Raw genomic sequence first — 92260 nt, forward strand, 5'->3', positions numbered from 1 at the left:
GGCGTAGTAGCGTTGCGCCTCTACGGCCCAGCCGGATGAACGTGCAGCGGAGCAGAGAAATGGATTTTGTAGAACGCTTGAACGCAATGTCAGCGAAGGTTAATCAGCTAGCATCGACAATTCAAACTGAGGAAGCAACAAAGACTGCTTTCGTAATGCCGTTCATTCATACCGTGCTGGGCTACGATGTGTTCGACCCCTCCGAAGTCGTTCCGGAATACGTGTGCGATGTCGGCACGAAAAAAGGGGAAAAGATCGATTACGCGATTTTGAAGGGTGGCCAGATACAGATTTTGATCGAAACGAAAAAAGTCGGCGAGCCGCTCAATATCAACCATGCGAGCCAGCTCTTCCGCTACTTCCACGTTACGACTGCGCGAATTTCCATCCTCACAAATGGCAGATTTTATCGGTTCTATACCGATCTCGATGCTCCAAACAAAATGGACGAGAAGCCATTTCTTGAGATCGACCTGCTCAACATCGATGAGCATGTCATCCCCGAGCTTCAAAAACTGACAAAATCCGCTTTCGACGTTGATTCGATCATTAATGCCGCTGGCGAACTGAAGTATGTGGGAAACATCAAAAAGGAAATGGCCAAGCAGTTCACCCAGCCTGATGATGACTTCGTTCGTTTCTTCGCATCGCGAGTCTACGAAGGAGTAATCACCCAGAAAGTTCGAGATCAATTTGCTCAACTCACAAGGAAGGCGGCTTCCCAGTTTCTCAGTGACCAGATCAACGACAGGCTTAAGTCAGCGATGAGTAAAGCCACGTTTCCCACGCTAGCTGAATCGGTCGTAGCCGAAAATCAGGCTGATGCACAAGAAGAGCCTGAGGATCGCATTCTGACGACGATGGAGGAGCTTGAAGGGTTCCATATTATCAAAGCGATTGTTCGGACTGTTATAGATGCAAAGCGCATAGCTAGCAGAGACACACAGAGCTACTTCGGTATCCTCCTAGACGACAATAATCGAAAACCTATCGCCAGGCTTCACTTCAATCGCAGTCAAAAATATCTGGGAATTTTCGACAAAGACAAAGTCGAAACGCGCCACCCTATCAACTCGCTGGACGAGATCTATGAGTTTTCAGCCTCGCTGAAAGAAACTATCTCTTTTTACGAGGAGGCCTAAAAAGGATTTCCCCAGTCCTACGCCTGCAAGCCCAAGGACTGGGGTTGCGCCAATATCGGCGCGTTTATGACCTGGAGGTCAACATGGCTACACCCGTAAGCTCTACTGAGGCAGGGATCATCGCAGCGTTTGGCGCAATATCGCTTTACTTGCGCTCTCGCCCAGACTACGACGCAGCAGAGCTGCAGAAGTACGTCAATTTCTTCAAAAACACCCGGCAGCCATCGGCTGATTCTGGCGGCTTCAATCTTGCGCTCGACGCTGTTGGTGGTGACCTCAGCAATGTTGAAGAGGCTATCAAAAATGGCGTAGGGGCCAGGCCTCTTTAATCGACCGGCGCATTGTCGCCGATTACAGCGCCGGCAATGCGCACTTTCCCATCTTCAGTTACTTCAAACGGCTGAGTCATATCCTTCTCCTGCGGCCATGCCGCGTCATGTTGGTTGTATTGAGTCTTTGTGCCTGAGCATCAGGCGTATCCGGTCATGCCAGGGGCCGCCGAAGACGATTATTTCCGACGGCCTTCCGTACAGGTGGTGCAGCAGGAACGGGCCTGGACCGAACACACCTGAATCCTCACCAGGCAACGACGGATCGACGCCAAGGTAAATGCCAGCGTGGTTCGGGTGAGCTGTCCGGCCAACCTGCATAACGATCATGTCACCGCGCTGAGGTTGGTCGACACGCTCAAAACCCGCCGCCTCATAGTGCTGCTCGTACAAGCTTGCGTTCTCCGCACTCTCCCACCATCCATCGGTGCGCTGGAAGGCTTCGAACTCTAAACCCCATTCACGCGAGTACCAGTCAGCGCAGACCTGCCAGCAGTCCCAGGCCCCATGCACAAACGGGCGCTTGAGCAGCGGCGTGCTGCCCGCTGGCGTGATCGTGCGCATGTCGCCCTCCGGCCAAGACAGGATGTGCCAGGGCAAGGCCGTGGCCTCGCACATGGCCAAGTCATGCGGTGACGGCCTGCTGGTTGCGTCCGGGTGCGAGTGAACGATGCCGATCACTTCGCCCAAGTCCTCGGCCGCGGCGTAGTCCTCAGGATCAAGCCGGAACTCTTCGTTAGGCTCCGTGGCGATGTTCCGGCACGGGAAATACTTCTGCGCTCGTCGGACGGCAATCAACAGGCCGCAGCATTCGCGCGGGTACTCGGCCGCCGCATGCGCCTGGATGGCCGCAATGATGTGCTTGCGCATGGTCAACTCCGGGCAATCAGGGAAACGGCAGGGAATCCACCGAAGGACAGTTCGTTGTTCTCGCCGAAGCGCAACTTGCAGGATGAAAGGCAGCCCTTGCACTGATCCTTGGCAGGGTCGTCAGTGGAGCTGTCCTCGTCGTCGAACATGGCTGCGCCGGAGTAGCCGCAGTCCGGCCCCCGGTAACCGTTGGTCATGGCCCAGTGGCACAGCGTCGTCATCTGTCGGCCGGGCAAACCGTGGTTGTCGATCTCACCCGGGGAAGACAGCTCCCAGACCACCGCCTCACCATCCTCGCTGGTTTTCTGGTCGATGTACCAGATCTCCAGAGCTTCCTGTGTCGGGTCAGCAGTTGGGTTGCCGTCAGGGTAGTTCGCCGCGTCCAGGTACTGGGCCAGCGTCTCACGGACCGTCAGCTTGAACTTCAGCATGTCCTCAAAGGCCAGGCACAACGCCGTGACGCGCCCGTTGACGTTGCCGGCGGCGAAAGTCGGCCGAGAGGCGGTGCCGTCACTGCTCGAGGAAATGCCCTCAATCTGCACCGGCCATGCCGCATACTCCTGGCCCTGCCAGATAATCGACTTGGCGGGCAGATCCTCTTCAGAGCCTTCGTAGGCCAGCAATTCTTCTGGCGTGTGCGGGATAGCATGACTGTGGAAGCGCAGGTAATCGGCACCGTATTCGGTCCCGTCGATTTCGAACAGGCGAATCTCGCCGCCGGGCTCCAGTTTCTGGATGTCCGTGATCAGTGCCATGGGCTGTTATCTCAAGGGTGAAAGGTTTGCTGGAAAGTGGCGGTGATCGCGTAGACCTGGCCGCCGCGATGCACCGGCTTGTAGCCGTTGCACTTGTATAGGCCAAGCTCACCCAGGGGCGGCTCCCAGAGGAAGCCCTTCGCCCCTTTGTGCCGGTCAAGGAACGCCATGATGTCCTTGATACGCCCCTTCAAACCGGTGAAGGTCACCGGCCAGGACTGCGACCGGTTGTTGAGGCCATCCTCGACCGACTGCTCGTAGCCATCGCCAAACTTCTTGGAGCGAACGCGCTGGGCTATATCACCCTCTGCGCCCTTCTCCGTCGCCCAGGTGAATCGTTCGATAGCCATCAGCGCCCCTTAATTGCTTTGTTGATGACGCCACCCTGGCCCATGTCTTTGTTGCGCATCTGTTGGTATTTCTGCTCAACGAACGCGGCCAGCTCCTTGCCGAACAGGTCATAGCCGGGAGCATCAGCCGAGGACGAGGCGTTACCCTCGCCATCGATGTGCACCTCGACGTTGATCTGTGTACCTCCCGTAGCGCCCCCGCCCATGGCCATAACGCCAAGCTTTCCGCTGGATGTTCGGGTGAGAGGCATGATCGCCTCTGGTCCGGCCTCCCCTGCTATCCCCATGTCACCGTTCGCCATGCCAAACGAGGTTGGCTTACTCACGATGGAATTCGTGAACGCGCCGCCGTCGGCGAACATCTGCACACCGCCCGACCATGCGCCGCCCAAAGCCTGGGGAAAGTAAGTGCTGGAGTAGCCAGCCGAGGACGCGCCGAGGTTCGACGATGTAGCTCCAGCGGAACCGGCAGCCATGCCATTACCGCCGCCAGCAGCGCTACCACCGAAGTAGCTGGCCGCTGCGCCAACCAAGCTGCCAAGCAAGGCCGAACTCGCCTGACGGGTCGCGATACGCGCCATATCCGCCAAAATCGACTTGGTGAAGTCCGCAAAGGAAAGCTTCCCAGTCATGGCGAAGTTGACGATCGAGTCCTCCATGGAGCTGAAGGCGTTGCCGAATAGGCTTTTGGTCTGGCCAGCGATGTCACGCGCAGAATCCAGGTAGTTTTCCCACGCAGCAGTTGCGCCATTGGTCCAATCGCCCTGAGCATTTTCCACATCCGCATAGTTCTGCCGGATCTGGTCCGTCGCCTTTTTGTTTGCGTCGGCGAGCGCCTGGGATTTCCGCTTGAACTCTTCCTCCGACATGTTGCGCGACGGGTCGGACTTTTGGCTGGCCAACTCCAGCGACTGCTGAGCAAAACGGTCCTGCTGGCTATTCAGCTCGCCGCTGAGCGCGTTCTGTCGATCGCCCTGCCCTACGCCGAGCACTGCGCGCTGGCCCGCCAGCTCCAAGGCTCTCTGTTGCTGACCCAGCGCATGCACGTACGTACTGATCGCCCGCTCTTGCTTTGCCAGGCGCCCGGTCTCATTGGTTGCGAGCACTTCAAGCTGGCTGTCAGCGTCCTTCTGCGCCTTGACCATGCCTGCGCGCGCGTCGGCGATCTTCTGGTCCAGCTGGGTGCTTTGCGCAGCCGACGTGGACTTCTTGCTCTTGGCCGCTTCCAGTGCGGCAATCTCAGCCTCGTATGCTGCCGTGGTTTGGTCGAGCTGATTGCCGATCAGAGCCTGGCGCCGCAGCAGATAGTCTTCCTCAGACAGCAGGCCGGCCTTTTGAGCCGCCTCCAGCTCCTTCTGGTAGTTCTTGTAGGTGTCGGTGATCGCCGCCAGGTCGTTTTTGGCGTTGTTGAAGCTGGTCAGGTCGACCTGCGTGCCGGCAGCTTTGGGATCCTTAAATTTGGCGTTGATGTTGGAGATGTTTTTATCGACAACTTCCTGCTGGAGACGGGGATCATTTGGCGCAACCTTGCGGATATCCGCGAGTTGCTGCTTGTAGTCCTCAATCTCCTTTGTCCGCTTTTGCTCATTAGTCAACGACGACTTGGTCAGCGCATCAACCTTCGTCATTGCCGTGACTGCAGCCCCCTGGGCCTTGGCCTGCTCGCCCTCCCACTTGGCAATGTCCGCCTGAGCTGCCTTTTCGTCCTCCAGCATGTTCAGGCGGTTTTGCCTAAACTCAATCAACGCATCCTTGGACTTTTGGCTTTGAAACAGGCCATCCATGCCTTGAGCTTCAGCCAGTCCAGCACGAGCATTCTCGATGTCTGAGTTGATGTCTCGGCGGCCGGCGTTTTTCAGACCGTCCGCCGCCTGTGCGACAGCGTTGTATGCCTTCTCCCAGAAGCTCAGGTTCTCCAAAATCTTCGGCGTGCGCTCGTTGATCGCGTCGGCGTAGGACTCGGTGGCCAGCTTCACGGCGCCCGCGTGATCACCCTGCTCTTCCAGCGCGGCAATCTGCGAGTAAACCGAAGCGGTGAGGTAGTGGTACTGCTCGTTCAGTGCTGCTGAGGCCTTCACAGGGTCATCAGCCAGCTTCACGAACTCGGCCACCGTATCGCTGACCGCCTTGCCCGTGGTTTCCTGCATCGACACTGCGGCCTGAGTGATACCGGTGAAGCTCTCGCTGGCGATCTTGCCGTTGTCCGCCAGCATCGCCAAGACCGCCGCTGCTTGTCCTGTAGTGCCCACGGTTGCGCTGACCTGCCGCGCCATGTCGCCCAGTTGCCCGGCGCTGACACCGGCGTAGTTACCGGTGAGGATCAGTGACTTGTTGTAGCTGTCCTGTTCTTCGCTGCCTTTGTAGTAAGCGTATGCAAGACCGCCAACAGCAGCCGTTGCAAGCGCCAAAGGCCCTAAAATCGCGAGCAGCCCAGCAGCGCCCGCCCCGGCACCAGCGCCCAACTGAGCCACGGCACGCACGCCGCTACCCCAGTCACCCGACGACAACGCATTACCGAGCTGAACAACGTTCTCCTGGGCCTGACGTGTGCCGAGACGCAGTTTGTCGAATCCTGTGGTGGTCTTTTCGAGCTTGGCGTAATCCCTGTCGATTTTACCCAGGGCGCTGTTGTACTGGTCCTGGCTGATTCGCCCGGCATCCAGGTGCTTGCCAAGTTGCTCGACCTGGGTGTCCAGCTTGGCCAGTGCAGCCCGAGCCGGGTCAATGGCACCCAGCAGGCTGTTCAGGGCCTTCTGTTCGTCTAGGGCGGACTTGGCCAGGGCAATCTGCTGCTTGTCCAACTGAGCAGAGATCTTCGCCGCCTCCGCCTCGCCATAGGCGCCGGTCTTGGTCAGCTTGGCGAGAGCATCACGCTGCTTTGCCAGGTCCTGGGTGGTTTTGGCACTGGCGGAAAGCGATTTCTCCAGCGCCTGCATTTCGTTCATCAGCGAAACAGCGGACTGCTCGGCCCGGCCGCCGGCCTTCGCCATTTCGTCCAGGCTCGTCTTAGCCTGGATTGCATCGGCCGAGTCGATTTTGACGCCGAGCTCTGCAATATTCATCGACTCACCTTGAATAAGTGCCCGTGGTTACGGGCTGTTTTCCCTTTCCTCCGCCATGACGCGCAGGGCTTCGCCTTCCAGCACCTGAAGGTCAGGGAAGATTTCAGCGAGTTTCTTTTTCTTGATGCCGAGGAACCCGGCCACGTCGCGGATGCAGCTGTAGTCGAGGCCGATCGCACCGCCGGCGCCTGCTCTCCACTGGGTCGACATGCGGTTGAAAAGCAGGAAGGCTGGCCAGTTGCAGGGCCAGACCTCCACTTCCTCAACCAGATCTCCAGGGGCAAGGCCGAACATCCCGATAATCGCGTCGGGCACGCTCGGCGAGTACATGGCGCGGGCGGCGTCGGTCAGTTTCCCAAGCGGGCCTGGCTATACGCGCCTTCATAGGCCTTGACGACGGCCTCTGCGGCGCCCTGGCATGACTTCACGAATGCGACGATGTTGTCGTCGTTGTATTCGTCATCGAAGCCCCAGCCGACTACCAGGTCTTTGATCTGCTGTGTTTGCTGCTCGGTGTCCACGGCGACCACTTCCGACCAAGAAGGCTTCTCGCCCAGCGCGGCCTGCGCCCTGTTCCGCGCCTCGTTCCACTCATCGAAAAGAGCGGCAAGCTCGGTACGATCCCGGTACTTGAAAGTGAACTCGAGCTTCTCGGGTTCGCCGCCGACGATCGGGATCAGCACGGGCGCATTGAACGTAGCCTTCTGCGCAATACGAATCTTGGCCATGGGTTACACCGCCGCAGTCAGGTAGCGGGTCGGCTCGGACTGCAGGGCCAAGCTAACGGTACGGGTCAGCAGGTTGTTACGGGACACCGCCGGCTGTTTGGAGAACGACGTGTAGGTGCCGTAAAGCAGGGTGTCGTTACCGGGCAGGTTCAGGCGCGCCGCTTCGATCTGCTTGCCGGCGTCCGCCTTCAACAGCACCCCGTTGAAAGCCTGGGCCGGGTCGTCAGCGATGGTCAGCACCATGCTTGCCGCCGATTTGTCGGTGGGGATCTGTTTGCCCTGGTCATCTTCGAGGAAAACCACGTCGAGGTAGTTTTGCTCGCCGCCGGAGAAGGCCACGTCGGAGATCTGCGGGATCTGCACCCAGGTCAGCACCTTGCGCATAGTACCTGCGCCGCCTGCCGCCGGGAAAACCTGAGTATCGGTGGTGTCGATACCTTCCAGGGTGATAGCCGTGGCGGTGGCCGCCTTCACGCGCACCACTTTGCTATCCAGTTTGCTCCAGCCGGAAGTGAGCAAAACGATATCGCCAGCAGCAATGGTGCCGCCGACAACAGTAGCAACCGCCTCGCTCGCATTGCTGATGGCAGCGAACGCCAGTGCCGCGCCGTAGGTTGCAGCGTGCTGAAAGGTGCCGCCGTTCGGGAGTTTGTAGCCCATGGGGTATTTCCTCTTTGCAGATGTGAAAAAACCCGCTCAATGGCGGGTCTCTGGGTTTGCCCAATGGGCGGGATCAGTTGGTGTCGGCTCGGAACAAGAACGAGACCGGTACGGTGTAGGTCGAATCGCCAGTGATGCCTGGCCCTTGGTCAACTGGCGACATTGTCACCACGGTAACCGCGCCCTTCGTGTCCCGCGCGTAGAGAGGGAACAGGTCGGTCAGTTCTGATGCGATTGGATTAGTCTTGGCCTTGCCGGTGCCGGCCGGCGCGATAATGCTCACATGGAATACTCCGGTGAACAGCCGGTGATCGCCCCCGAGCGTGTTGCTCGCAGTGTCGCCCGGGATCGTGAAAGCCCGCAGATACGTCTCGCCCGCCGCCGGCGTGTAGGCCGTGTTCTCGAAGACGATCTTCAGCTTCTCCGACCTGGCAGCGTTCCAGGCGATGAGCTTTGCCTCGTAGATTGAGGCGATGATTGCGTGACTCATACCTGGTTGTTCCTGATGGCCTCCACCACGATCTGCTGAAAGCGAGCCACTGTTACACGGACCATGCCGCCGGGAGCCTGGGTGGAATGGCCGAACTCCAGCGGTATTGCGTAGGGCAAATTGTTGATGATGTAAGCGATCTGGCCGGCGGTGAAGTCGCTCATCGCGGCTACCAAGGCGGCAACAGTTTCATTGCCTTCCGGGTCAACCTCGTCGAAGGTGACGCTCTCGACCACGCCAAGGGAAATGTGCCAGTTCGCGCGGAATCGGCCACCGACGTAGCCTTCCGGGACAACGATATCCATGCCGTCGTTGAGCTTGCGGCCTTTCTTGAGCCTGCTGCCTTTGGTGAGGTTGGCCGGATCGCTGCGCAGCTCAGCGTTGTGCTCGTCGACGGCCTTGTTGTACTGGGTCGCGACAGCGTTCTGCGCCCAGATCTCCGGGTTGCCTACAGGAGACATGCGAATCAGGCTGCTGCCGACCTCGATGATGATTTCGCGGACACTGGCGTCGATGGCTTCGCTGGTCTGCGCGGCGAACTCAGCCAGGCTCAGAGCGAAGCTGCCGGACTGGCCAGCGCCTGCGCGGCTCATGACCGCACCTGCAGTTCATATAGGATCGGCGTGCCGGCCGGGTTGATCTCTTTCAGCGGGGGCACGATTGACCAGGTGCGGTCCTGGGCGACGACTTTGTCGAGCAGACCAGGCACCCAGGTCAATCCCTGCGCTGCAATCTTGAGCTTCTTGTCGCCCTGTTTGATGAGGCTGTTGTTCTGGAATTCTTGGCCGGTGAAGTCGAGCAGGATGCCCTGCGCGACTTGCTCTATGGGCACGCCAGGAGCTTCGCCGCCTGTCTCCGGGTCGTACTTTCCCGGCTCAGTCTTGCTAATAGTCACAGGCTGGCCGAACTCTGTGATCATCTCCAGAGCCATCACGGCCATTTCGTCGTAGAAGGCCATGGTGGCTCCAGATATGAAAAACCCAGCGCGATGGCTGGGCTTCGATTTACTTGGTTTTTCCTGAAAGGTAGTCTGAAGCCGCCTTCGTCCGCTTCGTACGCTCCTCTAGGAGCTTGTCTGCAAGAAGAGCAGCTGCTGTCGCGGCTTGATCAGGCGATTCGTTACCGTCGACTACTACGGATAGCGCAGCAGCAGCAAATCTGTCCCATGCGGCGGTATCACTGTTAAACAACTTGGCAGTCATAAGTCACTCCTCCATAAGCGAGGCAAAAAGCTACCACTACGCACGTACCGCAAACAAGCCCCGCCTAAGAAGGTAATCAGCAAACTGCGTAGCGCTCGGGCGATCAGGCGCTGCTGGTAGCAAACGGTTGCTGGTGGTGGAAATCGTCGCGTATTCGCGGGTTACCGCTCCCTCGACACGCTCCAGCGTCACAGCGCCTTTGCGCTTGTCGACTGGGTCGATATCGTCCTGATGTATCTCGGCCGCCAGGGCCATCTGCCCGTACTGAATGCGCGCCGGCAGGTAGTTGTTCGGCTTGATCTCGTGATCCAGCAGCACTTCCCGGCGCGGCCAAGAAAGTCCCTGCTCGCTGTTCGTCTTGCGCCCTTTCCACGTCATGCCATCCATCGCCAAGGCGGCCCGGCGCAGCAGCGCTTCCTGCTCGGGAACACCAGCGGGGATGACCGTGCCGAACTTCACGGCATACATGGCCAGATCCTCGGCGCTCGCGTAGCTTTCGGCGTCAGGCTTGCCGGTGCCGTCCTCGATGATGAGTGTCATGCGTCAACTCGCTGGAATGGTTTGAAGATTGGCCGCCGGATCACCAACAGCCAGCAGTATTACTCCTTGGGCAGCTCAGCGACGAGCTTTTCCAGGGATTCTTTGGAGGCGTTGGCCCGGTACTGGACCTTGGCTTCATCGAGCCTTTGTTTAAGCGCTGCGATTTCACCGGCCTCGTCAGCCGGCGGCGTGAGGGCAGACTTCTTCAGCGCTTCAACCTCTCCGCGAAGTGCGTCGACAGTCAAGACCAGGCCGTCACGTTCAGTGGTCAACTCATCAACCGAAGCATGAATGGTGCCCAGCACGTCAAACAAGCGCAACGCCAGTTCGCCGGACTCTGGACGATGGATTTCGCCAGCTTCCAGGCCGCCAACAAGGATCTGGATCGATCCATGCTCAGCACGCAAAGCCGCGATCACCTTTTCCAGCTCGGCTTGGTTGCCCGCACCAACAATCTGCGCCCGCTTGGCTTCCTTCACCGACACATCGATGCCGGCTGCTTCGTACGCATTAACCACGCTCGGCCAATCGCCAATCACCAGCACGCTGGTCACACCCGCTTCGGGCTTATCGAAGTGTTCCGGATTGCGGTAACGCTTCTCCGGGTCGAAGCCGCTCAGCTGGTTGCTGTAAGTCAGTTCCATGTGTTTCTCCAAGGCGGCCATTTCTGACCGCACGTTGAGTTTGAGGCTTAACCGCCAGTAACAGGAGGCGTTGCGGTCAGCGTGATCATCACGCCGGCGGTGACTTTGTTGCTGCCCGCATGCTTGACCCAGTTGGCAGCGGAGCCCACGGCAGCCAGGGTTGGATTGGAACCGCCAGTGGTGGCTTTCCAGCTATAACCCAGCACATCGATGTTTACGGTGCCTTCCGCGCGGTAGCCGATGCTCAGGTTTTCTTCGTCGTTCACTTCGTAGGAACGGAAGCCCGGCGCCTGCGACTCGGTGATGGTTACGGCGTTTGGCAGCAGGCCGAAGATCACATCCGCCGGCGCGGTGTCGGTCACCAGTACCGGCTTGCCCAGAGTGCCCGGCAGGCCGCCGTAGATCACGACGCCAGCTTCTTCGTAGATCTTGTTGGTGATGGCTTCGTCAACGATGTCGAAGTAGGCGCTGGAGTGCATGACCCACAGTGCGATCCGACCGAACTTATCGCCGAACTTGCGCATGCCGCGAGTCAGCGTCTTCTTGCCGTCGGTTTCGATGTTGGCCGAAACCACCATGTCAGCGTTGGAGCCGATGGCCGCGCGCAGACCAGCAGTTGCGTATTGGATGAAGCCTTCAAGGGTCGCGTCAGCAACGTCGGCGCCGACGATCTGGGAGAACTCCTCGACCGGACGACCGCGGCGCTTGAACGCCTCTTCGGTGGTCTGGTACGGGCCATACTTCCAGGGAGCCTTGACGCCTACAGCTTCGCCGGCGCTGATCTTCTTGGCGGTAACCTTGCCATCAGAGTTGACGTCACGGTGTTCCAGCGATCCGTTCAGCTTGTAGAGAGCACGCTTGCGGAAGTCGCCCTCGATCAGTTCGTTGTCCAGCACCATCGCGCCGTTGGACGATGCGTTGAACACATCCAGGTTGTCCTGGACACGCTCCAGGTATGCGGTTTGCGCCTCATCGTTGTAGATGATCAGGTCGCTATTTACGGTTGTAGCCATGGGTCAATCCCCTTACTTGGGCAATTGCAGATATGCGGTTTGGCCGTGCTTGCGCTGGAAGTCGCGCTTCTGCTCGGAGGTCATTTCGGAGCGCTTGAATGCAGCCTTGCCGCCACCCCCGCCCGGGGCAAATGTCCCTGAAGCCCTTGGCCACAGATGAGGTGCGCTTTCGCGCAGAGATTCCGCCCATTCGAGCGGAGTCAGAGGGGTCTTGCCGTCTTTACCGAGGATGACCTGGCCGGATTCATCAACGGCGACTGCATCGCCATCTTCGTTAAGGGTGAACACGCCTTTGGCGCGCAGGATGATGTCGTCTGTCGCTTCAGGGAGCGCACCAGCCTTCAGTGCTGCGCCGCGTACCGAGTCGCCCAGGACTTTGCCCTGGAACTTGGCAGCGAAGGACTCAGCTTTCTCGGCACGCTCGCTGATGGTCTTCAGCTGCTTGTCGTAGTCACCGCGAAGGCGCTCAGTGCGGCGGTTGAAGACCTCGTCGACCTTGCCCTCGGTCAGCAGCTTCGTTTCTTCGTCCTGGCCCGCGCGACTAAGCAGGCCTTTGACGGCGTCGATGTCGATGCCTTCAAACTGAGTTTCGAACTGGGTGAGCTTGCCGGAGGTTTCCTTCAGCTTGCCCAACAACTCCGAGTTCTTGGTTTTCAAACCCGAAACGGATGCTTCAACGGCAGTCGCGATAGCGGCCTTGATTGCCGGGTTTTCCAGGTCGATTTCGTATTCTTCTGCCACTTTGATGCACCCCTTGGGTTTAGTCCGCCCGCTTTGCAGGCAATAAAAAACCGCCCGGAGGCGGCTAGTTGAATGTGTTCGGTTAAATCCCGGCCCTCTCAAATGCCAGCGGCTCTAGTCCCTTCATCTGCGCCAGAGTTAGCGGTGCGAAGTTGCGATCAAGCTGCAGCTCGGCGAAACGCTCAACGGTCAACCCGCCCTCCCTGAACAGCTTGCCCCGGACGGGGCCGATGGCGACGTCCTGGAACGAAGCAGGCTGCTGCTGAAGCCAGTGGTAGTAATCGAGGTCGGCACTGACCTGCTGTCCGCCATCAGCACCCACCGAGGCACGCGTAGCGCCTTTGGCGAACATCACGCTGAGCTTGGTTAGTAGGATGAAGGTGGTACGGCAGTTCGGGTGGAACGGCGGCCGAGGGCCGGACTCCACGGGGAACTTGCGCTTGTCCATCGAGCGGCATTGCTGGCTGGTCTTGCTGTCCAGCGTCGCCACCATTTGGATCTCTTCGACGATATCCGTATTAGCCTTGGCCACCTCCATACGGGCCTGGGACGACACATGCTGAATCGCGGTGTGCACGACCGTGCTGGCGTTGCGGTTGGTGGTAGCGAGAATGCCGTCTTTGTACCCTGCCGCCTTGGTACCGCGAATGTTGCGGATGATCTGGAAGTTCGTCTGCCCTTCGAAAAAGCCTTGCCGGATGGTGCCGGTGACGCGCTCACGCTCGGCGCTGGTCCAGCCCTTGATAAAGGCCTTCAGCAGCTTCCCGCCGCCGTTGCCACGCACGCTTAGCGGGTTCGTCAGCACTGCGGTCCGGATTGCAGCGGCCGTCGGCGCGACTACATCCAGCGACACACCAACCGGCGCCGATCTGGCAATGCTGGTTGCCTCAAACTCGGCCTCGTAATTGGCGATGTCCACCAGGTCGAGGTTCAGTTGCGCGCTGTAGCGATCGAAGATGCCCAGCAGCAGACTATCCACTTCCTTCAGCAGCGCTTCGAGGCGTTTGACGCTGTACTCAGTCAGGTCCGACTGGGTGAGGCGGTCGCGAATAGAGCGGTCGATCTCCGTGAGAAAGGGAGCGAACTTGCCCACCTCACCAGCCTTGAGCTTTTCCAGGAAGACCGCGTGCCGGATCGTGGCATCAAGTACTGCCGGATTTACCGCCATTTGGTTTGTCCTCGTCGTCCAGGCCCAGGCCGTCGCCCTGCTCTTCCAGCTCGCCATCGATTTGTAGGTCTGTTCGCTCTGGCGCAATCAGCCCAAGCTTGCGTAGGTACGCCCGAAGATCCGCCTTCGCGAAGCCGCCGTTCTGCCACAAGCCAACCAAGGCTGTGATCATCTGCGGATCTGCCGTTAGCTCGACGAATTCCTGATTAACCTGATAGGCGACTTTCTTATCGGCAACTCCCATGTAGGCGCAGCACCACATGATGGCTCGCGTGTATGCCTCGCTGACGTTTGCCACACAACCAGCGAGCACCGACGTGGATGCCGACTGATCGCCGCGCGACTCGGTAGCTGTCTTGGTGGCAAGTGACGCCACCACCATCCGTGCGCCCAGTTCAATCATCATCTGGTTCTTATCGGCCATCGCCTCTTTGACCAGCGTATTGGGTAAGGGCTGCGCGTAACCGAACTGGCCGCCAGCTGGCAGCATCATCGGTGCCCGGGAGCCTACATAAACACCGTTCTTCTCCATCCAGTCGCGCCACTGCTCATCCAAACCAGAGATCCACGGCTGAGCCTGGCCACACCAGAAGACGCTGTCTTCGTAGTCGGCGCTGTTTCGGTAATGACCCAGGTTGATCATGGCGATGTCGTACAGCGGCGACTCGTCGATGCTTGGGTCGTTGTTCTGTGCGCCGACGAAGGTGAACGGGATTTCTTTGAAGCGCCCAGTGACAGCTTCAGGCCTGAATTCTTCGATGACCTCCAGTGGGCCGCCACCCTTTGGTCCGGACCGACGCCAAACCCGGCAAACAAAGCCGTCTTCCTCCAGCGCCAGTTCCCGGTACTGCTCAGCTGTCTTGTAGCCAAACCCTTCCGGTATCTCCGGCGACTCGCGCAGCACCACCAGCGTCAGCACGCTGTGGCCGTTCACCATACCCGTGCGCCAGTTGATGATGTCTTCTGCGCAATAGGAAAGGATCACAGAGTGACCGCCGATGCCGTCGTCTTGGTGATAGTCGACGTACAACCCGTGGCGCCCAGCCTCAAGCACCTTCTCCAGCGTGCCTTGGGAGTGCTGGTAAATGCTGACACCGGAGCCGTTTGCATTGTCCTGCAGGTATTCCAGCTTCTTCGGCACCGCGAGGGTCGGATCTTTATGGAAGGCCAGACCCAGCAGCCCGTTTCGGGTGTGCCCTGTGGCGTTCTTGAACACCGCCCGCTCGCGGTAAGCCCTGTTCCGGTCTACGTTCTCCGGCGACTTGTCGTGCGCGTTGATGTACGGCAGCCGATCGACTACCCGGTGCTGGCCGGCGCAGACGTCACGAACGGTCGCCCAGCGGTCCAGCACTGTCGTGTATTCCGCCCGCTTGAAGGAGACGTCGTTACTCATCGGGCGTATCCCATTTTGATAGCGGTGACCGGTTTGATGATCGGATACTCGCGGTGGATGAAGTAGCCGCCGGCGTCGTTCGCGTGATCGATGCCTGCGGTTTTATCTGGCTCCCCGTTCGCGCCCCACACCTGTTGCTCCAGGCCATCGGCATAGGTCGGACAGGTGAGCGAATTGATCAGGTAGCGGCGCTCGCCCTGCGCATTGCAGAAGACGGCGTTCATTGCGTTGATTCGATCCTTCACCGGCGGGTTTGCAGCTGGAGCAATGACCGCGAACCCGGCCTGCTTGAGCATGGCAAGGTCGGTGATGCTGGCGTTCACGGACTTGCGTGAATCGCCCGAGGCGTCCGGGTAGATCCTGATTTCGCAGGTCTTCTTGAAATCGTTGCCGTCGTGCTGCCAGTAGCGTTCTTTGATCCGGCGGATCATGTCGGGCGTGTCGTAGCCGTCGATCAGCTCATCTACTGCCCTGGGCAGCCCCTGGTCACGTTTGACGTGGGTGATTGCCGCCATCTTGCCGACGTTGAAGTCCATCCCAATAAACAGCGGCTCGCCGGGCTGCACGGTGTCGAAGCATCCGTTGAGCTTGCGGTCATAGGCCGTGTAGATCGTTCCGGACGTCAGGTTGACGAACTGGCCTTTGAGGTACGCCATGATCAGCTGCGGCGGATACGACTCCATCAGGGAGGCGATGTAGTCATCCGGCAGATTGAGCTCGTTGTCGAAGGTGCTGGCCTGCACCAGGCCGTACATCTCCTTGAGCGACGGCTTGTCGCGGAGCTGCTTCACGAACTGCAGGAAGACGAACTTAAAGCCTTCCGGCGTTGTGGTGACGTCCACCCCGTTCTTCAGCCCGGGCAGGTTGTAGCGCATCCGGGCGATGATCTTGCGCCAGGCCTGCTGTGCCTTGATGGCCGTCAGCACGTCCAGCTCATCTACCAGGGCGTGACCGATCTTGAAGCCAACGATGGTCTGAGGCTTCTCCATAGACCTGCAAATCACAGTGCCGCGGCACTGCCGGCCGCTGTAGATGTGAACCTCGTGGTTCGCCTGGTTGATCTTGGTCTTCAGCCCCCAGTCGTAGGCAACCTCATCCATGGTCGGATAGAAGATGTCCCGGATCTGCGGGTAGGTCGGCGCGAAGTACCCAGCATTGACGCCGGGCCACTCCATGAAGTGCTTGCTGAGTGCCGAGCAGCCCACCCATGTTTTCCCCGAGCCGAACCCAGCAACGAAAGCACGAAACTTGTGGGGCAGCGTGAGGAACTGAGCCTGCGGAACGTTAAGGCTCGGCATTCGGTTTCCTCGCATCCACCACATCGACCTGAATCCGAGTCGGAATTACCGGTTCGTCGCCCGCCTCCTCCTTCCGCGCTCGATTGACGTAGATGTCGCCGGTTTCTTTCGCGGCCTGCTCCAGGATCTGCATAGCCAGACCAATGTTCTTCATCGACTCGGCCCTCTCCACGAAGCGGTTCATGGCACGAAGGCGGAAGGCACGATTGGCGATCGGGATGTCAGCTGTCTCTTCGCGGAACCGCTTACGGGTGTCGTGAAAGAGGGTCTGCCACTTGAGCGCCAGATGGGAGCCGGCGCGCTTTGTCGGGTCGTGCTGCTCAACCTGCTGGCGGGTTATATCTACATCAAATTCTTGCTTCACCGCTTGTGAGACCTGGCTTGGGGTGTCGAAGCACGCCAAAGCCTGAACGATGAAGCTCTTCACCTCATTTTTCAGGGCTGCCATAAGTTAAATTCCGTCTCACGCCTGTCTTACATCAGGCCAACTTGAGCAGACAGGTTCCGCAGGCCCTCGCAATGTTCAATTTCCCCACCTCAGCAGGACTGTTTGCAGCATCCACCAACGCTTGAACGTCAGGGCTCGCACCGTAGCGGCGGACGACACCGACGAACTCTTCGACGTCGTGGCCCTGCAGCTTGATCTTCGGTGCGCCATCTTGGGTGAATGCTGGTTGACCGTACTTGTCGGTCGCATGAGCCAGGTGATACAGCTCGTGTTCGATCAGGGCGCAGAACTCAAGGTCGCTGCACTGGGCGCAGTAGTCAGCCGCCAGAGTGATGATGAAGGCCGGCACGTCGCCGAACCAATCACGCATCTGCTGCTCCATCCGGGCTTTCTGCCACCCACCCGCGCGGAACGCTACCTGTTCGGCCTGGCCCAGAACTGTGCGGCCCTGCTTCTCGAAGCTCGACGAAGCCCACATGACCCGGATGTCTGCATCCAATAGGTGGGCATGGTCTTCGTTGTGAATGGTTCCCGTGTCGGCGAGGATCTCGGCTTGGAGCCATTTCCATACCTCAGAAGCTGGGGTCAGGCGGATACCGAAGTCGGAAAGCTCGGACAGCTCAAGTATTGAGGGCGGAGGGAATGGCCTATCCATGGGTCACCTTGAGCTTGTAATAGTCGCGACTTGCCGGTTATAAGTCCGCCCGATAACGCTATAGAGCTCAAGGTGTAGGAAATGGATAACCTGATAAAGCTGCGCTTGGGACTGACAATTGCGGCGGTTGTCGGGCTTGTACCAATCACCATCCTCTTCGCGGTCGGCGTAGTGGCGTTCTTTATTCCGCTCATTTTTGTCGCCAAGAGTCCTCCGCTTGGGACGCTAGCACTTATAGGCGCAGCAATCGTCTCGGCATTCGCGATATGGTCGGCATGGAAGATCTATGCACTTTCAATGTCATCGACACCCGTTGTGCGCAACTCACACTTGCTGGCATCGGGAGCGGTGATTGCCATGATTTGGGGTATGGTCCTCGCGTACTGGACGCGCGATCTGCCCGAACTCACATACATATTTCTTATGCCAGGAATAGTCTCGAGCTCCATGCTCGCCCTTACATTGAAAAGAACGAAGGCTTGAGGCGGGCGACGAGTTGGGTCAGAAATTTACCCTTCTGAATTTTCCAGCAGCACATCAATCAGCTTCCACTCACCGAGACGCATTGCACCCTGGCATTGCAGGTCATCGCACTTGGGGCCAAGGCCGAACACGGTGACCTCCCCCTTCGCGCCGATCAGCGTCAAGGCACCTACCGTGCACTCGGGATGCTCCCCGGCATCGAGGTCATCGGCGATCTTGCGCAGGGTTTTAGCAGCGTCTCGCCAGTCCTCCCGCTTGAACTCCAGTACCTTGACGGTCATTCGGTCACCATTTGGTGTGTCTGTGCATGGGCGTGCCCGTGAAGCAGGCTGACGACCAGTCCCTGAGGCAAACCGGCAGCCTTGGCAGCATCCACAGCATCGGCAATAGCCTTGTCGAGAGCGCCGACCGCAGCGTTGATGTCCGGGCTCATTGGTAGCACGTGTCGCAGCCGGCTGACGTTGCTCATTTGCTAAACCTCGCGCCACGATTTGGCGCATTCGAAAACGTGGCGCGGATTAATCGACCTTGCGACCTGGCAGCTTGAAGTCAGTCACGCGGTCAGCAATTGACCGGATCTTCTCCACACCCAGGAAGCCTACCCATCCACCTGCGAAGGTGGCCATGCTTTGGGGCAGGCCGAAGAAGTCCAGGCCGCTGATGATGGTCAAGGTGAGGCCGCCACAAATAGCGCCCTCCACCAGCATCTGGCGTCGTGTACCACCACCGTAGGTGATACGCAGGACAGCCATGGCGCAGGACAGCGCAGCCGCATAGAGGATTGGCGAATGCTGGCTCAACCACGCAAGCGCAATCGCCCATGTGTCTGGTTTGTCTGGCATGTTGGACATCTCGGTTCCTCCCCGTCAGGGAGTTATGAATATGACAGGCCATGACCTGCAGATTTGAATCAGCCCCAGCAGCACTCCCAGCTCGGAGCAATGGGTGTGGTGGAGCCGAAAACGAAAAAGCCCCGGCAAATGCCGATGCTCAAGAAACAGTGGTCACAATTCACATCCGGAGGTATCTCCTTCAGATGAATGCCAGTGATATCATATTGCCAGATGAGAGAGCATCACAAACTACGGAGCAATATCTATGAACAAACTACTCATTCTCGCAACTTCGTTACTGGCATCTCAGGCTTACGCATACTCACAGTCGGATATTTCTGGCACTTGGGAATGCATGATTCCGGGCAGAACGTACACAATGACGTTCACTCCTGAAGGGAAATACGAATCTCATGCGGGCGGCGGTAGCGACTACGCAGGCACCTACTCTATTAACGGGAATTTTCTGTCGACAAACTATCGAAATATCAATTATCAGAGCTCCAACCTAAGCTCGTCTTACCAAGTCAATCGCGTGACAAGTAATCAGTTGGTGCTTGAGGCGGATGGAAAAATGATTCCCTGCAACAAGTAACGCATAGTCCAATAGCTTTCAAAACAAACCCGGTCAAAGACCGGGTTTTTTTATTGGTGAGCGCGTAGGCTGCGGGCGTATTCCTCTGCTTATCAGCGTCCAGGCCTTGCCGTGAGCTGTCCTGGCTACAGATGAACTTGAGGCATAAAAAAGCCCCGCTAAAAGCGAGGCTCAATCACAAGAAAACTCGGTTACCTGATGCCTTTTGCTGCAACCATACGCAATAGCATTGCGCAAGCAACTTTACCATTATCACTGAGGCCTCGGATGACAGAGCCCTCATTAATCGGGCGATCGATATCGAACAAGTCGTCCCCATCAACAAGCTTGAACGTATCTAGCAGCACCTGCGCATACTGCGCTTGTTGTTGATCTGTGTGGCGCTCAGGAAGCTGAAGATCCAAATAGTGGCCCATTGACAGAGGCGAGTTTTTTTGGAAAAAGCTGAACATTTCTACAACGTTTACTAACTGCTCTTTTGAATTAATCATGCTGTCCATGCCTATAGCTGAAAGAGGCGCCAATGTAAGCAAGGGCAAGATCAAAGACAACAAAAACCCGGCGCTTGGCCGGGTTCAGGGTTTCGTGTGCGTTTCGCGTTACTTGTGCACCATGGGGAAAGTACGCGCAAAACACCGTCACGTCAATATAATTATGCCGCCTCTTGATCTTTTTCCGCGTGGATCACCTGCCATAGTGGCTGCTGAGCCTGAATATCCACTTCCTTGATCACTTCTTTCAGGCATTCCCACAGGTCGAGCCAGTCGCGCGTCCAGTTCTTCGGATCGATGGTGACGCCGAAGAATGTCAGCATCTCAGCGGTAACACGGGCAGGCCCCCACTCTGCCGATCCGGCGACCTCCCCCTTGTACGACTGCAGGGCCAGGGTAACCAGGTACTGCGCCTTCACGCGCTTGGCCGAAGTCAGGTCAGGCAGCGCCGCTTTGGCGGTGATAAGCAGCACTGCGTTTAACAGGTGCTTCATATTCATCGCCGGGTGGTACAGGTAGTGCCCGAACTGCTGCACCTGGAAAGGAAGCGTGTCGATGGCCCGCAGCACCTTGCCGATCGTGGCCAGGTGCGCGGCGCGGGCAGTGGATCGGCCAATGGGCGTGCCACGTGTCTCGCTGATGCTGATCTTCTGGCGCACAACCTGAATGCGCTCTTCCTTGTCATCCCCCAGCGCAGCGAACACGGCCTCGGCGCGACGCATGCGCTGCCCCTTCTTAATCGGTGCCGATTGCGCTTTGTCGATGGCTACAGCGCTGATCGACGCATTCGATTCGTGCTGAGCTTCGGTCCATACCTGCCTTGCGTTGATCAGTTTCATGCTGCGATCCCCTTCTTCAGTTCTTTTGTCTTTGCCCGGTAGTCGGCGGTCATCGCCTTCAATTCGTCCACGGGGTACTTCTTGGCCTCATGAGGGCCTTCGAGCCACTCGACAGCCTCGGCGCCGATACGCTTCACCAATTCAATGCGGTAATTCACGATGTTCCCGGAAAGCCGGGTGTTGCACGGCGAACACTGGCGGTGGCAGTTCATCGGCTCGAAGCGCAAGGCAGGATTGCTCCCCACTGTCCGGTAATGGCCGGCGTCATACTTGCCCTGGTGGTGGCGGCCGCAGCTCACGCATGGAAGCTCAGCGTCACGGGCGCGCACCCAGGCGTTGAAGGCCTGCTGCGTGTCTTTGAGGTGATCCGCCCTGCTCTTCAGCTTCTCCTTGCGGACCTTAATCTGCCGGCGCCCTACTTCTGCCAGGGCCTTCCCGGCGATAGCTCGGCCCTTCTCGGACTTGCCGTATGCGATCGCGCACTCGATCTCCCCGCACACAACCTGCGATTCTCTGGAGCGCGTGAACATTACTCGGCACTCTGGGCAGCGCTTGCGCCGCGGTAGACCGGATTGAAGTGGGTTTTTTCGCTGTAGTGGGGTGCGCTTCATGCTGCCTCCTTGAATGCTTCAAACTCGGCCATCTCGGTCAGTCGCTCTTCCGTGAGGGTTGGCCAGTCGTGCAGCACCAGGTACGCGCAGCACTGACGCCAGAAGTCTTGGAATGTCTCCTCCCCCATCGAGTCGTAGGAAAGGCTTCGGGGTGTCTTGCGGGTGAGCTGGCCCAGACCTGGAATGTCGAACAGCTCCTCGTCGCAGTACACGCCCGACTCCAGCTGCAGGGCCTTGATTGCGTCGTGGGACTGCTTGCCGGAGAACCGGTTAATGTTCTGACTCAGCACCCGGCCCAGGCCGTGAACCAAGCCGTTGAACCGCGGGTTGCGCGGCTGCTTGAGGTCGGCGCGGATCTTCGTATTGATCCGGAAATCTCGCTCGCGAAGGATCGAACGGTCAGCATCGGAGGACGGCACGAACGCGGCGACCTCCTTGCCGGTGGCGGGATCTACCAGGCGGCGCAGAACCAGGTAAACGGGCATTGGGCGCGGCTTCGCTGACTTGGTCATTGTGCTGCCCTCTTCGCTTCCAGTTCCTGGGCCTGCTTGATCAGTAGCGCCCGGCGATCCGCCAACTCATTTGCCGCATCAATCCGCACTTCAGTTTTCCGCTCAGCACTGGCCTTCCGCATTTCCATCATCGAGCTCTTCACCAGCTCCAGCTTCTGGCGAATGGCCGGCTCTGGCCGGGTAACGTTGCCAGTGAGCAGGCCGGCGATAGCACGTCCGCCCTCGGTAATGGGCTCGGCGCTAAGGTCTGCCAGGTACTTCTGGCCGTGCTCACGAGGAATGCGTTTCAGCTCCATCGCCTTGGTCACAGCCTGGATACGGCGGTTGGCGTCGAAGCCTACGGACACATGCCAGTTGACCGGCTTCGCGTCCTCGCGGGCTTGGCTCACAAACCGCTGGTAGGCGTCGATGAACGCCATGCGCGCGCCGATTTTGTCGCCGCCATCCAAGATGGGTTTCGCAGCGGCCAGGGCCAGCTGGATCTCGTCGGTCAGCACCACGGTTTCAAATTCATCGTTGGTGGTCATGGCGATGGCCCAGGCCTCATCCTTCCCAGGGCGGCCGTCGGAGGTCTGGACACGCTGCAGGATGTCAGCCATCGCCAGCTTGCCCTTCACTTCGAAACGGCAAGCCTTCAGCGCGGCTTTGACGACTGGCACCGGGTAAGCACAAAGGTCTTCGGCCATCATGGCGGCGGTACCAGGGTTCATTTCCTGGCCCATGGCCTCGGCCGTCGCGCATATGGCGGCGGCAAGACCGGCGACCTGTTGGTCGTTCATTTCAGAGGTATTCATTGCGGTCACCTGCTTGGCGTTTAGCCAGAACCATCTGGGCTGCCTGCTCGGCTGCGGAGAGGTTTGCCTCAGTCCGCTCCATCTGGCGGGCGGTTGTGCCGTTGACGCGCTGTCCGGTCACCCACTGGGTGTGGTAGCTCTCGGCGTTGGCCAGCAGTTCGTTGAGGCTGTGGCACTTGCGCAGCACAGCGGCGTCGCTGGTTTTCAGGAAGTGGGCGGCAACGTGGTGGGCGACATCGGCGCCGAGGCGGTCAACCAGTTGGCCGAGCTGGCCGCCAACCTTTGCGTTCCAAACCGGCCAGGTGCTGTAGCGCTTGCGGTATGCCATGGCGTAATTCGCCCAGACCTTGAAGGTTTTGCAGGTCTGGTCTTTGGGGCCAGGCATGTCGGCGGGAATCTCAACCCGTGGAGCGTCGGTACGATCAACAACCAGCACCAAGCCGCGGGACTGAGCCGGCTTGCCGGTGGCGTCCTGCAAGTCCTGACTGGTGTCCTGACTGGTACCCTGATGATTGGTATCCTGATTTGTCGGAGATTTATCCGACCCTTGCTCGGATTTTTTTCCGACCTTGCTCGGAGATTTATCCGAGGTAGATCGGATATTTTTCCGACCTTTGTTTTTTGGTGGGGTCGGATATTTTTCCGACCCATCAAGCTTTTGGTTCCACTCGACGGCCTTCTCGGTGAGACGAAAAAGCGTGATGTTAGAAGTGCTGGAAAGCTCAATCAAACCGGCCTCTTCCAGGGCCTTCAGCATGCGGTAAGCGGTGTCCGGCTTATCAGTGAGAAGCGGCAGTTCCTCAATGATCTTGGCCTTGCTGAGCGCGAAGAAGATCCCGTCATCGGTCTTGATTGGCTTGGTCCAGCTCGGGCAGCCGTAGACGAAGGCGAACAGCAGGGCCTGCTGAGAATTCAGCCCCCACTCCAGCGCCTTCACCTGGTTAATCGTGACGGTGTATTGCATGTCAGACCGCCGGGAAAAAGATATACGAGCAAATGCGCGCCACGTTTTCAGATTGCGCAAAACGTGGCGCGAGATTGGTAGAGCTATTGATATGTGGCTGGGTTTCCATATAATCGGCCTCACAACGTGTTATCGAATTAGCCGACCTCGACCGTCGGCTTTTTTGTGCCTGTAATTCAGCGCCGAAGCGCCAACCTCCCCGCCCTACTCCCCGTTTAGCCCTTTCAAAACCCACTGGATAAAACTCCAGCGACCTCAGGTTTCTTACTTCTCAGACTGGCTGGGCCGATACTGGCTACGTGGGCAGCAGGGCTTGCCTGTCAAGCGGCTTGGTCTTTCTTTGTCGCCTTGAACTTGCCCTTGGAAAGGACCTGGATCTGGTACTGCCGGGATTCGGGAATCGTTTCCCCCCACATGGTCACTGCGCTTGGGCGGATGCCCAAAGCGAGTGCCAGCTTCGTCTTGCTGCCGAAGAATTCGGCGACTTCATGCGTATTCATTGCGCATCCTCGTTCGAGCCTGTCGCAATTTAAGCATGCTTAAGTTATGGCATCAACGACGTTTTTGGCCTACTGCATGCTTAAATTCAGTTAACTTAATATTGAGTCCATGGAAAGACACGAACGCATCGCCCGCGCCATACAGGTCAGCGGTAAAAAGAAAGGGGAAATTGCATCGCTTTGCGGCGTCGCAAATTCGGCCGTCACTCAATGGATAACCGGTGAGAGCAAAAGCCTCAGGCCGGAGAACCTTTACGCCCTGGCTAAAGCGACTGGCTTCCGAGCTGAGTGGCTGGCCATTGGCGAGGGTAATGAGCGCGACGCTTCTGAATCGAACATTTCCCCCGCCGCCCAGCCCACCAAATCATTCCGCTACCCGGTAGTGAGCTGGGTTGCCGCCGGCGCCTGGGCGGAAGCGGTGGAGCCATACCCAGCCGGAATCTCGGACACCTACGAGTTTTCAGAGTACGACTCCAAAGGCCCGGCGTTCTGGCTGACAGTTAAAGGCGACTCGATGACAGCGCCCGCCGGCCAGAGCATCACAGAAGGCACGCTGATCCTGGTAGATACCGAGGCTGAGGTCGCACCAGGTAAGCTGGTCGTGGCCAAGCTCCCGGACAGCAATGAAGCCACATTCAAGAAGCTGGTCAGCGATGGCGGCCGGCTGTTCCTCAAGCCGCTGAATCCGAGCTACCCCATTGAGGCTGTGGACGAGAACTGCCGGATCGTGGGCGTGGTTGTGCAGGCGCTGCAGAAGTTTTACTGATGTTGTTCAGGAGGCCCCATGCCCCTCACCAAGCCCAACCAGCAACTGCGCCGCGATCTCAAAGCGATTGCTTTCAACCTTGAGCAATCGTGTGTCGACCTGGGCAGGTTGGCCAGCCGACTCAGCGATGCCGACGCCATAGCCCTGATGGGGCTTGTGGGTACGCTCTACGAAGAGGCTGATCAATTGGTGGGGTATGCAGACGAGGTGAAGGCCGGCCTGATAAGCCGATCTTCGAGCCAGACCAAATGACTGCATGGCGAAAGCAAAGCTTCTGGAGCAAGTATTGGGTCTGGGCTTGGTTGGCGTTCCTCATGGTGCTTCCTTTCATTTCCGACGCGGGTCCTAGTTGTTGGGGCTCATCAGGTCGCAAGCGAGTCTTCAGCCCTGGCTTCGTTGTGCTCTGCACCATCGTGGCTGTGGTTGAGCTGATAGCGCTGAACCACTTCAACTGCTACGCACCGCCTTATAGATAACGGAATGGAATCCACCGCCAATGCAAAAGCCTGATTTCCCCGCCCTGCTACCACCTGGCATGCACGCAAAAACCCTGCAAGAGATTTACGACCTTGCTGTTGCACCTTTCCCGGATGATGCGCGGAGAATAGATCTATTTCGAAAGCTGTCCGTTTGGAGTGAGGCTCTTGTGGCTGCAGGCGTAACGGGGACGATTTGGATTGATGGGTCTTTTCTCACCGCCAAGCCAAATCCTGGCGACATCGACTGCGTGATATGGAGTCCTAACTGGCGCGACCCGGCAGCGGCGTCAGCCGACGCACAGCAGCAAGTGGCGCGGTTGCTCGACCACGCAACAGCCGAGGCGATTTATGACCTAGACTTGTATCTCGAAACACCTGCTGCTGATCAGGTTTTCCATCGGGAAGCTTACTGGAGAGGTATCCTAGGGTCTTGTCATGATCGAGTAACGGCGAAGGGATTCGCGGAGGTCACTATATGAGCAGCAGCTTCCTTCGCGAGCACGCCGCTTCTTTGAAAGAATTTGCGGAAGATACTAAAGCTCGAGCAAAAAACAACCCGGATGATTTTTTCCTGCAATTAGCAGCAAAAAACCAAGAAGATACTGCGCGCTCCATTGTGAGCAAGGTTGCGCTTAGTGAGTCCGATGAACTTGGCGAGCTCGTTGACGTTCGCCTGATAGGTCCTCAAGCCAATGGCAGTATCCCGCTCGATAGCTTTCTAAATACCATTGGGCCGCTTTCCAAAGCCTGGAAACTTGCCGCGCACCGCCTTCGCTACGGCAATGACGCTGTCCGTGGAGTGGCAAGTGACGTGCTAAATGCGCTCAACTTCAAACTCGCAGGGCTCGCCCACGGATCTACTCATGTTTACATCACTGGTAACGCCGCCCCTGATTTGACCGGTGATAGCCTGCTACAGGCAACGCTTACGCAGACATTCAGGCTGCTGAACTCCAATCAGGAAGACTTTTACGACGCTGTAGATGCGGTTGGTGGAAAATCTGCTCACCAGCTCAGTGAATTTATGAAAGGTCTGGGTAGCGCTGGTCTTGCCGTGCAGTTTTCTTGGCGGTCCTCCACTGGGATGCAGACTTGGGATGGCCGGCCAGACGAAATAACAAGAGTCCGGGCGCTTCTGGACACTATCAATGAACCAGAAAAGTATCAGGAAACCATTCAGGGCAACGTTGCAGGAATAACTGACACCGGCAGGCTAGCTATACGCACAGTGGAAGGGAAGGTTCTTGTGCGCTTCCCTCTAAAGCTGACTGAGCAGGTGCAAAAGCTGAAAATTGCCTCTCGTGCTGTTGTTCACGTTGAGACATCGAAATACTGGGACTCGGTCGAAAAGAAGGATATTTTCAAGCGCCACCTTCTATCGGTTGAATAGCAGCAACCACCAAAAGCCCGGCCCAGCGCCGGGCTTCTTGTATCTGCCCATTCACACTCAGCCTCCTATGGTCATCTGAATTCCTAGTACCCGCTAAAGCCCCCCTTCGCAGCCGAATCCATCACGGCATATCTTGTTACAACCATTGGCCCGCATGCACCGCCGGCAGAGAACTAGAAACTTTTACTCCAGTCCTAATGCTAGGCGTGTTTTAAACCGTGAGCGCCTGCTGACAACCCATAGAGGTTCACAAGATGAAAATGACACTGCCCGCCCTATTTTTGGGTGCCCTCATTTCGCAAGGAGTACTAGCTGCCGGAGATGGCACAGCCGCTCTTGGAGGCGGCGTTGGTGGTGCACTTGGCAATATCGTAGGTCAGCAACTCGGCGGCTCAACGGGTGCGGCGGTAGGAGCAGGCGTAGGTGGTGCTGCAGGCAGTGCTGTCGGTGCTCAGAGAGGCAACAGAGCGGAAGCTGCATTAGGCGGCGGTATCGGCTCAGCTGGCGGCTCACTCATCGGTAACCGCCTCGGCGGCACAACTGGTTCGACTATCGGTGCAGGTCTCGGCGGCGCGGCGGGTGGCGCGCTAGGAAACAACCTGGCGGATGATGAGAGCGGTCATCGATCGGATGGTAAGAAGCACAGAGGCAACAACAAACATAAACACAAGAACAAGCATCGTTAGTCCCTGACGCTCCTACATCGAAGCCCGGCCCAGCGCCGGGCTTCTTGTATCTGGCGAGCGCTCTGCTCTGCTATGGTGGCGCACTCAGATCGCAATGGAAGCGTCGAAGAATGGACTCATGGAAGCTTGTAGCTGCAGTCCTCGTCGTATCGATCAGCGCTCATGCCTCTGAGGGGTCCGATGACTCCTATAATAACTCGATGCTATCAGTGCTAATGGCTCCAACCTACACCGTTGCGGGAACCACCGGGCTTACTATGCTTGCATCGAACAACTTCAAGCCTGCTAAGGCTGACGCGCTCGCATTCATTGGGTCAGAAGGTCAGATTCGCGGAGCCCAATTTGAACAGGCAGTTCGCTTTTATCGCACGACATACCTGCCGCCTCTGATGACCGACCAGCAGTTGGCCCAGGCAATCGCTACCTCGTACTGAGCACGAGCATTCACGAACTTTTCACAGTAGGGCGCCTATGGTTATCCCAGCTCCTAGTGAAACCCTTTAAGCCCGCTACCCCCCATCGCGGGCTTTTCTTTGTCTGAGATTTGGAGGGCCGAAACTCGCCCTCCCCAACTTACCCAACGACGGCTATACACGCCCACCGTCAAAATGACACGATAACGCCTCGCCTTCGTAAGTAGGAATACAGGATGTTCAGTCACGTAACCGTTGGGACAAACGATCTCGATAAGGCCTCTACCTTCTATGACGCGGTGCTGATCCCCCTGGGGCTCTGTCGTAGGCCTGTTACGCCTGATGGCGGGCCACCTTCGGCATGCTGGATTAAGCCAAATAGCGTCCTCCCTCGCTTTTATGTGTACAGCCCTTATGACCGCAATGAAGCCGGAACAGGGAATGGCAGCATGGTGGCTTTCACCGCACCATCTCCAAATGCGGTAGACAGCGCCTATGCAGCTGGGCTTCTTGCGGGCGGATCTGATGAAGGTGAACCTGGCCAACGTCCCCACTATGGTGACGGCTACTACGGTGCGTACCTACGTGATCCAGATGGCAACAAGGTGCATATCGCTCATCGTGGAGATTTGAACTTGGCGGGGTAGCAGCCGCTCACAGTATTCACGTGACGCCCGCCATCGAGCGGGCTTTTTGTTGTCCGTGCACCCTGCCCTTCGATGGTGGCTGTGCGCCACGAATGGTAATGTGCGGGCTTTCATATGGAGAGCTTAGGGATGAAAACTTCAATAGTCACGGTTGCCACCGCAGCCCTGGTTTTAGTCTGCTGCTGGTTTGGATGGGGCGCTTACCAAAGTCACCAAGAGAGCAGCCAGGCGTTAAGCGCGGTTCAGGCATCAACGGTTCTATTCGAGCGGCAGATTTCTGCTCGGAATGAGGATGGCATAACGCTTGCCGAGTACTCGAATCGCGCTTCCAGCGTCTTGGAATCACTGGACAAGGAGGCTGGCAAATTAGCCTCAATGGATTGGTCTCACCGCCCCGCGGACAGAGATACAGCGCTCGCATTCATTGACGAGTGCAAGGCAATAACAAGGCTTGCTTTCTCTAGGGTCCGCCTTACGGTTGAGGGGAATAACGCCCAGGAGACATATGATCGGGCAACCAAGGAACTCCACGAGGCCTCATCTTCAGAAAGGGAGTGGAAGCACAAAAGGTTCGCCGCGGCTTCGGATGATCTCATAGCCACACTCCAGAAAAGGATTGATGTATCCAAGGAAGCAAAAGGCAAAATTGAGAGGTTTCTTTCTGCTGACGAAGCTGTGAAAACCGCCTTTGGCGACAACAAAGGACTCTCCAAGCCCGTCGCCGAGGACTTCAGGAAAAGCATCTCGCCCCCAATTTTAGAGAAGGATAGCGACGCCAAAAGCTAGCCTTCCGCGAACCCGCAAAGCCCGCCACTGAGCGGGCTTCTTGTTGCCCGTCAAAAACACCCCGCCTTCGAGATATGCATTTATGCATTAAACTTCCTGCAGCCCTATTGCCAAGATATGTCAGTGCAAATACTGTGTATGTATACAGTTTTCATAAGGAGCGAAGCATGAACCAGGCACCCTACTCCGCATCAAAACCGAGAAATTCCTACGAGCTTGTTGGCCGTCGCCTGCAAGGCCTGATCGCCTCTCCCCGGGTCCAAAGGATTCAGTTGGTCGAGGTTTCTAGGCGCGACGATGAAAGCCCTGAAGCCTGGCACCAGGTCATTCAAGATATCGGCGACACCGCCGGGATAAGGGTCGAGCACCTGGAAGACGGGGCCGTCAGGATCGGTTGGCGCGAGTACTGCGACGCATAAAGGAGCCCGCCACTGAGCGGGTTTTTTATCGACCTAAATTTCAGCAACCTGAATTATTTATTTCAGCATGCTTGACACTTTAATTTCAGCTTGCTTAAATTCAACTCAAGCCAGCAACGAACACCGCCGGCGAGCAGCGAGAGCTGCGCCGCTCTTTAACAGTCAGCGCAATACAGAAATACCAACAGACCGCATTGCCTCTACCGGCGACCGGCGATCAGACGGGTCAGATAGCCCGCCCACGACAGGAACAACCTGTGCGGCTGATCGAGAGCGAAACGCTCGAACCGTGCGAATGACCTGGCAAGCAATGCGCCCCGCGAATCCCGGCGGTAGAAGGGAGACTTAACTGAACAGAATTAGCGGTCCCGATAGCCTCGGCTGGGAACGCCGGACCTCATGCACCCTGCCCCACTCAGTCAGGGCATTCAGAGCTGTAGCGTGCATGTTGTAAGGACCTGTGATCCATGGCGAACAGATGCTGTTTGACGCTGTGAGTAGGAAGCTCGAAGCCCACACCGAAGACGACCGGCCAGCCCTGCAATCAGCAGCGGGCAACGGGCCACACTGCTGACGCAACAACCCCGGCCTGACGCCAGTAGCGAGGTCGGGGGTTTCACCGATAGTCCTTGGCAACAGGGCCTAACGGGAAACCAACCGAGGGTAACGACGATGGAAGCAACAATCATCAACGGCGCATGGAAGGGTCACCTCGGACGTGGCCTGGCGCCGCGAGAGCTTCAGTTTCTGCTTTGGATTGCCCAGGGCTTCACCTCGAAAGAGATCGCCCGAGAGGCAGGCATAGAGGCAGGCACCGTGAAGAAGCGCCTGACCAATGCGATGTTCAAGCTGGGCGTGACGAAACGCACGGCCTTGCTGGCTGAGGCCATGAAGCGCCAGATTATCACGCCGGTGTGCTTTGTACTGGCGGCGCTGATCGCCATGCACTCAACGATCAGTGACGACTCGCTGCGTCGTGATCGCCGGGCGCCGGAAAGACGGATGGCTCAGGCTCGGATGGTGCGCCGGGCGGAATGTCCTAGGCTGACCGCTTAACAGAAACAGCCACGACAGCCTTTCGTTAACTGTCTGGTCAGCTGCGTGCCGGCCAGTTCCGGCACCTGCGGCCTTTCAAACATCAATGATGACAAGTGTCCCGTAGCTTCCAGACAAAACTGCATGCGGAACACCAGCTTCAGCCAGATAAATTTGTCCCTCTCCCACGCGCACGCACTCACCATCGACTCCCAGCAATAACTGTCCGGAGATGACTAGCAAACCCTCGGTGTAGTCATGCACCTCTGCTTCAACGGACATTTCATCCATGCGCAGGACTTTGATATTGGAGCCGCCTACCCGTCCTAGAACGGTGGACTTCCAAGCTTGAGGCAAGGCCTTCGAGGTCAAATCAAGATCCACCAGGGACATAGAAAACTCCTTATTTCGAACTTCCCTACTTATACCCCTCCTCACCTCTACCCGTCAGCACTCACCCCGCGCCCATCGGCAACCAGCGGGAGGCATGAGTGTTGACGAATACAGGTGAACCAACGAACGGAGAGAGTCATGGCCAAGAAGGTTGGCGTAAAAACCAGGAGCGCCCAAATCGGCGTTCGAATCAGCCCCCGCGTTAAGTACATGCTCGACGTGATGGGTCGCATCCAGCGCAGAACCATGAGTGGAGTTATCGAATCGGCTCTTTTGGCTTATGCCAAATACGACGAAAAACGCTTAGCCGACCAGACATGGTCAACGGATGAAAGCGAACGATTGCTCAACCTTTACCTAGTAGCGCCTCACCTTCTGTCATTCGACGAAGAGATTGAGGCCAAGCGGCTAATCGCAGCCAAAGCCACCGCCTAACCCCAAGCAATGGAGGACGCCAATCGTCAATACGCTCTGGGTCGAGATCGATGCCAGCAAGCGCCGGTAACGGTGGGCGGCACCCGGCTCCGGTTGCGGTCAGCTTAGGCTGACTGCGCGATGAGAGCCTTCTAACGATGTCGGACGCCAACCCCGCAGGTACGAGACACCTAGCATAAGGTATGCGTTCTCACTTCTTGGGGAGGTAGTACGAGCACATATCTGGAAGCTTAGATACGACGACAGAGTTGCTCATATTGAACGCCAACGATTCGATTTTTGCTTTGGAAGCTGGATCAGCTTTGACTCGGCGAACTTCTGCTCTAAGCGACTCGGTCGTCTCCGGATCGCTATTTAAAGCGTTCTCAACGCTGCTATTCGAATCTGGATTGGCCTTGACGCAAAGGCTTTCAATGGCCAGCAAATTGACGGCGTTTTCGGTGTCGTCCTCTGCTGCGCTTGCCAAGGTACTTGCGACCGAAGAAACGCTCAATAGCAGAAGCGCTGCAGAAATTCGCTTTAAAAACATCATTGATCTCACTGAAAAAACTGAAATTTATCATAGCGCTATTGATTGACGATTTTCCAGTTATCCCCCGCATAGACACCTCCCCACCCACTACCAACAACCTTACCGGTCAGGTGCCCGACAGGCCTATTTATGCCGGGATTCAAAGACGGCCACTTCAAATACGTCGCTTACATCGACTAACCCACGCAGCCGCCTCGGAGGCGACCATGAGCGCAGTATTGAAATTATGCCAAGAGCGATTCGACGCTCAGTTGCCTCCAGATGTCAGCGACGCGAATCCGGAACAGGAGTGGCTGGAACATTCGGCGGAACAGCTGGTTTGCGGCATGGACATCAAGTGGAAGCGCCGCCACGGCCAGCCGCAGGTTGTTACGTTTGACCGGTTCTGCACCTATCTGCAAGGCATCCTGAATCAGCGCCAGATCGACGGCCTGGACGAGCGCGACTCACTTGCTCGGCTGTTCCTGTCCTCGATCCTTGGCAGCCAAGCGGATTCACGCGGTCACGCCGCTGAATTGATCGGCCAGCCCCGCCCCATCGAAGCCGCAGAGAAGATCGCCATGGATCTGCTCAAGCCCTACGCCGCCGAAGCTGTAGCGGCGGAGCGGGAAGCGGCCGAAGACGACGTGGATGCGGACATATGAGCGCGCATGTAGATATATCTGCTGCGTTGCTTGCCCTTGACCCTTCGGACACAACGCCCCTCGCCGAGTCGCAGGTAGAGGGATTGATCGTTCGCCACTTCACCGAAGGCACCATCAATGCTGAAGAGTTTCATCATTACAGTGCGTGGCTACTGAGAGCCAGTCGGAAGAGGCTGGCTCGGCTGGTTAGATAGGCCGTCAGATTACGTCGAGCGCCCTTCGTTACGACTTTGTTGTTTTCTTACGTTTTTCCCAGTTAAACGTTCGTATTGGTGGTGAATAAACCACACGACCAAAAGCAGGCCAGACAAGCCAATAACGAACAGCAACAGCTCTAATGCGGGACCTTCGTGTGAAAACATTTTTCGTTCCTCGTCCTGAAGTAGCGTGACCCGAAAACGGTCACTACCGAAATTATTCGTAACAATTCATACATTTTCAGGGTAGATGCCGAGGATCGAGGTGGCAACCCCCAATACTCACAGAACCATTGATCTAGACACGTCACTCGTCGAAAAAACCGTTCACGAGCACGACAGCGCCAGCGATACACACGCAAGGAGAAGGTCATGACTACTGCACCAGTCCAATCGCTAATCGAAGAGCAACTCAACGAAATCGAGAGTCGAATCGCCATCCTGGGCTTTGGCATTCCTTTCAATGAACTGATCGGCCGCAAGCGTGAAGACCTGGTAAGGAATCTTCCGCAGCGGCTGGCGCCGACAATGAAGGGCGGTCGCATCGCAGTGAGAGTTCGGCCTTGACTCCCCACCAGCGCACCACGCGCATTCTCATCTGGCGTGGCGCTTTCCCTGCCCTCGCCCTATTCACCTTCCTGATGTTGCTCAGCGCCCTCGCTGATCGAATCACTCAATAACCAATACCTCACAGCGCCCCGCAAGGATGGCGCGGGAGTATCGCCATGCTCGCAGCAATTGCAGATCGCATCCGTTCCAAGTCCTACGAACTTCCTCTGTCCCGTGATTACGTACGTCACTGGGGCTTGAAAGAGGCCATCCGGGAACTGGTACAGAACGCCCTGGACAGCGAATCGCCGTTTGAATACGCATTCGCCGATGGCCAACTGTTCATCACCAGCCGCTTTGCAAGGTTGGAAGCCAGCACGCTGGTGCTGGGAAGCACTTCCAAGGCTGACCGTTCGGATGCCATCGGAAGTTTCGGCGAGGGCTACAAGATCGCCCTGCTGGTACTGACCCGCAACGGCTACGACGTGAAGGTCCTCAACGGCAATAAACAATGGATGCCTGAGTTCCGACATAGCGACCAGTTCGACGCTGAGGTTCTGTGCATCAACGAGTCTCCAGCGCACCGGCAGAATCAGGGCGTGGAATTCATCGTGTCTGGCCTCACCGAAAATGACGAAGCAGAGATTCGCAGCATGTGCCTGCGCATGCAGCCTCCCATGAGCGACGTCATCGGCACTAAGTACGGCCACATCCTGCCCTCCCGTCCAGGAAAGCTCTACGTCGGCACGCTGTTAGTGTGCGACACCGATCTGACCTACGGCTACGACATCCTCCCTGAACACCTACAGCTTGAGCGCGACCGCCAAACGGTCAGCGGGTGGGACCTGAAACAGGTGTCGAAAAACGCTTGGATCGACACCGGTCGCCTGGATGAGTTGGCCGAGAAGATCGAGGCAGGCATTCCTGACGTTGAATATGTCGAGTACGGCAGCACCGAGCTTGTGCGGGAGGCCTGCTATAGGTTGTTCCAGCAGAAACACCCCGGCGCCATTGCCGTTCAATCCCAGGAAGAGCTGAACAACCTGGTCAAGCAGGGCATGACCAACACCGTGGTCGTGCGCGGGGCTTACTACTCCCAGGTTGCCAACTCGACCTCGTACAAACAAAAGGTATCCCACGTCGTTGCCATCCAGACGCCCAAAGCGGCCTTGGAAGAATGGTACAGCGACAACAAAAAATATATGAGCAGGCTGCCCGCGGCGTCCTTCAAGGAACTGGCCAAGCGCGCGGATGGCTGGAGGAATAAGTAATGTCTGAGAACACCAGGATATGGGATCAGGTCGAAACTACCGACCCCGAAGTCACAAAAAAATTTACCGGCGCAGGTGGTTTCAAGGGTACTGCCATCAGGCCCACTTACCTGATGCATCGAGCCACAGAGCTCTTTGGCCCGTGTGGCGAAGGCTGGGGCTGGACTGTCCTTGAGGATCGCTTCGACGAAGGCGCTCCGCTCCAGGCACCGACGAAAGAGTGGCCAGGCGCTCCGATGATCTGCGCAAAGGTACACACCGTAAAAGTAGAGCTTTGGTACTCGGGCAAGAGCGGGCAAAAGTGCACGATCCAACAGTACGGCCACACGCCTTTTGTATACCTGCAGCAGGGGAAAATCCTGACTGATTGGGATACGGCGAAAAAGTCCCTCACCGACGGCATCGGTAAATGCCTGCAAGCCTTGGGCTTTGCAGCTGACATTTACCTGGGCATGTTCGACGACCCCACTTACGTCGACACCATCACCGAAGAATTCAAGATCGAGAAAGCTGAAGACAAAGACGCCGAAATTCTGCGCCAAAAACAGGAGCGCATTGACTGGCTCGCCTCGGCTGTCGAGACCATCGGCAAGGCGGTAACCGCCTACGAGCTGAAAACACTGAACGTGAAATACATTCGTGAGGCAACCCGCCGTAACGAGCCTGCTTTCATCGCCCGCATCACTCGCGCATTCGAAGAACGCAAAGCCAGCCTTGAGAAAGGCAAGGAGGCAGCAGCATGACTCAACTCTACGCACTCACCGGCAAACTCGCCGAACTCCAGGCCATGGCCGACACCGATGATGAAGGCTTGAAAGAGGCTTTGCAGCACGCCATGGACGAGGTTCAAGGCGACTTCAACATCAAAGCCGACAACATCGTCATGCTGCGCCGCAATATCGAGAGCGACGTGACGGCCATCGAAAATGAGATTGAGCGCTTGGCTGAGTTAAAGCGCATCAAATCCAACAGCGTGTCGGAGATCAGCGACTACCTGCGCCGCAATATGGAGGCTGCCAACATCAAGTCGATCAAGCGTCCGCTATTCACCATCACTCTGGCGATGGGCAGCGAACGAGTGATCGTTGATAACGAAGATGCGGTGCCGGACGAACTGACGTCTGTGAAATCCAGCATCACCCCCGACAAAAAAGCCATCGCTGCCAAGCTCAAGGAGATCCGAGAGCATAACGAGGCGGTCCGCAAGCGCATGGCTGCCGGCGAGGATGCCGAACACGAACTGCTTGAAGAGCCGAAATGGGCTCACCTCGAACGCGGCGACAGCTCAATCCGCATCAAGTGAGGCCGACATGATCAGCAACCACCTAAGCCTGGTCGAGGCACTGCGCCCAGCCTCGGATGAACTGGCGACCCAGGTCGCCGAGTTTGTAGCGGCCGGTGGCGAAATCGAAAAGATCGAGCCTCCCCCACCACCGAAGCCCGTCGTATATGTACCCCCGGAGCCGCCCGCGCCAAAGCCGTTTGTTCGGCGCAAATCTGAGGCAGATGCCCTGCCCCTCGACAAGGACGACATCCGCACCCAGGAGCGCCTGAAGCTGGTTGACCAGATACGCCAGCTAGGTATCTCGCACACCCAGACCGAAGTCGCCGCAGCCTTGGGCGTTAGTCGGCGGCTGATCTACAACCACGCCTCGCGGTACGACATCACGTTCAAGGCACCAACCCGAGGTGGTGCACGCAACCTGGTGCACAACGTGATTGATACGGAGCGGGATGTGAAGTTCGCCGAGCGGATAAGGGCATTCATGGAGCTGGGCATCAGCCGGCGCCAGTGCTGCGGGAAGCTGGCAATCGGCAGCAAGGCCTTTGAGCGGATTATCGCCACCCACGGTATCGACTATCCCAAAGCACGCCAAGGCGGAACTTCATGCGCCGCATAGCCCGCATCCAGAAACGCAGGCGTCAAACCTGGCTCGCACTGCCGGCCAGCGGAATAGAAGAGGTAGGACATGGCCAAATCAGTACAGGAGCGGTCAGCCAAAGCTGCGCAGAAGCGCCTGGCAGTCGCAGAGAAGGAATTGCGGCACAAGGTCAGACCGGGTATCGAGCAGGCCATGGAGCGGATCTGCGCCAGAGGTAAGACGCCGATCATCAGCGAGGTCCTGCAGATCGCCATCATGAAGATGGACTTGATGCCCGACGATGAGCTGATCAGCTTCTTGCGGTATCCGCGCCACGAAATTGTGATTGACGAAAACGTGGCGCGTGAATTTCACAATCAAAGCTTGGGCGAATTAAGGCGCGATCCGGGCGATGAAGTGGTGCCGCCTGAGTCAGTTTGAATGGCGATTAGGAAATCCATCGGAGATCAAACGTTGCCCCATGAGGACGGCGCAAGCAGGGTGAAAGAAAATACCTTTCAGCGTGTGTGAATCTGAGTGTCCGTCGTAACGTACGACACCTTTCTCGATTCGGCCGCCGCACTCAAAACACAGATTTATGTCCGTGAAATAGGCGACAAGTAGGTCTGCCTCTTTTGTGCTCTTGAAATAGCTCATGCAATCTCCTTGATCCGGCTCCATGCCGGTCACCCGTAATACCCCAACCCAAACCAAATTGCCACCACCGGCCACCGGAGGGCGGCGCCTGACTGGAGATAATCCAATGCAAATTCAACGCGAAGGTTGCGTGTCGTTCGGCGAGGCGCGCCTGGCCGTGTGGGAGGAAGGTATTCCTCGCGAGTGGGACGCCAAGGTGATCTGGGAGCGCAAGTTCAAGCGAGAAGTGTTCAAGCGGATCATTCAAACGCTCAATCGGATCGGCTGGACCGTCGGCGAGCAGACCCATATCTTCACTGACAAGAATTCACGCCATTGCGTGAAAGGCGATCTGCAAGCAGACCTAAAGATCATGGGGCGCAGCATTGAACTGGAGTTCTTCCAGGCTGTGAACGCCCCGGATCGCGCAGACCACGGCGGTCGGTACCAAAGCGACAAAGAAAAGCACATGCCTTACCTGGCTCGCTTGGAAATGCAGCGTACCCGCATGCGCATTCGTGACTACCTGTGCAACGTCTTCACCGGCTATACGTTCAAGGCTCCAGGCCGAGAGTGTGGCTTGGGCGGAATGACCAACACCGAGTGGATCAATGCCGACTACGTGAGTGCCCGGCGCTTTGGGCCTCCCACTATTCCTGCTGCCGACTACAACTCAGGGTCGGGCGACAAGAAAACAATTGAACATGGTGCGAATGTCTGGACGACTGACCGCAAAGGTCGCTGGTACCAGGGTACTGCGTTCGTGAACATCAACAACATGTGGTGGGTCGCTCATGGCAAGTACGGCTACGACAACAAGGCTTGCTTCGAGCTGTTTGTTGAGCGACCTACAGACATCAGAGCCAAGAAGAATGACCGAGCCCGCCGCCAGCGCCTGGAAGACCTGATCGCGAAGGCGGTGGCTGGGATGAACTATCAGCGCGCCGAGGTGCTGCGCAAGGTGCTTTTCCCTGAGCCTGAGCCACTGTTCATGATCCTTAACGTGAAGGACGGGGTTTATTTCCGGCCCAACTACAGCGGATACACCAGTGACACGATCAGGGCTGGCAAGTACACCCGCGCGGAACTGAAGCCTTATCTGGGTGACGCTGATGAAAAAGACGACCTGAAGGCCGTCCCGATTTCTCAGGCCGCCTGACCCGGCGCACCACCGGGCACCCTCAATACCCCATATCAACGAATCACGCCAGCCGCCAACCTCAGGACCCGCCCCGCCTTCACAAACTACGGTGAAAATGAGATTTATTTGAGTAACTTAGATTGAATATAATCATGGGCAAACTGAGAAAGCTGGCTTGCTTTAGACAATATCTTTCCTTCTTCCCATCCGGCAGCTGAGTACTCCTCGCCAAGTTCGATGATTCTCCTTTTATACGCATCTTGCTGCTCAAATGTTCTTTCCGGCCCTATTGCAACTGAAAACAATCGGACAGCGCCATAAAAGTTTTCACAAGTGCTTACAAATTCACCCAAAGAATTGGAAAGACGTTCGCCCCACAGTGCCCTCGCCTCAAGTAACAGCGTTAAAAGTTCCGCTCTCTCATTCATAGCTTTATCCATTCGAACTATACAACTGTCTGTAATAGTTCTTAGGAGATCAGGCGGAAGGCCTTCGAAACCAACAATGCAGTTATTCACACAAAACTGCATATCGGTGTACGCGGCCTGAATCGACTCTTTATGCTTCAGCACTGAAACCGCCAACTTACGGGCCAATTCATGGTCAGACTCTGCCTTAATCTGACTGCGCCAAGCATTGATACTGAAGGCCGCCAGAATTACGGCAATAACTGTTGCACCGGACGAGAGTATTTCAAATAGATCATGGACATTGCTTACGGTGTAAAAATCCGTCTTTAACCTAATGCTACCCCAGGTTACGCCTGCTAAAAATAGCAATGCGCACCACAACCAGATCGCCCAATCCTTTTTCAAAACGCTCTCCAGGTAATTTTATATTCCCGATTATGCCGAAGCCGGGCGCTACCGGCGAGGATCTCCTACGCACGTCATGTTTTGCAGTTACGGCAACGACTCCATCGCTCTGATCCAGTGGGCGCATGAGCGCGGTCTGAAGGATGTCATGTGCCTCTACTCCGACACCGGATGGTCTGCATCCTGGTGGGCAGACCGTGTAGCCAAGGGAGAGAAACTGGCCCATGGCTACGGATTCACAACGGCCCGCACCGAGTCAGTGGGAATGCTCGAACTGGTAAAGCGCAAACGCGGCTGGCCCGGTGCAGGTGGGCAGGGCCAATTCTGCACGGCGGAGCTAAAGGTACTTCCAGCTTTGGAATGGCTCGACTTTAACGACCCAGACAAAGAGGCAACAGCCATGACTGGCGTGCGCCGCAGCGAAAGCAGGCACCGTTCGGACGCGGAAGAGCATATTGTAGAATCAGAGCGGCATGGCGGCCGGGAACTATGGCAGCCCCTGGTGCGGCACGACGATGCTATGCGTGATGCCTTACTGCATCGGGCCGGCTTCGATGTGCTCCCTCACCGATCGCTTGAGTGCTACCCCTGCATCAACGCAAATATCGACGACATAAGGTTGCTCTCCGAAGACCGGATACGGCTGATTGACATAACAGAGAAAGACCTGGGCTTCACCAGAAAGGGAAAGCCCCGCGTGATGTTTCGTACTGCACGCCGCAAAGGTGCTGTCGGCATCCGCGCTGTCGTGCAATGGGCGGCAGCGCCCAGGCCGAGAGACCAGATGGAAATGTTTCCCGCTCAGTGCGACTCAGGCTACTGCGGCGGCTGAGCCAACTGCCAGCAGATATTCGACTACTCCGACACCCAGTTCGACATGTTCGCCGACCACGGCGAGGCCATTGATATCTTCCGTGTTGAATAGATCAAGACTTGAACACAGACACTAAACCGGTCACCGCACCGATTAAGCCAACAATAATGCCAAACCAGTAGCCAACGGCTTCGCGGCGGTGTTTTTCTTCATCTCTCACGGCTGCCCTGATAGAGCGAAGCCCTTTATCAGTCAAATACTTTGGCTGTTTTGGATCATTATCCCAATCAACAGTGCTATACATTTCATTGTCCGAAAGATCAGGCATTGGCACATTGAGAATGTCTGCTTTGTTTCTGAAGTACTCGGTCTGAATGAGCATCTTCCATTGGTAAACCTCGTCTTCACGACGAATGTAGTCATTGAATTCACCACTATCGAAGTCATTAGACAAATTCGGTGGGTAAATTTCCTCTAGCTTTCTTTCTGCTTTTGCATGCTTTCGCAGATCTTTCCTGTATTTCAAATAGTTCTGCCACATCCACATTCCATTGCCCCCACCTTATTTAGCCGGCGAGAAATATACCGGCAAGGACTCCCCATGCCTACAGAAAACAAACTCACCCTGAAGCAGCAACGCACCGAACAGGTGAACCAGGTGATCCGGATCATCGGCACTCACGGCCGGCGCTTCTTCTTCAACCAGGTCGCTGATCGCTACGCCAGCATGGAAGTGGATCAGCGCGGCAAGGTCTGGTTCATCGACGATTACAGCGCGCGACGGATCTTCACGCACAAAACAACTTGGGGTGGCAGGTGGCGAGGCTTCAGCCATGGCGGCACGCTTCGGTCGCTCGTTGAAGGGTTCCGGGATTACATCCGCACCGGGGAGCCAATGGACCCTGGTTAGCTCGGACCTGAGCGCTTCGACGACAGCAACATCTGGGGTTACGACGCCAAAGGCATGAAGGCAGTGCGGGAGCAGGCCGGCGCAATTCCGGTGTTTCGCCAGCCAGTCGCGGAGGCCGCATGAAGCGCATCTACCTCAGCGGGCCCATGACCGGCCTGCCCGGCCTCAACTTCCCGGCCTTCGCCGCAATGACCGATAACCTGCGCGCCGGCGGCCACACCGTCACCAATCCCGCCGAGGTCAACCCGGACGGCGGCACCTGGAACGACTGCATGCGCCGCGACATCGTCGCCCTGATGGACTGCGACACCGTGGCTACCCTGCCAGGCTGGGAGCATTCAAAGGGTGCCCGCCTGGAAGTCCTGATCGCCGAACGCTTCGGCATGACGGTTGTGAAAGCCCATGATCTGGTAACGAGGGAGGCGAACCATAGCGCCTGATCGGATTATTTAAGGCAGAGCATCCGAACTTTGGCTAGGTGCCTTGCTGCTGGTTATGGTTAGGATCAGAACTGTGCGATGAGAATCGCCATTGCGCGCTGCACCACAGACCAGGCGCCCCCCACTAACAACCTCATACGCTACTCTCAGAAGATCTTGAACTTAGCACATCAAGAACCTACGTACTTTGAGATGTTAACTTCTACATGCCCATCTACCGACCGATGAAACTCAACTTTAAAAGTCTGAACACCGTGAAGCCCAACAGAGTTCACATACCTTGCAGAAATATTGCAACAGAATGGCAGATCAGAACTATCAAATTCATAAATAAACCTAACATCACCATCACTCCTAAGCACTTGAGCATCCTTTAGCACTCTTGGCGCTCCTGACCTATTAACGCTCACGACCAGTTTCTGAGCATCAACCCCAATATTCCCAAGAGAAAAATCCCTATAAATTAAACCATTCCTAATTCCTCCTGACGGGGAATATAGCTGTAAGTTTGGCTCAACCATTAATTTAAATTGCATTTCCTGACGAAGTGATGCAGCGGCCTGACTCTCTAACTGCCGCTCTTGAAGCTTAACAATTTTCACCTGCTGCTGGACGTTCTGTGCCAACTCACTAGCCTGCCTAACTAGAGAGTCCGAACTTATTTTAAGTTCTCTGCCCTGCTGGAGATAGCCAAGCACCAGCCACAGGAAGGCAACCGGACCAAACACACCTGCAGAAAGGTCACCGAGCTCGTTAAGCTTTAGATTAACCAACTCATCAAACCTTGCCCCTATAATTAATATGGCTGCACCCACATACAAAGCAGTTAGATGGGCAGCCCACCATTCGAAACTTCTGCTATACCACCAATGCACTTGCTGTAACCAATAACTCCGGTAATGCGACATAGCTTTCATCCTTGGCAATTAAGCTGACCATTGTAACAAAACACCAACACCATGCGGCCCCCTCACAATTCAAAGCCGATATAGCGGCAAGGACAAAGTCATGCCTGAAATAAAGGAACGACCCATCCTATTCTCGGCGCCGATGGTGCGCGCCATCCTGGAAGGCCGGAAGACGGTCACGCGGCGCGAGGTTAAGAAAAAGGCGGCGCTGGATTGCTTGGCGGCCGGGTTTGAGCCGGCGTTTCTGGAATTGCCTGGCAATGCTGACCTCTGCCCATACGGCCAGACCGGCGACCGGTTGTGGGTGCGCGAGACGTGGTACTGCGATCACTTCGAAGTCATGCGCGGCCCCTACCTCAAACCGAATGACCTGGACATCGGTGAAGCGCTCGACGACGGGACGCTGGTCTACGCAGCCGACGGGCTCACCCCGTACGAAGCGGATCAGCCAATATGGAAACCTTCAATCCACATGCCCCGCTGGGCCAGCCGCATCCTTCTGGAAATCACCGACCTGCGCGTCGAGCGGCTGCAGGACATCAGCGAAGAGCAGGCCAAGGCCGAGGGCGTGCGGCTCTACCCCGATCATGCCGAACTCGGTGATTGGTGGCACGTCGAGGGGATCGAGACATACAGCGCTGATCCGCGCAAATCGTTCGAACTGCTCTGGTCATCCGTCGGCGGCAACTGGGAAGCCAACCCATGGGTCTGGGTGGTCGAGTTCAAGCAGGTGACGCCATGATCGCCACCCTCTGGTTCACCTACGTCTTCATCTACAAGGGGCCGAGGCCATGAACGATGCACCGAAAAGCATGGGCTTCATGAACCATGGCAAGACGAATTGCGGTCTTCTAGTGATGAGTCGGTGGGACGAACCTGATCGCGACGGAAACGCGAAAGACCTGCAGCGCTTCGTAAAAGATGTGAAGCGCACCGGCCTAAGCCACTCCTGCATTGAGCGCTTCGAGGGCGACCATTTCCCTGAATGGGTTGGTGAGTTGCGCTGCGACGATCCGCAATGTCAGTGCCGGCGATATCTCCGCACCCAGCAAGCCTAACCCCAATCCCCCTACATGCCTGCCGGTGAGCATCAAGGCTGTTTATTGCCCTTCGCCCATCCACACACCATCAATACCAAGCCGGTTATCCAGAGGGCAGGCGCAGTTATCGCGAGCCCGCAGACTGCCAATGGGAGCCCAGTCAAAAACAGCGGGTTTCTAAACGCCTTATCCATTTCGCGTCACCTTTAAGAATTCATTTCATTAAATCACAAGTGCCTGCCGGTGAGCGGCGGGCGAGGTATTCCTGTGTTCAAACAAATCGGAAAACTCATCACTGAACCGCTTCGCAAAGGCGACAAGAACCAGCCACTGCGCTGGCGTATGGGAATGCGGCTGAACCACGTCCACAACACTCTGCACTCCAAGCACCCGAAGCTCTGGAATTTCATCGTGATGACGGCCAGGGCCGTGATCTGCAAACCATTCGGCCATCACTGGACCAGGTTCGAAGCGGTGAAGTACGGCGATTTTGGTAACTCGCGGATCTGCAAACTCTGCCGCATTAGCCACGGGCAACACCGTGGTGTCGACACCTACCACGAAACCCATCGCCAGGGCGGCTGGAACAAGATCGCCAAACCCTAACCCACCTTCTGCCGCCCAGCGCGGCGCGGAGCATCCAATGTCAGCAGCGGAACAACTCAACGACGGTATCACGGGCGACAAGGTGCCCGAGGCGCAGATGGCCGAGCTCCTCGGTACCACCCTCGCCGCCCTGCGCTCAAAGCGCGCCCGCAACCAAATCCCCCTCGGCGTCTGGAACAAGCAAGGCAGCCGCGTCATGTACAGCATCCGGAGATACTACGAATGGCTCGAAAGCCAATGGGTTTGCCCGCAGGAATGGACCTCCACCACGGATCGATCCGCATCCGCTTTATGTGGAACGGCAGCCGGCGCAGTGAAACGCTCCCCTATCCCCCGACACAGAAAGGAATCAAGTCTGCCTCACAGGTTGTTGATCAAGTAAAAGGCCTGATTAAGCTGGGGCTGCTCGACGACGATAAGTACGCCGAGCTTTTCCCCAGTTCCAGCAACGTCGCTGGGGGGAAGATCAACTTCGGCGAGTATGCCCAGCTCTGGCTAGACAGTCGTGAGGTGGTCGGTGGAACGAAGGCGAACTACAAGGGCGCACTGAACCGGTACTGGATGCCCGGCCTGGCCCTGGTGCGAATCGACCTGATCACCACTACGCTGCTCCGCCGGGTGATGGCAGCCAGTGAGTGGAAGTCCCCCGGGGTAAAGCGCAACGCGATCTCAAAGCTGTCGACCATCCTGAACTCGGCAATGTCCGAAGAGCTTATCCCGAAGAACCCCGCGGCGATCCTGGAGTTACCCAAGCGCAGCAAGAAGGAAATTGACCCGTTCACTTTGGAAGAGGCAAACCTGATCATCGCCAAGATGTACGACCACGACCACTGGCCCAGCACGATCTATGCGGCATTTTTTGAGTTTGTGTTTTTTACAGGAATGCGCCTTTCCGAGGCCCTGGCAATGCGCTGGGATGCGGTAGACGAAGAGAAAAGGACGGCCCACGTCTGTCGTGGGATCGCCCTGGGGGAAGTGGTAGAGCGAACAAAAACGGGTGGAGACCGCTTTGTTTTGCTGAATGAACGCGCCATGCATGCGCTGAAATTCGCGAGGGAATACGCAGAGCGTCGGAAAAAAGGTAAAGGGAAGGTGTTGGAAACGCCTTTCATTTTCCCGCCGTCAAAGAACTCGGAGTACGTGAAACAGACATCTGACCTGCACAAGCAGTGGATTCCGACCCTGAAGGCTCTGAATATCCGTCGTCGCCCGCCATACAACTGTCGTCACACCTATGCGACAATATGCATTATGTCTGGCATGAACCCCGCCTTCATCTCCCAGCAGCTCGGCCATAGTGTGCAGATGCTGCTCTCGACTTATGCGCGTTGGATCAACTCAAGCTCGGACTGGAGCGAAATGCAAAAGCTCCAGATTGGTCCCAAATTGGTCCCAGTTCAAATAAGCGCACCCTAAGCTATTGATAGGTAAAGTAATTGATCTCCACAGCTAACATCACCATGCAGTTCGGCGCCAAGCCGCTCTTCGAGAACGTCTCGGTCAAGTTCGGCGCCGGCAACCGGTATGGTTTGATCGGTGCCAACGGTTGCGGCAAGTCGACCTTCATGAAAATCCTCGGCGGCGACCTCGATCCGTCGGGCGGCCAGGTCATGCTGGAGCCTAACGTTCGCCTGGGTAAATTGCGCCAGGACCAGTTCGCCTACGAAGAATTCACCGTGCTCGACACCGTGATCATGGGCCACGAGGAGCTGTGGAAGGTCAAGGCCGAGCGCGACCGTATCTACTCGCTGCCGGAAATGAGCGAAGACGACGGCATGGCCGTGGCCGAGCTGGAAACCGAGTTCGCCGAGATGGACGGCTACACCGCCGAATCCCGTGCCGGCGAGCTGCTGCTGGGCCTGGGCATTCCTCTGGAACAACACTTCGGCCCGATGAGCGAAGTGTCCCCTGGCTGGAAACTGCGTGTATTGCTGGCCCAGGCGCTGTTCTCCGATCCTGAAGTGCTGTTGCTCGACGAACCGACCAACCACTTGGACATCAACACCATCCGCTGGCTGGAAAACATCCTGACCCAGCGTAACAGCCTGATGATCATCATCTCTCACGACCGTCACTTCCTGAACAGCGTGTGCACCCACATGGCTGACCTGGACTACGGCGAGCTGCGCCTGTTCCCGGGCAACTACGACGAGTACATGACCGTGGCGACCCAGTCCCGCGAGCAGCTGCTGTCGGACAACGCCAAGAAGAAGGCGCAGATCTCTGAGCTGCAATCCTTCGTCAGCCGCTTCTCGGCCAACGCCTCGAAAGCCAAGCAAGCGACTTCCCGCGCCAAGGCGATCGACAAGATCCAACTCGCTGAGGTCAAGCCTTCGAGCCGGGTGAGCCCGTTCATCCGTTTCGATCAGAACAAGAAACTTCACCGCCAGGCTGTAATGGTCGAAAAAATGGCCAAGGGTTTCGACGGCAAGCCGCTGTTCAAGGATTTCAGCTTCCAGGTTGAAGCGGGAGAGCGCGTTGCGATCATCGGTCCGAACGGTATCGGCAAGACCACCCTGCTGCGCACCCTGGTCAACGAGTTGACCCCGGACGCAGGCTCCATCAAGTGGACAGACGCTGCAGAATTGGGCTACTACGCCCAGGATCACGCTCACGACTTCGAAGACGACGTGACGTTGTTCGACTGGATGGGTCAGTGGACTCAGGGCGAGCAGATGATTCGCGGCACTTTGGGCCGCATGCTGTTCTCCAACGACGAGATCCTCAAGTCGGTCAAGGTAATCTCCGGTGGTGAGCAAGGTCGCATGCTGTTCGGCAAGTTGATCCTGCAAAAGCCGAACGTGCTGATCATGGACGAACCGACCAACCACTTGGACATGGAATCCATCGAAGCGCTGAACCTGGCGCTGGAAAACTACCCGGGCACGCTGATCTTCGTCAGCCACGACCGTGAGTTCGTATCGTCCCTGGCCACCCGCATCATCGAGTTGAGCGCTGACGGCGTGATCGACTTCAGCGGTACTTATGACGACTACCTGCGTAGCCAAGGCGTCGTGTTCTAAATAACGCCCGCTGCACCCAAGAGCCCCGTCCACTGTGACGGGGCTTTTTGCATGTTGTGGCGAGCGGGCCTGTTCGTCAGACCAAGTAGTTAGGCTGCTTCCTTTTACCCCGGGCCCTTGCCATGATGCCCTCACCGCCCGCCCGCGAACGAGTGCCCATGTCTACCGCCACCCCCTCCTCCCTGTCGGTCACCCTGCAGATCGTCTCGATCGTCTTCTATACCTTCATTGCCTTCATCTGCATCGGCCTGCCGATTGCGGTAATCCCAGGCTACGTGCACGAACAATTGGGGTTCAGCGCGGTGGTGGCCGGGATCACTATCGGTTCGCAGTACCTGGCGACCCTGCTTAGCCGCCCCATGGCCGGGCGGATGTCGGACAGCGTTGGCACCAAACGAGCGATTGTGCTGGGGTTGGCGGGCATTCTCGTGAGCGGTGTGCTGACGTTCTTCGCGACGTTGCTGGAAAGTACGCCCAACGTAAGCCTGGGCATTCTGATCGTCGCCCGGCTGCTGCTGGGCGTGGCCCAAGGTCTGATCGGCGTGGGCACTATCAGTTGGTGCATGGGCCAGGTCGGCGCCGAGCATACGGCGCGGTCGATTTCCTGGAACGGCATTGCGTCCTACGGTGCCATCGCCATCGGTGCGCCGCTGGGGGTGGTGATGGTGGCCGAGTATGGCTACAACAGCCTGGGGATCGCCCTGACCGTACTCGCAGCGCTGGGCCTGATGCTGATCCGCAACAAACCGTCGGTGCCGGTGGTGCGCGGCGAGCGCTTGCCATTCTGGGCGGTGTTCGGGCGTATCGCGCCGTTTGGGGTCAGCTTGTGCCTGTCGTCGATTGGCTACGGCACGCTCACTACCTTTATCACCCTCTACTACCTCAATCGTGGCTGGCAAGGCGCGGCGTACTGCCTCACGGTATTTGGCGTGTGCTTTATCCTGTCGCGCCTGGTGTTTATCTCGGCGATCAGTCGTTTTGGCGGGTTCAGCGCCGCCATCGCCTGCATGCTTATCGAGACCCTCGGCCTCACCCTGTTGTGGCTGGCGCCCTCCACCGGTGTGGCGTTGATCGGCGCAGGACTGACGGGCTTTGGTCTGTCGCTGGTGTACCCGGCGCTGGGCGTGGAAGCCATCAAGCAAGTGCCCAACAGCAGCCGTGGCGCGGGCTTGAGTGCGTATGCGGTGTTTTTTGACTTGGCCCTGGCGATTGCCGGGCCGTTGATGGGCTTTGTGGCGCTGAACCTGGGGTACGGCTGGATCTTCTTCTGCGCGGCGTTGCTGTCGGTTACGGCGTTGGGCGTGACTTTACTGCTCAAGCGCCGCGCTTACTGATCAGCCGTCTGCAAACCCGCACGGGTGGACGTGCCAAGGGTACGAGTGAAAAAGCGCCCGGCTTCGGAAATCAGATCGCGGTGAATGCCTTCGCGGTCGACGCCATCGGCGTCAGTGCAGATCGCCGGCATGGCGGCCAGTTGGTCACTGTCGCACGGCGCCATGAACACGAAGTGCCCTGCCCCGGCCAGCAGCTTGAAATTCGGCGGCTCAGGTAATTTGCGCGCGAGTGCTGCGGCGTTCTTGTCCACGGCCACCAGCTTGTCGCCGTCGCCGCTGTAGAGCAGCACCGGCACATGCACGTCGGCCAAGGTGTGACGGCCGAACATCAGGCTCAACGGCGCCATTAGCATCAAGGCGTGGATGCGCGGGTCGGATTGGGGCTGTAAGTCGTCACGGTCCACCACCAACTCGCCTTTGGTGGTGCAGGCGTCGCGGTCTTCCGGGCGTTCCTGGCAATAGCGGCGCAGGCGATCGAAATCCGGCTTGGCGCCAGCCAGGATCAACGCGGTTTCGCCACCGGCGGAATAGCCGATCACCCCCACCTGGTTGATGTTGACGAACGGAGACAGCATCGGATCCGCCAGGGTGGCGGTGATCGCTTCGGATATCTGGATCGGCCGCCCGTACAGGTTGCTCAGCGTGCCCAGACGGCTATGGTCCTTGTAGTTGTCGCCAGGATGCAGCACCGCCACCACCACAAAGCCTTTGCGCGCCAGGGACGTGGCCAGGTCGTGCAGGGCCAGCGGCGTGCCGGTGTTGCCATGGGACAGCATCAGCATCGGGAAACGGCCGATGGCGATCTTGGAGTCTTCGGTGGCGGCGACGTGATAGGCACCCAGCTGCGTGGTGTGCTCAAGGCCGGTTGACGGATAGAACGCCACGGCTTTCATTGGTTGCAAGTCGAGCGGATCGAGAAACGTCATGCGATGAAAGCCGACGCTCCAATGGGGGTGCGGCGCAGGCGCGGCGTGCACTGAAATCAGGCCGCCCAGCAGGGAAAGAACCATAACAGCACAAAGACGCATCATGGGGATGTCCACCTTTGCTGCGTGAGAACCGACATGTCGAATGAAAAGTCCAGGGCATTGACCCCATGCCTGCACAAGCTGGGCCACATCAAAGAAGACAGCGGGAAAACGAAAAAACTCCGTACTCCGGTCGCGTTCAGGCGATCAGGCGATCAGGCGATCAGGCGATCAGGCGATCAGAATACAGAGTTTAGACACTCGGCTTCAGATTGAAACCGAGAGGAGGCGATATTTACTAAAGCCTTACGCGGCAGCGAACAATTGTTCGTTGATCAGTACGTTAGCGTCGCTCAGGGACTTGCTGCGCACTTCATCACCATAGGCCAGGCCTTCGGCCCGCACGATTTCGATGTTGGTGATGCCGAGGAAGCCGAACAGCAGTTTCAGGTAGCCTTCATGGGCAGCGCCCGACGCTTGACCGGCATGCAGGCCGCCGGCAGTAGAAACGATGATGACTTTCTTGTTGCCGCATAGGCCTTCCGGACCGGCTTCGGTGTAACGGAAAGTCTGACCAGCGACCGCGATACGGTCGATCCAGGCTTTCAGTTGGGTCGGGATAGTGAAGTTGTACATCGGCGCACCGACCACAATGGCGTCGGCAGCGAGGAATTCAGCCAGGGACGAAGCGCTCAGTTCAGCTTCGTGTTTTTGCGCAGCGTCGCGCAGTTCAGCGGCCGTGCCCAACGCACCCAGGGTGGCGCCGGAGAAGTGGTTGATGGCGTCGCTGGCCAGGTCGCGGTAAGTCACTTCCACACTCGGCTCAGCCGCTTGCCAGGCTTTAACCACACCAGCGCTGAGCTGACGGGAAGCCGAGTTGTCGCCGAGGATGCTGGAATCGATATGCAACAGTTTCATGATGGATCTCCGAGGTGGGATCGACTAGGGCGATCAGATGGCGGTGATGCTACGCATGAAACGAATAGTCGATAAGCCGCCTGTAATGCGATAGTTTGTCCCACTGACAGGACAATAGGCTCACCATGCAAGACCTCAACGACCTCTACTATTTTGCCAAAGTCGTCGAAGCCGGCGGTTTCGCAGCCGCCGGTCGGCTGCTGGGCATCCCCAAGTCACGGTTGTCGCGGCGCATTGCCGAGCTCGAAGAGCGCCTGGGCGCACGCCTGCTACAACGCACCACGCGCCAGTTGACCCTCACCGCCGTCGGCGAACGCTACCTGCGCCACTGCCAAGCGATGCTGCTGGAAGCCGAGATGGCCGATGAGGCCGTGGCCAGCATGTCCAGCGAACCCCGTGGACGTCTGCGGGTGACGTGCCCGGTGGGGCTGGCACAGAACATGATGCCGGACGTGGTCGCCGGGTTTCTGGCAGCACATCCTCAGGTGCAGTTGGAAATGACCTTGGTTAACCGCCGAGTCGACCTCGTGGCCGAAGGCATCGATGTGGCGCTGCGAGTGCGTGAGCAAGGCGATGAAGACCCGCTGCTGGTCACCAAGCGCCTGCGCCCGGCCCAGACCGTCCTGGTTGCCAGCCCGAACTTCGTGCATGGGCGATCTATCAGCACCCTTGATGACCTCAAGCAGCTGCCGATACTCGGCGCATTGGAGGCGGACCGGATGGTGCACCAGCGCATCCTCGATCCCCAGGGCACCCCCCACGACCTGATCATGGAAGCACGCCTGGGCGTTGATGACTTCAACGTGCGCAAGGCCAGCGCCATCATGGGCCTGGGCTTTACCGTGCTGCCAATGATGTACTGCGAGGAAGAATTGGCCAACGGCCACTTGGTGCAACTGCTGCCGGAATGGTCACTGCCCGGCGGTTGGTTGCAGGCCGTCTACCCACACCGGCGCGGTGTGCTGCCGGCCATTCGTGCCTGGATCGATTACCTGGAAGAAGGCTTTAAAAGCTGCGGAGACCGCCTGCTATGAAGATGACCGAAGCGCAAGTCGCCACCTTTTGCCTGAGCCTGCCCGGCGCGCGGGAGGACTACAAATGGGGCGGTGTGCGAGTGTTCTCGATTGCCGGCAACAAGATGTTCGCCCTGCAAAACCTGCGCGGCGACTCGTTGGCGTTCAAGGTCGACAAGGAACTGTTTCTCGGTCACGTGGACCGCCCCGGAATCCACCCCGCGCCATACCTGGCGCGTGCGCAGTGGATCATCATGAACACGCCCTACCCGCTGGGCGCCGAGGAACTGCGTGGCTTGTTGCAGCGCTCCCACCAACTGGTGGTGAGCAAGCTACCCAAGCGCACGCAGATTGGTTTGTTGCTAGAGGACTGACAGTAACGTGCCGCCAAGGAACAACTGGTCCAACCAGAACACTTGGTGCAACAGCACAATCACCCAGAACAGCACCTGGAAAGACACCTTGCGCGTCTTGTGCCGGAACACCTGCTGAGCAATCAACGCCCCGGGCCAACCGCCGGCCAACTCAACGGCGTGCAGGATGTTTTCCGGGGTGCGCCAGCTGTCGGTGCGCGCCTTGCGTTTATCACTCCAGTACAGGAAAAACGCGATCACGCTGACCACACCATAGGCCACCAGCGGGATCACGGTTTCGCCGCGCTGCCACACCAGCACCGACCCCAACAGCGGCGCGGCGCACAGCAGCACAAAGATCGCCGCCTTCAGGCGCGGGTGCTGGATGATCATGCCGTTGCCGCCGCCCAGTCGATCCAACCGAACTGCCAAGTCGCCAGGATCAGTAGGCCAAACCCGATGCGGTACCAGGCAAACGCCGCGTAGCTATGGCTGGCGATGAACTTGAGCAGGCCCTTGACCGCGATCATCGCGAAGATGAACGAGGTGATAAACCCAATGGCAAAGACCGGCAGGTCCGCTGGCTGGAACAGGTCGCGGTACTTGTAGCCCGAGAACACCGCAGCACCGACCATGGTCGGCATGGCGAGGAAGAACGAGAACTCGGTAGCAGTCTTGCGCGACAGGCCGAACAGCAGGCCGCCGATGATGGTCGAGCCGGAGCGCGAAGTGCCCGGGATCATCGCCAGGCACTGGGCAAAGCCTACCTTGAGTGCATCTTTCCAGGTGATGTCGTCGACGGTCTCGGCATGCACTTCATGCTCGCGGCGCTCGGCCCATAGCATGATGACGCCGCCCACCACCAGCGCTGTGGCGACAGTGATCGGGTTGAACAGGTAGTGGTGAATCAAGTCGGCGAAAATCACCCCAAGGACCACGGCCGGCAGGAACGCAATCAGCAGGTTGATCGTGAAACGCTGCGCATTGCGCTGGGTTGGCAAGCCGGTGACCACGTCGAGGATTTTGCGCCGAAACTCCCAGACCACCGCCAAAATGGCGCCGAGCTGAATAATGATGTTGAAGGCCATCGCACGTTCACCGCCGAAATCGAGCAAGTCGGCAACGATGATCTGGTGGCCGGTACTGGAGATCGGCAGGAACTCCGTCAAACCCTCCACTACGCCGAGAATCAATGCCTGAATGGCGGTCCAAAAATCCATGCTTCCCCCAAAGGTCATGCGCTATGGCACGCCTTGTTAGTCTTTTTTAATGGTTCACTGACGACGAGCGCGCTGAAGGCCCAGTGTTGATGATGATCAACACCAGTCTGCAAAAATTCTGTGAAAATCAGGCAGTACTCAGGTTTTTCGATTACGGGCCGAAAGCCTATCAGACAAGGCGTAAAAGTCGATGCGACGCCCACAATTATAAAAAGCCCGGAGTGACAGGACGATGAACAGTTTGCGCAATATGTCGATCAGCCGACGCCTATGGCTGATCCTGATAGTCGCCGTGCTGATGCTGCTGGCCCTGGGTTTGCTGATGCTCAAGCAGATCCATGACGACCTTTACCAAGCCAAACGCCAACAGACCCAACACGTGGTCCAGACCGCCAGCGGGATCTTGACGTTCTATCACGGCCTGGAAACCACCGGTGTGATGACCCGTGACGCCGCCCAGAAACAAGCCCTGAGCGCGGTGCGGGGGTTGCGTTACGACCATGACGACTATTTCTGGATCAACGACCTCACGCCCGTGATGATCATGCACCCGGCCAACCCCAAGCTCGATGGCCAGAACCTTTCGGCTATCCGCGATCCCGATGGGTTTGCCGTGTTCAACGAGTTCGTCAGCCTGGCAAAAGCCAAGGGCGCCGGGATCGTCAACTATCGCTGGCCCAAGCCCGGCGCACAGGCCCCCGTGGCCAAGACTTCCTATATCCAGCTGTTCGAACCCTGGGGCTGGATTATCGGCTCCGGCGTCTATGTGGACGACGTGCAGGCCGAGTTCAGCGGCCAAGTGTGGAAAGCCTCCATGATCGGCCTGGGCATTGCGCTGGTGATGGGTCTGCTGGTGTCGCTGATTGCGCGCAGCATCGTGCGCCCGTTGCAGGCGGCGGTGAATGCCATGGGCAATATCGCCAGCGGTGAAAGCGACCTGACCCGCAGCCTCGACACCCACGGCCGTGACGAAATCACCCAACTGTCCCAGCACTTCAACAGTTTCACCGCCAAGCTGCGTCAGGTGGTAAGCCAGTTGCAGGTGTGCGCGAACGCCTTGGGTCAGTCCTCTACCGACCTGGGCAACAACGCCAGCTCGGCCCATGACCGCAGCCAGCAGCAGTCGCAGCAGATGGAACTGGTGGCCACTGCCATCAACGAAGTCACCTACGGCGTGCAGGACGTGGCCAAGAACGCGGAACATGCCGCAAGCGAAATGCGCGATGCCCAGGCCCAGGCGCACCAAGGCCAGGTCAATATCGACAGCAGCCTGCAACAGATCGACCAACTCTCCAGCACCATCAGCCAGGCGGTGGAAGTGATCCGCACGCTGTCCAGCGAAAGCACCCAGATCGGTGGCGTGCTGGAAGTGATCCGCTCCATCGCCGACCAAACCAACCTGCTGGCCCTGAACGCTGCCATCGAAGCAGCTCGCGCCGGGGAGCAAGGCCGAGGGTTTGCGGTGGTGGCCGACGAAGTGCGCCTGCTCGCCCAACGCACGCAAAAGTCCACCGCCGAAATCCAGGTGATGATCGAGCGCCTGCAAGGACACTCGGAAGCGGCGGTCAAGGTGATCAGCGACAGCCACAGCGCCTCCCAACTGACCATTGAGCAGGCAGGTCAGGCCGGTGCCAGCCTCACTGCGATTGGGCAGGCCTTGCACAACCTCAACGGCCTGAACGCGTCCATCGCCAGTGCCACCCTGCAACAGGCCCATGTGGTGGAAGACATCAACCAGAACGTCACCCAGGCGGCGGGCTTGTCCCACAGCACGGCACTGGCAGCGGAACAGTCCAGTGTGGCCAGCGCGCATTTGCGCGGGTTGAGCGAGCAGCTCGACGGCCTCTTGCGCCAGTTCAAGGTCTAACACTGCTCCAAATGTAAGGGGGGCTTGCCCCCGATGGAGATATATCAGTCTGCATAGGTGCAACTGACCTCTCGCTATCGGGGGCAAGCCCCCTCCTACATTTGCCCTACTGTGTTTTGAAGATTGCTGGCCTGTGGTTACAATCCCCGCCCTCTCCCACTCCCCCAAGGAACCGCCATGTCCGGGCTTGAACTGTTCGCCGCTGCCCTGGGGGTGATCGCTGTCTGGCTGACGGTCAAGCAAAACCCATGGTGCTGGCCCATCGGGCTGGTGATGGTGTTGCTGTACACCTGGGTGTTCTACGACGTGAAACTCTATTCCGACATGCTGCTGCAGGTGGTCTACGCCGCGCTGCAAGTCTATGGCTGGTGGCAGTGGACCCGCGCGGGCGAGGTCAAGCAAGGCCGCCAGGTCACGAGCCTGGGGGTGCCGGCAATCATGACCAGCCTCGCGATCGGCGCGGTGGGCAGCCTGCTGCTCGGTGCCGCCATGGCCCACTGGACCGATGCTGCGCAACCCTGGCTCGACGCGGCCCTCACCGGCTTCAGCCTGGTGGCGCAAATGTGGATGGCGCAGAAACGCGTGCAATGCTGGCCGTTGTGGATTGCCGTGGATGTGATCTTCGTCGGGCTGTTCCTCTATAAAGGCCTGTACCTCACCGCCGGGCTCTATGCCTTGTTCACCGTGATCGCCGTGCAGGGCTGGCGTGAATGGCGCGCCGATCCGGCGTTGCGCACATGAAAGTAGTGGTTTTGGCGGGGCCTGAATCCAGCGGCAAAAGCTGGCTCGCAGCGCAGTTGCACGCGCACTTTGGTGGGTTGATGGTCGGCGAGTATGTGCGCTATTTCATTGATCACCATCAGCGCGATACCTGCCTGGCGGATATCCCGGCCATCGCCCACGGCCAACTGGCCTGGGAAGACGCGGCCCGCGCCGAACAACCTCGCCTGCTGGTTCTCGACACCCATCTGCTGACCAACAAGCTGTGGAGCCAGACCCTGTTCGGCGACTACCCGGCGTGGCTCGACGATGAGTTGTTGGCACGTCATTACGACCTGCACCTGTTGCTCTCCCCCGAAGATGTGGAGTGGACGGCCGATGGCCAACGCTGCCAGCCGGAACTGGAGGATCGTCGCGCGTTTTTCCAGCAAAGCCTGGACTGGATGCATCAGCATCAACAGCCGGTGGTGGTGATTCGCGGGAATTGGGAGGAACGCTGCAAAGCCGCGTTTGCTGCGGTAAAACAGCTGTTGCAGTGAGCGAGCTTGTCGAATCGTCGCATCGCCTGAACCGGGTGGCGAAGCCGCCCAAAAACAAACACCGCGATCTGCCTGGCAGACCGCGGTGTTTTTTATTGGGAACCGAGGCGTTTAGTAGCCCAGGGAAAGCCCAGTATTACGACGCGGGTCGTTAGCCCCGTAGAAGCGATTGTTACCCACCGGCTTGCCACCCAGGGACGGCGCACCTACCAAGATCGCCGCCAAGTGGTTGGCATCCTGCGGCCCTGCAAACTTATGGCCCCAGCTTTCCAGAAGCTTCTGGGTATCCGGGCTGACCGCGAAGGTCTCAAGGTTGGTGGTTTCCGGCATCCACTGCTGGTGGAAACGCGGCGCATCCACGGCTTCCTGGATGTTCATCTTGTAGTCGATCACGTTCAAAATGGTCAGCAGGGTCGCGGTGATGATGCGGCTGCCACCCGGCGTGCCCACCACCATGACGGCCTTGCCATCCTTGGTCACGATGGTTGGGCTCATCGACGACAACGGCGCCTTGCCCGGGGCGATGGCGTTGGCTTCACCCTGCACCAGCCCGTACATGTTCGGCACGCCGACCTTGACGGTGAAGTCGTCCATTTCATCGTTGAGAATCACCCCGGTCTTGCTCGCCATCACGCCCGCGCCGAACCAGTCGTTGAGGGTGTAAGTGACGGACACCGCATTGCCCCATTTGTCGACGATGGAGTAGTGGGTGGTGTTATTGCCTTCATGGGGCGAGACACCCGGTTTGATCGCCTGGGAATCACCGGCCTTTTGCGGCTCGATAGCATCACGCAGCTTGGCGGCGTAGTTTTTATCCAGCAGATGCTCGATCGGGTTCTTCACGAAATCCGGGTCGCCGAGGTAGCTGTTGCGGTCCACATAGGCGTGGCGCATGGCTTCGATCTGGTAGTGCAGGCCTTGGGCCGAGTGATAGCCCAGGTCGGCCATCGGGTAGCCTTCGAGGATATTCATGATCTGGCAGATCACTACACCGCCCGAGCTCGGCGGCGGCGCGGAAACGACGTGGTAACCCCGGTAGTCGCACTCGATGGGCGCCAGTTCGCGGGTCTTGTACTTGTCGAGGTCGGCCTGGGTGATGATGCCTTTGCCTGCCTGGCTGGAATCTACCAGGGCCTTGGCGACCCAACCTTTATAGAAACCGTCCGAACCTTTGGCGGAGATTTCCTTCAGGGTCTTGGCCAGGTCTTTCTGCACCAGTTTCTGTCCGACCTGCATCGGCTGGCCGTTGTGCAGGAAGATGGCGCGCAGGTCCTTGTCTTTTTCGAATTCGCCGGTTGCGGTGTGCAGCAGGTCGATGTCGCCTTGTTCCAGGGCGAAACCGTTTTCTGCCAGCTTGATCGCCGGGGCAATCACCTGGGCGCGCTTGAGGGTGCCGTACTTGCTCAAGGCCAGTTCCATACCCGACACGGTCCCCGGCACGCCGACAGCCAGGTGACCCTTGGCGCTGAGGCCTTCGATGACGTTGCCGTCCTTGTCCAGGTACATATTGGCAGTAGCCGCCAGCGGGGCTTTTTCGCGGAAGTCGAGGAAGGTCTTGCGCCCGTCCGCCAGTTGCACGGTCATGAAACCGCCGCCGCCCAGGTTGCCCGCCGCCGGGTACACCACCGCCAGCGCATAGCCTACGGCCACGGCCGCATCCACCGCGTTGCCCCCGGCCTTGAGCACATCCACGCCCACATGAGTTGCCAAATGCTGAGCCGTCACCACCATGCCATTTTCACCGGCCACCGGTGCTTGGGAAGCAGCTTGTACACCACTGACCGTCAACACCAGGGCAGTGGCAATCAAGGTACGGCTGAAGGGTTGGTATTTCATCCATGGCTACTCGGGTTGTTGAGACGCACCAAAATAGCTCGTCGGCAATTTAATCCCCAGCGCAATGGCGTTTTTATTACAGAACTTGTCGGTCATAGAACGGACCGAAAAAAGCCAATCTTCAGCTGACCCACTGCAATCGTGGGACAAGCCCCCCTCCCACACTTTTTTAACCGCGTTTAATCAGTGAGTGCCGGGGTTGGCTCGCAGAGTTGCGGTGGTGCACACCAATATCCGCTACCATCCCGGCCACTTCGTCGAGGGCGGGATCTAGGTCAAGAAGGCCTCGGTGATGAAAGACATGGTCGAAGGCAACCCATTGGCAGCGTTCTGCGCCGAGGTGTTGCCTCTGGCGCATGAAGCGGTGATTACCAAGCAGTACGCCAGCGCGCAGCTCGCGCCTACAACAACTGCCGACTGTATAAAAACCATAAGTCACCGCCAGGAGACACCCAATGCCCAGTGCGAATCCAGTGCCCGCGAACACAGTCTTCGACCCGGTCAACACGCTTTACCACAAGATCACTTGGAAGCTGATTCCCTTCCTGTGCTTCTGTTATCTGGCCGCGTACCTGGACCGAATCAACATCGGCTTCGCCAAGCTGCAGATGCTCGACCAACTGCACTTCAGCGAAACCGCGTTCGGCCTCGGCGCTGGCCTGTTCTTTGTCGGCTACATCATCTTTGAAGTGCCGAGCAACCTGGTGCTGGAGCGGGTCGGCGCGAAGATCTGGATCGCACGCATCATGATCACCTGGGGTCTACTCTCGGCCTGCACCATGCTGGTTACGTCCACGACCCAGTTCTACATCCTGCGTTTTTTGCTCGGCGCCGCCGAAGCCGGGTTCCTGCCGGGCGTGCTGTACTACCTGACCACCTGGTTTCCCACCCATCGACGCGGGCGCATCATTGCGCTGTTCATGATCGGTCTGCCGCTGTCCAGCGTGATCGGCGGCCCGCTGTCCGGCTGGATCATGGGCCACTTCGACCACGTGGGTGGCCTGCGCGGCTGGCAGTGGCTGTTCCTGATCGAAGCGGTGCCCAGCGTGTTGCTCGGCGTACTGACCTTCTGGGCACTGCCCAACACCTACCAACAAGCCAAATGGCTGTCGGATGAAGAAAAAGCCCTGCTGGAAAGCGAACTGCGCAAGGACGACGCCGATGGCGCCGGCAGCAAGCACAGCTTCCGTGACGGCTTCTTCAACCTCAAAGTGTGGATGCTCGGCGGTATCGACTTCTCGATCCTGCTCAGCGCCTATGCCATGGGTTTCTGGATGCCGACCTTTATTCGCAACGCCGGGGTCACCGACACCTTCCATATCGGCGTGCTCACCGCACTGCCGAGCGTGGCCGCGCTGCTGGGCATGCTCTTGATCGGCGCCAGCTCCGACAAACACCGCGAACGCCGTTGGCACATCATCGTGCCGTTTTTCATCGGCGCAGCGGCGATGGCCGCCAGCACGTTCTTCACCCATAACGTCGCGGCCACCGTCGCCCTGTTCGCGGTTGCCTCGGCCGCAATCATCGGCGCAGTGCCGGTGTTCTTCAGCCTGCCGGCGACCTTTCTCAAAGGCACTGCGGCAGCCACAGGTTTTGCCCTGGCGTGCTCGTTGGCGAATATCGCAGGTCTGGTGAGTAACTCGTTGATGGGGGTGGCGATCGACGTGACCGGCAGCAGCGCGGGCGCCTTGTGGTTCTTTGCCGGCTGCCTGATTCTCAGCAGTTTCCTGGTCATTGCCTTGCCGGCGAAACGGGTGAATCGTTGATAACACGGTCGCGTAATGGCTAGCAGAAAAGCGCAACGCTGGGCACGCAAAACGCTAAAGCGGTGTTTAAATAGATCGACAGTGATTTCGGGCTGGCTGCCCTGACATGGATCACGCGGCCAATATCGTTAAAACCAGTGAAATAAAATGCATTTTAAACCGTAGGAACAACCCGAACTCTCGGACCACACAGGGAAGACTTCGCCTGTCAGAAGCCTCCCTACTTCTTATCCGAGAGATCAGTTTTCATGCCATCTACTTCCGCCGTCGTCGATCACACCTCCCGCGCCCAAGCACCTTTGCTGCATTCGCAAGCTGTGCAGCCTATTCAGCGTTTGCAGCAAGCACGCCCTGAAAATCAGAGCCCCCTAAGGCAGGAAAAATCGGAGGAACACGCCAACCTGGACGACCGAAAATCATTGCTGGATGCCTTGGGCAAAACCCTGAACAGCGCCTCAACTGATATGCCGGATCTTGGCCTGACCCGCTTTGCAGTCTCGCCAGACTCTTCGCTGGGTCGCGAACTTAAACTCATCAACCCGGCGCACGTCAGCTTGAACTGGTTTATCAAACACCAAGGCTGGATAGCCCCAACAAACAAAGAAGCGCTGCAGAATCTCTACGACGCAATCACCTACGCGCCCCCTCCACAACCCGCTCACCGGGACTATTGGGGAATGTTGTCGCGCGAGGTGCCCCTGACACTGGAGCAGCGCCAACGAATCAATGAGATTGTCGAGGGCTGGCTGGACAAAACCAAGGGCGGACTCATCGAGAACCTGGTGGGGCTTGCGACGACAGATGCACACACGCTTGACTCGTTATCCAAAATGACCGGTGTTCAAACCAGGATTGGGAGTACCACCCAAACCACGAAAACCTTCGGGCCCTACACCCAAACCGAAACATGCACCGAGTCCCCCCTATACGCCCAGACTTATCCCGCCTGGGTAATGGGCACTAGTCGGTCGTGCTCAAAGAAAATCACCGCTGAGCCACGCTACGCGTTGTATCGACTGCTGTTGGAGCCCAAAGTCATTGAGCTAGGCAAAAAGCTGGAGGCCGAACTCGGCGTCTTGCCCACAGTGACAAGTGCCGCTGAACTGGTCCTTAGCGCACTGGTGTTATCCGTGATGCCTCAGCTCCCCACCACACGCAACTTGATCGGCAATGATTTTGCCCTTGATGCGCCTGATCATTTACGCAAGTCACCAGAAGCCATCGTCGAAGCACTGGACCTCTACCTGCTGCGCACCCACCAACATCTGAAGGCCGATAACGTCCGCACAGTCAGCTACTTGATGCTGTCCCGTATCGCCCCACAGTTTCTAGTCAAAGACCTGCCTGACTCGTTGCTGTATGGAACCCATCAGTGGGCCACATTCAGCGCCGCTGTCTCACGCATCGAGCACTCCGCGCCTGGCACAAGCGCCACTATGAATTATCAACAAGTGATGAACTATGACGCGACGACACCGATCACGGAGCAGGACAAGACCTTCGCCACCATTGCTCTAAGAGACGCCTTAGTGGACTGGGCGATTACCAACGGTCGACTCGACAAGCGAGCCGATAACAACTATTCAGAGTCCGAGATACAGCAGGCACACCAGGATTTTCAACATCAGCCCTCATCTCTGGTCCGAGCGGGCCAACAATTGGCCACCCCCCTCCCAAACCGCGAACAGATTGCCCTGGATGACCTTAAACGGGTCTTTGGCAATCAAATCGATTTTACCCGCAAAGTGCTGCAAGCCACGCCGGACAATCTGGAGTCCGACAAGAACCATTTCTACAGCCTGCTGGACGTGCATATGTCGGGAAAACTCCAGGCAGGTATGTGGCGATCAATCAGTTCCGACTTTTCCATGGCCCCCATCGAGAAGGAACTCCATCGGCTTCATAGCATTGAGTGGCTGTTCACCCAGACATTCAACAACTACTACACAGACCTGCTGCAGGGCCACACCGCGGTGGTCCGAAACCTGCTCTCGCAGCTTCCAGAGGAACATCGAAGCAGCCTGCAATGGGGCGAGCAGAAATTTTATGCGTTGAGAAAAGCCGTTACCTCGCACTATGCCCACCTCATCCCCAAGGCCGAAAAAGAAGCCAGCAAAGGTCGACAAGGGTTCATCATTCGCTCCGAACACCAGTCAAAAGTCACCTACTATGAAGTCTTCCCACAGCAAGGGAAAATCCAGATCCGTACCGATCTTCCAGCAGAGTGGCCTGAAGGTATCAACACCAGGGCCGTGGGTAACGTGGAGAACAATATCCGGCAACCGTTTGATTGGGAGGCTTACAACAGTGGGACTCCCCCTCGCGAGAATGAATTTTCTGAGGTGGTGATCGAGCACATACCAACGCCGGATAAGTGGCAACGTGGCGCCAGCGACAAGACACCCGACCTCTCCTTCCTCGGCGGAAAAAGTTTTGATCTGGCCAGGACAGCCGCGTCCAAACATCTGGCCTACGATGAGGAAACCCTGCGTCAACAGGCTAGTGGCGAAAGTGCCGTCGAATTAACAGAGCGCTATCAGAAGACCGGAGCGGCAGCGGTGCTGAGCTTGGTACCGTTTGCAAATACGTTGAAGCACGCGATCAATGGTGAAATAGCAGAAGCCTTCACCGGTTTTATTATCGACGGCGTATCGACCGCCATACCTGTTTCGCAACCACTTCGTGCATTCGCCCACAGCATCAAGTCCAGCAAAACCCTGTTTAACATGCTGAGAAAAGCCAGCCACTCTACAGATGATCTGGTCGGGTTGCTGGGCAGCGCAGGCAAGACAGCGAAACCCTTTTATTCCACCATTCCGTCGTTTGGTGGCTTGCGACCGACGAGCAATGGCCTGACCCAGAGCGTGGGTGTCAGCACGGCGGTCAGGATCGGAAGAGCCGAAGGGGTGGACGCCGCCGGTGGTGGTGCACGTACCCTGGCCAAAATCATCGACGAGAAGTGGTACCCCGTGGACGCAGCCTCCGGCAAGGCTTACGGCACCCCCATCGAAGGCTTTGCACCGGAGGGTGGCATTGGCTTTTTTGAGCGACCCGCTTCGCCACAACGCGATCCGGATACGCTGGCACAATATGAAGCCAACGTCATCAACGCTAAGTACTCGGAAGCAACCAGCTTCCCGGAAGGTTTCAAACACCTGAGCCCCGATACGGTTCCTGGCTACAAGCCGTCCATGGGGGTACAGGAAATCGAGGACCTTATTGCAACGTCCAACTTTTCAACAGAGCAAATCGGCAGTCTTGTGCGCCAGCGAGAAAGACTTTTGTTGGCCCATACTCAACGCAGCGCACAGATATTCCAGCGTGAAGTCACCGCCGCCGGTGGCACCACCCGAGGCATGCCGCAAACGTATTACCTGAGCCAGACCAGCCCTGACATTGCCGGTGAATGTGCGGCCCTTTCCACCGCCATGGGCCTGGCGCTGCTCGAAGGCAATGAAGACACGCTGCTCGACAACCTGGTATTTGCCATGGCAAACCCGGAAGCTGAAAACTCAGCCAAATTCATCAGAAACCTTTCAAGCCTGCAGTCCACCGTCGGCAACGAGCTGGGATTTCATAGCAGTGCCGTGGGTAACCCGATTTCTTATAAGTCGGTCATTAAAGAATTGAGCGAAGCCACTTCCTCAAAGACGCTGATGATCAGCAGCACTAACCATGGAATGCTTGCGGGCGTGAAGGTCGACCCCACCGGCACCACCCCGAAGAGCTGGTTTTTTTACGACCCCAACTACGGCAAAGCGATATTCCCCACACAAGAATCAATGGCCAAGGGCCTGGAAAAGACCCTTAGCAACGGCATCACCGGCAAAAACCTCGATGCATTTGGTACGTTCCTGACCGGAAAAAAATACAAAGTCAGTGCCTTTGATGCCGACGTGGTTGCCAGCAAATTCAATATCGATCGTGTCAGGGGATTAACCCAACCTATCTGATAAAACCCCGTCTATTTGCGCACGGCCAGGCAAAACGTTTTCAACACCATGGCCGTCGCGCAGGGCATATGACTTGATTGGGAGAACCACGGCCTTTGGGCCCGGCCTCCATACAATTATTCAATTAATGGCGCTAGAATCAGCGCCATTCTTGCACCCGCCCCCCTGACACGAGCCCCTCCATGAGCTTTGATTTCGACACGATCCACCCTCGCCTCGGCACCGGCAGCACCAAGTGGAACCGCTACCCGGCCGACGTGCTGCCAATGTGGATCGCCGACATGGACATCGCAGCGCCGCCCGCCGTGCTGCAAGCCCTGCACGAGCGCCTGGACCAGCAGATTCTCGGCTACAGCGTGGCCGGCCCGGATGTGCGTGAAGCCATCGTGGCCGACCTGTGGGCCAAGTACGCCTGGCGCGTGCAGCCCGAAGAGTTGCTGTTTTTGCCCGGCGTCGAACCCGGTTTCAATATGGCGCTGCATGCCTTTGTAAAACCGGACCAGCCGGTGGTACTGCAAACCCCAAATTATCGTCCGATTCGCTTGGCGCCAGGCAACTGGAACCTACCGCGCATCGAAGTGCCGTTCCAATCGACCGACGGTGAATACATCACCCCAATGCCCGCCATGCGCGAAGCACTGACCGGCGCCGGCGCCTTGCTGTTGAGCAACCCGCACAACCCCATCGGCAAGGTTTTCCCCCGCGAAGAGCTGCTGGCATTGGCCACTGCCTGTCTGGAAAACGACGCGCTGATCATCAGCGACGAAATCCACGCAGAACTGTGCTTCGACGGTCGTCGCCACATCCCCACCGCAAGCCTCAGCCCCGAGATTGCCCAGCGCACCATCACGCTGATGTCGGCGAGCAAGGCCTACAACGTGGCCGGCTTGAAGACCTGCTTTGCCGTGATCCAGAACGCCGAGATCCGCGAGCGCTTCAACCAGGCCCGCTGCGGCATGGTCGACAGCGTCAGCCCCCTGGGCCTGGAAGCCACCCGCGCGGCCTACAGCCAGTGCGGCCAATGGCTGGATGCATTGAAGCAGTACCTGCAAGCGAACCGCGATTACCTGCTCGACGCCGTGCAAACGCGCTTGCCGGGCGTGGTGATGCATGCGCCGCAAGGCACCTTCCTTGCTTGGCTCGATTGCAGCGCCCTGGGCATGGATGACCCGCAGCAGTTTTTCCTGGAACAGGCCAAGGTCGGGTTGAGTGCGGGTATCGAATTCGGGGATGACAGCCAGCAGTTCGTGCGCCTGAACTTCGGTTGCCCGAGGGCGATGCTGGAAGAGGGTCTGCAGCGCATGGAGCGCAGTTTGCGCAACCGCTGAAGCGCGCAAAAAATGGCCCCCGCTGCAAAGGCGGGGGCTGGCGTTTACAACTTGGCGATAGACACTTCAGTGGACTTCACGAAGGCAATCACTTCGCTGCCCACTTTCAATTCCAGGTCACGCACCGAACGGGTGGTGATGACGGACGTCACGATGCCGGACGCGGTTTGCACGTCGATTTCCGACACCACTTCGCCCAGCAGAATCTCTTTGATCACGCCCTTGAATTGGTTGCGCACGTTGATCGCTTTAATGGTCATGTCGGGTTTCCTTTTGGCTGTTGGGTCAATCCGCACGAATGCGCAGGCCCTCAAAGTGCGCTATCCGAGAGAACATTAAAAGGAATATATAACTCTTTATTTATCCCATAAAAACATATGAAAACTGTTGCCCAGGAAACATCGGTTCAACAATTTGCCACCTCCTGCAACAACCGCACATGCCCCTGACCCTGTAAATCCGGGCTCCTGCCCGATGGCACAGAGACTGCATATTCCTGTAAAGCATGATTGAGCGCACCCAATCAGTTTTCTGAATATAAGAAAAACCTTCTCTCAACGCCTTGTCCGGAGCTGTTCCATGAAACCCTTCACCCAACGTCTACTCGGCGCCTGCGCCCTCGCCCTATGCCTGCAACCGCAGGTATTCGCGGCCGAAACCGACCCCGCCGAAGTCAACCTCGACTACGCCTACTACTCGCCGGTCAGCCTGGTGCTCAAGCACTTCGGCTGGCTGGAACAGGCCCTGCCCCACAGCAAGGTCAGCTGGGTACTGAGCCAAGGCAGCAACCGGTCCCTGGAATACCTCAACAGCGGCGGCGTGGATTTCGCGTCGTCCGCCAGCTTGTCCGCCGTACTGAGCCGGGCCAACGGCAGCCCGATCAAATCGGTGTATGTCTACAGCCGCGCGGAATGGACCGCACTGGTGGTGCGCAAGGACTCGCCACTCAACAGCGTCAACGACCTCAAGGGCAAGAAAATCGCCGCCACCAAAGGCACCGACCCTTACCTGTTCACCCTGCGCAGTCTGCAACAGGCCGGGCTGAAAAAAGACGACGTGGAGTTGGTGCACCTGCAACACCCGGACGGCCGCACCGCTCTGGAAAAGGGTGACGTGGACGCCTGGGCCGGTCTCGATCCACACATGGCCGCCAGTCAAATCCAGGCCGGTTCGCGCCTGCTTTACCGCAACAAGGACTTCAACAGCTATGGCGTGGTGAGCGTCACCGAGAAGTTCGCCAAGGCGCACCCACAGACCATCACCAAGGTGTTGGGCGCTTATGAAAAAGCGCGTGACTGGGCAGTGAAGCACCCGGATGAATTCGCCAAGTTGCTGGCCGACGAATCCGGGCTGCCATTGGAAGTGGCCAAGCTGCAATTGTCGCGCACTGACCTGAGCACGCCGTTGTTGAGCGCCAAGGATGTGCAGTCTTCCAAGGCGGCGGCGCCGATTCTGGTGTCCGAGGAATTGGTGCGCCGTGGGGTGAATGTGGACCAGGTGATCGATCAACTGATCGACCCTTCGTTTGGCCAAACCCTGCCGCAGCAGTAAGGGGCGTTTGATGAGCAGCAAAAGCCAAGCATTGCCCCTGCCGGCGCCCGTGGTCAGCCAGCGCAGCGCCTGGCCACGGCGGTTAAAAGGCCTGGTCTTGCCGGTGCTGATCCTGTTGATCCTGGAAGTGGTCGTACGGGTGGGCTGGCTGCCTTCCTACCAGATGCCCGCGCCCAGCGAGATCGCCGTGACCCTCACCGACCTGGCCGAAGGCGTGTTGTGGAAACACATCAGCGCCAGCCTCGCACGGGTGCTGCTGGGCTTTGCCATCGGCGCTAGCCTGGCCCTGGTGTTCGCCGCCTGGGTCGGTTTGAGCCGTGAAGCCGAAGCCTACCTGGAGCCGACCTTTGCCGGCCTGCGTTCGATCCCGAGCCTGGCCTGGGTACCCCTGTTGCTGCTGTGGCTGGGCATCGATGAAACCTCCAAGGTTGTGCTGATTGCCATTGGCGCGTTTTTCCCGGTGTACCTCAATGGCGTCGCGGCGATTCGCGACATCGACCGTAAGCTGGTGGAAGTCGGGCAAATGTACGGTTTCAGTCGCCGCCGCCTGGTGCGGCGCGTCCTGTTGCCCGCCGCCCTGCCCGGCCTGTTCACCGGACTGCGCAGTGGTTTGAGCCTGGCGTGGATGTTCCTCGTGGCGGCCGAGCTGATAGCGGCGACTAAAGGTTTGGGTTACCTGCTCAGCGATGGGCGGGAAACCTCGCGACCCGACATTGTGCTGGCCGCCATTATCGTGTTGGCGCTGCTGGGCAAGATCAGCGACGGCCTGCTCGCGGCGCTGGAGAAACGCTGCCTGGCCTGGCGCGACACCTTCACTGGCCAAGGAGCGGAACAATGAGTGCGCCGTCGTTATTGGACATCCATGTGGTGCGTAAAAGCTTCGCCAGCACCACCGTATTGAAAGACGTGCGCCTGGCCTTGCAGCCTCGCGAAGCGGTCAGCCTGCTGGGCCCCAGTGGCTGCGGCAAAAGTACCTTGCTGCGGATCGTCGCCGGTTTGGAAACGGACTTCCAGGGCGAACTGCGCAGCCCCGACGGCCAAGTGGCCTTTGTGTTCCAGGAACCGCGGCTGATGCCATGGCTCACGGTAGAACAGAACATCGGCTTCAGTGATGACAACCACTACGACAAAGCCTGGGTCTCACAGTTGATCGAGGAAGTCGGCCTTAAGGGCTTCGCCCAGGCGCTGCCCAAAGCGTTGTCAGGTGGGATGGCGCAGCGGGTGGCGATCGCTCGCGGCCTGTATTCACGCCCCCAGGTGTTGTTGCTGGATGAGCCGTTCAGCGCGGTGGATGCCTTCACCCGCATGAAACTGCAGGACTTGCTGCTGCAACTGGCGGCGCATCACGCCATCGCTTTATTACTGGTGACCCATGATGTGGACGAGGCGCTGTACCTGAGTGACCGGGTGCTGGTGATGGACAACCGGCCCAGCAGCATTCGCCAGGAACTGGCGGTCGACTTGCCGCACCCGAGGGATCGGCGTGACCCGCTGCTGGCGCAGCTCAAGGCGCTGGCCTTGACCGAGTTGCAGCGGGCCCATGTGATCTGAGGACTACTCGTAACCCGAGACGAGCGAGGTTTTCATGGCCCACAGGTTGTTGTGGCGAGCCCGCTCGCCACAACGCGCATCACGCCTTGCGCAGGCTCACCCAATAACGCGTTCGGTATTGCACGTCCAGCGCCAGGGTCGAGGCCAGCAGGTTGAGAATGCGGTCGGTGTCATCCAGGCGGAAACTGCCGGTCACCCGTAGCGCTTCCAGGCGCGGCTCCCAGCGCAACACGCCAGGGCGATAGCGCTCCAGCTCCCTGAGGAAGTTCCCCAGTGGCTGGTTCTGCGCGGTCAGTACACCGTCGCGCCAGCCCAGTTGCAGCACATCAAACAACGCCCAGGCACCCAGGCCGCCGGCCTTGAGCGGCGCTTGCTGGCCTGCTTGCAAGGTCGCCATCTGGCCGCTCAGGTCGCGCACCTGAACCGTGCCCTTGAGCACCGAGACCAGACAACCGGACGCCAGTTGCCGTATGCACACGTCAGCGTGACTGACGAGCAATTGGCCGTAGCGGGTTTGCACCGTCATCGCCGCCGCGCCCGGCACCGTCAGCGCCAGTTCACCGTCGACCAAGCTGACCCGTCGCTGGGCCATATCTACGTCTACCGCCGTGGCGGTGTTGAGTTGCAGGCTGGCACCATCGGCCAGCGGCAGGCGCTTGCGCTCGCCAGTAGCGGTACGCAGGTCGGCACGCCAAGTGTCGATGGGTAATTGGCGGCTGATCAGCCACGCCGTCGGCAACAGTGCCGCCACACCCAACGCACGCTTGAGCACCGCACGCCGGCCCGGTTGCGGGCGGTCGAGGCTGGCCATGGCCAGAGCCTGGGGCAAAGCGCTGAAGCGCTGGCGCAGGGATTGGGCTTTCTGCCAAGTCTGTTCATGCTGGGGATGGCTGTCGCGCCAGTGCTGTAGCGCGGCATGATCACGCTCGGTGGCGGCGCCGGACTCCAGCAGCGCCAGCCACTGGGCAGCAGCGCGGGCGACGTCGCGACTCAAAGGTCCACCAGCAGGCAATGTTCATACGCCTGGGCCATGTAGCGCTTGATCGTGCGTTCGGACACCTCAAGCCGTTCGGCAATCTCACGATAGCCCAGGCCCTCCAGCTGGCTCCATAGAAAGGCGCGGCGTACAAGCACCGGCAAGCCATCGAGCAACTCATCCAGGGCTTGCAGGGTTTCCAGCATCAGCCAGCGCTGTTCGGGGGACGGCACGCAAGCTTCGGGCAAGCTGGCCAGGGCGTTCAAATACGCCTGTTCCAAGCTGCGACGCTGATGGAAGTTCACCAGCAGGCGCTTACCGACCGTCACCAGGTACGCCCGCGGCTCCTGCATCTGTGCAATCGGCTGCGCACTGGCCAGTACGCGCAGAAACGTATCCTGGCTCAGGTCGGCCGCATCCCAGGCATTGCCCAGGCGCCGCCGCAGCCAGCTTTCCAACCAACTGCGATGGTCGCGGTATAGGCTCGATAGCGTCAGTTCGGGGGCGTGCGTGGGGACAACAGCATCATTCATGGCAACAACCTGCACGGCGCGATTGAGTCTCAAATGAGATTAATTCTATTTAATATCGTGCCGGGACACCATGATCTTTTCAACCTCGCGTTTACAGCATCGCCGCCCTCTGCCGCAGCAGGTCAATAAACAAGCCTAATTCGCGGCTCACCCCCTCGCCCTTGCGCAACAAGATGCCAAACGGCGCCAGCCGCACGTCCAGGGCCACCGGCAGCGCGACCACCAGGCCCATTTTCAGATAATCACGCAAGGCACTTTCCGACAGCACCATCACCGCGTCCGTCAGTTGGATCAACTGCTGCATGGAGTACACCGAGCTGCATTCGATGATGTCCGCCGGGCTTGGCAGCGCCAGGTCTTGCAGGGCCTGGTCGAAACCGATGCGCGCCGGGCTGGTTTGCGGTTGCAGGATCCACGGCCAGTCGCGCACCAGCTCAGCCAGGGATAGCCGGCCGCGTCGGACCAATGGGTGGCCGGCATGCACCACCACCAGCAGGCGCTCGTTGCCCAGGGGTTCGAAGCTGTAGTGCTCGCTGTCGGTGGCGGCGGTGCGCCGGGAAATGGCCAGGTCGATGCGCCCCTGCTCCAGCAGTTGGATCACCTGGTCGCTGGTGTCGCCCATGATGCGGATACGCAGTTGCGGATTGAGCGCCTTGATCTGCGCAATGCAGTCCATCACCAAGTCCGGCGCGGCGCCCATGATGGTGCCGATGGACAAGTAGCCATACCCGCCCTGCTGGCGCGCCATCAGGTCTTCGGCGCAACGGTCGAGGCCACTCAGCGCCGACTCGGCAAAGTTGATCAGTTGCTGGCCCAGCGCCGTTGGCCGCATCCCCCGTGGCAAGCGCTCGAACAGGTCGCAGCCGAACATGTCTTCAATCTCGCGCAGCATGCGCGTGGCCGCCGGTTGCGACATGTTCAGGGCCTGGGATGCACGGTGCAGGTTCTGACTGGAACTGAGCGCTACCAGCATATGCAGATGCTTGTAGCGCAGGCGGTTGAACAAGCTGCGGGAGAGGACGGGACTACTCATAAATTCCTTATTACCGATACCCTGAGGGTATCACTTGTAAGCGAGATTCGATTTGTAGCGTATTGCTCGGCCGCCGTACAGTCCGTTCCATAAGAACAAAACAACGGACTCCATCATGAAAACCCTGCCCGCGCCCCTGCTCGCCAAGATTTCCTGGCGACTGCTGCCCTTCCTGCTGCTGATGTACATCATGGCGTTTCTTGACCGTGCCAACGTCGGCTTTGCCAAACAGGCCTTCCAGGCCGATACCGGCTTGAGCGATGCCGCGTTTGCCTTCGGCGCCGGTGTGTTCTTCGTCGGCTACGCGCTGCTGGAAGTGCCGAGCAACCTGATCCTGCACCGTGTCGGCGCCCGCCTGTGGATGTGCCGCATCATGGTCAGTTGGGGCCTGATTTCGGCGGCGATGGTGTTTGCCCATAACGAAACCAGTTTCTACGTGCTGCGTTTTTTGTTGGGCGTGGCCGAAGCCGGATTCTTCCCCGGCGTGATCCTCTATCTCACCTACTGGTTCCCCCAGGCCGTGCGCGGCAAGGCCATGGGCTTCTTTTACTTCGGCGCCCCCCTGGCATTCATTGTCGGCAGTCCGTTGTCCGGCCTGCTGCTGGAGATGGACGGTTTCGGCGGTATCCACGGCTGGCAATGGCTGTTCGCCGTGGAAGGCTTGATGGCCAGCGCCGTGGGGATCTGGGCCTACTGGTACCTGGACAACCGCCCCGCCGACGCCAAGTGGCTGAGTGTGGATGAGCGCCAGCAAATCCAGACCTTGCTGGACACGGAAGACCAACACAAAACCTCCCACGGCCGCAGCCTGCTCAACGTGCTGTGCCAGCCGTCGGTGCTGTACCTGTGCCTGGTGTATTTGCTGATCCAGGCCAGCGTGTACGGCGTGGTGTTTTACCTGCCAACCCAAGTGGGCGGCCTGCTCGGCACCAAGGTCGGCTTGATGGTTGGGCTGGTCTCGGCGATTCCCTGGATCTGCGCACTGTTTGCCGCCTGGTGGATTCCCGGTTATTCCGACCGCACCGGCGAACGCCGCCGCACCGCTTGCCTGACCTTGTTGATGGCCGCCGCCGGTATTGCTTGCTCGGTGACCTTCGCCAACCCGCTGCTGGGCATGCTCGCCTTGTGCTTTGCCGCCTCGGGTTTTATCGCGGTGCAGCCGGTGTTCTGGACCTTTCCTTCCAGCTACCTGGCCGGCAGTGCCGCTGCTGCGGGCATTGCGCTGATCAACTCATTCGGTGCCCTCGGCGGCTTCATCGCGCCGGTCATCAAGCACTGGGCCGAAGGCGCCTTCCATTCTCCGGCAGCCGGTTTGTACCTGCTGTCCGCCACCACGGTACTGGCTGCATTGCTGGTACTGGGCATCCATTCACCCGGCCGCACTGCATCGAACACGCCGGCCACTGTTTAACGTCAGGAGTCACACCATGGGTCATCTCACCATCAAACACGTGCGCGCTTTTGTATTGCGAGGCGGCGGCGCCGATTACCACGATCAGGCCGACGGCCACTGGATCGACGATCACATCTCGACGCCCATGAGCAAATACCCCGAGTACCGCCAGAGCCGCCGCAGTTTCGGCATTAACGTACTCGGCACGCTGGTGGTGGAGATCGAAGCCAGCGACGGCACTGTCGGGTTTGCCGTGACCACTGGCGGCGAACCGGCGGCGTATATCGTCGAGAAACACCTGGCGCGCTTTATCGAAGGCGCCCGCGTCACCGATATCGAAAAGATCTGGGACCAGATGTACCAGTCCACCCTCTACTACGGTCGCAAGGGCCTGGTGATCAACACCCTTTCCGGCGTCGATCTGGCGTTGTGGGACTTGCTCGGCAAAATCCGCCAGGAGCCCGTGCACCAGTTGCTCGGCGGTGCGGTACGCGACGAATTGCAGTTCTACGCCACCGGCGCCCGCCCGGACTTGGCGCAGAAGATGGGCTTTATCGGCGGCAAGATGCCCCTGCACCACGGCCCCAGCGAAGGCGAAGAAGGCCTGCGCAAAAACCTCGAACAGTTGGCCGACATGCGCGAAAGGGTCGGCCCAGACTTCTGGCTGATGCTCGATTGCTGGATGAGCCTGGACCTCAACTACGCGACCAAACTCGCCATCGGTGCCCATGAACACGGGCTCAAATGGATCGAAGAAGCCCTGAGCCCGGACGATTACTGGGGCTACGCAGCCCTGCGCAACAATGTGCCCAAGGGCATGCTGGTGACGACCGGCGAACACGAAGCCACTCGCTGGGGCTTCCGCATGCTGCTGGAAATGGGCTGCTGCGACATTATCCAGCCGGATGTCGGCTGGTGCGGCGGCCTCACCGAGCTGGTGAAAATTTCGGCCTTGGCCGATGCCCACAATGCGATGGTCGTGCCCCACGGCTCGTCGGTGTACAGCTACCACTTCGTCGCCACCCGCCATAACAGCCCGTTCGCCGAATTCCTGATGATGGCGCCGAAGGCCGATGAAGTGGTGCCGATGTTCCACCCGCAACTGCTCGGCGAACCGGTACCGGTGAATGGCCGCATGCGCTTGTCGGTGCTCGACAAGCCCGGTTTCGGCGTAGACCTGAACCCGGATTGCCAACTGCACCGTCCGTACAATCGCTGAGGAAAACGCCATGAATATGCCCCGTAATGGCTTCAAGGCTGCCCTGGCCAAGGACGCCACCCAATACGGCATCTGGGCCGGTTTCGCCACCGGCTACGCCGCTGAGATCGTCGCTGGCCTCGGTTATGACTGGATGCTGATCGACGGTGAACACGCGCCCAATACCGTGCCCAGCGTGCTCAACCAACTGCAGACGGTGGCGCCCTACGCTACCGCGCCGGTGGTACGCGCGGTGAATGGCGATGCCAGTCTGATCAAGCAACTGCTCGACGTCGGCGCCCAGACGCTGATGATCCCCATGGTGGAAACCGCCGAACAGGCTCAAGCCCTGGTGCGCGCCATGCGTTACCCACCCCATGGCGTTCGCGGCGTCGGCGGCGGTTTGACCCGCGCCACACGCTGGGATGGTGTGGCGAACTACCTGCAAACCGCCCACGAGGAGCTGTGCCTGATCGTCCAGGTCGAATCACGCCTGGGCGTGGAAAACGTCGCCGCCATTGCCGCCGTGGAGGGCGTGGACGCAGTGTTTATCGGCCCCGCCGACCTCTCCATCGGCCTCGGCCACGCCGGTAACCCCGGCCATCCCGAAGTTCAGGAACGCATCAAATACGCGGTGGACGCCACCCTCGCCGCCGGCAAGGTCAGCGGCATCCTGGCGCCCAACGAAGACGACGCGCGCCGTTACCAAGCCTGGGGTTGCCGTTTTATCGCTGTGGCCATCGACATCAGCCTGTTACGCCAGAGCGCCTTGGCCACCCTCGCCCGCTATCGCCCGGTTGCCGACGCGCCCACACCATCACGTACTTACTGAGGAGCTGCCCATGTCATCCGTTCCCGTGTACCAGAACTTCATCAATGGCCGCTTCGTCCCCAGCGAAGCCCATCTGGATGTACTCAATCCGGCCAGCGGCGCCTTGCTGTCCAAGGTGCCCGCCTCTACCGCCGCTGACGTCGACCAAGCCCTCGCTGCGGCGCGCGGTGCGCAAAAAGCGTGGGCGCGCAAGCCGGCCATCGAACGCGCCGGGCACTTGCGCCGCATCGCCGCCAAGCTGCGGGAAAACGTCGCGCACCTGGCGCGTACCATCACCCTGGAACAGGGCAAGGTCACTGGCCTGGCCGAAGTCGAAGTGAATTTCACCGCCGACTACCTCGACTACATGGCCGAATGGGCGCGGCGCATTGAGGGCGAGATCATCACCAGCGATCGGCCCAACGAAAACATCTTCCTGTTCCGCAAACCCTTGGGCGTAGTGGCGGGCATCCTGCCGTGGAATTTCCCGTTCTTCTTGATCGCCCGAAAACTGGCCCCGGCGTTGCTCACCGGCAACACCATCGTGATCAAGCCCAGCGAAGAAACGCCGAACAACTGCTTTGAGTTCGCCAAGCTGGTGGCCGAGACCGACCTGCCCGCCGGTGTGTTCAACGTGGTCTGCGGCGACGGCCAGGTCGGCGGCGCACTCACCGCCCATAAAGGCGTGGACATGATCAGCTTCACCGGTAGCGTCGCCACCGGTTCGCGCATCATGGCCGCCGCTGCGCCAAACATCACCAAGCTCAACCTGGAACTGGGCGGCAAGGCTCCGGCCATCGTGCTGGCAGACGCCGACCTGGAGCTGGCAGTTAAAGCCATTCGCGACTCGCGCATCATCAATACCGGGCAAGTGTGCAACTGCGCGGAGCGGGTATACGTGGAGCGCAAGGTCGCCGACCCGTTCATCGAGCGCATCAGCGCGGCCATGTCAGCCACGCGCTACGGCGACCCGATGGCCATGGCCGACGCGGAAATGGGCCCACTGATCAACCGCCAGGGCCTGGAAAACGTCAACCGTAAGGTGCGCACCGCACTGAGCCAGGGTGCCACGCTGATCAGCGGCGGACAGATTGCCGACCTCGGCGCGGGCTTTCACTTCCAGCCGACGGTATTGGCCGGGTGCCGCGCCGACATGGAGATCATGCGCGAAGAAATTTTTGGCCCGGTGCTGCCGATCCAGATTGTCGACGACCTCGACGAAGCCATCGCCATGGCCAATGACTGCGACTACGGCCTGACCTCATCGATCTACACCCGCGACCTCGGCAAGGCCATGCACGCGGTGCGCGAGATCGACTTTGGTGAAACCTACGTCAACCGCGAAAATTTCGAGGCCATGCAGGGCTTCCATGCCGGGGTGCGTAAATCTGGGATCGGCGGCGCCGATGGTAAGCATGGCCTGTACGAATACACCCATACCCATGTGGTGTACCTACAGAGCTGAGGTGGTGAAGCGGGCCGGTGCGCGTTAGCGTGCTGGCCCTTCCTGAGAAAATCCCACAAGGATTGCGCAATGCCTCTGATGCCTTACAGCGGCCCCATCATCGATAGCCACTTGCACCTGTTCGACCCGCGTCGCCCCAAAGGCATTCCGTGGCCCGAGCCGGGCAATCAGCTGTATGCCGCCCATTTACCGAGCGATTATTGGGCCTTGGCCAGCTCACACAATGTGGTCGGCGCCATTGCTGTGGAAGCCAGCCCATGGCGTGACGACAACCGCTGGTTGCTCGAAACCCTACGCAGCGACCCGCGTATGCTCGGGTTTGTTGGCAATCTGGACCCGCTGCACGCCGACTTCGCCGCCGACCTCGATGCCCTGGCGCAAGAGCCGCTGTTCCTCGGCTTGCGCTACGGCAACCTGTGGGACCGCGACCTGCTGCAGGACCAGACGCGCCCCGGTTTTATCGACGGTCTGCGCCAACTGGCCGCCTGTGGTCGGGGCCTGGACAGCGCCAACCCGAACCCGCGTTTGATCAAGGGTTTGTTGCACCTCAGCGATACGCTGCCCGAGCTGCGCATCATCGTCGACCACTTGCCCAATGCTCAGGTGCCGGCCGGTGAAGAGGCGGCGTATCACGCCGACCTGTTGCGCCTGGCGCAGCGGCCGAACGTGTTCGCCAAACTCGCGGAAATCCCCCAGCTCGGCCCCCAAGGTCTGATCGTCGATACGGCGTTCTACAACGACCGCCTGGCGGTCTTGTGGGAGGCGTTTGGTGACGAGCGCTGCTTCTTCGGCAGCGACTGGCCCAACAGCGATCACCTGGCCGATTTCGCCACCACCCTGGGGCTCGTAAAAAGCTGCATGGCGGACAAATCCGAGGCGGTGCAAGGCCAGTTTTTTCTGCACAACGCAGTGCGTATCTACACCCCGACCCATGGAGCGCCGTGATGCAGACCCGTGCCTTTCGCATGAACCTCAACCCGGGCCAGGCCGATGAATATCGCCGACGCCACGACGAAATCTGGCCGGAACTGGCCCAAGCCCTGCTGGACGCCGGCGTGGTGGACTACCGGATTTTTTTTGACGAGCCCGCCAACACGCTGTTCGCCGTCCTCACCCATGAAGACGCCCACGGCCTGGATGAGCTGCCCGGCACCGCGCTGATGCAACGCTGGTGGACCTACATGCAGGACATCATGCCCAGCCACGCGGACGCCTCGCCGATCAGTGTCGACCTGCTGCCCATGTTCCACCTGGCCCGCCCCTGATCTAACTGACCCACACAACAATAAAAAGGATTCGACTACGTGGAAATCATTCTCCTCGGTGTGATTCTGCACTTCATCGGCGGCTTCGCCTCCGGCAGTTTTTACATCCCCTACAAAAAGGTCCGCGGCTGGGCCTGGGAAAGTTATTGGATCACCGGCGGCCTGGTGTCCTGGTTGATCGTGCCGCTGATCGCCGCGCAACTGACGGTGCCGGGATGGGTGGACATTCTGCGCAATGCCGACACCAGCACGCTGCTGTGGACCTATATGTTCGGCGTGTTGTGGGGCATCGGCGGGCTGACCTTCGGCCTGACCATGCGCTACCTGGGCCTGTCCTTGGGCATGTCGCTGATCATGGGCCTCACCTCGGCCCTCGGAGCGTTGATGCCGGCGCTGTACCGCGACCTGTTCACCGATGCAACCGAAGGCACCTTGACCTCGATGCTGGCCTCCCAGGGCGGGCATTGGGTGTTATGGGGCGTGGCGGTGTCGCTGGTCGGTATCGCAGTGTGCGGCAAGGCTGGATTGATCAAGGAACGGGAAGTGTCCCAGGCGGTGAAGTTCGCCAGTGTCAGCGAATTTTCCCTGGGCAAGGGCATGCTGGTGGCGGTGATTTCCGGGGTGCTCAGCGCCTGTTTCAGCTACGGCATTTCTGCCGGACGCCCGCTGGCCGCCGCGGCGGTGGAACATGGCGCCAACAGCCTGTTCCAGAACAACGTGACCTTTATGGTGATCATGTGGGGCGGCCTGACCACCAACGGCATCTGGTGCCTGTGGCTGAACTGGCGCAACCGTACCTTCCATAACTACACCGATCGCAGCACGCCGCTGCTGGGCAACTACCTGCTGGTGGCCATCGCCGGCACGCTGTGGTTCTTGCAGTTTTTCTTCTACGGCATGGGCGAAAGCCGCCTGCAGAACGACGCCAGTTCCTGGGTGCTGCACATGTCATTCATCATCATCGTGTCCAACTGCTGGGGCCTGTATTTCCGTGAATGGCACGGCACCAGCGCCGCTAACAAGGGCGTACTGGTGGCCGGGATCGCGGTGATCCTCGGCGCCATCGCCATGGTCGGTTACGGCAATTACCTCGGCTGATGCCGCTAATTTTTGAAGGAGTGTTTTTATGTTGCTTGCAGACAAAACCGTGATCATCACCGGCGCCTCCCGTGGCATCGGCCGCGCCGCCGCCCGTGAATGTGCGCGCCAGGGCGCCCGTGTGGTGATCGGCCACAGTGGCAGTGGCCAAGGGACCGAGGCGGCGTATTCGCTGATCGAAGAGATCAAGGCGTTTGGCGGCCAGGCCGTTGAAGTGGGGGGCGATGCGGCCGACCCGGACACCGGCGACAAGCTGGTGGCCGGCGCCGTGCAAGCCTTCGGCAGTGTCGACGTGTTCGTCAACAATGCCGGCATCTGCCCGTTCCACTCGTTCCTGGATATGCCCCGCGAGGTCTATCTGAAAACCGTCAACACCAACCTCAACGGCGCCTACTTCGCCGTGCAGGCGGCGGCCAACCAAATGAAAAACCAGGGCCGTGGCGGCGCGATCATTGCCGTCAGCTCCATCAGCGCGCTGGTCGGCGGCGGCATGCAAACCCACTACACGCCGACCAAGGCCGGCCTGCATTCGTTGATGCAGTCCTGCGCAATTGCACTGGGGCCCTATGGCATTCGCTGCAACTCGGTACTGCCGGGGACCATTGCCACCGACATCAACAAGGAAGACCTGGCCGACGAGGAAAAACTCGCCTACATGACCTCGCGCACGCCGCTGGGTCGCTTGGGCGAACCGGATGATGTGGCAGGGCCGATCGTGTTCCTCGCCTCGGACATGGCGCGCTATGTGACCGGCGCCTCGTTGCTGGTGGATGGCGGGTTGTTCGTTAACCTCCAGTAAAACCGCACTCTCAAACACCCAAGAACCAATGTGGGAAGGGACTTGCTCCCTCCCACAGGGGGTCTCTGTGTGCCTGAAATTTGTGTTGTACCTGATAAAAACAACAATCCCAGGAGTACTTCCATGCGCACCACCCTCCCCCTGGCCCTGCTCTGCAGCGCCATGTCCACCTGTGCCTTCAGCGCCGGCCTGCTCGATCCCAACTCCCCGGCCATGCTCGGCGACTGGAGCGGCCTGCGCCCCCAATTGGCCGAACAAGGCTACGACTTCACCCTCAAATACGTCGGCGAAGTCGGCTCCAACCTCGGCGGTGGCTACAACTCCCACACCACCGCGCGCTGGAGCGACCAGTTGATCCTGGGCGTGAACATGGACCTGCAAAAACTCCTCGGCTGGCAGGACGCGACCTTTCGCATCGGCATCGGCGAGCGCCATGGCAAGGACATCACCAACGACCGCGTGCACCAACCCAACGCCACGGGCCTGACGTCCACCATGGAAGTGTTCGGCGGCGGCAACGCCTGGCGGCTGTCGCAGTTCTGGTACGAGCAAAAGTTCTTCGACCGGAAATTAGCCCTCAAACTCGGTCGCTTCGGCCATGGTGAAGACTTCGATCAGTTCCCCTGCGAATTCCAGAACGTCACCCTGTGCGGTTCCCAGGAAGGTAACTGGAACGGCGTGTGGAACAGCTTCCCGATCAGCCAGTGGGCAGTGCGCGCCAAGTACCAATTCACCGATGAGTTCGCCATGCAGGTCGGCGCCTACGACAAGAACCCTGGCAACGCCGAGGCCAGCAATGGCTTCAAACCGTTTATCAGCGGCTCCCAGGGCACCAGTTTCCCTATCGAAGCCATCTGGAAAGGTCAGATCCAAGGCCTGAATTCGGAGTACCACGCCGGTTACTACTACGCCAACGCCGACACCAAGGACATGCTCAAGGACGCCGACGGCAACTACGCTGCCAGCTCGAAAAAACCCTATCGAATGTATTCCAGCAACAGCGGCTGGTGGCTGTCGGGCCAGCAACAATTGACCACCGTCGACGGCAACAGCAAGCGCGGGCTCAACGTATTCGCCAACCTGACGGTGAATGACCCGGACAAAAGCGTGATCAAGAACCTGATCCAAGTCGGCCTGATCTACCGTGGCCCGTTCGATTCACGCCCGAGCGACACCATCGGCCTTGGCGCGTCGAAGTTGCAGGTCAGCGACCGCTATACCCGCAACACGCAGACGCTCAACGCGGCCAATGGCGTCAGCGATATCGACGATCCGCTTTACGTGCCCGAGCAGCGCCGCGAGTACAGCTACGAGATCAACTATGGCGTGCAGGCGACCCAATGGCTGATGGTGCGGCCTAACCTGCAATACGTGAAATACCCCGGCGGGCTCACACAAACCAGCGGCGCGGTGGTCGGTGGCGTGCAGTTTATTGTTGATTTCTAGATACCCGTGCCAGCGCGCCCCTCAAAGACCGCGCTGGCGAAGCCATTGCAAAAAGCCCTTCTTGACCGGTACCACTGGCGCGTCTTGGGTCAGCACCTGAGCGGCGTGCAAGCGGAAATCCAACAGGGTTTTCATGGCGTCGGCGATGTCATGTCGCGCGTCCAGGCACGGCGTCAGGTACGCCTTCTCGATGCGGTACAACGTGCAGAACGTCTTGGCGGTGAAGTCCGCCAAGGCCGCTTGCTCAGTCAGAATCCCCGCTTCGCCGATCACCTCGCCGGGGCCCATGCGCCCGGCTTCGAACGCGTGGCCGCCCTTGATCAGCATCACCGACACCACACCCGACTCGACGATAAACAAATGATCGCTGACCTCCCCCGCCGGCAGGATCATCTCGCCGGCGCGATAGGTGTGCAGGGTCATGTTCTGGCTGAAGGTGTCCTTTTCCTCCTGGCGCAAAGTGGAGAAAATCGACGAACTGTCCAACAGTGCCCGCGCCGGAGAGGTCGGCACTGGGGTCGCGCTTTCGACGGCGGACAACAGGCTCACGCCCGCTGCCTGCAGGTGCCGGAACGCCAAGTCGTAGAGTTGGTTGCGCACTTCGCGCTTGAGGGTCATGGTCGGCACGAACCCGCTGATTTCATACTCCACGCCGCCACTGGCGGAAGTCTTGAACGCCACACTCGGCGCCGGTTTGGCCAGCAGCGGACGGCAACCCTGCATGGCCCGCTCCAGCGCTTCGATCACCGTTTGCGGCCGTGCATGGGGGCTGACCTGCAGGCTGACCGCCAGGCCAAACATATCCGCCGGACGCGAAAAGTTGATGATCTTGGCCTTTGCCGCCAGGGAGTTGGGAATCACCGCCATGCTGCCCTGGGAGGTTTGCAGGCGCGTGGCGCGCCAGTCGATGTCCGTGACCCGGCCTTCAGTGCCGTCGATGGAAATCCAGTCATCCAGTTGATAGGGCTTGGTGGTATTGAGCACGATCCCGGAAAACACATCACTCAAGGTGCTTTGCAACGCCAGGCCGACAATGATCGCCACCGCGCCGGACGTGGCCAATACGCCCTTGACCGGCAGATCGAGCACATAGGCCAGCGCAGCAATGATCGCGATCAGGAAAATCACCGCGCCCATCAAATCCTGCAACAGCCGCCCGGTGTGGCCAACCCGCTGCATCATCAACGCACCGAGCAACACCGTCAGCGTACGCGCCGCGAACAACCACCAACCAATCTGCAACGCCGTGGCGGCCATGTGCAACGCGGTGTTGTCGGCGTAGGGCGCGACGAGCATGGGGTTCATGCCGTCGTTGAACAGCACGGCACTGAAGACTGCAAAGATCACCAACCGCGCTGCGAGTTTCCAATTAGCCAGGTTGGCGGAGATAAGTCGCCACACGGCGATGTCGATAAGGATCAACGCAAGGGCGCACAGCATCGGGTGATCGGAGATAAATGAGGGCATCCAGGCGACTCCAGGGCGAATGACGGGAAGATCGCATGAATTGAGAACACTGGAAAACAAAATGTAGAAGCCGGCGTGCCAGCGAAAGTATCGACTCGGTGTGCCAGGGACACCACGGTGATGCTATCGCCGGCAAGCCGGCTCCTACCCTTTTGTTTACGGCTAACTGTCAGGCATGCATCTGCCCAAATTTACCCGATTGGAAATCCGCAAACGCCTGATGAATCTCCTGCTCGGTGTTCATCACAAACGGCCCGTGCCCTACGATGGGCTCGTCAATCGGTTCGCCGCTGAGCAGCAGCACCTTGGCGGCGTCGTTGGACTCCAGGACCAGTTGCGTGCCATCGCGCTCAAACAACGCCAGTTGGCCTTGGCGCGCGACTTCTTCGCCATTGACCAGCACGGTGCCGCGCAGGATCACCAGGGCGGTGTTGCGCCCGGCGTGCAAGTCCAGGGTCACGGGCTTGCCGGCGTTAAGACGCAGGTCCCACACGTCAATCGGCGTGAAGGTGCGTGCGGGCCCTTTGGCGCCGTCGAACGCTCCGGCGATCAGGCGCAGGTGCCCGGCGTCATGGGGCAGCGCAAGCACGGGAATATCGCCATCGACAATGGTCTGGTAACCGGCGTCGGCCATTTTGTGCTTGGCGGGCAAGTTGACCCACAGTTGCACCATCTCCAGCGCGCCGCCTTTACGGGCGAACGCTTCGGAGTGGAATTCTTCATGGAGAATGCCTTTTGCGGCCGTCATCCATTGCACATCGCCGGGGCCGATGGTGCCGCCTGCGCCGGTTGAATCGCGGTGCTCGACTTCACCGTCGTAGACGATGGTCACGGTTTCAAAGCCGCGATGGGGGTGTTGACCTACGCCGCGACGTTGTTCGGTGGGGGAAAATTCGGCCGGGCCGGCGTGGTCCAGCAGCAGGAATGGGCTGATGTGTTTGCCCAGGTTGTCGTAGGAAAACAGTGTGCGCACCGGGAAACCGTCGCCGACCCAGTGGGCGCGAGGGCTGGTGTAGATGCCGATGAGTTTTTTCATGGTGATCCTCCAAAGTGCATACACCTTAAAACCGATAACAATTGAGCGGTAGACGGCTAAAACACCCTAGAGCGTCCTACTGATGGAACGGAGTACCAGTGCCCCACCATAAAAACCGCGTTAATGATAATGACTCGTAGTAATATCCGCCCTCTCCCGCTCAACCTCCCGAGGGCTGCAATGCCGTTTGCCCCTGCGCCTGTCGCACCGCGCGTGCTGGTGGTGGATGACCACCGCAAAATCCGCGAACCCTTGGCCACTTACCTGCGTCGCCACACCTTCGATGTGCGCACCGCCGAAGACGCGGCTGGGATGTGGCAATTGCTCAAGACCCAGGCGTTCGACGTCGTAGTGCTCGACGTGCTGCTACCGGATGGCGATGGTTTCGAGCTGTGCAACCAGTTGCATCGGCGCAGCAATACCCCCGTGATTCTGTTGACCGCCCGCGATACCGCCGCCGACCGTATCCGCGGGCTGGACCTCGGCGCGGACGATTACGTGACCAAGCCCTTCGAACCCCGCGAACTGGTCGCACGCATCAACAGTGTGCTGCGCCGCCAAGGCCGCAACACCGGGCCGGCCGCGCCCAGCGGTGGCCCACAGGCTTATCGGTTCGCTGGCTGGCAGTTCAGCGTGAGCAGCGCCACGTTGTGCCGCGACGCCAGCCCGGCAATCCAGCTCAGTACAGCGGAAAGCCGTTTGCTGCAGGTGTTCCTTGCCCACCCCAATACGTTGCTGCCCCGCGAACGTTTGATCGACCTCACCGCTGCCGCCGACAGCGACGTCAGCGACCGCGCCATCGACCGCCAGGTCAGCCGCCTGCGCCGCAAGTTGGCCCACGGCGATGCCACGCCGGACCTGCTGCGCACTATCTGGGGCGGCGGCTATCTGTTGGCGGCCGAGGTCAGTGAATGCGCGCCCTGAACAGGCTGTGGCCGCGCACCCTGGCGCGGCAGTTGAGCCTGTTGTTGCTGCTGGCCTTGCTCGCATCCAACGGCATCGCGATGTTGTTTTTGCAACGCACCGGCAGCCTGATCCACCCACTGTCGCGCAGTTTCAGCCTGGAGCGCCTAGGGATTGCCCACCACACGGCAATCGATCTGACGCCCACTGAAACCGAGCACCTGCTGGCCGGGATGAGCCACGACGACACGCGCTTCTGGATTGCACCGACGCCCGAAGTGGCGCCATTTGAACTGCGCCCGGAGGAGCAGAGATTGGCCAGTGAGCTGCGTCGCCAATTGCACCTGGATGACGCGGCCGCCATCGGCATGCAGTTGGAACGCATCAGCGGTGCCGACGCCCGCACCCATGTGTTCAGCCCCGCCGGCTGGGCGCCGTTGCGCTTGCGCAGCAGCGTGCCACTGCCGAACGGTACCTACCTGAATGCCGTGCAATACCCCGCCGGCGCCTATGAATGGGGCCGCGTTCTGGCCTACAGCCTGCCGGTGACAACGCTGCCGGTGCTGCTGATCGTGATGTTTTTCATTGCCCGCGTGGTGCGCCCGATCAAGACCCTGGCCCAGGCCACGGAGCGCGTCAGCCGTGGTGAATGGATCGCTCCGCTGCCGGAAATCGGCCCACAGGAAGCCCGCGACCTCACCGCCGCCTTCAACACCATGCAGGCCAATCTTGCCCGGCACGTCGAAGGCCGGACGCGGATGCTTGCAGCGGTCAGCCACGACCTGAACACGCCGATCACCGAACTGCGCCTGCAAGTGGAATTGCTGGAGCCCGGCGACGCCCGGGATGACATGCTCGAAAGCCTCGCGCAATTGAGTGCGATGGTGCGTGAAACCCTGAATTTCGTGCGCGATGACGCGGTACAGGAAGCGACCGCCACGATGTCGATGAGCGGCCTGTTGGATGACCTGGCCAAGCGTTATCAGCGCATGCGGCAACCTGTCAGTTGGGCGGGTGCGCCACACCTGATGCTGACCTGCCGGCCTCTGGCGCTCAAGCGCGCGTTAACCAACGTGATCGACAACGCCCTGCACCACGCTGGGGATGCCCACCTGAGCTTGATCCAAGAAGATAACGGCTGGCTGCGCATCGAGGTGCTCGACCACGGCCAAGGCTTGCCCGAGGCCTGGCTGGACAAAGTCTTCGAACCCTTTGTGCAACGCGGCGTGAGTGACGGTGGCGTGGGGTTGGGCCTGGCGATTGCACGTTCGTGCATCCAGGCCCATGGCGGCGAACTGGTGTTGCAGAATCGCCCACCGGCCGGCCTGTGCGCGGTGGTGCGATTGCCGGCGGCACTTTAGAAGTTGAGCGTGGCCCCCATCCACAGCGTACGACCGTAGTTCACCGTGCCGTAGGTTTCATCGTCCAAACGCTTGTCGGTGAGGTTGTTGAGGGAGGCGTTGAGGGTCAGCGAGTCGCTCACGTCGTAAGAGCCGCCCAGGTCGGCGGTGGTGTAGCCCGGTGCGGGTTCGTCGGTGATGGTGTTGCCGGTTTCTTCGCCGTAGTAACTCAGCGACGCCCAGGCCTGGGTGCGGTCGTTGATGCTCCACTCGGTGCGCACATTGGCTTTCTGCTTCGGCGTGAGAGCCAATGGTGCACCTTTGTTGGCGCCGCTCTTCTGCTCGGAATCGGTGTAGGTGTAGTTGGCCTTGAGCAGCACGCTGGCGTTGATATCCCATTGGCCGTTGAGCTCGACGCCCTGGATGATCGCTTTGTCGACGTTGACCCGTTCCATGATGGTGTAGCCGTTCCAGCGCTGGTCGGTGGTGACGGTAGAGAGCTTGTCCTGGAAGTCGTTGTAGAACAGCGTCACGCCGCCCGACAGGTCATCGCGGTTGCTCCACAGCGCAGAGACTTCGTAGTTGGTGCTGGTTTCGGGCTTGAGGTCCGGGTTGCCGAACATCACGAAGCGGTTGCGGCGCAGGTAAGCGTAATCCTCGACCACGGCACGCAGTTCCGGCGCCTTGAAGCCACGGGCGATGCCGCCCTTGAGGGTCCACTGATCGGTGGCGCGCCACACGCTGTAGATCCGCGGGCTGAGGTGCGCGCCGTACTCTTCGTGCTCATCCAGACGCAGGCCGGTGGTCAAGGCGAAGCTGTCGGTGACTGACCATTCGTTTTCGGCGAACAGGGCTTTTTGCACCACCGAGAATTTATAGTCGACGCGATCACCCAGGCCCTGGTTCCAGTCGGTCAGCTCGCTTTCGTTCCATTGCACGCCCACGGTGCTGACGTTATGGGCGGTGGGCACCACCAGTTTGGCGTCGAATACGGTGTTCTTGATTTCGGGTTTGCGCCCGTAGATATCGGTCTGGGCCGGGATGGCCTTGCCTTCGCGGGTCGAGGTTTCCTGGGACAGGGCGATGTCCGAGGTTGCCCAGCCCCAGCGGCCTTGATGGGACAGGGACCAGTGATCGCGGTTGTTTTCCTGCTCGCGAGTGGCCCAGTTGGCGCTCATGCCGTCGCCGTTCTTCAGGCGCGTGGCACCCGCTTCCAGCAGGATGTCGTGGTCAATATTAGGAGTGAAAGCCAGGCGCGCGGTGAGGTCGCGGTGGTCGGCCTTGCTGAAGCCATTGGTCTGTTCGATGTCATCGTCGGCCTGGCGATCGAGGTAACGGCCCCACACCTGCAAGCCAAGGAAATCTTCCTTGAGCGGGCCGCTGAGGTAGAACTGCGTCTGGCGCGCATTGCCCTGGTCGCTGTGCTGGCGGGCCGAGTAGTCATAGCCGATGGAACCACCCCAGGTCGGTGAAACCTTGCGGGTGATCACGTTGATCACACCGCCGATCGCATCCGAGCCGTACAGCGACGACATCGGGCCCCGCACCACTTCGATCCGCTCGATGGCGGCGGCTGGCGGTACAAAGCTCTGTTCATAGCCACTGTTGCCGTTGACCCGTGACTCCCGCGCGCTCTGGCGTTTGCCGTCGACCATGATCAAGGTGTAATCGGCCGGCATGCCACGGATGGAGATGTCGGTTTCATTCGCCCCACCGTTGACCGTCACGCCCTCCACATCCCGCACCGCGTCGCCGAGGTCGCGGTAGGACTTGCGGCGCAATTCCTCGCCGTCGATCACCGTCACCGAGGCCGGCGCATCCTCCACACTCTGGGCATAACCGGCGGCCGTCACCACCACGTCGTTGAGTTCCAGGGCAACAGGTTCGTCGGCATGGGCGCTGAAGCTGCTGGCGACCAGCAGAGCCAGGGGCGTAACGCGAAAGGCAGGAAGCATGGGCGTAGACCTTAGGATTGGACTCAAAAGAGAATCGTAATCATCTAGCCCCGATTAAATTGGACAAAGTGTGACAGCTCAAGCCACCGGCACCAGCGCCACACGCCGTTCACGCAGTAGATGAAACGCCACAAACGCCATCACCGCAAAACCCGCCTGGATCATGATCATCGGTAAGGCACTGCCGTCGCGCAGTTGGCTCAGCAGCAGGCCACTGCAGGTGGCGCCGAACATCTGCGCAAAGCCCATCAGGCCTGCCGCCAACCCGGCTCGGTGCGCGTTGGGCATTACTCCGCCCGTGACCGCGCCGGGCAATACCAGCCCGCCGCCAAGCGTCGCCAGGGCAATGGGAATATCCAACCCCAACACCGATAAGCCGAACAGCCCGTAAATCACCGCCGCCAACACCCCGCCGAGGGCCACCAGCGTCACCCCCATCGCCACAATCCGCTGCGCCCCCAGGCGCAGGATATTGCGCCGGGTGTAGGTGGACCCGACGATCAGCATCGAGACGATCACGCCAAAATTGATGCCGTACTCCAGGCTGCTTAAGCCGAGCAGGTTGATAAACACCGCAGATGATCCGGCAATCACCGCGAACATCGCGCCGTAAGTGCACGCCAACGCCACGGCGAATGCGCGGTATGGGCGGCCCTTGAGCAAATCCAGGTACTGCCCGCCGAGGGTGCGCCAGTGGCCGGCCTTGGGGTCGATGTAAGGGTTGCTTTCGCGAAAGAACAGCAGCACCAGCAGCAACACCACACTGCCGATCACCAGCGCCAGTAGGATCGGCGCACGCCAGCCCACCACGTTGATCAGCAGTCCGCCGACCATTGGCGCGACGACGATCGCGTAGAGCATGCCGATCATCGTCAGCGCCAGGGCCGGCCCCGCTTCGACCTTCCACACATCGCGCACCACCGTGCGCGCCAACACCAGCGCCGCACAGGCGCCGAGGCCTTGCAGCACGCGGGCGGCGATAAATTGATGCATGTCGCTGACCAGCAGCATCGACATAGTCGCCATCACATACAGCACTAACCCGCCGATCAATACCGGACGCCGGCCGATGCGATCCGACAATGGCCCAAACAGTAATTGCCCTAGTCCAAACGCTGCGACAAAGGCAGACAGCGCCATCAGTGCCGACCCCGGCGGCGCCACCAGCGCCTGCTCAATGGCGCCGAGGCCGGGGATGATTAATTGGGTCGAGACTTCGCCGAGTGCCGTTAAGGCCACCAGTAGCAACAGCAAGCTTCGCGACGGAACCGGGGCATTCGACATGGGGATTATCCGGGGCTGGCTTAATTTATATTTCGACCATAATATGCGTAAAAAATTATGTCCATAATTTTTTGCCCACTGGTCAGCCCCTGGAGCCCGACATGAACCCTCTTCCCCTGCGTCTTTTCTCGCCCCTGGCTTTGCTGGTGATCCTCAGCGGCTGTAACAGCCAGGCCGACACCGCCGCCCAAGCGCCCCAACCGCGCCCGGTACTCGTCGCCAAGGTCGAAGCTGCCGGCACGCAACAAAGCGCCTACACCGGTGTGGTCGCGGCGCGTACGGAAAGCGACTTGGGCTTTCGCGTCAGTGGCAAGGTGATCGAGCGCAAGGTCGATCCCGGCCAGCATGTCTCTCGTGGCGACACCTTATTGGTACTGGATATCGGCGACTTCGAATTGGCCCTGCGCTCGGCCAAGAACCGCGTGAGTGCCGCCCAGGCACAACTGCGTCAGCGCCGCGATGATGCCAACCGCTATGAACGTCTGGCGAGTACCGGTGCTGTGTCGCGGCAGATCTTCGACCAATCGGCGACCAACCTGCGCGTCGCCGAAGCGGAATTGGCCTCGGCCCAATCCGACGCCAGCCAAATCGAGAACCGCCGCACTTACTCAGTGCTCAAGGCCGACGGCGACGGCATCATCACCGACGTACGCGTCGACCGCGGCCAGGTGGTCGCCGAAGGGCAGATCGTCGCGCGTCTGGCCCGTGATGGCGCCCGCGAAGCCATCGTTAACCTGCCGGAAAACCAGCGCGACCTGGCCTCGCAAAAAGCTCTGGCCTTCCCGTTCGGCGCCCCTGACCAGGCGGTAACGGCCACGCTGCGCGAACTCTCCGCCAGTGCCGATCCCGTCACTCGTACGTACCGCGCGCGCTATGTGCTGCACGGCGCCGTCGACCGCTTCGCCCTCGGCTCAACCATCACCGTGCGCCTTCAAGGTAACGGCCAGATGCAACAGACCCGCGTGCCCATTGGTGCGCTGCACGATACAGGGCAAGGCACCGGAGTGTGGGTGGTCGGCGCCGATAACACAGTCGCCTTTGCCCCCGTCAACGTCGCCAGCCTCGGCCAGGAAGATGCCCTGCTCAACAGCGGCGTGAACCCGGACACCGTCATCGTCGCCCTTGGCGCCCACCTGCTGCACAGCGGGGATGCGGTGCGCCTGCTGCCCGCCCAGGCGCTGGCCCTCAACCGCAAACAGGACCAATGAGCATGCGCGGCATCAACCTCTCTGAACTAGCGGTCAAGCACCGTGCGGTCACGTTGTTCCTGATCATTGCGATCCTTGCCGCCGGCATTTTCTCGTTCGGCAAACTGGGGCGAGCCGAAGACCCGTCCTTCACCGTCAAGGTGATGACCATCACGGCCGCCTGGCCCGGCGCCACTGCCCAGGAAATGCAGGAGCAAGTCGCCGACCGCCTGGAAAAACGCCTGCAGGAGTTGGATTACTACGACCGCGTCGAGACCATCGCCCAGCCAGGTTTTGTGTCGATGCGCATGACGTTCCTCGAATCCACCCGCCCCGGCGAGATTCAGGACTTGTTCTACCAGACCCGCAAAAAGCTCAGCGATGAAGCGTCGAGGCTGCCCAAGGGAGTGATCGGGCCGTTTTTCAACGATGAATATTCCGATGTGTACTTTGCGCTGTACGCCCTGGAGGCCGAACACCTGCCCCATCGCCAGCAGGTGCAAATGGCTGAAGAGCTGCGCCAGGGTTTCCTCAATCTGCCGGGGGTGAAGAAGGTCAATATCCTCGGCGAGCAGGCCCAGCGGATTTTCGTCGAGTTTTCCTATGAGCGCCTCGCGACCCTGGGCATCAAGCCCGACCAGATCTTCGCCGCCCTCGCTGCGCAAAACGCTGTGGCGCCGTCGGGCTTTGTGGAAACCGCCGGTGCCCGCGCCTATATCCGTATCGACGGTGCCTTCGACAGCCTGGCGCTGATTGAAAACGTGCCCCTGGAAGTCAACGGCCGACTGCTGCGCATTGCCGATGTGGCGACCGTCAACCGAGGTTATGAAGACCCGCCCAGCTACCGTATCCGCCATCAGGGCGACCCGGCGCTGATGCTCGGTGTGATCATGGAGAAACACTGGAACGGCCTGGAACTGGACAAGCGCCTCAAGGACCAGGAAGCCCGGATCCAGGCAGACCTGCCACTGGGCGTGAACTTCGCCAAGGTCTCCGACCAGGCGAAAAACATCAGCCTGGCGGTGAATGAATTCATGCTGAAATTCTTCGTCGCCCTGGCAGTGGTGATGATCATCAGCCTGTTGGCCTTGGGCTTTCGCGTGGGTCTGGTGGTGGCGGCGGCGGTGCCACTGACGTTGTCCGTGGTGTTCGTGATCATGCTGGTCACTGGGCGTGAGTTCGACCGCATCACCCTCGGCGCGCTGATTATCTCCCTCGGCCTGCTGGTGGACGACGCGATCATCGCCATCGAGATGATGGTGGTGAAACTGGAAGAAGGGTTTGACCGCATCCACGCCGCCACTTACGCCTGGAGCTCCACCGCGGCGCCGATGCTGACCGGCACACTGGTGACCATCATCGGCTTTCTGCCGGTAGGATTTGCGCGCTCGGGCGCCGGGGAATACGCCGGCAATATCTTTTGGATCGTCGGCTTCGCGCTGATTTCATCGTGGCTGGTGGCGGTGGTGTTCACCCCGTACCTGGGCGTCAAGCTATTGCCGAACATCAAACCGGTGCCCGGTGGCCACGACGCCATCTATGCCGGGCGCTACTACCAGAAACTGCGTGCGGTAGTAGAGCTGTGCGTGCGCAGGCGCTGGTTGGTGACCGGGCTGGTGGTGACGGCGTTTGTGCTGTGCGGGCTGGGCATGGGGGTGGTGAAGAAGCAGTTCTTCCCCAACTCCGACCGATCCGAGCTGATTCTGGAGGTGTACATGCCGCCCGGCAGCGCCTTCAAAAGCACTGAGGCAGTCGCGGCGCAACTGGAAAAAGCACTGATGCAAGAACCCCAGACGAGCATGGTCGACACCTACGTGGGCGGCGGCGCGCCACGGTTTTTCCTGTCGCTGAACCCTGAATTGCCCGATCCGGCTTTCGCAAAACTGATCGTGCAGACCCCGGACTCCCACGCACGCGATGCCCTCAAACTGCGCATGCGTGAGCGTATCGCGGCAGGCGAATTCCCTGCGGCGCGAGTGCGCGTCACGCAATTGCTGTTCGGTCCACCGGTGCCCTTCCCGGTGGTATTCCGCGTGTCCGGCCCGAATCTGGAGGTGTTGCGCGGCCTGTCAGAAGACGTGCGCAAAGTCGTCGCCGCTAACCCGTTGACCAAGGACGCCTTCCTCGATTGGGGCGAGCGCACCAGTGGTTATCGCCTGGTACTCGATCAAGACCGCCTGCGCCTGCTGGGCTTCACGCCCAACGAGGTCAAGTCCCAGCTCAACGCCCTGCTCAGCGGCAACCCGATCACCGAGGTGCGTGAAGGCAACCGCACCGTGTCCGTGGTGGCCCGCGCCCAGGGCAACCAACGCGAGAACCTCGGCAACCTCAACAACATGACCCTGACCAACAGTGCCGGCACCTCAGTGCCGCTGGCCCAGGTCGGGCATTTCCAAGCGGTGATGGAAGAGCCGATCCTCAAGCGCCGTAACCGAGCGACCACCGTGGAAGTGCGCGCCGACATCATCGACGGCGTGCAACCGCCCGACGTCGAAATGGCGGTCTACAAAGACCTGCAACCGCTGATCGCCAAGCTGCCAGCCGGCTATCAACTCAACATCGGCGGACCGGTGGAAGAAAGCGCCAAGGCCAACGTCGCCCTGGCCGCACTGTTTCCGATCATGATCCTGCTGACCCTCACAGTGATCATGTTCCAGGTGCGCTCCTTCGGCGTGATGTTCATGGTCTTCGCCACCGCGCCCTTGGGCTTGATCGGGGCTGTGCCGACGCTGCTGCTGTTCAATCAGCCGTTCGGGTTCAACGCGATATTGGGGCTGATCGGCATTGGCGGCATTCTGATGCGCAACACATTGATCTTCACCGACCAGATTCGCCAGAACCAGGAACACGGCATGGCGATTCGCGAAGCCATCGTCGAAGCCACGGTGCGACGTGCCAGGCCCGTGATCTTGACCGCACTGGCCGCGGCGCTGGCGTTCATTCCGCTGACGTTGTCGGTGTTCTGGTCATCCCTGGCCTACGTGCTGATCGGCGGAGTGCTGGTGGGCACCGTGTTGACGCTGCTGTTTTTACCGGCGCTATGCAGTTTGGTGCTGGGGCGGCAGAAGATAAAAGCTGTCGAAACTTCCCACGCAAGCGCCGGATAAGCGCTACTCCCCGCTGCGGAAAACGCCTGCAAAGTCCCTCGCCTGAATACACAGTGCGAGGGATTGCAGATGGTTTTTTTCGTTAAGGCCCCAACTGATG

The 92260-nt window shown here is 59.1% G+C and carries 106 protein-coding genes and 1 pseudogene; 59 read left to right on the forward strand and 48 right to left on the reverse strand.

The window, feature by feature from the left end:
* Positions 1 to 59 precede the first annotated feature (59 nt).
* A complete protein-coding gene (locus CKW32_RS11195; protein WP_095184920.1) occupies positions 60 to 1142 on the forward strand; it encodes a type I restriction endonuclease in 1083 nt (360 codons plus the stop codon).
* An 83-nt stretch (positions 1143 to 1225) separates the two neighbouring features.
* Positions 1226 to 1471, forward strand: coding sequence for a hypothetical protein (locus CKW32_RS11200; protein WP_095184921.1), 246 nt, complete (start codon positions 1226 to 1228; stop codon positions 1469 to 1471).
* Positions 1472 to 1576: 105 nt separating this feature from the next.
* On the opposite strand, the gene CKW32_RS11205 is transcribed toward CKW32_RS11200, so the two are convergent.
* The 20 genes from CKW32_RS11205 to CKW32_RS11300 all read right to left on the reverse strand — a co-directional run bounded on the left by CKW32_RS11205 (position 1577) and on the right by CKW32_RS11300 (position 17488).
* The gene (locus tag CKW32_RS11205) at positions 1577 to 2341 is read right to left on the reverse strand and encodes a C40 family peptidase (RefSeq protein ID WP_095184922.1); all 765 of its coding nucleotides are present in this window, start codon (positions 2339 to 2341) and stop codon (positions 1577 to 1579) included.
* A 2-nt stretch (positions 2342 to 2343) separates the two neighbouring features.
* Positions 2344 to 3096, reverse strand: coding sequence for a phage minor tail protein L (locus CKW32_RS11210; protein ID WP_095184923.1), 753 nt, complete (start codon positions 3094 to 3096; stop codon positions 2344 to 2346).
* 11 nt (positions 3097 to 3107) lie between these two features.
* On the reverse strand, positions 3108 to 3446 hold the full coding sequence (locus CKW32_RS11215; protein ID WP_095184924.1) for a phage tail protein: 339 nt from the start codon (positions 3444 to 3446) through the stop codon (positions 3108 to 3110).
* Positions 3446 to 6508 (reverse strand): phage tail tape measure protein, encoded by a 3063-nt coding sequence (locus CKW32_RS11220; protein ID WP_095184925.1) that lies wholly within the window; start codon positions 6506 to 6508, stop codon positions 3446 to 3448. Before CKW32_RS11220 ends, CKW32_RS11215 begins: the two co-directional genes overlap by 1 nt.
* A 27-nt stretch (positions 6509 to 6535) precedes the next feature.
* Positions 6536 to 6838: a DUF1799 domain-containing protein gene (locus CKW32_RS11225; protein WP_012724063.1), complete on the reverse strand. Its 303-nt coding sequence runs from the start codon at positions 6836 to 6838 to the stop codon at positions 6536 to 6538.
* 17 nt (positions 6839 to 6855) lie between these two features.
* Positions 6856 to 7236: a phage tail assembly chaperone gene (locus CKW32_RS11230; RefSeq protein WP_095184926.1), complete on the reverse strand. Its 381-nt coding sequence runs from the start codon at positions 7234 to 7236 to the stop codon at positions 6856 to 6858.
* 3 nt (positions 7237 to 7239) lie between these two features.
* Positions 7240 to 7896 (reverse strand): phage tail protein, encoded by a 657-nt coding sequence (locus CKW32_RS11235; RefSeq protein WP_095184927.1) that lies wholly within the window; start codon positions 7894 to 7896, stop codon positions 7240 to 7242.
* Between the two features lie 73 nt (positions 7897 to 7969).
* Complete coding sequence (locus CKW32_RS11240; RefSeq protein ID WP_095184928.1) at positions 7970 to 8386, reverse strand: phage tail terminator-like protein; 417 nt, start codon at positions 8384 to 8386, stop codon at positions 7970 to 7972.
* Positions 8383 to 8979 (reverse strand): hypothetical protein, encoded by a 597-nt coding sequence (locus CKW32_RS11245; RefSeq protein ID WP_095184929.1) that lies wholly within the window; start codon positions 8977 to 8979, stop codon positions 8383 to 8385. The genes CKW32_RS11240 and CKW32_RS11245 overlap by 4 nt, the downstream gene beginning before the upstream one ends.
* The gene (locus tag CKW32_RS11250) at positions 8976 to 9344 is read right to left on the reverse strand and encodes a hypothetical protein (protein ID WP_095184930.1); all 369 of its coding nucleotides are present in this window, start codon (positions 9342 to 9344) and stop codon (positions 8976 to 8978) included. The genes CKW32_RS11245 and CKW32_RS11250 overlap by 4 nt, the downstream gene beginning before the upstream one ends.
* Positions 9345 to 9390: 46 nt before the next feature.
* Positions 9391 to 9588, reverse strand: a complete 198-nt coding sequence (locus tag CKW32_RS11255) for a hypothetical protein (protein ID WP_095184931.1) — start codon at positions 9586 to 9588, stop codon at positions 9391 to 9393.
* Between the two features lie 36 nt (positions 9589 to 9624).
* Positions 9625 to 10128: a DnaT-like ssDNA-binding protein gene (locus CKW32_RS11260; protein ID WP_095184932.1), complete on the reverse strand. Its 504-nt coding sequence runs from the start codon at positions 10126 to 10128 to the stop codon at positions 9625 to 9627.
* A 59-nt stretch (positions 10129 to 10187) separates the two neighbouring features.
* Complete coding sequence (locus tag CKW32_RS11265) at positions 10188 to 10772, reverse strand: hypothetical protein (protein ID WP_177434268.1); 585 nt, start codon at positions 10770 to 10772, stop codon at positions 10188 to 10190.
* Between the two features lie 47 nt (positions 10773 to 10819).
* Positions 10820 to 11785, reverse strand: a complete 966-nt coding sequence (locus CKW32_RS11270) for a major capsid protein (RefSeq protein ID WP_042572010.1) — start codon at positions 11783 to 11785, stop codon at positions 10820 to 10822.
* 12 nt (positions 11786 to 11797) lie between these two features.
* Entirely contained in the window at positions 11798 to 12526 is a 729-nt protein-coding gene (locus tag CKW32_RS11275; protein ID WP_095184934.1) for a hypothetical protein, read from the reverse strand.
* Positions 12527 to 12608: 82 nt separating this feature from the next.
* Entirely contained in the window at positions 12609 to 13694 is a 1086-nt protein-coding gene (locus tag CKW32_RS11280) for a minor capsid protein (RefSeq protein ID WP_095184935.1), read from the reverse strand.
* Entirely contained in the window at positions 13669 to 15087 is a 1419-nt protein-coding gene (locus CKW32_RS11285; RefSeq protein WP_095184936.1) for a DUF4055 domain-containing protein, read from the reverse strand. The genes CKW32_RS11280 and CKW32_RS11285 overlap by 26 nt, the downstream gene beginning before the upstream one ends.
* The gene (locus tag CKW32_RS11290) at positions 15084 to 16385 is read right to left on the reverse strand and encodes a terminase large subunit domain-containing protein (protein WP_095184937.1); all 1302 of its coding nucleotides are present in this window, start codon (positions 16383 to 16385) and stop codon (positions 15084 to 15086) included. Before CKW32_RS11290 ends, CKW32_RS11285 begins: the two co-directional genes overlap by 4 nt.
* Positions 16372 to 16833, reverse strand: a complete 462-nt coding sequence (locus CKW32_RS11295) for a DUF2280 domain-containing protein (protein ID WP_095184938.1) — start codon at positions 16831 to 16833, stop codon at positions 16372 to 16374. The genes CKW32_RS11290 and CKW32_RS11295 overlap by 14 nt, the downstream gene beginning before the upstream one ends.
* A gap of 31 nt (positions 16834 to 16864) precedes the next feature.
* Positions 16865 to 17488, reverse strand: a complete 624-nt coding sequence (locus CKW32_RS11300) for a putative metallopeptidase (protein WP_095184939.1) — start codon at positions 17486 to 17488, stop codon at positions 16865 to 16867.
* Between the two features lie 81 nt (positions 17489 to 17569).
* On the opposite strand from CKW32_RS11300, the gene CKW32_RS11305 reads away from it, so the two are divergent.
* Positions 17570 to 17971: a hypothetical protein gene (locus CKW32_RS11305; RefSeq protein ID WP_095184940.1), complete on the forward strand. Its 402-nt coding sequence runs from the start codon at positions 17570 to 17572 to the stop codon at positions 17969 to 17971.
* Between the two features lie 26 nt (positions 17972 to 17997).
* On the opposite strand, the gene CKW32_RS11310 is transcribed toward CKW32_RS11305, so the two are convergent.
* Genes CKW32_RS11310 through CKW32_RS11320 form a run of 3 tightly spaced genes read right to left on the reverse strand, consistent with a single transcriptional unit; the run spans position 17998 to position 18822 of the window.
* Entirely contained in the window at positions 17998 to 18252 is a 255-nt protein-coding gene (locus CKW32_RS11310) for a hypothetical protein (protein ID WP_095184941.1), read from the reverse strand.
* Positions 18249 to 18440, reverse strand: coding sequence for a hypothetical protein (locus CKW32_RS11315; protein WP_032891197.1), 192 nt, complete (start codon positions 18438 to 18440; stop codon positions 18249 to 18251). The genes CKW32_RS11310 and CKW32_RS11315 overlap by 4 nt, the downstream gene beginning before the upstream one ends.
* Before the next feature lie 49 nt (positions 18441 to 18489).
* A complete protein-coding gene (locus CKW32_RS11320) occupies positions 18490 to 18822 on the reverse strand; it encodes a phage holin, lambda family (RefSeq protein WP_032891196.1) in 333 nt (110 codons plus the stop codon).
* A gap of 247 nt (positions 18823 to 19069) precedes the next feature.
* On the opposite strand from CKW32_RS11320, the gene CKW32_RS11325 reads away from it, so the two are divergent.
* A complete protein-coding gene (locus CKW32_RS11325) occupies positions 19070 to 19399 on the forward strand; it encodes a hypothetical protein (protein WP_095184942.1) in 330 nt (109 codons plus the stop codon).
* A 191-nt stretch (positions 19400 to 19590) separates the two neighbouring features.
* On the opposite strand, the gene CKW32_RS11330 is transcribed toward CKW32_RS11325, so the two are convergent.
* The 7 genes from CKW32_RS11330 to CKW32_RS11360 form a co-directional block, all read right to left on the reverse strand.
* Positions 19591 to 19890 (reverse strand): hypothetical protein, encoded by a 300-nt coding sequence (locus tag CKW32_RS11330; protein ID WP_095184943.1) that lies wholly within the window; start codon positions 19888 to 19890, stop codon positions 19591 to 19593.
* Positions 19891 to 20051: 161 nt separating this feature from the next.
* The gene (locus tag CKW32_RS11335; protein ID WP_095184944.1) at positions 20052 to 20729 is read right to left on the reverse strand and encodes a hypothetical protein; all 678 of its coding nucleotides are present in this window, start codon (positions 20727 to 20729) and stop codon (positions 20052 to 20054) included.
* Positions 20726 to 21340 (reverse strand): recombination protein NinG, encoded by a 615-nt coding sequence (locus CKW32_RS11340; RefSeq protein WP_095184945.1) that lies wholly within the window; start codon positions 21338 to 21340, stop codon positions 20726 to 20728. Before CKW32_RS11340 ends, CKW32_RS11335 begins: the two co-directional genes overlap by 4 nt.
* Complete coding sequence (locus CKW32_RS11345) at positions 21337 to 21852, reverse strand: hypothetical protein (RefSeq protein ID WP_095184946.1); 516 nt, start codon at positions 21850 to 21852, stop codon at positions 21337 to 21339. The genes CKW32_RS11340 and CKW32_RS11345 overlap by 4 nt, the downstream gene beginning before the upstream one ends.
* Entirely contained in the window at positions 21849 to 22646 is a 798-nt protein-coding gene (locus tag CKW32_RS11350) for a hypothetical protein (RefSeq protein ID WP_095184947.1), read from the reverse strand. The genes CKW32_RS11345 and CKW32_RS11350 overlap by 4 nt, the downstream gene beginning before the upstream one ends.
* Entirely contained in the window at positions 22633 to 23610 is a 978-nt protein-coding gene (locus CKW32_RS11355) for a phage replication protein (RefSeq protein WP_095184948.1), read from the reverse strand. Before CKW32_RS11355 ends, CKW32_RS11350 begins: the two co-directional genes overlap by 14 nt.
* 320 nt (positions 23611 to 23930) lie before the next feature.
* Positions 23931 to 24110, reverse strand: a complete 180-nt coding sequence (locus tag CKW32_RS11360) for a Cro/CI family transcriptional regulator (protein ID WP_017255748.1) — start codon at positions 24108 to 24110, stop codon at positions 23931 to 23933.
* Positions 24111 to 24219: 109 nt separating this feature from the next.
* On the opposite strand from CKW32_RS11360, the gene CKW32_RS11365 reads away from it, so the two are divergent.
* The 11 genes from CKW32_RS11365 (at position 24220) to CKW32_RS11415 (ending at position 30752) form a co-directional block, all read left to right on the forward strand.
* A complete protein-coding gene (locus CKW32_RS11365) occupies positions 24220 to 24876 on the forward strand; it encodes a LexA family transcriptional regulator (protein ID WP_095184949.1) in 657 nt (218 codons plus the stop codon).
* Positions 24877 to 24894: 18 nt separating this feature from the next.
* Entirely contained in the window at positions 24895 to 25128 is a 234-nt protein-coding gene (locus tag CKW32_RS11370) for a hypothetical protein (protein ID WP_095184950.1), read from the forward strand.
* On the forward strand, positions 25125 to 25352 hold the full coding sequence (locus CKW32_RS28560) for a hypothetical protein (RefSeq protein WP_095184951.1): 228 nt from the start codon (positions 25125 to 25127) through the stop codon (positions 25350 to 25352). Before CKW32_RS11370 ends, CKW32_RS28560 begins: the two co-directional genes overlap by 4 nt.
* Before the next feature lie 20 nt (positions 25353 to 25372).
* Positions 25373 to 25834, forward strand: a complete 462-nt coding sequence (locus CKW32_RS11380; RefSeq protein WP_095184952.1) for a hypothetical protein — start codon at positions 25373 to 25375, stop codon at positions 25832 to 25834.
* A complete protein-coding gene (locus CKW32_RS11385; RefSeq protein WP_095184953.1) occupies positions 25831 to 26745 on the forward strand; it encodes a hypothetical protein in 915 nt (304 codons plus the stop codon). The genes CKW32_RS11380 and CKW32_RS11385 overlap by 4 nt, the downstream gene beginning before the upstream one ends.
* Before the next feature lie 254 nt (positions 26746 to 26999).
* On the forward strand, positions 27000 to 27431 hold the full coding sequence (locus tag CKW32_RS11390; RefSeq protein WP_095184954.1) for a hypothetical protein: 432 nt from the start codon (positions 27000 to 27002) through the stop codon (positions 27429 to 27431).
* A 215-nt stretch (positions 27432 to 27646) separates the two neighbouring features.
* Positions 27647 to 27865 (forward strand): DUF2388 domain-containing protein, encoded by a 219-nt coding sequence (locus tag CKW32_RS11395; RefSeq protein WP_371854001.1) that lies wholly within the window; start codon positions 27647 to 27649, stop codon positions 27863 to 27865.
* Between the two features lie 215 nt (positions 27866 to 28080).
* On the forward strand, positions 28081 to 28491 hold the full coding sequence (locus CKW32_RS11400; RefSeq protein ID WP_095184956.1) for a VOC family protein: 411 nt from the start codon (positions 28081 to 28083) through the stop codon (positions 28489 to 28491).
* A 129-nt stretch (positions 28492 to 28620) separates the two neighbouring features.
* Positions 28621 to 29277, forward strand: a complete 657-nt coding sequence (locus tag CKW32_RS11405; protein ID WP_095184957.1) for a hypothetical protein — start codon at positions 28621 to 28623, stop codon at positions 29275 to 29277.
* A gap of 167 nt (positions 29278 to 29444) precedes the next feature.
* Entirely contained in the window at positions 29445 to 29696 is a 252-nt protein-coding gene (locus CKW32_RS11410; RefSeq protein WP_095184958.1) for a DUF1654 domain-containing protein, read from the forward strand.
* A 672-nt stretch (positions 29697 to 30368) separates the two neighbouring features.
* The gene (locus tag CKW32_RS11415; RefSeq protein WP_095184959.1) at positions 30369 to 30752 is read left to right on the forward strand and encodes a response regulator transcription factor; all 384 of its coding nucleotides are present in this window, start codon (positions 30369 to 30371) and stop codon (positions 30750 to 30752) included.
* A gap of 75 nt (positions 30753 to 30827) precedes the next feature.
* On the opposite strand, the gene CKW32_RS11420 is transcribed toward CKW32_RS11415, so the two are convergent.
* Positions 30828 to 31124, reverse strand: a complete 297-nt coding sequence (locus tag CKW32_RS11420) for a cupin domain-containing protein (protein WP_095184960.1) — start codon at positions 31122 to 31124, stop codon at positions 30828 to 30830.
* A 138-nt stretch (positions 31125 to 31262) separates the two neighbouring features.
* Between CKW32_RS11420 and CKW32_RS11425 the strand changes: the two genes are divergently transcribed.
* The 9 genes from CKW32_RS11425 (at position 31263) to CKW32_RS11470 (ending at position 37055) form a co-directional block, all read left to right on the forward strand.
* Positions 31263 to 31559, forward strand: coding sequence for a hypothetical protein (locus CKW32_RS11425; protein WP_095184961.1), 297 nt, complete (start codon positions 31263 to 31265; stop codon positions 31557 to 31559).
* 257 nt (positions 31560 to 31816) lie between these two features.
* A complete protein-coding gene (locus tag CKW32_RS28220) occupies positions 31817 to 32137 on the forward strand; it encodes a hypothetical protein (RefSeq protein ID WP_160016630.1) in 321 nt (106 codons plus the stop codon).
* A 160-nt stretch (positions 32138 to 32297) separates the two neighbouring features.
* Positions 32298 to 32735, forward strand: coding sequence for a hypothetical protein (locus CKW32_RS11435; protein ID WP_095184963.1), 438 nt, complete (start codon positions 32298 to 32300; stop codon positions 32733 to 32735).
* A gap of 569 nt (positions 32736 to 33304) precedes the next feature.
* A complete protein-coding gene (locus CKW32_RS11445; protein WP_095184965.1) occupies positions 33305 to 33499 on the forward strand; it encodes a hypothetical protein in 195 nt (64 codons plus the stop codon).
* Between the two features lie 158 nt (positions 33500 to 33657).
* The gene (locus CKW32_RS11450) at positions 33658 to 34752 is read left to right on the forward strand and encodes a hypothetical protein (protein WP_095184966.1); all 1095 of its coding nucleotides are present in this window, start codon (positions 33658 to 33660) and stop codon (positions 34750 to 34752) included.
* On the forward strand, positions 34752 to 35495 hold the full coding sequence (locus CKW32_RS11455; RefSeq protein ID WP_095184967.1) for a hypothetical protein: 744 nt from the start codon (positions 34752 to 34754) through the stop codon (positions 35493 to 35495). Before CKW32_RS11450 ends, CKW32_RS11455 begins: the two co-directional genes overlap by 1 nt.
* A complete protein-coding gene (locus tag CKW32_RS11460; RefSeq protein WP_095184968.1) occupies positions 35492 to 36055 on the forward strand; it encodes a siphovirus Gp157 family protein in 564 nt (187 codons plus the stop codon). Before CKW32_RS11455 ends, CKW32_RS11460 begins: the two co-directional genes overlap by 4 nt.
* Positions 36056 to 36062: 7 nt before the next feature.
* A complete protein-coding gene (locus CKW32_RS11465) occupies positions 36063 to 36653 on the forward strand; it encodes a hypothetical protein (protein WP_095184969.1) in 591 nt (196 codons plus the stop codon).
* 69 nt (positions 36654 to 36722) lie between these two features.
* Positions 36723 to 37055, forward strand: coding sequence for a hypothetical protein (locus CKW32_RS11470; RefSeq protein WP_095184970.1), 333 nt, complete (start codon positions 36723 to 36725; stop codon positions 37053 to 37055).
* On the opposite strand, the gene CKW32_RS11475 is transcribed toward CKW32_RS11470, so the two are convergent.
* Positions 37047 to 37271: a hypothetical protein gene (locus CKW32_RS11475; protein WP_095184971.1), complete on the reverse strand. Its 225-nt coding sequence runs from the start codon at positions 37269 to 37271 to the stop codon at positions 37047 to 37049. The two genes, CKW32_RS11470 and CKW32_RS11475, sit on opposite strands and share 9 nt — an antisense overlap.
* Positions 37272 to 37377: 106 nt before the next feature.
* Between CKW32_RS11475 and CKW32_RS11480 the strand changes: the two genes are divergently transcribed.
* Positions 37378 to 38409 (forward strand): hypothetical protein, encoded by a 1032-nt coding sequence (locus tag CKW32_RS11480; protein ID WP_095184972.1) that lies wholly within the window; start codon positions 37378 to 37380, stop codon positions 38407 to 38409.
* 104 nt (positions 38410 to 38513) lie between these two features.
* Here the strand turns inward: CKW32_RS11480 and CKW32_RS11485 are convergent, their stop codons facing one another.
* Positions 38514 to 39206, reverse strand: a complete 693-nt coding sequence (locus tag CKW32_RS11485; protein ID WP_095184973.1) for a hypothetical protein — start codon at positions 39204 to 39206, stop codon at positions 38514 to 38516.
* Between the two features lie 76 nt (positions 39207 to 39282).
* On the opposite strand from CKW32_RS11485, the gene CKW32_RS11490 reads away from it, so the two are divergent.
* Positions 39283 to 40038 carry a phosphoadenosine phosphosulfate reductase gene (locus CKW32_RS11490; RefSeq protein ID WP_095184974.1) on the forward strand — a complete coding sequence of 252 codons (756 nt, stop codon included), beginning with the start codon at positions 39283 to 39285 and terminating at the stop codon, positions 40036 to 40038.
* A gap of 94 nt (positions 40039 to 40132) precedes the next feature.
* On the opposite strand, the gene CKW32_RS11495 is transcribed toward CKW32_RS11490, so the two are convergent.
* Positions 40133 to 40561, reverse strand: coding sequence for a hypothetical protein (locus CKW32_RS11495; protein ID WP_095184975.1), 429 nt, complete (start codon positions 40559 to 40561; stop codon positions 40133 to 40135).
* 60 nt (positions 40562 to 40621) lie between these two features.
* On the opposite strand from CKW32_RS11495, the gene CKW32_RS11500 reads away from it, so the two are divergent.
* Positions 40622 to 40930, forward strand: a complete 309-nt coding sequence (locus CKW32_RS11500; RefSeq protein WP_256585308.1) for a hypothetical protein — start codon at positions 40622 to 40624, stop codon at positions 40928 to 40930.
* Positions 40931 to 41049: 119 nt separating this feature from the next.
* Positions 41050 to 41370 (forward strand): DUF4406 domain-containing protein, encoded by a 321-nt coding sequence (locus CKW32_RS11505; protein WP_095184976.1) that lies wholly within the window; start codon positions 41050 to 41052, stop codon positions 41368 to 41370.
* Between the two features lie 170 nt (positions 41371 to 41540).
* Here CKW32_RS11505 and CKW32_RS11510 read toward each other — a convergent pair whose 3' ends face one another.
* A complete protein-coding gene (locus tag CKW32_RS11510) occupies positions 41541 to 42278 on the reverse strand; it encodes a hypothetical protein (protein WP_095184977.1) in 738 nt (245 codons plus the stop codon).
* Positions 42279 to 42378: 100 nt separating this feature from the next.
* Between CKW32_RS11510 and CKW32_RS11515 the strand changes: the two genes are divergently transcribed.
* The 6 genes from CKW32_RS11515 to CKW32_RS11540 all read left to right on the forward strand — a co-directional run bounded on the left by CKW32_RS11515 (position 42379) and on the right by CKW32_RS11540 (position 48281).
* Positions 42379 to 43020 carry a hypothetical protein gene (locus CKW32_RS11515; protein WP_095184978.1) on the forward strand — a complete coding sequence of 214 codons (642 nt, stop codon included), beginning with the start codon at positions 42379 to 42381 and terminating at the stop codon, positions 43018 to 43020.
* Positions 43021 to 43069: 49 nt separating this feature from the next.
* On the forward strand, positions 43070 to 43336 hold the full coding sequence (locus CKW32_RS11520) for a hypothetical protein (protein WP_095184979.1): 267 nt from the start codon (positions 43070 to 43072) through the stop codon (positions 43334 to 43336).
* A 249-nt stretch (positions 43337 to 43585) separates the two neighbouring features.
* The gene (locus CKW32_RS11525) at positions 43586 to 43924 is read left to right on the forward strand and encodes a hypothetical protein (protein ID WP_095184980.1); all 339 of its coding nucleotides are present in this window, start codon (positions 43586 to 43588) and stop codon (positions 43922 to 43924) included.
* Positions 43925 to 44146: 222 nt separating this feature from the next.
* Positions 44147 to 45340, forward strand: coding sequence for a tyrosine-type recombinase/integrase (locus CKW32_RS11530; RefSeq protein ID WP_032891145.1), 1194 nt, complete (start codon positions 44147 to 44149; stop codon positions 45338 to 45340).
* A gap of 20 nt (positions 45341 to 45360) precedes the next feature.
* On the forward strand, positions 45361 to 46947 hold the full coding sequence (locus CKW32_RS11535; RefSeq protein ID WP_081797888.1) for an ABC-F family ATPase: 1587 nt from the start codon (positions 45361 to 45363) through the stop codon (positions 46945 to 46947).
* A gap of 158 nt (positions 46948 to 47105) precedes the next feature.
* Positions 47106 to 48281 carry an MFS transporter gene (locus CKW32_RS11540; protein ID WP_095184981.1) on the forward strand — a complete coding sequence of 392 codons (1176 nt, stop codon included), beginning with the start codon at positions 47106 to 47108 and terminating at the stop codon, positions 48279 to 48281.
* Here the strand turns inward: CKW32_RS11540 and CKW32_RS11545 are convergent.
* Entirely contained in the window at positions 48275 to 49312 is a 1038-nt protein-coding gene (locus tag CKW32_RS11545) for a dienelactone hydrolase (RefSeq protein ID WP_032891141.1), read from the reverse strand. The genes CKW32_RS11540 and CKW32_RS11545 overlap by 7 nt on opposite strands.
* Positions 49313 to 49555: 243 nt before the next feature.
* Positions 49556 to 50167 carry an FMN-dependent NADH-azoreductase gene (locus tag CKW32_RS11550; protein WP_032891140.1) on the reverse strand — a complete coding sequence of 204 codons (612 nt, stop codon included), beginning with the start codon at positions 50165 to 50167 and terminating at the stop codon, positions 49556 to 49558.
* Positions 50168 to 50292: 125 nt separating this feature from the next.
* Here CKW32_RS11550 and CKW32_RS11555 point away from each other — a divergent pair, with 125 nt between their 5' ends.
* Both CKW32_RS11555 and CKW32_RS11560 read left to right on the forward strand, forming a co-directional pair.
* The gene (locus CKW32_RS11555; RefSeq protein WP_095184982.1) at positions 50293 to 51201 is read left to right on the forward strand and encodes a LysR substrate-binding domain-containing protein; all 909 of its coding nucleotides are present in this window, start codon (positions 50293 to 50295) and stop codon (positions 51199 to 51201) included.
* Positions 51198 to 51554: an MmcQ/YjbR family DNA-binding protein gene (locus CKW32_RS11560; RefSeq protein WP_012723994.1), complete on the forward strand. Its 357-nt coding sequence runs from the start codon at positions 51198 to 51200 to the stop codon at positions 51552 to 51554. The genes CKW32_RS11555 and CKW32_RS11560 overlap by 4 nt, the downstream gene beginning before the upstream one ends.
* Here the strand turns inward: CKW32_RS11560 and CKW32_RS11565 are convergent.
* Positions 51543 to 51926 carry a DUF1294 domain-containing protein gene (locus tag CKW32_RS11565; RefSeq protein WP_032891498.1) on the reverse strand — a complete coding sequence of 128 codons (384 nt, stop codon included), beginning with the start codon at positions 51924 to 51926 and terminating at the stop codon, positions 51543 to 51545. The genes CKW32_RS11560 and CKW32_RS11565 overlap by 12 nt on opposite strands.
* Positions 51923 to 52753 (reverse strand): undecaprenyl-diphosphate phosphatase, encoded by an 831-nt coding sequence (locus tag CKW32_RS11570; protein ID WP_095184983.1) that lies wholly within the window; start codon positions 52751 to 52753, stop codon positions 51923 to 51925. The genes CKW32_RS11565 and CKW32_RS11570 overlap by 4 nt, the downstream gene beginning before the upstream one ends.
* Before the next feature lie 232 nt (positions 52754 to 52985).
* Between CKW32_RS11570 and CKW32_RS11575 the strand changes: the two genes are divergently transcribed.
* The 3 genes from CKW32_RS11575 (at position 52986) to CKW32_RS11585 (ending at position 55879) form a co-directional block, all read left to right on the forward strand.
* A complete protein-coding gene (locus CKW32_RS11575) occupies positions 52986 to 54620 on the forward strand; it encodes a methyl-accepting chemotaxis protein (protein WP_095184984.1) in 1635 nt (544 codons plus the stop codon).
* 177 nt (positions 54621 to 54797) lie between these two features.
* Positions 54798 to 55361, forward strand: a complete 564-nt coding sequence (pnuC, locus tag CKW32_RS11580) for a nicotinamide riboside transporter PnuC (protein ID WP_032891136.1) — start codon at positions 54798 to 54800, stop codon at positions 55359 to 55361.
* Positions 55358 to 55879: an AAA family ATPase gene (locus CKW32_RS11585; RefSeq protein ID WP_032891135.1), complete on the forward strand. Its 522-nt coding sequence runs from the start codon at positions 55358 to 55360 to the stop codon at positions 55877 to 55879. The genes pnuC and CKW32_RS11585 overlap by 4 nt, the downstream gene beginning before the upstream one ends.
* A 111-nt stretch (positions 55880 to 55990) precedes the next feature.
* Here the strand turns inward: CKW32_RS11585 and ggt are convergent, their stop codons facing one another.
* Complete coding sequence (ggt, locus tag CKW32_RS11590) at positions 55991 to 57715, reverse strand: gamma-glutamyltransferase (RefSeq protein WP_032891134.1); 1725 nt, start codon at positions 57713 to 57715, stop codon at positions 55991 to 55993.
* 217 nt (positions 57716 to 57932) lie between these two features.
* Here ggt and CKW32_RS28400 point away from each other — a divergent pair.
* From CKW32_RS28400 to CKW32_RS11610, 4 genes and pseudogenes are all read left to right on the forward strand, one after another.
* Positions 57933 to 58148, forward strand: a pseudogene (locus tag CKW32_RS28400) (isochorismatase); the annotation flags it as partial.
* A 22-nt stretch (positions 58149 to 58170) separates the two neighbouring features.
* Positions 58171 to 59481: an MFS transporter gene (locus CKW32_RS11600; RefSeq protein ID WP_095184985.1), complete on the forward strand. Its 1311-nt coding sequence runs from the start codon at positions 58171 to 58173 to the stop codon at positions 59479 to 59481.
* A gap of 248 nt (positions 59482 to 59729) precedes the next feature.
* On the forward strand, positions 59730 to 63434 hold the full coding sequence (locus CKW32_RS11605) for a hypothetical protein (protein ID WP_095184986.1): 3705 nt from the start codon (positions 59730 to 59732) through the stop codon (positions 63432 to 63434).
* Positions 63435 to 63616: 182 nt separating this feature from the next.
* On the forward strand, positions 63617 to 64762 hold the full coding sequence (locus CKW32_RS11610) for a MalY/PatB family protein (protein WP_095184987.1): 1146 nt from the start codon (positions 63617 to 63619) through the stop codon (positions 64760 to 64762).
* A gap of 44 nt (positions 64763 to 64806) precedes the next feature.
* Here the strand turns inward: CKW32_RS11610 and CKW32_RS11615 are convergent, their stop codons facing one another.
* Positions 64807 to 65022: a molybdopterin-binding protein gene (locus CKW32_RS11615; protein ID WP_003173733.1), complete on the reverse strand. Its 216-nt coding sequence runs from the start codon at positions 65020 to 65022 to the stop codon at positions 64807 to 64809.
* Between the two features lie 319 nt (positions 65023 to 65341).
* Between CKW32_RS11615 and CKW32_RS11620 the strand changes: the two genes are divergently transcribed.
* From CKW32_RS11620 to CKW32_RS11630, 3 genes are read left to right on the forward strand one after another with little or no spacing between them, the layout of a single operon-like run.
* The gene (locus CKW32_RS11620; RefSeq protein WP_095184988.1) at positions 65342 to 66313 is read left to right on the forward strand and encodes an aliphatic sulfonate ABC transporter substrate-binding protein; all 972 of its coding nucleotides are present in this window, start codon (positions 65342 to 65344) and stop codon (positions 66311 to 66313) included.
* A gap of 10 nt (positions 66314 to 66323) precedes the next feature.
* Positions 66324 to 67151 (forward strand): ABC transporter permease, encoded by an 828-nt coding sequence (locus CKW32_RS11625; protein WP_095184989.1) that lies wholly within the window; start codon positions 66324 to 66326, stop codon positions 67149 to 67151.
* Positions 67148 to 67864, forward strand: a complete 717-nt coding sequence (locus tag CKW32_RS11630; protein WP_095184990.1) for an ABC transporter ATP-binding protein — start codon at positions 67148 to 67150, stop codon at positions 67862 to 67864. Before CKW32_RS11625 ends, CKW32_RS11630 begins: the two co-directional genes overlap by 4 nt.
* Positions 67865 to 67943: 79 nt before the next feature.
* Here the strand turns inward: CKW32_RS11630 and CKW32_RS11635 are convergent, their stop codons facing one another.
* The 3 genes from CKW32_RS11635 to CKW32_RS11645 all read right to left on the reverse strand — a co-directional run bounded on the left by CKW32_RS11635 (position 67944) and on the right by CKW32_RS11645 (position 70406).
* A complete protein-coding gene (locus tag CKW32_RS11635) occupies positions 67944 to 68858 on the reverse strand; it encodes a FecR domain-containing protein (protein ID WP_095184991.1) in 915 nt (304 codons plus the stop codon).
* Positions 68855 to 69373 carry a sigma-70 family RNA polymerase sigma factor gene (locus tag CKW32_RS11640; RefSeq protein ID WP_095184992.1) on the reverse strand — a complete coding sequence of 173 codons (519 nt, stop codon included), beginning with the start codon at positions 69371 to 69373 and terminating at the stop codon, positions 68855 to 68857. Before CKW32_RS11640 ends, CKW32_RS11635 begins: the two co-directional genes overlap by 4 nt.
* A gap of 91 nt (positions 69374 to 69464) precedes the next feature.
* Entirely contained in the window at positions 69465 to 70406 is a 942-nt protein-coding gene (locus CKW32_RS11645) for a LysR family transcriptional regulator (RefSeq protein WP_032891124.1), read from the reverse strand.
* Positions 70407 to 70521: 115 nt separating this feature from the next.
* Between CKW32_RS11645 and CKW32_RS11650 the strand changes: the two genes are divergently transcribed.
* The 9 genes from CKW32_RS11650 to CKW32_RS11690 all read left to right on the forward strand — a co-directional run bounded on the left by CKW32_RS11650 (position 70522) and on the right by CKW32_RS11690 (position 79881).
* Positions 70522 to 71817, forward strand: a complete 1296-nt coding sequence (locus CKW32_RS11650; protein WP_095184993.1) for an MFS transporter — start codon at positions 70522 to 70524, stop codon at positions 71815 to 71817.
* A 16-nt stretch (positions 71818 to 71833) separates the two neighbouring features.
* The gene (gene rhmD, locus CKW32_RS11655; protein ID WP_095184994.1) at positions 71834 to 73018 is read left to right on the forward strand and encodes an L-rhamnonate dehydratase; all 1185 of its coding nucleotides are present in this window, start codon (positions 71834 to 71836) and stop codon (positions 73016 to 73018) included.
* Positions 73019 to 73028: 10 nt separating this feature from the next.
* Positions 73029 to 73829 (forward strand): aldolase/citrate lyase family protein, encoded by an 801-nt coding sequence (locus tag CKW32_RS11660; RefSeq protein ID WP_032891121.1) that lies wholly within the window; start codon positions 73029 to 73031, stop codon positions 73827 to 73829.
* Between the two features lie 10 nt (positions 73830 to 73839).
* Positions 73840 to 75273 carry an aldehyde dehydrogenase gene (gene aldA, locus CKW32_RS11665; RefSeq protein ID WP_032891120.1) on the forward strand — a complete coding sequence of 478 codons (1434 nt, stop codon included), beginning with the start codon at positions 73840 to 73842 and terminating at the stop codon, positions 75271 to 75273.
* Positions 75274 to 75342: 69 nt separating this feature from the next.
* Positions 75343 to 76218 carry an amidohydrolase gene (locus CKW32_RS11670; RefSeq protein ID WP_095184995.1) on the forward strand — a complete coding sequence of 292 codons (876 nt, stop codon included), beginning with the start codon at positions 75343 to 75345 and terminating at the stop codon, positions 76216 to 76218.
* Positions 76218 to 76538 (forward strand): L-rhamnose mutarotase, encoded by a 321-nt coding sequence (gene rhaM / locus CKW32_RS11675; RefSeq protein WP_177326465.1) that lies wholly within the window; start codon positions 76218 to 76220, stop codon positions 76536 to 76538. The genes CKW32_RS11670 and rhaM overlap by 1 nt, the downstream gene beginning before the upstream one ends.
* 39 nt (positions 76539 to 76577) lie before the next feature.
* A complete protein-coding gene (rhaT, locus tag CKW32_RS11680; RefSeq protein WP_032891118.1) occupies positions 76578 to 77636 on the forward strand; it encodes an L-rhamnose/proton symporter RhaT in 1059 nt (352 codons plus the stop codon).
* A gap of 28 nt (positions 77637 to 77664) precedes the next feature.
* Positions 77665 to 78435, forward strand: coding sequence for an SDR family NAD(P)-dependent oxidoreductase (locus CKW32_RS11685; protein ID WP_032891117.1), 771 nt, complete (start codon positions 77665 to 77667; stop codon positions 78433 to 78435).
* A gap of 123 nt (positions 78436 to 78558) precedes the next feature.
* A complete protein-coding gene (locus CKW32_RS11690; RefSeq protein ID WP_095184996.1) occupies positions 78559 to 79881 on the forward strand; it encodes a carbohydrate porin in 1323 nt (440 codons plus the stop codon).
* 21 nt (positions 79882 to 79902) lie between these two features.
* On the opposite strand, the gene CKW32_RS11695 is transcribed toward CKW32_RS11690, so the two are convergent.
* Both CKW32_RS11695 and CKW32_RS11700 read right to left on the reverse strand, forming a co-directional pair.
* A complete protein-coding gene (locus CKW32_RS11695; RefSeq protein ID WP_032891115.1) occupies positions 79903 to 81348 on the reverse strand; it encodes a mechanosensitive ion channel family protein in 1446 nt (481 codons plus the stop codon).
* A gap of 169 nt (positions 81349 to 81517) precedes the next feature.
* Positions 81518 to 82384 carry a pirin family protein gene (locus tag CKW32_RS11700; protein WP_095184997.1) on the reverse strand — a complete coding sequence of 289 codons (867 nt, stop codon included), beginning with the start codon at positions 82382 to 82384 and terminating at the stop codon, positions 81518 to 81520.
* Positions 82385 to 82564: 180 nt separating this feature from the next.
* Between CKW32_RS11700 and CKW32_RS11705 the strand changes: the two genes are divergently transcribed.
* Entirely contained in the window at positions 82565 to 83308 is a 744-nt protein-coding gene (locus CKW32_RS11705; protein WP_032891113.1) for a response regulator, read from the forward strand.
* A 20-nt stretch (positions 83309 to 83328) separates the two neighbouring features.
* On the forward strand, positions 83329 to 84648 hold the full coding sequence (locus CKW32_RS11710) for an ATP-binding protein (protein WP_032891494.1): 1320 nt from the start codon (positions 83329 to 83331) through the stop codon (positions 84646 to 84648).
* On the opposite strand, the gene CKW32_RS11715 is transcribed toward CKW32_RS11710, so the two are convergent.
* Positions 84645 to 86582, reverse strand: coding sequence for a TonB-dependent receptor domain-containing protein (locus CKW32_RS11715; RefSeq protein ID WP_095184999.1), 1938 nt, complete (start codon positions 86580 to 86582; stop codon positions 84645 to 84647). The genes CKW32_RS11710 and CKW32_RS11715 overlap by 4 nt on opposite strands.
* Before the next feature lie 78 nt (positions 86583 to 86660).
* Positions 86661 to 87866 carry an MFS transporter gene (locus CKW32_RS11720; RefSeq protein ID WP_095185000.1) on the reverse strand — a complete coding sequence of 402 codons (1206 nt, stop codon included), beginning with the start codon at positions 87864 to 87866 and terminating at the stop codon, positions 86661 to 86663.
* Between the two features lie 101 nt (positions 87867 to 87967).
* Here CKW32_RS11720 and CKW32_RS11725 point away from each other — a divergent pair, with 101 nt between their 5' ends.
* Positions 87968 to 89074, forward strand: coding sequence for an efflux RND transporter periplasmic adaptor subunit (locus CKW32_RS11725; protein WP_095185001.1), 1107 nt, complete (start codon positions 87968 to 87970; stop codon positions 89072 to 89074).
* Between the two features lie 2 nt (positions 89075 to 89076).
* A complete protein-coding gene (locus CKW32_RS11730) occupies positions 89077 to 92160 on the forward strand; it encodes an efflux RND transporter permease subunit (protein ID WP_095185002.1) in 3084 nt (1027 codons plus the stop codon).
* Positions 92161 to 92260: the final 100 nt, after the last annotated feature.

Origin of the sequence: Pseudomonas sp. Irchel 3H9 (genome assembly GCF_900187495.1) — a bacterium.
Lineage (GTDB): Bacteria > Pseudomonadota > Gammaproteobacteria > Pseudomonadales > Pseudomonadaceae > Aquipseudomonas > Aquipseudomonas sivasensis.

Excerpts from the sequence above, each read along its gene's own strand:
- CKW32_RS11195 (WP_095184920.1), top strand. The coding sequence starts at position 60 with ATGGATTTTGTAGAACGCTTGAACGCAATGTCAGCGAAGGTTAATCAG.
- CKW32_RS11200 (WP_095184921.1), top strand. The coding sequence starts at position 1,226 with ATGGCTACACCCGTAAGCTCTACTGAGGCAGGGATCATCGCAGCGTTT.
- CKW32_RS11205 (WP_095184922.1), bottom strand. The coding sequence starts at position 2,341 with ATGCGCAAGCACATCATTGCGGCCATCCAGGCGCATGCGGCGGCCGAG.
- CKW32_RS11210 (WP_095184923.1), bottom strand. The coding sequence starts at position 3,096 with ATGGCACTGATCACGGACATCCAGAAACTGGAGCCCGGCGGCGAGATT.
- CKW32_RS11215 (WP_095184924.1), bottom strand. The coding sequence starts at position 3,446 with ATGGCTATCGAACGATTCACCTGGGCGACGGAGAAGGGCGCAGAGGGT.
- CKW32_RS11220 (WP_095184925.1), bottom strand. The coding sequence starts at position 6,508 with ATGAATATTGCAGAGCTCGGCGTCAAAATCGACTCGGCCGATGCAATC.
- CKW32_RS11225 (WP_012724063.1), bottom strand. The coding sequence starts at position 6,838 with ATGTACTCGCCGAGCGTGCCCGACGCGATTATCGGGATGTTCGGCCTT.
- CKW32_RS11230 (WP_095184926.1), bottom strand. The coding sequence starts at position 7,236 with ATGGCCAAGATTCGTATTGCGCAGAAGGCTACGTTCAATGCGCCCGTG.
- CKW32_RS11235 (WP_095184927.1), bottom strand. The coding sequence starts at position 7,896 with ATGGGCTACAAACTCCCGAACGGCGGCACCTTTCAGCACGCTGCAACC.
- CKW32_RS11240 (WP_095184928.1), bottom strand. The coding sequence starts at position 8,386 with ATGAGTCACGCAATCATCGCCTCAATCTACGAGGCAAAGCTCATCGCC.
- CKW32_RS11245 (WP_095184929.1), bottom strand. The coding sequence starts at position 8,979 with ATGAGCCGCGCAGGCGCTGGCCAGTCCGGCAGCTTCGCTCTGAGCCTG.
- CKW32_RS11250 (WP_095184930.1), bottom strand. The coding sequence starts at position 9,344 with ATGGCCTTCTACGACGAAATGGCCGTGATGGCTCTGGAGATGATCACA.
- CKW32_RS11255 (WP_095184931.1), bottom strand. The coding sequence starts at position 9,588 with ATGACTGCCAAGTTGTTTAACAGTGATACCGCCGCATGGGACAGATTT.
- CKW32_RS11260 (WP_095184932.1), bottom strand. The coding sequence starts at position 10,128 with ATGACACTCATCATCGAGGACGGCACCGGCAAGCCTGACGCCGAAAGC.
- CKW32_RS11265 (WP_177434268.1), bottom strand. The coding sequence starts at position 10,772 with ATGGAACTGACTTACAGCAACCAGCTGAGCGGCTTCGACCCGGAGAAG.
- CKW32_RS11270 (WP_042572010.1), bottom strand. The coding sequence starts at position 11,785 with ATGGCTACAACCGTAAATAGCGACCTGATCATCTACAACGATGAGGCG.
- CKW32_RS11280 (WP_095184935.1), bottom strand. The coding sequence starts at position 13,694 with ATGGCGGTAAATCCGGCAGTACTTGATGCCACGATCCGGCACGCGGTC.
- CKW32_RS11285 (WP_095184936.1), bottom strand. The coding sequence starts at position 15,087 with ATGAGTAACGACGTCTCCTTCAAGCGGGCGGAATACACGACAGTGCTG.
- CKW32_RS11290 (WP_095184937.1), bottom strand. The coding sequence starts at position 16,385 with ATGCCGAGCCTTAACGTTCCGCAGGCTCAGTTCCTCACGCTGCCCCAC.
- CKW32_RS11295 (WP_095184938.1), bottom strand. The coding sequence starts at position 16,833 with ATGGCAGCCCTGAAAAATGAGGTGAAGAGCTTCATCGTTCAGGCTTTG.
- CKW32_RS11300 (WP_095184939.1), bottom strand. The coding sequence starts at position 17,488 with ATGGATAGGCCATTCCCTCCGCCCTCAATACTTGAGCTGTCCGAGCTT.
- CKW32_RS11305 (WP_095184940.1), top strand. The coding sequence starts at position 17,570 with ATGGATAACCTGATAAAGCTGCGCTTGGGACTGACAATTGCGGCGGTT.
- CKW32_RS11310 (WP_095184941.1), bottom strand. The coding sequence starts at position 18,252 with ATGACCGTCAAGGTACTGGAGTTCAAGCGGGAGGACTGGCGAGACGCT.
- CKW32_RS11315 (WP_032891197.1), bottom strand. The coding sequence starts at position 18,440 with ATGAGCAACGTCAGCCGGCTGCGACACGTGCTACCAATGAGCCCGGAC.
- CKW32_RS11320 (WP_032891196.1), bottom strand. The coding sequence starts at position 18,822 with ATGTCCAACATGCCAGACAAACCAGACACATGGGCGATTGCGCTTGCG.
- CKW32_RS11325 (WP_095184942.1), top strand. The coding sequence starts at position 19,070 with ATGAACAAACTACTCATTCTCGCAACTTCGTTACTGGCATCTCAGGCT.
- CKW32_RS11330 (WP_095184943.1), bottom strand. The coding sequence starts at position 19,890 with ATGATTAATTCAAAAGAGCAGTTAGTAAACGTTGTAGAAATGTTCAGC.
- CKW32_RS11335 (WP_095184944.1), bottom strand. The coding sequence starts at position 20,729 with ATGAAACTGATCAACGCAAGGCAGGTATGGACCGAAGCTCAGCACGAA.
- CKW32_RS11340 (WP_095184945.1), bottom strand. The coding sequence starts at position 21,340 with ATGAAGCGCACCCCACTACAGCGAAAAAACCCACTTCAATCCGGTCTA.
- CKW32_RS11345 (WP_095184946.1), bottom strand. The coding sequence starts at position 21,852 with ATGACCAAGTCAGCGAAGCCGCGCCCAATGCCCGTTTACCTGGTTCTG.
- CKW32_RS11350 (WP_095184947.1), bottom strand. The coding sequence starts at position 22,646 with ATGAATACCTCTGAAATGAACGACCAACAGGTCGCCGGTCTTGCCGCC.
- CKW32_RS11355 (WP_095184948.1), bottom strand. The coding sequence starts at position 23,610 with ATGCAATACACCGTCACGATTAACCAGGTGAAGGCGCTGGAGTGGGGG.
- CKW32_RS11360 (WP_017255748.1), bottom strand. The coding sequence starts at position 24,110 with ATGAATACGCATGAAGTCGCCGAATTCTTCGGCAGCAAGACGAAGCTG.
- CKW32_RS11365 (WP_095184949.1), top strand. The coding sequence starts at position 24,220 with ATGGAAAGACACGAACGCATCGCCCGCGCCATACAGGTCAGCGGTAAA.
- CKW32_RS11370 (WP_095184950.1), top strand. The coding sequence starts at position 24,895 with ATGCCCCTCACCAAGCCCAACCAGCAACTGCGCCGCGATCTCAAAGCG.
- CKW32_RS28560 (WP_095184951.1), top strand. The coding sequence starts at position 25,125 with ATGACTGCATGGCGAAAGCAAAGCTTCTGGAGCAAGTATTGGGTCTGG.
- CKW32_RS11380 (WP_095184952.1), top strand. The coding sequence starts at position 25,373 with ATGCAAAAGCCTGATTTCCCCGCCCTGCTACCACCTGGCATGCACGCA.
- CKW32_RS11385 (WP_095184953.1), top strand. The coding sequence starts at position 25,831 with ATGAGCAGCAGCTTCCTTCGCGAGCACGCCGCTTCTTTGAAAGAATTT.
- CKW32_RS11390 (WP_095184954.1), top strand. The coding sequence starts at position 27,000 with ATGAAAATGACACTGCCCGCCCTATTTTTGGGTGCCCTCATTTCGCAA.
- CKW32_RS11395 (WP_371854001.1), top strand. The coding sequence starts at position 27,647 with ATGGCTCCAACCTACACCGTTGCGGGAACCACCGGGCTTACTATGCTT.
- CKW32_RS11400 (WP_095184956.1), top strand. The coding sequence starts at position 28,081 with ATGTTCAGTCACGTAACCGTTGGGACAAACGATCTCGATAAGGCCTCT.
- CKW32_RS11405 (WP_095184957.1), top strand. The coding sequence starts at position 28,621 with ATGAAAACTTCAATAGTCACGGTTGCCACCGCAGCCCTGGTTTTAGTC.
- CKW32_RS11410 (WP_095184958.1), top strand. The coding sequence starts at position 29,445 with ATGAACCAGGCACCCTACTCCGCATCAAAACCGAGAAATTCCTACGAG.
- CKW32_RS11415 (WP_095184959.1), top strand. The coding sequence starts at position 30,369 with ATGGAAGCAACAATCATCAACGGCGCATGGAAGGGTCACCTCGGACGT.
- CKW32_RS11420 (WP_095184960.1), bottom strand. The coding sequence starts at position 31,124 with ATGTCCCTGGTGGATCTTGATTTGACCTCGAAGGCCTTGCCTCAAGCT.
- CKW32_RS11425 (WP_095184961.1), top strand. The coding sequence starts at position 31,263 with ATGGCCAAGAAGGTTGGCGTAAAAACCAGGAGCGCCCAAATCGGCGTT.
- CKW32_RS11435 (WP_095184963.1), top strand. The coding sequence starts at position 32,298 with ATGAGCGCAGTATTGAAATTATGCCAAGAGCGATTCGACGCTCAGTTG.
- CKW32_RS11445 (WP_095184965.1), top strand. The coding sequence starts at position 33,305 with ATGACTACTGCACCAGTCCAATCGCTAATCGAAGAGCAACTCAACGAA.
- CKW32_RS11450 (WP_095184966.1), top strand. The coding sequence starts at position 33,658 with ATGCTCGCAGCAATTGCAGATCGCATCCGTTCCAAGTCCTACGAACTT.
- CKW32_RS11455 (WP_095184967.1), top strand. The coding sequence starts at position 34,752 with ATGTCTGAGAACACCAGGATATGGGATCAGGTCGAAACTACCGACCCC.
- CKW32_RS11460 (WP_095184968.1), top strand. The coding sequence starts at position 35,492 with ATGACTCAACTCTACGCACTCACCGGCAAACTCGCCGAACTCCAGGCC.
- CKW32_RS11465 (WP_095184969.1), top strand. The coding sequence starts at position 36,063 with ATGATCAGCAACCACCTAAGCCTGGTCGAGGCACTGCGCCCAGCCTCG.
- CKW32_RS11470 (WP_095184970.1), top strand. The coding sequence starts at position 36,723 with ATGGCCAAATCAGTACAGGAGCGGTCAGCCAAAGCTGCGCAGAAGCGC.
- CKW32_RS11475 (WP_095184971.1), bottom strand. The coding sequence starts at position 37,271 with ATGAGCTATTTCAAGAGCACAAAAGAGGCAGACCTACTTGTCGCCTAT.
- CKW32_RS11480 (WP_095184972.1), top strand. The coding sequence starts at position 37,378 with ATGCAAATTCAACGCGAAGGTTGCGTGTCGTTCGGCGAGGCGCGCCTG.
- CKW32_RS11490 (WP_095184974.1), top strand. The coding sequence starts at position 39,283 with ATGTTTTGCAGTTACGGCAACGACTCCATCGCTCTGATCCAGTGGGCG.
- CKW32_RS11495 (WP_095184975.1), bottom strand. The coding sequence starts at position 40,561 with ATGTGGCAGAACTATTTGAAATACAGGAAAGATCTGCGAAAGCATGCA.
- CKW32_RS11500 (WP_256585308.1), top strand. The coding sequence starts at position 40,622 with ATGCCTACAGAAAACAAACTCACCCTGAAGCAGCAACGCACCGAACAG.
- CKW32_RS11505 (WP_095184976.1), top strand. The coding sequence starts at position 41,050 with ATGAAGCGCATCTACCTCAGCGGGCCCATGACCGGCCTGCCCGGCCTC.
- CKW32_RS11510 (WP_095184977.1), bottom strand. The coding sequence starts at position 42,278 with ATGTCGCATTACCGGAGTTATTGGTTACAGCAAGTGCATTGGTGGTAT.
- CKW32_RS11515 (WP_095184978.1), top strand. The coding sequence starts at position 42,379 with ATGCCTGAAATAAAGGAACGACCCATCCTATTCTCGGCGCCGATGGTG.
- CKW32_RS11520 (WP_095184979.1), top strand. The coding sequence starts at position 43,070 with ATGAACGATGCACCGAAAAGCATGGGCTTCATGAACCATGGCAAGACG.
- CKW32_RS11530 (WP_032891145.1), top strand. The coding sequence starts at position 44,147 with ATGGCTCGAAAGCCAATGGGTTTGCCCGCAGGAATGGACCTCCACCAC.
- CKW32_RS11540 (WP_095184981.1), top strand. The coding sequence starts at position 47,106 with ATGTCTACCGCCACCCCCTCCTCCCTGTCGGTCACCCTGCAGATCGTC.
- CKW32_RS11545 (WP_032891141.1), bottom strand. The coding sequence starts at position 49,312 with ATGATGCGTCTTTGTGCTGTTATGGTTCTTTCCCTGCTGGGCGGCCTG.
- CKW32_RS11550 (WP_032891140.1), bottom strand. The coding sequence starts at position 50,167 with ATGAAACTGTTGCATATCGATTCCAGCATCCTCGGCGACAACTCGGCT.
- CKW32_RS11555 (WP_095184982.1), top strand. The coding sequence starts at position 50,293 with ATGCAAGACCTCAACGACCTCTACTATTTTGCCAAAGTCGTCGAAGCC.
- CKW32_RS11560 (WP_012723994.1), top strand. The coding sequence starts at position 51,198 with ATGAAGATGACCGAAGCGCAAGTCGCCACCTTTTGCCTGAGCCTGCCC.
- CKW32_RS11565 (WP_032891498.1), bottom strand. The coding sequence starts at position 51,926 with ATGATCATCCAGCACCCGCGCCTGAAGGCGGCGATCTTTGTGCTGCTG.
- CKW32_RS11570 (WP_095184983.1), bottom strand. The coding sequence starts at position 52,753 with ATGGATTTTTGGACCGCCATTCAGGCATTGATTCTCGGCGTAGTGGAG.
- CKW32_RS11575 (WP_095184984.1), top strand. The coding sequence starts at position 52,986 with ATGAACAGTTTGCGCAATATGTCGATCAGCCGACGCCTATGGCTGATC.
- pnuC (WP_032891136.1), top strand. The coding sequence starts at position 54,798 with ATGTCCGGGCTTGAACTGTTCGCCGCTGCCCTGGGGGTGATCGCTGTC.
- CKW32_RS11585 (WP_032891135.1), top strand. The coding sequence starts at position 55,358 with ATGAAAGTAGTGGTTTTGGCGGGGCCTGAATCCAGCGGCAAAAGCTGG.
- ggt (WP_032891134.1), bottom strand. The coding sequence starts at position 57,715 with ATGAAATACCAACCCTTCAGCCGTACCTTGATTGCCACTGCCCTGGTG.
- CKW32_RS11600 (WP_095184985.1), top strand. The coding sequence starts at position 58,171 with ATGCCCAGTGCGAATCCAGTGCCCGCGAACACAGTCTTCGACCCGGTC.
- CKW32_RS11605 (WP_095184986.1), top strand. The coding sequence starts at position 59,730 with ATGCCATCTACTTCCGCCGTCGTCGATCACACCTCCCGCGCCCAAGCA.
- CKW32_RS11610 (WP_095184987.1), top strand. The coding sequence starts at position 63,617 with ATGAGCTTTGATTTCGACACGATCCACCCTCGCCTCGGCACCGGCAGC.
- CKW32_RS11615 (WP_003173733.1), bottom strand. The coding sequence starts at position 65,022 with ATGACCATTAAAGCGATCAACGTGCGCAACCAATTCAAGGGCGTGATC.
- CKW32_RS11620 (WP_095184988.1), top strand. The coding sequence starts at position 65,342 with ATGAAACCCTTCACCCAACGTCTACTCGGCGCCTGCGCCCTCGCCCTA.
- CKW32_RS11625 (WP_095184989.1), top strand. The coding sequence starts at position 66,324 with ATGAGCAGCAAAAGCCAAGCATTGCCCCTGCCGGCGCCCGTGGTCAGC.
- CKW32_RS11630 (WP_095184990.1), top strand. The coding sequence starts at position 67,148 with ATGAGTGCGCCGTCGTTATTGGACATCCATGTGGTGCGTAAAAGCTTC.
- CKW32_RS11640 (WP_095184992.1), bottom strand. The coding sequence starts at position 69,373 with ATGAATGATGCTGTTGTCCCCACGCACGCCCCCGAACTGACGCTATCG.
- CKW32_RS11645 (WP_032891124.1), bottom strand. The coding sequence starts at position 70,406 with ATGAGTAGTCCCGTCCTCTCCCGCAGCTTGTTCAACCGCCTGCGCTAC.
- CKW32_RS11650 (WP_095184993.1), top strand. The coding sequence starts at position 70,522 with ATGAAAACCCTGCCCGCGCCCCTGCTCGCCAAGATTTCCTGGCGACTG.
- rhmD (WP_095184994.1), top strand. The coding sequence starts at position 71,834 with ATGGGTCATCTCACCATCAAACACGTGCGCGCTTTTGTATTGCGAGGC.
- CKW32_RS11660 (WP_032891121.1), top strand. The coding sequence starts at position 73,029 with ATGAATATGCCCCGTAATGGCTTCAAGGCTGCCCTGGCCAAGGACGCC.
- aldA (WP_032891120.1), top strand. The coding sequence starts at position 73,840 with ATGTCATCCGTTCCCGTGTACCAGAACTTCATCAATGGCCGCTTCGTC.
- CKW32_RS11670 (WP_095184995.1), top strand. The coding sequence starts at position 75,343 with ATGCCTCTGATGCCTTACAGCGGCCCCATCATCGATAGCCACTTGCAC.
- rhaM (WP_177326465.1), top strand. The coding sequence starts at position 76,218 with ATGCAGACCCGTGCCTTTCGCATGAACCTCAACCCGGGCCAGGCCGAT.
- CKW32_RS11685 (WP_032891117.1), top strand. The coding sequence starts at position 77,665 with ATGTTGCTTGCAGACAAAACCGTGATCATCACCGGCGCCTCCCGTGGC.
- CKW32_RS11690 (WP_095184996.1), top strand. The coding sequence starts at position 78,559 with ATGCGCACCACCCTCCCCCTGGCCCTGCTCTGCAGCGCCATGTCCACC.
- CKW32_RS11695 (WP_032891115.1), bottom strand. The coding sequence starts at position 81,348 with ATGCCCTCATTTATCTCCGATCACCCGATGCTGTGCGCCCTTGCGTTG.
- CKW32_RS11700 (WP_095184997.1), bottom strand. The coding sequence starts at position 82,384 with ATGAAAAAACTCATCGGCATCTACACCAGCCCTCGCGCCCACTGGGTC.
- CKW32_RS11705 (WP_032891113.1), top strand. The coding sequence starts at position 82,565 with ATGCCGTTTGCCCCTGCGCCTGTCGCACCGCGCGTGCTGGTGGTGGAT.
- CKW32_RS11715 (WP_095184999.1), bottom strand. The coding sequence starts at position 86,582 with ATGCTTCCTGCCTTTCGCGTTACGCCCCTGGCTCTGCTGGTCGCCAGC.
- CKW32_RS11720 (WP_095185000.1), bottom strand. The coding sequence starts at position 87,866 with ATGTCGAATGCCCCGGTTCCGTCGCGAAGCTTGCTGTTGCTACTGGTG.
- CKW32_RS11725 (WP_095185001.1), top strand. The coding sequence starts at position 87,968 with ATGAACCCTCTTCCCCTGCGTCTTTTCTCGCCCCTGGCTTTGCTGGTG.
- CKW32_RS11730 (WP_095185002.1), top strand. The coding sequence starts at position 89,077 with ATGCGCGGCATCAACCTCTCTGAACTAGCGGTCAAGCACCGTGCGGTC.